This window comes from Colwellia meonggei (genome assembly GCF_057537295.1).
In genome coordinates this window covers 1-115,343 of the sequence record NZ_BAAJLZ010000006.1, presented here as the reverse complement: position 1 = coordinate 115,343, position 115,343 = coordinate 1, and the positions used below count along the sequence as shown (strand labels likewise).

General features: G+C 38.4%; 89 protein-coding genes (1 of these 89 running past the window's edge). 47 read left to right on the top strand and 42 right to left on the bottom strand.

Features of this window, described 5'->3' with window-relative positions:
- Positions 1–690, bottom strand: the 5' portion of a protein-coding gene (mrcB, locus tag AC27E9_RS14825) for a penicillin-binding protein 1B (protein ID WP_487131481.1). 1,671 nt of this gene lie to the left of the window's left edge; the window shows 690 of its 2,361 coding nt (coding positions 1–690); its start codon is at positions 688–690; the stop codon falls past the left edge of the window.
- A 156-nt stretch (positions 691–846) separates the two neighbouring features.
- On the opposite strand from mrcB, the gene miaA reads away from it, so the two are divergent.
- Entirely contained in the window at positions 847–1,755 is a 909-nt protein-coding gene (miaA, locus tag AC27E9_RS14820; RefSeq protein ID WP_487131479.1) for a tRNA (adenosine(37)-N6)-dimethylallyltransferase MiaA, read from the top strand.
- 117 nt (positions 1,756–1,872) lie between these two features.
- Here miaA and exaC read toward each other — a convergent pair whose 3' ends face one another.
- Positions 1,873–3,393: an acetaldehyde dehydrogenase ExaC gene (gene exaC, locus AC27E9_RS14815; protein WP_487131477.1), complete on the bottom strand. Its 1,521-nt coding sequence runs from the start codon at positions 3,391–3,393 to the stop codon at positions 1,873–1,875.
- Between the two features lie 121 nt (positions 3,394–3,514).
- Between exaC and AC27E9_RS14810 the strand changes: the two genes are divergently transcribed.
- Positions 3,515–4,426 carry an AraC family transcriptional regulator gene (locus tag AC27E9_RS14810; protein WP_487131475.1) on the top strand — a complete coding sequence of 304 codons (912 nt, stop codon included), beginning with the start codon at positions 3,515–3,517 and terminating at the stop codon, positions 4,424–4,426.
- Between the two features lie 46 nt (positions 4,427–4,472).
- On the opposite strand, the gene hrpB is transcribed toward AC27E9_RS14810, so the two are convergent.
- Positions 4,473–7,037, bottom strand: coding sequence for an ATP-dependent helicase HrpB (gene hrpB, locus AC27E9_RS14805; RefSeq protein ID WP_487131473.1), 2,565 nt, complete (start codon positions 7,035–7,037; stop codon positions 4,473–4,475).
- A 226-nt stretch (positions 7,038–7,263) separates the two neighbouring features.
- Between hrpB and AC27E9_RS14800 the strand changes: the two genes are divergently transcribed.
- Positions 7,264–7,674 (top strand): hypothetical protein, encoded by a 411-nt coding sequence (locus AC27E9_RS14800; RefSeq protein ID WP_487131471.1) that lies wholly within the window; start codon positions 7,264–7,266, stop codon positions 7,672–7,674.
- 69 nt (positions 7,675–7,743) lie between these two features.
- Here AC27E9_RS14800 and pepB read toward each other — a convergent pair whose 3' ends face one another.
- Positions 7,744–9,051, bottom strand: coding sequence for an aminopeptidase PepB (gene pepB / locus AC27E9_RS14795; RefSeq protein WP_487131469.1), 1,308 nt, complete (start codon positions 9,049–9,051; stop codon positions 7,744–7,746).
- Between the two features lie 92 nt (positions 9,052–9,143).
- On the opposite strand from pepB, the gene sfsA reads away from it, so the two are divergent.
- The 7 genes from sfsA to panC all read left to right on the top strand — a co-directional run bounded on the left by sfsA (position 9,144) and on the right by panC (position 15,296).
- Positions 9,144–9,869 (top strand): DNA/RNA nuclease SfsA, encoded by a 726-nt coding sequence (gene sfsA, locus AC27E9_RS14790; RefSeq protein ID WP_487131660.1) that lies wholly within the window; start codon positions 9,144–9,146, stop codon positions 9,867–9,869.
- Between the two features lie 297 nt (positions 9,870–10,166).
- A complete protein-coding gene (gene dksA, locus AC27E9_RS14785) occupies positions 10,167–10,607 on the top strand; it encodes an RNA polymerase-binding protein DksA (RefSeq protein WP_487131467.1) in 441 nt (146 codons plus the stop codon).
- A 12-nt stretch (positions 10,608–10,619) separates the two neighbouring features.
- The gene (gluQRS, locus tag AC27E9_RS14780) at positions 10,620–11,522 is read left to right on the top strand and encodes a tRNA glutamyl-Q(34) synthetase GluQRS (RefSeq protein WP_487131465.1); all 903 of its coding nucleotides are present in this window, start codon (positions 10,620–10,622) and stop codon (positions 11,520–11,522) included.
- A 90-nt stretch (positions 11,523–11,612) separates the two neighbouring features.
- On the top strand, positions 11,613–13,061 hold the full coding sequence (gene pcnB, locus AC27E9_RS14775) for a polynucleotide adenylyltransferase PcnB (RefSeq protein WP_487131463.1): 1,449 nt from the start codon (positions 11,613–11,615) through the stop codon (positions 13,059–13,061).
- On the top strand, positions 13,061–13,552 hold the full coding sequence (gene folK / locus AC27E9_RS14770) for a 2-amino-4-hydroxy-6-hydroxymethyldihydropteridine diphosphokinase (protein ID WP_487131461.1): 492 nt from the start codon (positions 13,061–13,063) through the stop codon (positions 13,550–13,552). The genes pcnB and folK overlap by 1 nt, the downstream gene beginning before the upstream one ends.
- Before the next feature lie 57 nt (positions 13,553–13,609).
- On the top strand, positions 13,610–14,416 hold the full coding sequence (panB, locus tag AC27E9_RS14765) for a 3-methyl-2-oxobutanoate hydroxymethyltransferase (RefSeq protein WP_487131459.1): 807 nt from the start codon (positions 13,610–13,612) through the stop codon (positions 14,414–14,416).
- Between the two features lie 34 nt (positions 14,417–14,450).
- On the top strand, positions 14,451–15,296 hold the full coding sequence (gene panC / locus AC27E9_RS14760) for a pantoate--beta-alanine ligase (RefSeq protein ID WP_487131659.1): 846 nt from the start codon (positions 14,451–14,453) through the stop codon (positions 15,294–15,296).
- A gap of 128 nt (positions 15,297–15,424) precedes the next feature.
- Here panC and panP read toward each other — a convergent pair whose 3' ends face one another.
- The 4 genes from panP to AC27E9_RS14740 form a co-directional block, all read right to left on the bottom strand.
- The gene (gene panP, locus AC27E9_RS14755) at positions 15,425–17,062 is read right to left on the bottom strand and encodes a pyridoxal-dependent aspartate 1-decarboxylase PanP (RefSeq protein WP_487131457.1); all 1,638 of its coding nucleotides are present in this window, start codon (positions 17,060–17,062) and stop codon (positions 15,425–15,427) included.
- Between the two features lie 428 nt (positions 17,063–17,490).
- A complete protein-coding gene (trmB, locus tag AC27E9_RS14750) occupies positions 17,491–18,183 on the bottom strand; it encodes a tRNA (guanine(46)-N(7))-methyltransferase TrmB (protein ID WP_487131455.1) in 693 nt (230 codons plus the stop codon).
- A 70-nt stretch (positions 18,184–18,253) separates the two neighbouring features.
- A complete protein-coding gene (locus AC27E9_RS14745; protein WP_487131453.1) occupies positions 18,254–19,027 on the bottom strand; it encodes an ABC transporter permease in 774 nt (257 codons plus the stop codon).
- 3 nt (positions 19,028–19,030) lie between these two features.
- Positions 19,031–19,972 (bottom strand): ABC transporter ATP-binding protein, encoded by a 942-nt coding sequence (locus tag AC27E9_RS14740; protein ID WP_487131451.1) that lies wholly within the window; start codon positions 19,970–19,972, stop codon positions 19,031–19,033.
- A gap of 248 nt (positions 19,973–20,220) precedes the next feature.
- Between AC27E9_RS14740 and AC27E9_RS14735 the strand changes: the two genes are divergently transcribed.
- Complete coding sequence (locus AC27E9_RS14735; protein ID WP_487131449.1) at positions 20,221–22,530, top strand: S9 family peptidase; 2,310 nt, start codon at positions 20,221–20,223, stop codon at positions 22,528–22,530.
- A 102-nt stretch (positions 22,531–22,632) separates the two neighbouring features.
- Here the strand turns inward: AC27E9_RS14735 and efp are convergent, their stop codons facing one another.
- Positions 22,633–23,202 carry an elongation factor P gene (gene efp, locus AC27E9_RS14730; protein WP_487131447.1) on the bottom strand — a complete coding sequence of 190 codons (570 nt, stop codon included), beginning with the start codon at positions 23,200–23,202 and terminating at the stop codon, positions 22,633–22,635.
- Positions 23,203–23,260: 58 nt separating this feature from the next.
- On the opposite strand from efp, the gene epmB reads away from it, so the two are divergent.
- Together epmB and AC27E9_RS14720 are read left to right on the top strand one after the other, a co-directional pair.
- On the top strand, positions 23,261–24,277 hold the full coding sequence (gene epmB / locus AC27E9_RS14725) for an EF-P beta-lysylation protein EpmB (protein WP_487131657.1): 1,017 nt from the start codon (positions 23,261–23,263) through the stop codon (positions 24,275–24,277).
- Positions 24,278–24,315: 38 nt separating this feature from the next.
- A complete protein-coding gene (locus AC27E9_RS14720; protein ID WP_487131445.1) occupies positions 24,316–24,621 on the top strand; it encodes a hypothetical protein in 306 nt (101 codons plus the stop codon).
- 65 nt (positions 24,622–24,686) lie between these two features.
- On the opposite strand, the gene AC27E9_RS14715 is transcribed toward AC27E9_RS14720, so the two are convergent.
- The 6 genes from AC27E9_RS14715 to AC27E9_RS14690 form a co-directional block, all read right to left on the bottom strand.
- Complete coding sequence (locus tag AC27E9_RS14715) at positions 24,687–25,178, bottom strand: DUF3016 domain-containing protein (RefSeq protein ID WP_487131443.1); 492 nt, start codon at positions 25,176–25,178, stop codon at positions 24,687–24,689.
- A 263-nt stretch (positions 25,179–25,441) separates the two neighbouring features.
- Positions 25,442–25,930 carry a DUF3016 domain-containing protein gene (locus AC27E9_RS14710; RefSeq protein WP_487131441.1) on the bottom strand — a complete coding sequence of 163 codons (489 nt, stop codon included), beginning with the start codon at positions 25,928–25,930 and terminating at the stop codon, positions 25,442–25,444.
- 91 nt (positions 25,931–26,021) lie between these two features.
- Positions 26,022–26,582 (bottom strand): DUF4136 domain-containing protein, encoded by a 561-nt coding sequence (locus AC27E9_RS14705; RefSeq protein WP_487131439.1) that lies wholly within the window; start codon positions 26,580–26,582, stop codon positions 26,022–26,024.
- 452 nt (positions 26,583–27,034) lie between these two features.
- Complete coding sequence (gene treF, locus AC27E9_RS14700) at positions 27,035–28,573, bottom strand: alpha,alpha-trehalase TreF (RefSeq protein ID WP_487131437.1); 1,539 nt, start codon at positions 28,571–28,573, stop codon at positions 27,035–27,037.
- A 24-nt stretch (positions 28,574–28,597) separates the two neighbouring features.
- Complete coding sequence (locus tag AC27E9_RS14695; RefSeq protein WP_487131436.1) at positions 28,598–29,827, bottom strand: MFS transporter; 1,230 nt, start codon at positions 29,825–29,827, stop codon at positions 28,598–28,600.
- Positions 29,828–29,940: 113 nt separating this feature from the next.
- Complete coding sequence (locus AC27E9_RS14690; RefSeq protein WP_487131434.1) at positions 29,941–30,981, bottom strand: LacI family DNA-binding transcriptional regulator; 1,041 nt, start codon at positions 30,979–30,981, stop codon at positions 29,941–29,943.
- A 194-nt stretch (positions 30,982–31,175) separates the two neighbouring features.
- Here AC27E9_RS14690 and AC27E9_RS14685 point away from each other — a divergent pair, with 194 nt between their 5' ends.
- Complete coding sequence (locus tag AC27E9_RS14685; protein WP_487131432.1) at positions 31,176–33,434, top strand: TonB-dependent receptor; 2,259 nt, start codon at positions 31,176–31,178, stop codon at positions 33,432–33,434.
- Positions 33,435–33,863: 429 nt separating this feature from the next.
- Here AC27E9_RS14685 and AC27E9_RS14680 read toward each other — a convergent pair whose 3' ends face one another.
- Together AC27E9_RS14680 and AC27E9_RS14675 are read right to left on the bottom strand one after the other, a co-directional pair.
- A complete protein-coding gene (locus AC27E9_RS14680) occupies positions 33,864–34,388 on the bottom strand; it encodes a TlpA family protein disulfide reductase (protein WP_487131430.1) in 525 nt (174 codons plus the stop codon).
- Between the two features lie 32 nt (positions 34,389–34,420).
- A complete protein-coding gene (locus AC27E9_RS14675; RefSeq protein WP_487131428.1) occupies positions 34,421–36,556 on the bottom strand; it encodes a TonB-dependent receptor plug domain-containing protein in 2,136 nt (711 codons plus the stop codon).
- Positions 36,557–37,003: 447 nt separating this feature from the next.
- Here AC27E9_RS14675 and AC27E9_RS14670 point away from each other — a divergent pair, with 447 nt between their 5' ends.
- The 5 genes from AC27E9_RS14670 to AC27E9_RS14650 all read left to right on the top strand — a co-directional run bounded on the left by AC27E9_RS14670 (position 37,004) and on the right by AC27E9_RS14650 (position 44,037).
- Complete coding sequence (locus AC27E9_RS14670) at positions 37,004–39,463, top strand: M1 family metallopeptidase (RefSeq protein WP_487131426.1); 2,460 nt, start codon at positions 37,004–37,006, stop codon at positions 39,461–39,463.
- Positions 39,453–39,953, top strand: a complete 501-nt coding sequence (locus AC27E9_RS14665) for a DUF6702 family protein (RefSeq protein ID WP_487131425.1) — start codon at positions 39,453–39,455, stop codon at positions 39,951–39,953. Before AC27E9_RS14670 ends, AC27E9_RS14665 begins: the two co-directional genes overlap by 11 nt.
- A 73-nt stretch (positions 39,954–40,026) precedes the next feature.
- A complete protein-coding gene (locus AC27E9_RS14660; RefSeq protein WP_487131655.1) occupies positions 40,027–41,388 on the top strand; it encodes an alkaline phosphatase PhoX in 1,362 nt (453 codons plus the stop codon).
- 765 nt (positions 41,389–42,153) lie between these two features.
- Positions 42,154–43,014 (top strand): TolB-like translocation protein, encoded by an 861-nt coding sequence (locus tag AC27E9_RS14655; RefSeq protein ID WP_487131423.1) that lies wholly within the window; start codon positions 42,154–42,156, stop codon positions 43,012–43,014.
- Between the two features lie 123 nt (positions 43,015–43,137).
- Complete coding sequence (locus AC27E9_RS14650; RefSeq protein ID WP_487131421.1) at positions 43,138–44,037, top strand: TolB-like translocation protein; 900 nt, start codon at positions 43,138–43,140, stop codon at positions 44,035–44,037.
- Positions 44,038–44,401: 364 nt separating this feature from the next.
- Here the strand turns inward: AC27E9_RS14650 and AC27E9_RS14645 are convergent, their stop codons facing one another.
- Positions 44,402–45,574: an alpha/beta hydrolase-fold protein gene (locus AC27E9_RS14645; RefSeq protein ID WP_487131419.1), complete on the bottom strand. Its 1,173-nt coding sequence runs from the start codon at positions 45,572–45,574 to the stop codon at positions 44,402–44,404.
- 214 nt (positions 45,575–45,788) lie between these two features.
- On the opposite strand from AC27E9_RS14645, the gene AC27E9_RS14640 reads away from it, so the two are divergent.
- The 5 genes from AC27E9_RS14640 (at position 45,789) to AC27E9_RS14620 (ending at position 54,281) form a co-directional block, all read left to right on the top strand.
- Positions 45,789–47,963 (top strand): winged helix-turn-helix domain-containing protein, encoded by a 2,175-nt coding sequence (locus AC27E9_RS14640; RefSeq protein WP_487131417.1) that lies wholly within the window; start codon positions 45,789–45,791, stop codon positions 47,961–47,963.
- A 579-nt stretch (positions 47,964–48,542) separates the two neighbouring features.
- Positions 48,543–50,234 (top strand): L-lactate permease, encoded by a 1,692-nt coding sequence (locus AC27E9_RS14635; protein ID WP_487131415.1) that lies wholly within the window; start codon positions 48,543–48,545, stop codon positions 50,232–50,234.
- 40 nt (positions 50,235–50,274) lie between these two features.
- Positions 50,275–51,975 carry a D-lactate dehydrogenase gene (gene dld / locus AC27E9_RS14630; RefSeq protein ID WP_487131413.1) on the top strand — a complete coding sequence of 567 codons (1,701 nt, stop codon included), beginning with the start codon at positions 50,275–50,277 and terminating at the stop codon, positions 51,973–51,975.
- Between the two features lie 265 nt (positions 51,976–52,240).
- Positions 52,241–53,668: a cache domain-containing protein gene (locus tag AC27E9_RS14625; protein ID WP_487131411.1), complete on the top strand. Its 1,428-nt coding sequence runs from the start codon at positions 52,241–52,243 to the stop codon at positions 53,666–53,668.
- A complete protein-coding gene (locus AC27E9_RS14620) occupies positions 53,661–54,281 on the top strand; it encodes a response regulator (RefSeq protein ID WP_487131409.1) in 621 nt (206 codons plus the stop codon). The genes AC27E9_RS14625 and AC27E9_RS14620 overlap by 8 nt, the downstream gene beginning before the upstream one ends.
- Before the next feature lie 255 nt (positions 54,282–54,536).
- On the opposite strand, the gene AC27E9_RS14615 is transcribed toward AC27E9_RS14620, so the two are convergent.
- On the bottom strand, positions 54,537–55,598 hold the full coding sequence (locus tag AC27E9_RS14615; protein ID WP_487131407.1) for a DcaP family trimeric outer membrane transporter: 1,062 nt from the start codon (positions 55,596–55,598) through the stop codon (positions 54,537–54,539).
- A gap of 382 nt (positions 55,599–55,980) precedes the next feature.
- Complete coding sequence (gene lldD / locus AC27E9_RS14610; protein ID WP_487131405.1) at positions 55,981–57,117, bottom strand: FMN-dependent L-lactate dehydrogenase LldD; 1,137 nt, start codon at positions 57,115–57,117, stop codon at positions 55,981–55,983.
- A 129-nt stretch (positions 57,118–57,246) separates the two neighbouring features.
- Between lldD and AC27E9_RS14605 the strand changes: the two genes are divergently transcribed.
- Positions 57,247–58,149, top strand: coding sequence for a LysR family transcriptional regulator (locus AC27E9_RS14605; RefSeq protein ID WP_487131403.1), 903 nt, complete (start codon positions 57,247–57,249; stop codon positions 58,147–58,149).
- A gap of 162 nt (positions 58,150–58,311) precedes the next feature.
- On the top strand, positions 58,312–58,458 hold the full coding sequence (locus AC27E9_RS14600; RefSeq protein ID WP_487131402.1) for a hypothetical protein: 147 nt from the start codon (positions 58,312–58,314) through the stop codon (positions 58,456–58,458).
- 314 nt (positions 58,459–58,772) lie between these two features.
- Here the strand turns inward: AC27E9_RS14600 and groL are convergent, their stop codons facing one another.
- The 3 genes from groL to AC27E9_RS14585 all read right to left on the bottom strand — a co-directional run bounded on the left by groL (position 58,773) and on the right by AC27E9_RS14585 (position 61,401).
- Positions 58,773–60,428 carry a chaperonin GroEL gene (gene groL / locus AC27E9_RS14595; protein WP_487131400.1) on the bottom strand — a complete coding sequence of 552 codons (1,656 nt, stop codon included), beginning with the start codon at positions 60,426–60,428 and terminating at the stop codon, positions 58,773–58,775.
- A gap of 72 nt (positions 60,429–60,500) precedes the next feature.
- Positions 60,501–60,791 (bottom strand): co-chaperone GroES, encoded by a 291-nt coding sequence (locus tag AC27E9_RS14590; protein WP_487117058.1) that lies wholly within the window; start codon positions 60,789–60,791, stop codon positions 60,501–60,503.
- 106 nt (positions 60,792–60,897) lie between these two features.
- The gene (locus AC27E9_RS14585) at positions 60,898–61,401 is read right to left on the bottom strand and encodes an FxsA family protein (RefSeq protein ID WP_487131398.1); all 504 of its coding nucleotides are present in this window, start codon (positions 61,399–61,401) and stop codon (positions 60,898–60,900) included.
- Positions 61,402–61,641: 240 nt separating this feature from the next.
- On the opposite strand from AC27E9_RS14585, the gene cutA reads away from it, so the two are divergent.
- Entirely contained in the window at positions 61,642–61,953 is a 312-nt protein-coding gene (cutA, locus tag AC27E9_RS14580) for a divalent-cation tolerance protein CutA (RefSeq protein ID WP_487131396.1), read from the top strand.
- 5 nt (positions 61,954–61,958) lie between these two features.
- A complete protein-coding gene (locus tag AC27E9_RS14575) occupies positions 61,959–63,797 on the top strand; it encodes a protein-disulfide reductase DsbD (RefSeq protein ID WP_487131394.1) in 1,839 nt (612 codons plus the stop codon).
- 90 nt (positions 63,798–63,887) lie between these two features.
- Here the strand turns inward: AC27E9_RS14575 and AC27E9_RS14570 are convergent, their stop codons facing one another.
- The 3 genes from AC27E9_RS14570 to AC27E9_RS14560 are packed head-to-tail and all read right to left on the bottom strand — an operon-like array spanning position 63,888 to position 67,994.
- A complete protein-coding gene (locus AC27E9_RS14570) occupies positions 63,888–66,338 on the bottom strand; it encodes a bifunctional diguanylate cyclase/phosphodiesterase (protein WP_487131392.1) in 2,451 nt (816 codons plus the stop codon).
- A gap of 2 nt (positions 66,339–66,340) precedes the next feature.
- On the bottom strand, positions 66,341–67,570 hold the full coding sequence (locus tag AC27E9_RS14565; RefSeq protein ID WP_487131390.1) for a hypothetical protein: 1,230 nt from the start codon (positions 67,568–67,570) through the stop codon (positions 66,341–66,343).
- Positions 67,542–67,994 carry a hypothetical protein gene (locus tag AC27E9_RS14560; protein WP_487131388.1) on the bottom strand — a complete coding sequence of 151 codons (453 nt, stop codon included), beginning with the start codon at positions 67,992–67,994 and terminating at the stop codon, positions 67,542–67,544. Before AC27E9_RS14560 ends, AC27E9_RS14565 begins: the two co-directional genes overlap by 29 nt.
- A gap of 291 nt (positions 67,995–68,285) precedes the next feature.
- On the opposite strand from AC27E9_RS14560, the gene aroQ reads away from it, so the two are divergent.
- The 4 genes from aroQ to AC27E9_RS14540 all read left to right on the top strand — a co-directional run bounded on the left by aroQ (position 68,286) and on the right by AC27E9_RS14540 (position 71,155).
- Positions 68,286–68,741: a type II 3-dehydroquinate dehydratase gene (aroQ, locus tag AC27E9_RS14555; RefSeq protein ID WP_487131386.1), complete on the top strand. Its 456-nt coding sequence runs from the start codon at positions 68,286–68,288 to the stop codon at positions 68,739–68,741.
- A 69-nt stretch (positions 68,742–68,810) separates the two neighbouring features.
- The gene (accB, locus tag AC27E9_RS14550) at positions 68,811–69,260 is read left to right on the top strand and encodes an acetyl-CoA carboxylase biotin carboxyl carrier protein (RefSeq protein WP_487131385.1); all 450 of its coding nucleotides are present in this window, start codon (positions 68,811–68,813) and stop codon (positions 69,258–69,260) included.
- Positions 69,261–69,282: 22 nt separating this feature from the next.
- The gene (accC, locus tag AC27E9_RS14545) at positions 69,283–70,629 is read left to right on the top strand and encodes an acetyl-CoA carboxylase biotin carboxylase subunit (protein WP_487131383.1); all 1,347 of its coding nucleotides are present in this window, start codon (positions 69,283–69,285) and stop codon (positions 70,627–70,629) included.
- Positions 70,630–70,975: 346 nt separating this feature from the next.
- Positions 70,976–71,155 carry an oxidoreductase-like domain-containing protein gene (locus AC27E9_RS14540; protein ID WP_487131381.1) on the top strand — a complete coding sequence of 60 codons (180 nt, stop codon included), beginning with the start codon at positions 70,976–70,978 and terminating at the stop codon, positions 71,153–71,155.
- 58 nt (positions 71,156–71,213) lie between these two features.
- Here the strand turns inward: AC27E9_RS14540 and elbB are convergent, their stop codons facing one another.
- The 3 genes from elbB to AC27E9_RS14525 are packed head-to-tail and all read right to left on the bottom strand — an operon-like array spanning position 71,214 to position 74,525.
- Positions 71,214–71,867 (bottom strand): isoprenoid biosynthesis glyoxalase ElbB, encoded by a 654-nt coding sequence (gene elbB, locus AC27E9_RS14535; RefSeq protein WP_487131379.1) that lies wholly within the window; start codon positions 71,865–71,867, stop codon positions 71,214–71,216.
- A complete protein-coding gene (locus tag AC27E9_RS14530; protein ID WP_487131377.1) occupies positions 71,864–73,057 on the bottom strand; it encodes a multidrug effflux MFS transporter in 1,194 nt (397 codons plus the stop codon). Before AC27E9_RS14530 ends, elbB begins: the two co-directional genes overlap by 4 nt.
- On the bottom strand, positions 73,047–74,525 hold the full coding sequence (locus tag AC27E9_RS14525) for an aminotransferase-like domain-containing protein (protein ID WP_487131375.1): 1,479 nt from the start codon (positions 74,523–74,525) through the stop codon (positions 73,047–73,049). Before AC27E9_RS14525 ends, AC27E9_RS14530 begins: the two co-directional genes overlap by 11 nt.
- 339 nt (positions 74,526–74,864) lie before the next feature.
- Here AC27E9_RS14525 and AC27E9_RS14520 point away from each other — a divergent pair, with 339 nt between their 5' ends.
- Positions 74,865–75,830, top strand: coding sequence for a DMT family transporter (locus AC27E9_RS14520; RefSeq protein ID WP_487131374.1), 966 nt, complete (start codon positions 74,865–74,867; stop codon positions 75,828–75,830).
- Between the two features lie 123 nt (positions 75,831–75,953).
- Here AC27E9_RS14520 and speB read toward each other — a convergent pair whose 3' ends face one another.
- Both speB and AC27E9_RS14510 read right to left on the bottom strand, forming a co-directional pair.
- Positions 75,954–76,763: an agmatinase gene (gene speB / locus AC27E9_RS14515; RefSeq protein ID WP_487131372.1), complete on the bottom strand. Its 810-nt coding sequence runs from the start codon at positions 76,761–76,763 to the stop codon at positions 75,954–75,956.
- A gap of 61 nt (positions 76,764–76,824) precedes the next feature.
- Positions 76,825–79,257 carry a zinc-dependent metalloprotease gene (locus tag AC27E9_RS14510; RefSeq protein ID WP_487131370.1) on the bottom strand — a complete coding sequence of 811 codons (2,433 nt, stop codon included), beginning with the start codon at positions 79,255–79,257 and terminating at the stop codon, positions 76,825–76,827.
- 228 nt (positions 79,258–79,485) lie between these two features.
- On the opposite strand from AC27E9_RS14510, the gene AC27E9_RS14505 reads away from it, so the two are divergent.
- The 5 genes from AC27E9_RS14505 to AC27E9_RS14485 all read left to right on the top strand — a co-directional run bounded on the left by AC27E9_RS14505 (position 79,486) and on the right by AC27E9_RS14485 (position 85,509).
- The gene (locus tag AC27E9_RS14505; RefSeq protein WP_487131368.1) at positions 79,486–80,454 is read left to right on the top strand and encodes a class 1 fructose-bisphosphatase; all 969 of its coding nucleotides are present in this window, start codon (positions 79,486–79,488) and stop codon (positions 80,452–80,454) included.
- A 244-nt stretch (positions 80,455–80,698) separates the two neighbouring features.
- Complete coding sequence (locus AC27E9_RS14500) at positions 80,699–82,237, top strand: methyl-accepting chemotaxis protein (RefSeq protein WP_487131366.1); 1,539 nt, start codon at positions 80,699–80,701, stop codon at positions 82,235–82,237.
- Between the two features lie 246 nt (positions 82,238–82,483).
- The gene (locus AC27E9_RS14495) at positions 82,484–83,026 is read left to right on the top strand and encodes a GbsR/MarR family transcriptional regulator (RefSeq protein WP_487131364.1); all 543 of its coding nucleotides are present in this window, start codon (positions 82,484–82,486) and stop codon (positions 83,024–83,026) included.
- A gap of 120 nt (positions 83,027–83,146) precedes the next feature.
- Positions 83,147–84,508 carry a cytochrome ubiquinol oxidase subunit I gene (locus AC27E9_RS14490; RefSeq protein ID WP_487131653.1) on the top strand — a complete coding sequence of 454 codons (1,362 nt, stop codon included), beginning with the start codon at positions 83,147–83,149 and terminating at the stop codon, positions 84,506–84,508.
- Positions 84,508–85,509: a cytochrome d ubiquinol oxidase subunit II gene (locus AC27E9_RS14485; RefSeq protein ID WP_487131362.1), complete on the top strand. Its 1,002-nt coding sequence runs from the start codon at positions 84,508–84,510 to the stop codon at positions 85,507–85,509. The genes AC27E9_RS14490 and AC27E9_RS14485 overlap by 1 nt, the downstream gene beginning before the upstream one ends.
- Before the next feature lie 138 nt (positions 85,510–85,647).
- Here the strand turns inward: AC27E9_RS14485 and AC27E9_RS14480 are convergent, their stop codons facing one another.
- The gene (locus tag AC27E9_RS14480; protein ID WP_487131361.1) at positions 85,648–87,717 is read right to left on the bottom strand and encodes a S9 family peptidase; all 2,070 of its coding nucleotides are present in this window, start codon (positions 87,715–87,717) and stop codon (positions 85,648–85,650) included.
- 278 nt (positions 87,718–87,995) lie between these two features.
- On the opposite strand from AC27E9_RS14480, the gene AC27E9_RS14475 reads away from it, so the two are divergent.
- Positions 87,996–88,919, top strand: coding sequence for a manganese-dependent inorganic pyrophosphatase (locus AC27E9_RS14475; protein ID WP_487131359.1), 924 nt, complete (start codon positions 87,996–87,998; stop codon positions 88,917–88,919).
- Positions 88,920–89,034: 115 nt separating this feature from the next.
- On the opposite strand, the gene AC27E9_RS14470 is transcribed toward AC27E9_RS14475, so the two are convergent.
- A complete protein-coding gene (locus AC27E9_RS14470) occupies positions 89,035–91,209 on the bottom strand; it encodes a prolyl oligopeptidase family serine peptidase (RefSeq protein ID WP_487131651.1) in 2,175 nt (724 codons plus the stop codon).
- A 255-nt stretch (positions 91,210–91,464) separates the two neighbouring features.
- Between AC27E9_RS14470 and AC27E9_RS14465 the strand changes: the two genes are divergently transcribed.
- The 4 genes from AC27E9_RS14465 (at position 91,465) to AC27E9_RS14450 (ending at position 97,564) form a co-directional block, all read left to right on the top strand.
- Positions 91,465–94,263: a TonB-dependent receptor gene (locus AC27E9_RS14465; protein WP_487131357.1), complete on the top strand. Its 2,799-nt coding sequence runs from the start codon at positions 91,465–91,467 to the stop codon at positions 94,261–94,263.
- A gap of 118 nt (positions 94,264–94,381) precedes the next feature.
- Positions 94,382–95,716, top strand: coding sequence for a metallophosphoesterase (locus AC27E9_RS14460; protein ID WP_487131649.1), 1,335 nt, complete (start codon positions 94,382–94,384; stop codon positions 95,714–95,716).
- Positions 95,717–95,895: 179 nt separating this feature from the next.
- Positions 95,896–96,438: a GNAT family N-acetyltransferase gene (locus AC27E9_RS14455; protein WP_487131355.1), complete on the top strand. Its 543-nt coding sequence runs from the start codon at positions 95,896–95,898 to the stop codon at positions 96,436–96,438.
- A 22-nt stretch (positions 96,439–96,460) separates the two neighbouring features.
- Positions 96,461–97,564 carry a serine hydrolase domain-containing protein gene (locus tag AC27E9_RS14450; protein ID WP_487131353.1) on the top strand — a complete coding sequence of 368 codons (1,104 nt, stop codon included), beginning with the start codon at positions 96,461–96,463 and terminating at the stop codon, positions 97,562–97,564.
- A 198-nt stretch (positions 97,565–97,762) separates the two neighbouring features.
- Here the strand turns inward: AC27E9_RS14450 and fadA are convergent, their stop codons facing one another.
- From fadA to AC27E9_RS14430, 4 genes are all read right to left on the bottom strand, one after another.
- The gene (gene fadA / locus AC27E9_RS14445; RefSeq protein ID WP_487131351.1) at positions 97,763–98,926 is read right to left on the bottom strand and encodes an acetyl-CoA C-acyltransferase FadA; all 1,164 of its coding nucleotides are present in this window, start codon (positions 98,924–98,926) and stop codon (positions 97,763–97,765) included.
- A gap of 15 nt (positions 98,927–98,941) precedes the next feature.
- Positions 98,942–101,101, bottom strand: coding sequence for a fatty acid oxidation complex subunit alpha FadB (gene fadB / locus AC27E9_RS14440; RefSeq protein ID WP_487131349.1), 2,160 nt, complete (start codon positions 101,099–101,101; stop codon positions 98,942–98,944).
- A 258-nt stretch (positions 101,102–101,359) separates the two neighbouring features.
- Complete coding sequence (locus AC27E9_RS14435) at positions 101,360–101,728, bottom strand: diacylglycerol kinase (RefSeq protein ID WP_487131347.1); 369 nt, start codon at positions 101,726–101,728, stop codon at positions 101,360–101,362.
- The gene (locus AC27E9_RS14430; RefSeq protein WP_487131345.1) at positions 101,728–103,428 is read right to left on the bottom strand and encodes a phosphoethanolamine transferase; all 1,701 of its coding nucleotides are present in this window, start codon (positions 103,426–103,428) and stop codon (positions 101,728–101,730) included. The genes AC27E9_RS14435 and AC27E9_RS14430 overlap by 1 nt, the downstream gene beginning before the upstream one ends.
- Before the next feature lie 180 nt (positions 103,429–103,608).
- Here AC27E9_RS14430 and AC27E9_RS14425 point away from each other — a divergent pair, with 180 nt between their 5' ends.
- The gene (locus AC27E9_RS14425; protein WP_487131344.1) at positions 103,609–104,286 is read left to right on the top strand and encodes a response regulator transcription factor; all 678 of its coding nucleotides are present in this window, start codon (positions 103,609–103,611) and stop codon (positions 104,284–104,286) included.
- Between the two features lie 10 nt (positions 104,287–104,296).
- Positions 104,297–105,586, top strand: a complete 1,290-nt coding sequence (locus tag AC27E9_RS14420; protein ID WP_487131342.1) for a sensor histidine kinase — start codon at positions 104,297–104,299, stop codon at positions 105,584–105,586.
- Positions 105,587–105,588: 2 nt separating this feature from the next.
- On the opposite strand, the gene AC27E9_RS14415 is transcribed toward AC27E9_RS14420, so the two are convergent.
- On the bottom strand, positions 105,589–105,873 hold the full coding sequence (locus AC27E9_RS14415; protein ID WP_487131341.1) for a MazG nucleotide pyrophosphohydrolase domain-containing protein: 285 nt from the start codon (positions 105,871–105,873) through the stop codon (positions 105,589–105,591).
- 170 nt (positions 105,874–106,043) lie between these two features.
- On the opposite strand from AC27E9_RS14415, the gene AC27E9_RS14410 reads away from it, so the two are divergent.
- Positions 106,044–107,240, top strand: a complete 1,197-nt coding sequence (locus AC27E9_RS14410) for an MFS transporter (protein WP_487131339.1) — start codon at positions 106,044–106,046, stop codon at positions 107,238–107,240.
- Positions 107,241–107,293: 53 nt separating this feature from the next.
- On the opposite strand, the gene AC27E9_RS14405 is transcribed toward AC27E9_RS14410, so the two are convergent.
- The gene (locus AC27E9_RS14405) at positions 107,294–109,519 is read right to left on the bottom strand and encodes a bifunctional diguanylate cyclase/phosphodiesterase (protein WP_487131337.1); all 2,226 of its coding nucleotides are present in this window, start codon (positions 109,517–109,519) and stop codon (positions 107,294–107,296) included.
- 348 nt (positions 109,520–109,867) lie between these two features.
- Between AC27E9_RS14405 and AC27E9_RS14400 the strand changes: the two genes are divergently transcribed.
- Complete coding sequence (locus tag AC27E9_RS14400; RefSeq protein ID WP_487131336.1) at positions 109,868–110,773, top strand: TIGR03899 family protein; 906 nt, start codon at positions 109,868–109,870, stop codon at positions 110,771–110,773.
- A 63-nt stretch (positions 110,774–110,836) separates the two neighbouring features.
- Here AC27E9_RS14400 and AC27E9_RS14395 read toward each other — a convergent pair whose 3' ends face one another.
- Genes AC27E9_RS14395 through AC27E9_RS14385 form a run of 3 tightly spaced genes read right to left on the bottom strand, consistent with a single transcriptional unit; the run spans position 110,837 to position 115,144 of the window.
- Positions 110,837–111,598: a phosphoadenylyl-sulfate reductase gene (locus AC27E9_RS14395; protein WP_487131334.1), complete on the bottom strand. Its 762-nt coding sequence runs from the start codon at positions 111,596–111,598 to the stop codon at positions 110,837–110,839.
- Entirely contained in the window at positions 111,591–113,333 is a 1,743-nt protein-coding gene (gene cysI, locus AC27E9_RS14390) for an assimilatory sulfite reductase (NADPH) hemoprotein subunit (protein ID WP_487131332.1), read from the bottom strand. The genes AC27E9_RS14395 and cysI overlap by 8 nt, the downstream gene beginning before the upstream one ends.
- A complete protein-coding gene (locus AC27E9_RS14385) occupies positions 113,333–115,144 on the bottom strand; it encodes an assimilatory sulfite reductase (NADPH) flavoprotein subunit (RefSeq protein ID WP_487131330.1) in 1,812 nt (603 codons plus the stop codon). Before AC27E9_RS14385 ends, cysI begins: the two co-directional genes overlap by 1 nt.
- Positions 115,145–115,343: the final 199 nt, after the last annotated feature.

The following is a 115,343-nucleotide window of genomic DNA, read 5'->3' as shown; positions in this document are numbered from 1 at the left end:
GCCAGCTTTTATGTTTTGATATAGTGCTCGTAAAATACCTAATGGTGACACACCGTGGTGAAAATAAAAGTCACGGTCTTCGACAAGTAACAAGGTATCCAATAACTCTTCAGGCACCGCTTGTAAGGAAACTAAAACACGATCTTCTTTGCTTTCCGGCAATATCCTATCGAGCAACATTGGCTCTAATACAACCTGCTCGACCTTGTTACCATTTATATACAATTGCTGAATATGCTCATTGGCTATATCAATAGTGATGTTTTGGCTTTCTTCAATGCCATTACCAAAGTCAAACGCACGCCGAAAAATGATCGCGCGTGTCGCCGATAATGCAAACTCACCAGGGCGTTGCACCTGAGTCACTTTTTTATAGCGATTTGCCACAAGCGCCTGCTTTAAGTTAGTTAGTTTTAACTTACTGCCTAGGCGATACTGCTCAATTTGGCCATATACCTGCACCGGCACTTGCCAGCGCTGCCCTTCAAACTTATTACGCACCTTACTATCAAGATAAATGCTGTACAAAAAAATAACAAAAACCATCAGTAGCATCATTTTTAAGATAAAAAACAATGACCACCGACTAAAGCGACGAATGCGGCTTGGCGTATTATCAGCCACCTTTTTTGAAGATGATTTTTTAGTTGTGCGTGTGGCTTTTGTTTCAGACTTCTTTCTTGGAGACATGCGTGAGTTTGATCTATCTATAATTTACTAGTGAGGGTGTATATTAATCTAGCAGACAGCATATCCCTAGTGAAAATTTTAGCACTTGAATAGGCATTAGATTTTATTTAACGATATAATACGGCCTATTTTCTCTTCAATATCATTAGGTAAATCATGTCTGCATTTAACATGTTAGTAGTGCTAGGCTCAACAGCATCAGGAAAAACAAAACTTGCGGTCGAATTGGCAAAACTGTTGAATGGAGAAATAATCTCGGCAGACTCTCGACAAGTATATCGGGGTTTAGATATTGGCAGCGGCAAAGATCTTGATGAGTACCAAGACATTAAGCATCATCTTATCGACATTGTTGATCCCGGTTACGAATACAATATTTTCGATTTCCAAAAAGACGTAATTAATGCCTACCAAAACATTAACGCCAAAAATAAACTCGCAATTATGGCTGGCGGTTCAGCATTATATGTAGATTCAATTTTGAAAGGTTATCGCCTGATTGAAGTACCAGAAAATATAAAGCTTAGAGCATCATTATCAACACTTTCTCATCAAGCTTTAGTGGAAAAGCTAATCGCTTTGAAACCAAATCTGCACAATACTACTGATATTATTGAACGCGAACGTCTAGTAAGAGCTATTGAAATTGCCCAAGGCGAACTTGATGCAAAAGATACAATAAACGACTTTCCTAGGTTAACTCCATTAATATTTGCTATAAAATGGCCAAGAGACGTTATTCGACAACGTATCACTAAGCGCTTAAAAGAACGTATGGAACAAGGGTTAATTGAAGAGGTTGCAGAATTGCATCGCCAAGGGGTAAGTTGGGAAACACTCTATTTTTATGGGTTAGAATACCGTTTTATTGCCCAACATTTACAGGGAAAACTATCCCAAAATGACTGTTTTCAAAAACTCAACTCTGCCATTCACCAATTCTCTAAAAAACAAGACACTTGGCTAAGACGTTTGGAACGCAATGGCACTAAAATTCACTGGTTAGATGGTGAGCAAGATATTTTATCGCAAGCCATGGCAACTATTGTGCGAACAAACAATTAGCAAGCACTAGCAAACTTCTGCAACGATAATTCTTTTCGACAAAAACGGGTAAACAGAGCGTTGATAAATATTCGCTCTGTTTACCATAATTAATAAAGCTAACTAATAATGTTTATATTAGAAAAAGCCCAGAGGATTAACATCATAACTTACCAATAAGTTTTTGGTTTGCTGGTAATGCTCTAATGCCATTTTATGGGTTTCACGGCCAACACCTGACTTTTTATAACCACCAAATGCCGCATGTGCAGGGTACATATGATAACAATTAGTCCAAACCCTACCCGCCTGAATTTTGCGTCCCATACGATAGGCTAAATTCATATCCCTAGTCCAAACGCCGGCACCTAGCCCAAACTCAGAACTATTTGCTAACTCCAGTACTTCGGCTTCGTCTTTAAATGTCGACAATGAGATTACCGGGCCAAAAATTTCTTCTTGGAATACCCGCATATCATTAGTGCCTTTTAGCAAAGTTGGTTGAATGTAAAAGCCATTTTGGTGCTCATTATCAAGTTGCTCAACATCACCACCTAACAGAACCTCCGCACCTTCTTCACGACCAATAGCGATATAGCTCATAATTTTATCAAATTGCTCTTTAGAGGCTTGCGCACCTACCATAGTATCGGTATCAAGTGGATTACCACGCTTAATCGCTTTCGAGCGCTCTATCACTTTCTCAATAAATTGCGGATAGATATCTTCATGAACAAAAACCCGAGACGGACAAGTACACACCTCACCTTGGTTAAAGTAAGCTAATACCATTCCTTCAATACATTTACTTAAATACTCGTCTTCTTGATCCATTACATCTTTGAAGAAAATATTCGGCGATTTACCGCCAAGTTCAACTGTAGACGGAATAATATTCTCAGCTGCACATTTTAATATATGAGAGCCAACAGGCGTTGAGCCAGTGAAAGCAATTTTAGCAATGCGAGTACTCGTAGCAAGTGCTTGTCCTGCTTCATTACCAAAGCCATTAACAATGTTTAATGCGCCAGCAGGCAGTAAATCACCAATTAATTCGGCCAATACTAGAATAGACGCAGGCGTTTGTTCTGCCGGCTTTAATACCACACAATTGCCCGCCGCCAACGCAGGAGCAAGCTTCCATGCAGCCATCAAAATAGGGAAATTCCATGGAATAATTTGCCCAACTACACCTAAAGGTTCATGAAAATGATATGAAACCGTATTTTCATCTAAATCACCTATAGAGCCTTCTTGTGCTCGTAAACAACCAGCAAAATAACGAAAATGATCAACTGCCAGCGGAATATCAGCCGCTAATGTTTCACGTACTGCCTTACCATTATCCCAAGTTTCAGCAATGGCCAAATATTCAATATTTTGTTCAATTTTGTCTGCTATTTTCAATAAAATATTTGAGCGTTCGGTTACCGAAGTAGCACCCCATTGCTCTTTAACTTTATGCGCTGCATCTAGGGCAAGTTCGATATCTTTTTCTGTAGAACGGGGGATTTGGCAAAAAACTTCACCATTTACCGGACTAATATTATCAAAATATTGCCCTTCAAATGGTTCAAGCCATTGGCCACCAATAAAATTTTGGTAGCGGGCTTTAAAATTTATCAACGCGCCATCGGTGCCAGGTGCTGCATAGATCATAAGACTTTCCTATAGTTGTATTTTTAGTCAATTGTTATTACCTTAGTAGAATAAAAAATTTCAACTATGCAATAAGTTCAAAAAAGTTGACTGCCAGTACATATATAAAAAGGGCGCGAAAATGATTAAGGAAGTATTAGCAAAGCAACGCAAAAATCCAAAAGTTTTAGTTGAAAACAAAATAAGCTTTGCTGGCCCCGAAACAGAGTTAAGTATTTACGATACCTTTGAGCAGGCAAATCGAGTCCAATTAAAGTCAGATCAATTATTATTTTGCGGCATGGTTTCAGGTAAAAAAGTTATGCATGACGATACCGCTAGCTATGAAAGCGAATTTCTTCCGCATGAATCTTTTGTTATGGCTCCTAACCACCAAGTAGAGATTGATTTTCCCGATGCAAGAATTGATCAACCCACCACTTGTTTAGCCATTGAAATATCTTTAGAGCGTATCAACAATATTGTTGATCGAATAGAACAGTCAGCGCCTTTAGCATCAGAGTATGGACAATGGCAATATCACCAACACCTAGTGCATACTCATCATAATGCGCAAACACAAGCATTGTTGAATAGAATCGTTCAAATTTATACTGAAAATCATCAAGATAGAAATTATATGATTGATTTAGCGATATCTGAGTTGACCGTGAGATTGTTACGTCATCAAACTCGCGGTTTTATAATTTCCCATAGTGAGCAATCACCTGATTGCAACGGTTTAAACGCAGCGCTCCACTTTATTAATCAAAACTTAGCTACCAATATTGATATCGAACAATTATGTAAAATAGCCTGTATGAGCCGAACTAAGTTCTTTCTGCAGTTTAAAACTCACTTAGGTTGTACACCTGCCGCATACCAACAACAAGAACGATTAAAAAAAGCAGCTAGTATGATTAAGCAAGGATATCAAATTACGCAAGTTTGCTTTGAACTAGGTTTTACCAATGCCAGTCACTTTAGTCGCTGCTTTAAACAGTTTTTTAGTTTAAGCCCAAGTGCTTTTAAAAGTCGCCACTTAAGTAGTTAATCAGACCCAGCCTAATACACTTTCCCCTACGCAAAATAGCTAGCAGTTAGCCTTTTATATGACGTTTGGTTTTGCGTGTTGCCTCGGCATTTGCTGGGTCGTTTGGCCAGAAGTGTTTGGGGTATTGTGCTTTCATATCTTTTTGCACTGCTTGGTAACTGCCCTGCCAAAACGCTACTAAGTCTTGAGTTACTTGAATAGGCCGTTTAGCTGGCGATAGTATTTCAAGGATTAAAGGAACTTGGCTGTTATTGCTAATATCACCAACAGTAGGGGTTACAGTAACACCATATAATTCCTGCATGGGCAGAGATACTATTGGCGCTTGCTCTAAACTATAGCGAATAGTGCATTTACGCCCAGTAGGGCCAACAAAGTATACTGGCGCAAGTTGTTTAAATTTTTGCTGTTGTTGGTAACTCAGCTGATTAAACAATAATTCTGAAAAATTCAATTTATCGAGTTGATTTTTACTCGTTATGTCCGATAAATATGGTCCCAACCATTGTTCCAATTGAGACAATAAAAACTCTTCATCAACCACTGGAAATTCTATATGCTGTTGCGTGCTATTTAGCCAACGCCAACGCAATAATAGTTGTTCAGTTTTTTCGCCAAGCTTTAACCAACTCAAACCTTTCTTTCTAATTTGCTGACACCAGCACGCCACTAATAACTCAGGAGGCACATTTTGGCTAGTATTCTCACTTTTAATCACCAGTGCCCCTAACACTTGCTGATTAGCAGAAACAATCCGATTAAGTTGCTGGTCAAAATGTAAATGAGTGTTGCTTTCCGTACTAACTATACCCCATTTCAGAGCTTGCACTAAGTTAAATTCAGCAGCTAAAGTAACAGTTAAACCGTGTTGTTTTTGAAATAGTTGTACCGCAACAATATAACTTTCACTCGCTAAAGCATCGACCTCATTTACCACCACGCCTTTACCGTAAGCTGTTAAATAGTGGCCTTGATTATTGCGTTTTTTTGCAATTCTTTCTGGATATGCATGCACCAATATCAACCCACAATGCTGAATAGGTAGTTCATTGCTTGCAAGGCAAAAATGTTGAGTCGACTGAGTTTGCTTTTGTTGTTGGAGGGTTAATCGAAACAAACGTTGTGCCTGCTGGATTATACGTTGATGATTGCCCTTTTTAGGCTGTCGGCAAAGCTGCATAACTCGATGAGCAATATCACAATCACCAAAACGTTGCTCAGCATTAAAAATATCTCGCTCTTCCAGCAGAGCAGCCAATAAACAAGCTAAAGATAATAAATGACTAATTGTTTGTTGCTGCTCCAAGTATTGTGATCTTAACAGCATTTTTGCAAACCGAGGGTGACACGGAAAGCTAGCAACTTGCTTACCGTCTGTAGTTAATTGCTTCTGCGTAGACAATAACCCTAGTGAAATTAGTTCTTGCCATGCTAATTGTTCACGTTTCTCGTCCGGTATTTCCACCATAGGTAGCTGCATGCATTCGTTAGCTCCCCAGCGAGCTAACTCCATTAACATTGGTAACAAGTCTGCTTGCTGAATTTCGCTAACGCTCTGTTCATTTCTACGCTGAAAATCATCATTACTATACAAGCGGATACAATGCCCTGCTTGTAATCGCCCAGCACGACCGGCGCGCTGAATTGCCGATGCTTTTGCAATAGTTCGTTGAGTTAATTTATTACTTAGCGTTTGATTATCATAAATGGCGACATTTTCCAGGCCTGAATCAACGACTAAATTAACACCTTCAAATGTTAAACTGGTTTCAGCAATATTGGTCGCGAGTACCAACTTATGCTGCCCTCTTGGCGCTGGTGCAATTGCCTGTTGTTGCTGGGAGAGGGATAAGTCACCATAAAGAGGGCACAGCAACATAGAGTCAGGTATGCAATTTAATAAATTCTCAGCCAAGTAACGAATATCACCGGTGCCGGGAAGAAACACTAAAATTGAGCCTTGGTGTTGATTAACCAAAGACTTCAGCACTGTTAATGTATGTTCTCGCCATAACCGTGCACTCGACGGAGCTTGGTAACTTATATCAACAGGGTAGCTGCGGCCTGCACTTTCAAGGCAAACAGCTTCTGGTAGCTGAGTTTTAATTTCCTCTGTTGCTAAAGTAGCAGACATTAATAAAATTTTTAAATCATCACGTAAGCCTAATTGCACATCTCGAGTTAAAGCAAAGGCTAAATCTGCATTAAGTGAACGCTCGTGAAATTCATCAAACACCACTAATCCACAATCGGCTAATTCCGCATCATGCTGAATAATTTGCGTTAATATTCCTTCGGTAATAACCTCTAAACGGGTATTTTTTGAAACTTTACTTTCATTACGCAATCGGTAACCAACCGTATCTCCAACTTGCTCTCCCAATTGCTTTGCTAAGTAACAAGCAATATTTTTAGCAGCAATTCGCCTTGGTTGTAATAGATAAATTTTACTACCCGATAAACTATCGAGATCTAAAAGCCATAGCGGTAATCGTGTTGATTTACCCGCGCCAGGAGGTGCAGTTAATAGCAAGGTTTGGTGATTTTTTAACGCTGAAATTACATCACTTTTAATATCATCAATAGGCAAGTTTTTAGCCGAAGACGTCATAGTTTTCTTTAGTTTATTAACATTATTTTCTTATTAGCGACATATTATCACATCACGCATTAACGTTACTAAAGTCTTACCGATTGAGTTAATACGATAAAAATGAATATTGCTAAGCATTGATTTTTATCTAAACTTAAATTTGAAATTTTTGAAAAATGTGCTTACTTGGCAAGCGCGTTAATTACTGTTATTTATTGTCCCCCGTTTGAAATGGAGTTGTATAATGGAAATTACACTAAAAGGCGAATACTCGATTGCATCAGGATCGAATATTTTACAAGTAGATGCATTTGGTCCGTTTGATAACAGCGTTACTGAGCAATATGTTGATGATATGTATCAAGCATGCGAACAGTTCGCCAGCCAACCATGGGGATTATTAATCTCCTTTCATGGCAATAGTGTATTCTCACCTGAAGCGGAAGAAGCCCTTATTAAGGTCAATAAATATCGAGTAAAACATGGCTTAATCGCTAGTGCGAGTGTGATTCTTGATAGTAGCACTGCGGATATTCAACAACTGCAATTACGCCGAATTTACCAAGCATGTAATATAACATTTTATGTTTTTAGTGAAGTTGGTAGCGCCAAAGCATGGTTAGAGCAATTTTTACAACAAACTAACACTGGCTAACAAACTTAGTCCAAAAAATGACATAAAAAAAGCCGAGAATCTCTCGGCTTTTTCACACTAATTCCACAACTATTTTTGTGCGATTAACTCGGCAATCGTAGCGATACCCAAGCCCGTAGCACCTGCTGCCCACATGCCAGACTCTCCAGCATTATAAGCCGCGGCTAAGTCGAAATGTAACCAACCTTCACCATTGTTTGGTACAAAGCGTGATAAGAAACCAGCCGCATTACTTGCACCACCGGCACCACCACCTTTTTGTGTTCTACTATTTGCCGTATCAGCAAATACCGAGGCACATTTATCTTGGTGCCATGGCTCTAACGGAAACTGCCATAACGGCTCAGCTGAAGTTTGTGCAGCACTTTGTGCTTTAGCCACAGCGTTATTATCTAAAGAGAACAACGCTGAATAATCGCCACCTGTTGCCATAACTGCTGCACCTGTTAATGTTGCGGCGTCAATAATCATCGGTGCACCAGTTTCACCGGCAGCCATTAAACCATCAGCTAATACTATGCGCCCTTCAGCATCAGTATTGGCTACTTCACAAGTAACGCCGTTTTTATAGGTAATAATATCACCTAACTTATAAGCATTATTACTGATCATGTTCTCTGCACAACATAGATATAACTTCACACGCTGAGTTAACCCTTGTTTGATCGCGAATGCTAATGCACCAGCAACCACAGCTGCTCCGCCCATATCACATTTCATATCGAACATGCCGGCACTAGTTTTAATGCTATAACCACCACTATCAAAAGTTATTCCTTTACCAACTAAACACGCAGCAACCGGCGTATTTTCATCATTGGTTGGGTTAAAATCTACCTCTAATAAACAAGGTTCATTAACACTACCTTTGCCAACGTTGTATATTCCCATCCATTGCTCAGCTTTTAATGCTTCACCCTGTATTAATCGTGTCGTAACGTTCTCAGGTGCTAAATCTTTAATATAATCAGTCGTAAGTTCTGCTAATTTTAACGGGTAAAGTTCTGCTGGTGTTTGGTTTGTTAAATCGCGACTCCATGCATAAACGGCTAATTTATTTGTTAACTTTTCAACCAATGCATCATCACCACAAAAACTGATGCTTTCAAGTTTACCAACACAGCTAAAACCTAAGGCAAATGCCCACTGACTTGCTTCATCCCAATTGTCACCCGTTAGTGACGCATGTGCGATGCCCAATTTTTCTATTTTACGAGCCGCAGCTTGAATGGTTCGTAATGACTGAGTCGCATCTTTAGGCACATATATCGCAATATTGTCATCTACTATTTGTACACTTTTTCCTTGCTGCCATCCCTGCGTTAGATTGTTGTCAGTCAAAGAGATTGATACCGAAGCTAAATTTGTCGTGGTCATACTATTACCTTTCAATTTTATTTAATGACAACAGTTTACACCATGGTGGCAAGTATTTAACCTGTAGTGATAATTTATCTACCTCACAAGTTATGAACTTTACTTTACAGCCAAGTACTTTAATAAAACGTTACAAACGCTTTTTAGCGGACGTTATTTTACCCAATGAAGCATCTGTGAATAACAACGAAATAACCATGCACTGTGCAAACACTGGCGCAATGACCGGTTGTGCAACACCTGGAGATACAGTTTGGTTCAGCACCTCAGATAATCAAAAACGTAAATACGCCAACAGCTGGGAGATAACTTACACGCAAAGCAATGACTGGATATGTGTTAATACTATTCGGGCCAATCAATTGGTAGAAGAAGCGCTAAACAACAATGTGATAAGTCAATTCATTGGCCACAGCCAACTAAAACGTGAAGTAAAATACGGTGCAGAGAATAGTAAAATTGATTTTCATCTATACGATCAATCCGGTCGAGAAACCTTTATTGAAGTAAAAAGCGTAACTTTGTTGCAAGAACAACAAGGATACTTTCCTGACGCGGTAACAACACGTGGACAAAAGCATTTGCGTGAACTTATTGCTATGACCGAACAAGGCCACAGAGCGGTATTATTATTTGCGGTATTACATAGCGGCATAAATAGCGTAAAACCTGCTGAACATATTGATAAAAAATATAGCCAGTTGTTACGTGAAGCTAAAAATAAAGGCGTTGAAATAATAGCTTACAAAGCAAATTTCAAACGTAATGAAGGTGACTTTTCAGTGACTTTAGATACCCAAATAGCAGTAAAACTTTAATGTTTTAATAACGACTTTTGTACAATTGACTGCAATAATGATTGACGAGCTACCTAAAAACTTGCTAAAAAAGCTTGCTTATATTTTATTGTGATGACGAAAACGTTAACCAGTTGACAAGTTTTTTAACTTTATCAGCGTTTTTTATAAAATAAGCCTTGAATTTCATAACGACCAACACAATATTAAGTGAGATATTTTAGGTCTATTTAAATTGGCAGTTGCAACCAAGCGATGAAGTTACAAGAAGTAACTATTTTTCATCTGTTTAGGTCTAGTAGCATTAGGAGAATTAACATGCCAAAAAACAAAGCATTAGGTATTTTAGCATTAGCGGGTGTTGAACCATACGTTGAGAAGCCTAACGAAGAATACATGAACGATGAGCAGCTAGAGCACTTTAAAAGAATTCTAGAAGCTTGGCGTGAACAACTTCGCGAAGAAGTTGATCGTACCGTAACGCATATGCAAGATGAAGCGGCAAACTTTCCAGACCCTGTTGACCGTGCAGCACAAGAAGAAGAGTTTAGTCTCGAATTACGTACTCGGGATCGTGAGCGTAAGCTAATTAAGAAAATTGAAAAAACGCTACAGTTGATTGAAGAAGACGAGTTTGGTTTTTGTAAATCATGTGGTATCGAAATTGGCATTCGCCGCTTAGAGGCGCGCCCTACTGCTGACCTTTGTATCGAATGTAAAACATTACAAGAAATCAAAGAACGCCAATTAGCAGGTTAATTGCTATAAAAAATGGTAGTTAGCCAATTATTGCGACCACAAACTCATTTGAGCTATCGTGGTCGCTTTGCTCCTTCCCCATCAGGCTCTTTACACTTCGGTTCTTTAATTGCCGCACTGGCGAGTTATTTAGATGCTAAGCATAATAATGGCCAATGGCTAGTTCGCATTGAAGACATTGACCCTCCTAGAGAAAAAAAAGGCGCAAGTAGCGAAATCCTGAAAACTTTAGAAAGTTATGGTTTACATTGGGATGACAGCGTTTTATTTCAGAGTAAACAAACTCAACTTTATCAGGATGTTTTAGCCGAACTTGCTCAACATAAATTGAGTTATCATTGTGCATGTACTCGGGCGCAAATAAAAGCTGCCGGTGGTATTTACCAAGGCCATTGCCGGTCACTACAATTAGCAGAGAATAACTGCGCAACTCGCGTTATTAACACTGTCGGCACGAGCGAATATCATGACTTAATTCAAGGGCAAGTTAGCTGTAACCAACAGCTGGCACAGGAAGACTTTATTGTCCGCCGAAAAGATAATTTATTTGCCTATCAACTGGCTGTCGTAGTAGATGATATTTACCAAGGGATAAGCCACGTTATTCGGGGCTGCGATTTATTAGAGCCCACTGCAAGGCAATTAAGTTTTTATCAAATATTAGGTAATAGCGCGCCTAAATTTGGCCACTTTCCGCTTGCTGTTACTGAGCAAGGTTATAAATTAAGTAAACAAAACAATGCGCCAAGTATTGACCACAACGCGCCAATTCCATCATTAATTGCTGCGCTGACATTTTTGGGTCAAAAACCACCAAATGAGTTAAAAGATGCTAATCTTGATGAGCTTTTAGCATGGGCTATTCATCACTGGTCATTAGCAAAAGTGCCAAAATCACAAGAAATCGTATTATAACCGTCTGAATAGTAATAAACGTCGATTTTTCACACTGTTTTCATTCTCTTTTACCCTGTGCTGTTATATCATTGCGCGAGAAATTTATTGATGAAATTGGGGTCCACCGTTATCAAAAGCGTGATCAACTTGTGTAAAAAAGTACTCGGAAAAACACGAAAAAGCCAGTCTAAACCGCCATCATTTGAACAGCCAAATATACTTTCTCGTGATCAGCACCCGGTATCTAGAAAACACATTAGTCACAATGCGCTAAAGGTATTGTATCGCTTGAATAAAGGTGGTTATGACGCATACTTAGTTGGCGGCGGTGTACGTGATATTTTGCTTGGTTTAGCACCAAAAGATTTTGATATTGCTACCAATGCCACTCCAGAACAAATCAAGGCGTTATTTCGTAACTGTCGTTTAATCGGTCGCCGTTTTCGCTTAGCACACATTGTTTTTGGCCGTGAAATTATAGAAGTTGCAACTTTTCGTGGCCACCATGAAAACAGCGAAGAAAAAAACTGTCAAAAGACTTCTAAACAAAGTGAACATGGTATGTTGCTACGCGATAATATCTACGGCACGATTGAAGAAGATGCTGAACGTCGAGATTTCACCATTAATGCTCTTTACTATTCAGCCAAAGATTTCAAAGTCTATGATTTTGCAAACGGCGTTGCTGATGTCTATGCCAAGCAAATTAGGCTTATTGGAGATCCTGAAACGCGCTATCGTGAAGATCCTGTAAGAATGCTTAGAGCTATTCGCTTTGCAACTAAGTTAGATATGAATATTCATACTGACACCAAAGCACCAATTAAGTCACTTGCACCACTAATGGCCAATATTCCGCCAGCACGTATGTTTGAAGAATTTTTAAAGTTATTTATGTCTGGCAAAGCAGGCGAAAACTTCCAGCAATTACGTGACTATAATTTATTTCAGTTTTTTTTCCCGGCAGTAGAGCAGCAACTAAACCATCAATCTCACGCTTACTTAGCTGACTTTATCAAATTGGCGATGAAAAATACTGATCATCGAGTTAATAATGATCAACGTGTTACGCCAGCATTTTTATTTGCCGCCATGTTATGGTATCCAATGCAAGAGCACATACAGCGCTTAAATAGTGAAACACAACTAACACCACAAGACGCATTTTTCGCAGCATTAAGTGAAGTAATGTCAGAGCAGCAACGTAGCATTGCAATTCCAAAACGCTTTCAAGCAGTGATGAAAGATATTTGGATATTGCAAGACAAGCTATCGCGTCGTGAAGGTAAACGAGCATTTAAAGCACTAGAACATCCAAAATTTAGAGCCGGATATGACTTCTTATTACTGAGGGCTGAAATAGAAAGTGCCAGCAATCAAGACAATCAACAACCTACAGCGCTACAAGAGTTAGCCAAATGGTGGAGTGACTTTCAACATAGTAATGCCGACACTCAGCAATTTATGGTTAAAAGTATTGGCCAAAACAGAAGCGGTTCAAGAAGGACTCGCAAACGTAGAAAGCCTAGAACACAGTCATCAGGAAGTGAAGCTTAATGTCACTCGCCTATATTGGGTTAGGTAGTAATTTATCTGATCCTCAAGCCCAAATTAGTGCTGCGTTAACGCAATTAAGATCATTAACTAATTGCTCGGTTGAGGCAGTTTCATCACTGTATTTTAGTAGACCTATGGGGCCACAAGATCAACCTGATTATATGAATGCTGTGGTTGCCCTCTGCACCGAACTAACGCCCATTGAATTGCTTAATCAATTACAGAGTATTGAAATTAAAGCTGGACGCGTGCGCAAGGATAACCGCTGGGGCGCAAGAGTTTTAGATTTAGATATTTTACTTTTTGATAACTTAGTTATGAACACTGAGCGCTTAATAGTGCCCCATTATGGCCTTAAGCTTCGTGAATTCGTTTTATTGCCGTTGGCTGAAATAGCACCAAACTTGAATTTACCTGATGGTGACAACGTCTTAGAACTGGCCAACCAGATTGAAAAAAATGGACTAAAAATTCACAGCCAATTAAGTTAGTATAACCACTCTAAAAATATAAATGATTCATGTTGCAACATGAACAATGGAAAAATTATGTCGACAACTAAGGCTAAAATAACCACTGCCACTTTGAAGAAAATGAAACAGCAGGGCGAAAAAATTACCACCATTACTGCGTATGACGCCAGTTTTGCTAAAATTTTCGATCAAGCAGGTATTCATGCTATTTTAATTGGTGATTCATTAGGCATGGTACTACAAGGCCAAGATGATACCCTACCTGTTGATATTGAACACATGGCTTACCATACACAATGCGTAAAACGTGGTGTTGAAAATACACTGATTATTGCTGATATGCCATTTATGAGCTATGCAACAACCGAGCAAGCTTATGTTAATGCCGCAAAGCTTATGCAAGCAGGCGCCAGCATAGTGAAAATAGAAGGCGGTCAATGGCTTGAATCAACTATCAAGGGTTTAGTTGAACGAGGTATTCCAGTTTGTGCTCATTTAGGTTTAACACCACAATCAGTTAATGTTTTTGGTGGCTTTAAAGTGCAAGGCCGAGACAGCGACAAAGCGCAAGAAATGATTGAAAACGCTAAAGCATTGGAAGCTGCTGGCGCACAGTTATTAGTATTAGAATGTATTCCTAGCGGTTTAGGCAAAGCAATTACTGACGCAGTATCTATTCCGACAATAGGTATCGGTGCAGGTAAAGACACTGACGGCCAAATACTTGTTATGCACGACGCACTTGGTATTTCATGCAGTTATATGCCTAAATTCTCCCGTAACTTTTTAATTGATACCGGTGATATCCAAAAGGCCATTGAACTCTATATTGCCGAAGTGAGTAATGGAAACTTTCCTGGCCCTGAGCATATTTTTAAGTAATCACCGACGATACTAAGCAGAAGCTAAGATGACAATGCAAACAATTTCAGACATTAAAGCCTTGCGAGAAACCATTAGCACTTGGCGTCAGCAAGGCTTAAAAATTGCCTTTGTGCCAACAATGGGCAATCTTCATCAAGGACATATTTCATTAGTTGATAAAGCCATATCTGTCGCTGATAAAGTGGTTGCCAGTATCTTTGTCAATCCAATGCAATTTGGTGCTAACGAAGATATCGATAATTACCCAAGAACTATGACGGCCGACCAAGAAAAACTTCAAAATGCCGGTTGCGACTTACTATTTACGCCTACACCTGACATTATTTACCCAAAAGGTTTAGACAAACAAAGCTATGTCGAAGTACCTAATGTTTCTGACGGTTACTGTGGCGAAAGTCGCCCAGGTCATTTTCGAGGCGTATCAACCGTCGTTTGTAAACTTTTTAATTTAGTGCAGCCTGACATCGCCTGCTTTGGTTTAAAAGATTACCAACAAGTACAAGTAATCCAAACTATGGTTGAAGACTTGTCGATGCCGATTGAAATCATTCCAGTAGCTACGGTGCGAGAAGAAAGCGGTTTAGCACTTAGCTCAAGAAATAACTATTTAACAGTAGAAGAAAAGAAGATTGCGCCAGCATTAAGCCAAAATATTCAATGGCTAGCACAACAAATTTCAGATAATAGTGACTTTATTGGTCTTGCTAAAAAAGCTGCAAATTTTATTGACAATGCAGGCATGAAAACAGACTACATTCATATTTGTCATGCACGAACACTGCAACCGGCAAGTGAAGATGATAAAGAGTTGGTGATTCTTGCCGCCGCCCATTGTGGCAAAGCAAGATTAATCGATAATTTACAAGTATTTCTGTAAATCGATTGAGCAATAATTTAAACAAGTCATGAAAGCAAAAAAGCTAATAACATTGTTATTAGCTTTTTTATTTGGCTGTGCTTATTACTCGCTATAGCATATGGGTTATTCTAAATATTAAAGCGCTACTAACTCTGATTTGCCATTGATAATAAGCTTGGTAGAAACGTTTCACTTTCCTGCGCCAATTGCGCTTGCTCAGCCAATACATCTTGTAAAATAGTTTTTGACGTTAACGGATTAGCCAATACCACTCTGAAAACTAATGTTTTACGTCCTTGGTATTTCTGTACTTCAATTCGTGTACGTGAAACAAATGACTTGCCATTTTCACGTTGACGCTTCTGTACAAACTTAGTTAGCTTATCAAGCAAAACATTAATGCACTCTTGTTGTTCATTATCTGCTGACGCTAATAACCTTTGAACACATGCTGGATTATAGCGATAAGTTAATAAACACAATTCTGGTTCAGTAACCAACTCGAAATCAGCATGCTGCTTGATTAACTCAGCAAAATAATGTGCCTTTTCGATACTAGTATTAATTAACATTTCATAGCCAGGACGGCTAATAACATGTAGTGCCGCATACACTAGCATTGCCATACCTGGGCGCGAACCTTCAAGGGTATGGCTACCTAAATCTTTTGAGCCTTTACGTAAAATATATTCGGCATGATGCTCAATTGCAGCTACTGAAGCAGGGTTTTTAAATACTACCAAGCCAGCGCCCATTGGCACATACATTTGCTTGTGGGCATCAATAGTAACAGAGTCAGCCAGTTCAATGCCTTTTAACATAGGTCGGTATTTTTTTGATAATAACGTTGCCCCTCCCCATGCTGCATCAACATGAAAGTGAGCATTGTACTGCTGAGCAATTTCCGCCATTTGCTCAAGCGGATCAATATTGCCCGTTTCAGTGGTACCGGCAACCCCAACAATACTTAACACTCGAATATTATCTTGTGCTAACTGTTCACACTTTGCTTTTAACAGCTGACAATCAATTTTATTGTTTGCATCAGTTGGAATAGCAATCACACTTTCTTGGCCAATACCTAAAACATCAGCAGATTTTTTTAATGAGTAATGACCACGTGATGACACTAAAATAGCTAAGCCATCATATTGGTAATGTTTAAGCGCGCTATACAACCCTTCTCGAGCAACACCACGAAAATCACCATCGGGCTTAAGTAAGTTATTACGAGCTACCCAAAGAGCCGTTAGGTTGGCAATAGTACCGCCAGAACAAAAAGCACCTAAGGAATGGTTAGCGCTATGCATCCATTGCTGGTAGAAGCTTTCTTCATCTTGATAAACTAGTCGATGCATCATCCCTAGCACTTGACGCTCCATTGGCGTGAATGCTTTTGAGGTTTCAATTTTTACTAGATTTTGATTCAACCCAATCATCAGTTTTGACAAGGGTAAAATGAAATAAGGTAATGCTGACGTCATGTGTCCAATGAAATTTGGACTTGATGTGTGAACCGATTGTGACACTAACTTATCAAGCAAGTGATGCATATGATCAGAAACAAACGCTGGGTTTTCAGGAATTTTCGAACCTGCAAAATCTTTTTCTATTTCAGTCAAAGCTTGTTCGGTGGCCGCAATATGCTCACCTAAAAAGCCCGCTAAATTTTGCGAGATCTCATTCTCAATTCGACCCAATGTAGAATCGGGCGCCACAGGAATGGTAAAAATGCGATGTAAAGACTCTTCAGTCGCTTGTGCCGCGCGTTTACTAACCGTCATACTTATTCACTATTTACTACTCACCATAAGCAAGTTGTTCTACATAAGTGCGGCACTGTAATAAAATTTTGACTAAAAGTCTCGTTTTTTCCACCCTATTTGGTGTTTAAAACAATTATATTGAAAATAATTCAATATAATTAAGCTAGTAATGTTGCTACGTAAACCAATGCTAATTCAACAATTGCTAAACTACTTAATGCCATCATAAATACAGTTTTTTTAATATTGTTAGTCATGTCATTCATCCTAAATTTCAACTTGATATACCAAAGTAATATCAACATTCAGGCCAAAACTTTAATCAATTGATATATAAGGAAAAGTAGTAATAAAACAGAAATAACAATAATTCGGAATTGAGGTAATTGGCCAAATAAATGTAAATTTAGCCAATTATTTAAATATTTTGCAACACTAGCTAAGTATTAACTTTTAACAATTGTTAATTGCCAGCATGTTTGGCCACTAGCTTGATATTTAGCTTCAAAGGGCGTTAATGGCTGCTCGTCATTAACTTCAGAAATACCACCAAAGAAACCAGCGATGCCAGCCGCCACTTGAAATTCTTGTAAGTATAACTGCCAATTACTACGTAAGATTATCTCATCGCCTAAGGCAACAATTTGTGGAAATACCGCACTACCGTGCCAACGCCTTTGAATATGTTTAGCCTTAGGCCACGGGTTTGGGTATAAAATATAGTGCTTACTCACTGGCCACTTAGCCTCGACCACAAGCCGATAAAAATCGTTTAAGTCAGCACGTACTAGGTGGAAGTTATCAACAACACCATCCTCACCTTCACGACTAACTTCGTCAACATTACGATTAATTCTATGCGCTGACTTATCTACACCTATAATTAAGGCATTAGGATTTTTTTTTGCTAGCAAACGCGTACTTTGACCAACGCCACAGCATGAATCAAGAATGATTTCGCCAGAGAATGACTGGACAATCTGATTAATTTCATCAAAAGCTTGTTGCGTATGTGTCTGTATCGGTTTCTGAGACGGGTGCTCAATATGCTTAGCAACAATCTCAGTTAGCTTTTCATGTATTCCTGGCTGGTTGGTTACAATAACTTTTGAATCACCAGTAACTTCTGTTGAACTCATTGTGCCTTTACCTGTACTTCTTTAACATTTTTAAAAATTCTCGCACCATAATATAGTGCAACTAACTGCACTAGCTTCTTAAACCTATACCTTTAGTAATTAACACCATGGCAACGCTATATAAACTCACAATAAAAACCCCAAGTACTGAGAATGACATAACTAAACTTACGTCGGAGATCCCCAAAAAGCCATAGCGAAAAGCATTAACCATGTAAACAATTGGATTAATTTGTGAAACACCCTGCCAAAACTCCGGTAATAAACTAATCGAGTAAAACACGCCACCTAAATACGTTAATGGCGTTAAAATAAAAGTTGGAATAATCGAAATATCATCAAAGCTTCCGGCAAAAATAGCATTAATTAAACCACCTAAAGCAAAGGTCGCAGAGGTAAGCGCTACCGTTGCAATAATTACCCAGATATTATGAATTTGTATATCAACAAAAAACATCGCAACAATGGTCACAATACTACCAACTAAAATACCTCGAGCCATACCGCCACCAACATAACCGGCAACAATAACCCAATTAGGTACAGGTGCCACTAGCATTTCTTCAACATTACGTTGCCATTTTGCACTGAAAAACGACGATGCAACATTGGAATATGAGTTGGTGATAACACTCATCATAATAAGACCAGGCACAATAAATGACATGTAATCAAAACCGCCCATTTCACCAATTCGCGAGCCAATTAACGAGCCAAAAATAACAAAATATAAGCTAATAGTGATTGCTGGAGGCACTAACGTTTGCACCCAAATACGCATAAAACGATGAATTTCTTTATGAAGAATACTTTTCAGTGCAATAACATTTCTTGAGGTGACCATTTTTTACTCCTGCACTTTATTGTCAGCTGATTCTTGACCACTGCCAACTAAACTAACAAATAGTTCCTCTAGTCGGTTGCTTTTATTTCTCATACTTAAAACATCAATATCTTGTTCGCTTAATTGCGTAAAAACTTGGTTAATCGTTTGCGATTTCTTTACATCGACCTCCAAAGTATGATCATCGATTACACGACAACAAAATTCTTTAAGTTGAGCCGGTTTGCTGTTTGGCTTTAGGTCAAAAACAAAGGTTTCAATATCTAACTTAGCTAATAGCGATTTCATATCGGTATTTTCAACAATAATGCCTGAGTCGATAATGGCAATATTTCGACACAGCATTTCAGCTTCTTCCAAGTAGTGCGTAGTTAATATAATCGTTATACCCTGCTGGTTAAGTTCACGTAAAAAGTCCCACATTGAACGACGAAGCTCAATATCAACACCAGCAGTAGGCTCATCAAGAATTAACATTTTAGGTTCATGCATTAAGGCTCGTGCAATCATTAAACGACGTTTCATACCGCCAGATAGCATACGAGCAGCACTATCTTTTTTATCCCACAAGTCTAATTGTCTTAAGTACTTTTCTGCACGTTCTACGGCAACAGAACGCTCAACACCATAGTAGCCAGCTTGGTTAATTAGAATCTTCATTAAAGGTTCAAACTGATTAAAGTTAAACTCTTGCGGCACTAAACCAATATAACTTTTCGCAGCTTCTAGCTCATTATCAATATCGTAGCCAAAAACACTCACCTGACCGGCAGTTTTATTCACCAATGAAGTGATCACTCCTATGGTGGTAGATTTACCCGCACCATTAGGTCCCAACAAGGCAAAAAAGTCCCCCTGTTTGACAGTAAGATCGATACCTTTAAGTGCTTGAAAACCGCCTTTATAGGTTTTTTCTAACGCTGATATTTTTAATGCCGATTGCATAGCTGATCCTAAAATATTTTTGTCTCTTTAACGTGGGGGCAAGTTCGAGGTTTTCAATAAAAAAGTCATTGTTATTGCAGTAGCTAAACAGAAATCAAGCAGAACCCAATTGAAAACCTACTGAAGGTGTATTCCCTGACTCGAGCTTGAGCCGTTTCGAGACTAAATTACCAAAAGTAGCGATAAGTTAGATTGTTTTATTTTTGTATACAATTTACAGTAAACATAATATTAAATAAGGAATTATTATGTTTACTGCTAAGCTCTCTCGCTGGTGCGCGCTCACCGCTATTTCAGTGTCGTTAATTGCCTGCCAAAGTACAGATTACGATTCGGCATCATCACAAAACGCAATTGATAAACCATTAACACTTGAGCGTATTTATCAAGATCGTGAGTTCAAATCACAATGGCTTGGTAGAATACGCTGGTTAGCCGATGGTAGTGGCTATACCGCAGTAGAAAAGTCACTAAAAACAAAAAACGATGATAATGATAAAGCCAAAGCCAAAAGTATCGGCCGTGATATTGTTTTTTATAACCCTAATACCTTAGCAAAAACAGTACTTATATCAGCAGAGCAATTAATCCCCGAAGGCAGCTCTAAACCACTATCAATAGATAACTACATTTGGTCAAACGATCGCTCACAAGTACTTATTTACACCAATAGCAAAAAAGTATGGCGCTCAAATAGCCGTGGCGACTATTGGGTATTAAACCTAAATTCAAATCAACTTAAGCAATTAGGTGGTGATACAGTTAAAGCAAGTAGCTTAATGTTTGCTAAATTCTCACCTGACGGCAACCAAGTAGCTTATGTGCATGACAATAATATCTATGTTGAAACTTTAGCAAATAACCATATTGCACAACTAACTTCCGATGCTGGAAATGGCATTATTAATGGCTTATTTGACTGGGTATACGAAGAAGAGTTTTCTATTCGTGATGGTTTTCGTTGGAGTCCTGATGGAAAAAGTATTGCCTATTGGCAATTAGATACAAATGGCAGTAAAGACTTTATCATGATTAACAATACTGATGAACTTTACCCTATTTTAACTAAGTTTCCTTATCCAAAAGTTGGCGAACAAAATGCGTTAGCTAAAGTCGGTATAGTTGATTTAAAAAATAAAAAAACAACTTGGGCAAAACTCCCCAATAACTCTCGTGAAATGTATATTCCACGGATGAATTGGTCAGGAAATTCATCACAAATATTGATCCAGCACGTTAATCGTAAGCAAGATACCAATAAACTTTATTTAACGGATGCTAAAACTGGTGCAGTAGATTTAATTCAAATAGAGAAAGAAAAGAACTTTCTTGATTTTTATGATGACGCCCGCTGGTTGAAAAATGGCTCCGATTTCATTTGGAAGAGTGAACGCTCTGGTTGGCGCCATATTTACAAGATTTCACGTGATGGCAATACTGTTATCAATTTAACTCAAGGCGAATTTGATATTACCGACATTCAAGCTATTGACGAAAAAAATGGCTGGGTTTATTTTATCGCTTCACCAGATAACGTTGCTCAACGCTACTTATATCGCAGTAAACTTGATGGTAGCCTATCAAACCAACGCATAACCCCTGAAGAATTTTCCGGCTCAAACCGTTATCAAATGTCGCCAGATGGCCAGTGGGCTATTCATTCTCATTCTGACTTTTCAACACCAACACAAAAAAGCTTGGTAAAGATTGAAGGTCATCAACAAAAACATCCGTTAATGGCTAATAACAAGCTCAAGCAACAAATGGCAAATATGGCTAGGCCTGAGCACGAATTTTTCCAAGTAAAAGCACAAGACGGCGTAGTGCTAGATGGTTATATTATGCGTCCTGCTAATTTTGATGCCAGCAAAAAGTATCCAATTATATTTTATGTTTATGGTGAACCTGCCGGACAAACTGCACAAGACCGATGGCGCGGTAATGCCTATTTTTGGGATCAGATGCTAACCGAGCAAGGTTTTATTGTTGCCTCAATCGATAACCGTGGCACACCAGCGCCAAAAGGTAGAGAGTGGCGTAAATCAATTTACGGCGCAGTCGGAATTTTATCTTCACGTGATCAAGCTGACGCCCTACAAGCAATGGCAAAACGTTGGTCATACATAGACTTAAATCGCGTTGGCATTTGGGGACACTCAGGTGGCGGATCAATGACCCTTAACATGTTATTTCGCTACCCCGAATTATACAAAGTTGGCATTTCACTAGCACCAGTTGCTGATCAGCGGTTATACGACAGCATTTATCAAGAGCGTTATTCTGGCTTATTAACTGAATATGCCGACGGATATGAGCAAGGCTCTCCAATTACTCATGCTAAGAATTTGCAAGGTAAATTGTTATTAGTGCATGGTACCGGTGACGATAATGTTCACTACCAAGGTACTGAACGTTTGATAAATGAGTTAATAAAACATAATCGTCAGTTTGACTTTATGTCTTATCCAAATAGAAGTCATGGTATTCGAGAAGGTGAAGGAACCACCTTACACCTAAAAACCATGATGACAGATTACTTTACTGAGCATTTAAAGTGATCATGATTTCTTGTTTGTTTTAAATAGCAAAAAGCCTGCATTTGCAGGCTTTTTTCTTTTCATGTTGGGCCAGTCATCACCCAAAACATTTCGATTTAAACTTTACTTACCAGCACGGGAAACATATTCACCAGAGCGAGTGTCAACTTTAACAACTTCGCCAATTTGTACGAATAATGGTACACGAATTACTGCACCAGTGGTAAGCGTTGCTGGCTTGCCACCTGTGCCTGCTGTATCGCCTTTTAATCCAGGATCTGTTTCTGTGATTTCAAGCTCAACAAAGTTAGGTGGCGCTACAGAAATAGGATTACCATTCCAGAAAGTAATCGTACAAAGGTCACCTTCAGCTAACCATTTTACATTGTCACCAACCGCTTTTTCATCAGCCGCAACTTGCTCAAAAGTTTCGTTATTCATAAAGTGCCAAAACTCACCGTCAGCGTATAAATAGCCTAACTCTGAGTCCATAACGTCTGCGCCTTCAACACTTTCACCTGATTTGTATGTTTTTTCTAATACCTTACCAGATATCAACTTACGAATTTTAATACGATTAAACGCTTGCCCTTTACCTGGCTTTACGATTTCATTGTCGATAATGTTACAAGGTTCACCATCAATCATTAATTTAAGTCCAGCTTTGAACTGGTTAGTGCTAAAATTAGCCATAATTATTATGCTCGCTCGTTCACGTAGTAAACGCAAAGGTTAAAAATTGAATATAGAAATGCCGCAAATAATAACTCAAATCAGCGATAAATTGCACACTTCTTGGCAAAAAGAATTAGCAAATGTTATTACAGATCCAAAAACTTTATTGGAATTGCTGGAAATTTCACCGCAACAATACCAACAGCATTTCTCGGCGCGCAAATTATTTCCGGTAAGAGTGCCGCGCCCACTACTTTCAAGAATAAAAAAAGGCGATATTAATGATCCTATTTTAAAGCAGGTAATGCCGCTAGATTCGGAATTTATTGCAACCGATGGTTACTTAACAGATCCCTTAGAAGAGCATGATACGGTTGCTCCGGGGTTACTACATAAATATAAACATCGAGTGCTAATGGTAGTGAAAAGTGGCTGTGCGATTAATTGCCGCTATTGCTTTCGTCGACACTTCCCATACGCAGATAACAGCCCAAATAAAATTCGCTGGCAGCAAGCTCTAGATTATATAAAAACACATAACGAAATCAACGAGGTAATTTTTAGCGGCGGTGATCCATTAATGGCCAGTGACGAGCACTTACAATGGTTAATAAATGAAGTTGAGCAAATAGCACATGTAAAACGTCTACGCATTCACACCCGTTTACCTATTGTTATTCCACAGCGTATTACTCCGACTTTAGTTAAAGCGTTAACACAAACACGATTAAAGCCGACCATCGTTTTTCATATTAATCATGCCAATGAAATTAATAAAGATGTAATAGAAGCGCTTGCTCCCTTAATAGAGGCGCGAATACCACTATTTAATCAAAGTGTGTTACTAAAAGGCGTTAACGATAATGTAGAAGTATTAGCAAACTTGAGCGAAGCCTTATTTGATGCCGGTATTCAACCTTACTATTTGCATTTGTTTGATAAAGTTCAAGGCGTTGCCCACTTTGATATTTGTGAAGAGGCCGCTAAAAAAATTATTTTACAATTAATGGCAATTCTACCTGGCTACTTAATGCCAAAACTTGTTAGAGAAATTGCTGGTGAAGCTAACAAAACGCCGATCAATTTGGCATAATAGCGCCATTGAACAGCCTAAAATAGATATGAGTAATTATGAGCGAAGCCGTACACAAGCAACTTGTCGATAATATTTCGATTATTTTAAAGAAATCATTAGCCGCAGATGACACATTAACTACCCTGCGAGAAGCAAAGCAAGCAGGTTTCTCAGCAATATTTACTGAAGATGCAGGCTTTAAATGTTCAGCAAATACATTCCAGCCATACGTTGAAGAAGTCGCAAATGATCTAGTTTTTTGGCAAAAAACATCAGATCAACAAACGCTTATTGATTTAGTGAAAAAAATAGAGCAACTGTTCACAGTATTAAGTAAATTTGAGCAAAGCAAAGAAGCTTAAATCAGCAATAAAAAAACGCAGCCTAGCTGCGTTTTTATTAACCTTCACTGATATAGCTTCACAAACTACTCTGTGAATGTCTCTTTAAACCAGTCATCTAACATTTCTTTTTCATAACCTAATGATTGGCTACGGTATTTAGTACTAACACTTTGCAAAAACTTTAAGTTCCTAAGTAGAATTTTTTCTTCTTTAATAACTGAATTTTCACTATTTACCAATTTGTATTGAAGTTCTAATTCAGGCGGGAACGCTTCTTTAATAACTCGAACTTGTTTAGAATCCTTAAATTTAACAGTACCTGCTAAATCGACGTTAAGCACTTCAATAATAAGTTTTTGATCGCTAGGTAATGAATTAGCCAATTTATCAATATGCTTTCCTATCGATTTGGATACCCACTCTTTAAAATACTTACGATTTTCTTCACCTGCTTCAATATCAGTATAGTTATCGATATTTGACCATTTAATTTCAACTTCAGCAGCCTGCGAAAACGGCACTTGAGCCATCGCAGAAACAATGATGAATACGCCTATTACAATTTTTTTTATCATTTACTAATTCCTCTAACATTTTATTTCAATATAGTAGACAATAAAATAGCAAGTAAGGTTGTATGAATTTGTTAAAAACTATCAGAATAAATGTTAACAAAATCTAAAAATTCAATTATATAAAACTAGTATAAATTACATGAATTTTCCTACCTATGCCGTGATAAGGTTTTAATATAAGTAAAAAAAGAAGCTTAAATCAGCAATAAAAAAACGCAGCCTAGCTGCGTTTTTATTAACCTTCACTGATATAGCTTCACAAACTACTCTGTGAATGTCTCTTTAAACCAATCATCTAGCATTTCTTTTTCATAACCTAGTGATTGACTACGGTATTTAAGACCATTGTGCATCAAAAAGCCCATATCTTTAATTGAGACATCTTCACTTTTAATTACTGAACTGTCTGCATTAAGCAGCTGGTAGTTAAACTCCATACGCGGAAAGAAAATATCCTTTACCACGCGAATACGCTTCATACCACCGTGATTAACATCACCCGCTAAATCTATATTGGTAACATCTAATACTAGCTTTTGCCCTTCAGGTAATGACTCGGCTAATTTCGCAAAATGTTTTTCAAAAGATTTAAACGTTCTTTCTTTAAAATGCTTTCTATGCTCCTCACCCGCGTCAATATCAGAATACTTATCAGGGTTCGTCCATTTAACCTCAACCTCTGCTGCCTGCGCATAACTTAACGGCATTAAAGTTGTTGCTGCAAACATTAAACACATTATTGATTTATTCATTACGTTACCCTCTATTACTTCTTTCAGTATAGTAGACCTTATTAAGAGAAAAAAGTGTGTTTAAAATTGTAAAAAAACCTTAGGCTTAATGTTAATGAGGTTTATGAAATTGCGCTAACACCATATTAAGCACATAACGTCGGCGTTGTTCACGCTCTTGCTCAGTAGCGTCTTCTTGTACAAACCCTTGAATAGCACCATGCCAAACACGCTGACCGGTATCGGCTTGTGTTATTGAAATTAAGAGACTACCCTTGCTAAATTCTTGGCTATCTTGCAAACCAGGCGTAATGCCAAATTGTTCACTAATAGTTTGGTCATTTAAATCTTCTGACAAAGCCAACATAAAACGAACATGAAGTTGCGCTAATTTCGCATCTGTCTGCTCTTGAAAACCATGAGCATTTAAATTTGCCTTAATGCCGTCAGCATAGCGTTGATAGGCATTTTTTATTTCACCTGTTTCTCTGGCAACACTTTTTAAATGCTGAGGCGAGATGCTATAGCTAATTCCTGAAGTGAATTTTGTCGGCATATCCCAAACACTAGTTACCGCCAAGTTAGACATTCTGGTATCACTATTTACAGGTACTTGTACACAAGCACTCAGCATAAAAACCATTAATACGATTAAAAACTTCAATGTACCCATGTTGGCAACCCTTTTAGAAATATTGAGATAATTCACTATTATCCATGTTGACTGAACACGCGATAAATGTATATAAAATCAGCACGTTATTTTGCAACAATATGTAGCGGTATTAGCGAAAGTACTAGAAAATGAATTTTAAAAAATATATAGCTTTTACAGATAACTAAAAGAAGTAAGACTGTCTTAAATTCGACAGTTCCCTACGTTAAAACAGAGATTGCATTAACTCATTTTTAAGAACTCGCTCCTTAACAATTAAGTTACCTCACATTACTAAACTTAATAACAATACCACGCTAAAAGAAGTGATGTGCATCGCAGATAAAACATTGTATCAAGCTAAAATTATGGCATTAACTTCGGTAACAATGCCAGCGAGCCCACTTTTTCCCTCTACAGATATTAGTTTAGTTTTTCCCACTTAACTCACTTGCTATGCACTTTAATAATCAAGTATTCAGTTCTTTAATAAATGCTTGATAGACTCCATTTGTCCAACCGAACCCTTCTTGAACATCATATTCGCCGCCACCGGCGGCACATGCTTGATCGCAAACATTATATTTTTCCATTAACTTTCCTGTTTGCTCAAAGTATAGATTGACGGTATCAAGCCAACGCAGCATGATCTGCTTGGCAAGTGACTGTTGCTGATAATTAAGAAGGCCTTTAACGGCAAACCATTGTAAAGGTGCCCAGCCGTTAGGTGCGTCCCATTGTTGAGAGCTTTCGATGTTGGTTGTAACTAAACCACCAACTTTTAAAAACTTTTCTGAAATTTCTTTTGCAATAAGCGCTGACTGTTCTCCACTGGCAAGTTCCACAAACAATGGTAATACTCCTGCCAATGACTTTATTTGGCTTTGTGCGTTTTCATCGAGGTCATAGTCCATAAAATAATGATCACCTTCAGACCATAAATATTGTTCTATTGCACCTTTACGCTCCAACGCATAACTAGCAAACTTATTGCTTTGTTCTTTGTCATCAATAATTAGGGAAAACTCAGCGACTAAACACTCCATTTTATAAATTAAGCTGTTCAAATCAATTGGCACGATTCGAGTTGTTTTTATGCTAGTCAGTGAATTTTTATCTTGCATCCAACGCGAGCTAAAGTCCCAACCAGATTCACACGCTGCTCTAATATTGCGGAAAAACTCACTTGCCTCTGTTGTTGATAACCCTGCGGCTAATTCAATATCTTCATTAAATGACTCAGGTCTTGGTGTCGCTTCATTGTCCCAATAACGATTTAATATACTGCCATTTGGCATTCGAACCACACGCTTACACTCAACATGCTTTGAATTTAATAGCTTATGGCCATCCATCCAAAAGTCATATTCCGTAATCACCGCCGCAATTGTTTTAAGCAGAAATTTTTTGGGCTCAGCCTGAAATGGTAATAGCAGCTCAACTAACATGGCTAATATCGGCGGCTGCGATCGAGATAAATAGTAGCTACGATTACCATTAGGAATACAACCATACTGGTTTTGCAGCACAATAAAGTTTTCTAGCATTGACTCAGCGACTGACACCTTGTCTGATTCAATCAATCCCAATGCGGTAAAATAGCTATCCCAATAGTAAATTTCTCTAAACCTACCGCCCGGCACTATATAATGTGAACTCAGCGGCAACAATGAACCACTGCGATTTTTATCCGCTTGTCGCCCTAAGTGACGCCATAAACTTTTTATCTGCAATTCAATATTAATGTGGAGGTTTGCTGAGTCCGACTCTTGCAGGCATGGAAGCTCAAAATAACGTTCAACAAATCTTAGAAGTGACGCGTTATTTTTAGTCGGATTGCTAAGCTCGAATTGAGTTAAAATATGCTCGTAGGTATTTTTAGGCACAGCATCGGCGAAAATTTTACTATCAGAAAAAATTCCACTGCTTTGCACCACTTTAAAAAGCTCACTGCTAAAAAAAGCTAAATTTTCATTAGCTCTGTGCTGTAGACTGTCAGATTGTGTCATTTAAATACCTGTAAAGTCCGCTACTTATGCGAATTTTTTTTTCGTTGCTAGGTTAAAGAAATAAAGGCTAATGAGGATAAGTAGCATAGGAATAAGCAACAAATAGAACGCATCTTGCCCACCTAATTTTTCAAAAGAAAAGCCAGTAATGATTGATCCTGTGGTGCCACCAAGTGCGGAAAAAACCACAATAAGACCTGTCATAGCAGCATGCTTAGACTGCGCTAAACTACTCAACATCACGGAATTTAGAACCGGATAAATTGGTGCCATCATTAAACCAATAAGCGGCAATAAATATGCAATCGCAGGCGCATCGAGCACACTATCAACCGGTCCATTGATGACAACATCAGTTTGTGGCAACAGCACTAAAATAATAACGGCCATGGAAACAACACAAATATTTAAAAAATAATACCAACTCATATAACGTAAAATTTGCCCCGCCAACAACCTTCCTAGCGCCAGTGCTGCCGCGAATATACTGGTCATTTGAATGCTAACATCACTAGGTAAGCCAATAACTTCACTATTAAATGTTGGTAACCAAGTCCCTATCCCTTGCTCGATAAGCACATACAAGAAAACCGACAGCACAAATATCAATACCAATTTTTGATAGCTCATTTTCAGCATATCGATAAAATCGCTAATGATACTGTGTTGCGGCCCTTGTGCTTGGCTGTTATCAATTTTCGAAAAAGCCACCAAAATAGCTGCAAATATAACTAACCCGGCTAATGGATAATACACATCAAGCCATGCGGTTAATTCCGTTGCATTGGGTTTAACATAGAAACTAAATAGCCAGTAACCAGATAGGCTACCGAGCATGAAGATACCTTCAACGGTATTCAATAGTGAAGAATGTGACTTTACCGTAGATGAAAGTTGACCAATAATTGAATAGACTGAAACTTTAACTAAGGCAAATGAAACACCGATACAGGCAAACAACAATTTTATTATCAGAAAATTTGCGACAAGCGGTGTTGCGATACAAGCCAATGTTACTAAAACTAAGGCTAAAAGTAATACCACTTTATAACCTATTCTCGGAATAATTGAAGCAACAAAAAACGACACTAACGCGATAGAAAGGTCTTTAAAACCTTCTAATGTGCTTGCTTGTGTTTTACTAACATCAAAACTATGAATTGATTGCAAGATGACGGTGCCAACACTGTTAAGTAAAATAGCAAAAACAAAATAGCAAACTGCAATTGCAGTTATGGTCATCAATCTCGACATTAAAATCACTCACTTTTCATTATCATTTCTCTTAGTCTATAGCCTACTCAGCAAAAATGCAAACGTTTGCATTTTTGCTGAGTATTTAATAATAAAAAGTAAAATATCACTGATCAACGGGAAGATTTACGTTTTATTAATTCAATATCAACCACGGCTGAATCAGCATTATCGCCATTAAATTGCTTTAAAAGTTGTGCAACCATTATTTTCGCGGCAGTTTTGGTGTCTTGTTTAATTGTTGTTAAAGCGGGATGAAAAAGTTCGGCCATGGCAATATCATCAAAACCGACAATACCAACATCATTAGGAATATTTATATATCGCTCTTTCAGTGCTTTCAATGCGCCTAATGCTACCATATCACTGGTAGCGACTATGCCATCAAAAAATAAACCTTGCTCTAAAATTGCAACATCAATTGCCTCGTATGCAGCCTTACTGGTTATATCACACGATAGCGTTAATTCGTCACTGTCAGCTAAATTCGCACCTTTAATCGCACGACTATAACCCTTATAACGCTCACTCATTTCGGCATGCTCAGGATCACCCAAAAATAAAATCCGTTTACAACCGCCATCAATTAAGTGCTGCGTCGCCAAATAACTGCCTAAGTCATTATTGCTGCCAACAACGGCATAGCTTGCTTCAACTTTAGGATCTCCCCAAACCACCAAGGGTGCGCCAGCTTTTGCTACTTTTTCTACGTTATCGGTATTCTTACCTTGTCCAATAACGATAATGCCGTCGGCGCGACTACTACTAATAAAGTAATTTGCCCAATCTTCATTCGCCATTAAAGAATTAGAAAGTAGCAATTCATAGCCTTGTTGATTCAGTGCTTGGTTTAAATCACCAACCACTTTGAGTAGAAAAGGGTCGCTAATACTTTGATCGGTATCATCGACAAGATTCAAAATAACCGCAACCACATTAGTTTTTTGTGTGCGTAAACGACTTGCCGCATGATTTAAGCTGAAGTTGTATTGCTTGGCCAATGACTGCAAACTTTCACGGGTTTCTTTTTTTATTAATGGGTTATCTTTTAACGCTCGAGAAACGGTAGATGTCGACACACCCGCCAGTTTTGCCAATCCTGCTAATGTTAATTTATTTTCATTGCTCAACGCTAAATACACCTTAAAGTACATTTCAATTAAATCATCAGGAATTATTACATATTGATGGGGTATTGCAATTTAAAACAAAAAAATGCAAACGTTTGCAAAAATAAATTGCAAACGTTTGCATTCAGATCTATATTGATTGTGGGGAAGAAAATATGAACAATCATAATTATTATCTGATAAAGCAAATGCTTCTATCGGAATAGAGGACATATAACATGAGACAGACATTTAAGCTATCTTCTATAGCCATTGCCTTGGCACTAACCTGCCAAGCAAATGCTAGCTTGGCAGCAGAACAAGCCAACGATGAAAATATAGAAAAAATTATTGTTACCGGTACCTTTAGTGGTAAAGCAGTAGCCAAGGAAGAAGCAAGTTTTGCCATAAGTTCATTCTCAGAAGACGACATTAAAAAATTAGCACCTAAAAGCACTGCAGATTTATTTAAAGCCGTGCCTGGCGTTTGGTCTGAAAGTTCAGGCGGCGTATCTGGTGCTAACGTCTTTGTTCGAGGCTTCCCTGGTGGTGGAGATGCACCTTTCTTAACCGTTCAATTGCAAGGTGCGCCAATATTTCCACCACCAACCCTTTCTTTCTTAGAAAACTCAACCTTATTTCGCTTAGACGAAACGGTCGAGTTTATGGAAGCATTGCGTGGCGGCCCAAACCCGGTAGTTTCCAATGGACAACCCGGCCTAACTACAAACTTTTTGCTAAAAGAAGGCTCTGACGATACCGAAGGCTTAGTAAAATATTCAACTTCAAATTATGGTCTACAGCGTATCGATGGTGTATTAAGCGGCAGCTTAGCTGATGATTTATATTTCATGATTGGTGGCTATATAAAAAGCTCACCGGGTGTTCGTGATGCTGGTTTTAATGCTGAAGAAGGTAATCAGTTCACTATTAACATCACCAAAAATTTAGATAATGGCAAAATAAACTTATATACCCGTCAAACTGATGACCATGGAGTTTGGTACTTACCATCACCGATAAATGTTTCTGGTGTTGATAATGAATACACGCAAATCGGCACAAATAATCGCCACGCAACCATTCAATATGGTGCAGACGACAATAAAACTGCTGAAACCGTTGATTTTGGCCAAGGCCGAGGCTGGGATGGCTCAGTTTCAGGTGGCAGTATTGATCTTGATTTAGATAATGGTTGGGGTTTAGTTAACCGCTTTATTTATACCAAAGGTGATGCTGATACTTATGGTTTAGTACCAAACGGCGACCCTACCAACCTTTCTTTGGTGGCTGACAATGGTTCAAGCGCAACCGGCGCCGTAACAGGAAAAGAATATGGCGGCTCAACCGTTGTTCAACAAATAGGCCGCTGGGTGGTTAAAAAACAAATTGAAGCATTCACCAATGACTTTACCCTGACTAAAACCTTGGAAAAAGGCACAGTCACCGCTGGTTTCTATAATTCCAGCTTTGAAGCTAAAGATTGGTGGGCACTAGGTAATCATGCCTACCACGTAGTTGAATCAGGTGGTGAGATGCTAACGGGTATTGATTGTAATGATAATGCCGACAGTTGTGGCTGGAATTACGATATCAATAGTATAGGCGATGGCTCAACAAAGGCTTTTTATGCCGCGGCGTCATATGAAGTAACTTCAACACTTGCCATTGACGGTGGTGCTCGACGAGAGAATCACCAAATTGAATATACTGTTGACGAAGGTTTAGACGGTGCCATAACCAAAGCAGTTTCGTACGATGAAGATAGTACCGCCTGGACTGTCGGTGCTAATTGGATGTTTGCTGAAAAACAAGGGATATTCGCCCGCATCAGTGATGGTAGTAAAATGCCCTTTTTTGATGACTTTCGTGACAACTTTAGCGCTTACCAAAACGGTGAAGATCTCATTAAAGAAGTAAGCCAGTTTGAACTAGGTTATAAAATATCTCACGATTATTATGACTTATTTGCTACCGCTTTTTTTAACGAAGTCAAAGGAGATACTTTTGTTGCTCAACCCGGAGAGCCTGCAGAAGTGCTAACCAACGAAGCCTACGGCATTGAAATTGACTTCAATTACTATACTGATAACGGTTTTACATTGCGATTGAATTCAACAATTCAAGAAACTGAAATTACTGAAAGTCCAACGAATGTTGGTAACGAAGCGCAAAGACAACCAAGTTGGCAAGTTCGAGTTACACCAAGTTATGATCTTGAGTTTTCAAATGGCATGTACGCCACCGTTTATGGCACGCTTTCTGCCGTTGGCGATAGGTTCGCCAATAACGAAAACACAGTGACTTTAGACGGTTATGAAAAAATTGATCTTGGTATGATTTTAAACCTTTCTGATGAAGTACAGATGCAGTTATCGGTGAATAATTTAACTGATGAAGAAGCACTGACCGAAGGTGACCCTCGTGACTCCCTTTCTTCAAATGGCCGCTATATATTACCAAGAACAATTGATTTCAGTGTTAGTTATCAATTTTAGTTCTGATTAAAAGCAACTAGTTTCGGGTAAAAAGCAATGGCCAATTATTCATAATTGGCCATTTTTATTTTACGTTTCGCAACAAATTAATTTTAAGAATCAACATTAAACACATCTAGCTCCATACATTTGATAAGAAATACAGTCGAACGTTATTTAATTATCAATTAAATAACTAAGTATGAAGGAAATTATAGCGTTAGGAAGAAAATAAAGAATGGCTATCTTTCATTACAACTACCTCTTTTTAGATAGAGCCTTAAGTAGAATAGGCTCAATTTAAATGATGTAATAACAAATGCCGCATCCTTAAGAAGCATAGTGATTTTTGCGTTTTGAGCAAAATAAACTAACAAATGAATGGCAGAAGATAAGTGCATATTAAAAATACATAGATACCTAACAAGTATATATCGTAATAACATAACGCTATATATGGCACTGTCCTTGAGTAAGCACAGAGAATACATTAGCGAGTTTCTCTTTTGGAATAAAGCCGCGTTTTTTAGCAATCAACTTGCCATTATAGTCATATATTAAAGTTGTAGGAGACGCTTGATACCCTCCAATTGAGCGTAAAAATTGACGATCAGCTTTATAGGCTGGAATAGCTTGGTGGTAATGTTTGAGCTCTTTTTTAAGCTGCCTGGTTTTACCTTTGGCACCAACCAAGTTGATGTTGATTGATGAATGACATTGCTCGAATGCTTTTGCTAATGTTTTTCCCTGTTTTTTACACCAACTACAATCAGGCTGAAAAATCATAGTAACTGAAACCAGTTTGCGCTCTGCTGCTCCAAATATCTCTTGATTAATAACTTCATGAGTCACTCGTAAAGGTTTCAAAGATGCAACATCCAACGGCTTTGCAGCAGCTTGTATAACAAAAAGCATAGTGCTGAAAATAATCAGCACTATGATTTTGTCACGCCAATAGTTGGCAAACTTATTCATTAACAAGGTTTACTTTATCGTAGAAATAAAGCTTAAAGCTTTATTTCAATACCTGCATACATTTCACGACCATGTAAAGCGCCGTAAATGTAAGCAACATCATAACCTCCGTTAGCATCATAAAACAGTGGTGAACCACCATCATCTATTTGTGTTTCCTCGAATACGTTTGAAACGCCAGCATAAACTTTAGTATGCTGCGTTAACTGATATTGCACTTTAAAATCTGAGGTAGAAAATGCTTTTCCAGACAAGGTTTTAACCGATGTTGGGTCACCAAGCTTGTTATAGCCTTCGTAACCATATTCACTTAAGTTTTTAGAGCCAAACCAAACTGTTGACCAAAATACTTTTAAGTTGTCTTTTTCATATTGCAGTTCAATACTCGCACGCTCTTCAACTGGCGCAATGGCGTATGATGATTTAAACGCATCGTCATAACTAAACTTCTCTAAACCGACATTAACGGTAAAGTTTTCAGTGATGTTATAACCCGTTGTAATGTCAAAGGTGGTTACCGATGCACTTTCATCAAGTTGGGTTAATAAAGGTACGCCATCAGCGTTTTCTTCAAGGCTTGCTAAGTTATCAACCGTTGAATGTGCAATAGACGCGGTAACTGCTAATTCTTCCGTATCGTAACTTAATGAATAACTTGCTGAAATTGACTCTTCTAATGAATCAATATCAATTTGATAACCTAACTCAGCGTCTAAAATACCGTGATCCGTTTCAAAGAATGATAATGGCGCACGGTACCCTCGGCCAGTAGAAAAACGAGAAGTTAATTCATCATTATGGAAATAACGCACATCTAAACGCGGCGCAACAAAGGTTTCGTCAATTTCAGTGCCCACTTTTTCAGGATCAACAAAGTCAGCAGTTACTTGGTCAACACGCAACGCTATTGCCACTTCTATTTCATCAATCGGTGTCCATGTGTCTTGAATAAAAATACCTGTGGTATCGTAATCAAACGCGTCACTTTGATAAGCTTCAACAGCTTCTAACGCGTCGGTTGAAGAGCGCATTTCTTCACGACGAGTATCCGCACCAAAAGTAATAAAATGCTGATCTGATAATTCCATGTCAAATTTAGCGCGGGCATACCACATAGTGTCATCCGCTTGGTAATCTATACCTTCATAAAAAGAATCTTGCTCGTGCTTGGCATAACTCACAGCAAATTCTGCAACGGTATAATTACTTAATTCAACAAGGAATTTGATATAAGCTTCGTCACGAGAAGTATCAATCCACTCTGTTGTTTCCCACGCTTTACCAATATATTCATTACGAACATCGTCATCTTCAAATAGGTGATCAGATGCTATGTTGTCGTAACCTGAAATAGCCTCACCAATTGAGTCAACTTTATCGCCAAGTACTGGACCACCAAATATTTCCGATTTTACTTTCGACAAGCGTACTTGCACGTTACTAGTATCAGATAAATCTTGAGTCACTAAGGTAGTAAATGAAAAGTTTTCAATAAATGGCGCTTCACTTACACCGTTATCGTCATGATCTTCTTGGTCTTGTTTATCGTATTGGCCAATGAAAGTAATACCTGTTTTACCATCTTCTGAAACACCCGTTGCCATACCTTTCATGGCAGTATAGTCATGAGAGCCTTTGGCAAAATCAAAGCTTGCAGTATTTTCATAAGCTTCTTTAGTAATAATATTTACCGTACCACCAATTGCTTCAGGTGCAATTAATGATGCACCGGCGCCACGCGCCACTTCTATTCTATCAACACCAGTGGTTGCAATAGCGTCTACGGCATAAAAGCCTGAAATTAGGGTATGCGTTGGTAAGCCATCAACCAAAATAGTGGTGTGTTCACCTTTCATACCGTTGAGCATAATGCGCTTTACGCCACACATTGAACATTCGTTTGAAACATTTACACCGGGCTCGTTATTAATTGCTGCGGTTAAACTTAATGCATTTTTATTTTCGATAGTCAGCGCATCTAAAATTTCAGTTTGCTGAATAACATCTTTTAGACGCCCAGCTTGATCAAGCTTTTGTCTTAAGCTTCGAACTTCGATAACTTCAATTTTATTATCCGCAACTTCTGCATCTGCTGCTAAAGCAAATGTTGGAGTGGTAAACGGTAAGGCAGCTGCAATAGCTAGATATAACGGTGATAATGCTTTCATGAACGTCTCAGTAGTAAGTGTAACGAGTACCAAAAAACCTGAGCGCCAATGTAAATCATTCTCATTTATATTGATTTGATTGATATCAAGTTTTGATAACCTTCCTTAAAATAGAGAAGTATTTATTTCACTTGTAACATCGTTAAGTGAAATTAATTATACGAGAATGTAATTTTTTTTGTGCTAATAAACCTTATGTTCACTAAGGCTCTATTGCTTTATAATTCATTAAAATAGTGTTCAGCGTTTGTTTTATTAAGTGTTAAGTATACCCAATACTAAACAATAGAAATTACTACTTGAACACCACCAATGATACAATGTAACATTAATGGTGTATGTGTGTTATAAATTTGATAAAACCTACACAACACCTGTTAATGTTATACAAACTACAACTGCTTCAAAAGCACAGCCTAATTATAATAATGCGTAAAAAGGAACCCCATGTTCGTTAAACTTATTAAAATAACCTTGCTATCGTTAACAACGCTTGCTGCAGCAAATGCGACGGTACAACAAACTAAGGGCGATTTTATTGATAAGTTTCGTCAATTAGATGAAAGCTTGCCAACGCCTAATGTATATCGTAATGCAGCAGGTGAACCCGGCCATCAATATTGGCAACAACAAGTAGACTATAAAATTAAAGCTAAATTGGATGAAAAAAAACGTCGAATCGAAGCTAGCCAATCAATCACTTATTACAACAATTCCCCTGACACGCTGAAATATTTGTGGGTTCAGTTAGACCAAAACAAATTCCGTAATGATTCACTTTCAGCAACAACAACAACCTTTGGTGGTATTGGTAATCGAGGCCCAGGCACAGCAACGGCAACAGCAAGCAAACCAGCACAATTAAGTTTAGATGCACTTCGTCGCCAGCAATATATGGAAGACAATGTTGTAGGTTATGACATTCAATCAGTTACAGATAGCAAGGGTAATAAATTACACCATGTTATCGTTGGCACAAATATGCGTATTGATTTACGCAAAAAATTAGCGCCAGGAAAACAAGTTAAATTCGGTATTGATTACGCTTTCAATATTGTTGAAGAAGATGCAGTTTCAGCTCGTTCAGGATACGAACATTTTCCTGACGATGCTCGCAAAGGCGGTAACGACATTTTCTTATTAGCTCAGTGGTTCCCGCGTCTTCACGCATACACTGACTATGAAGCATGGACCAACAAAGAGTTTATTGGCCGTGGCGAATTTACGCTAGAATTTGGTAATTATGATGTTGAACTAACGGTTCCAGCTGATCACATTGTCAGTTCTACAGGTGAACTAACTAATGCTAAAAAAGTACTAACATCAACACAACGTAAACGTTTAAAGGAAGCTGAAAAAGCTGAGCGTATTGTCTTTATCGTTACTGAAGAAGAAGCGTTAGAAAACGAAAAAGCCGGTACAAATAAAACTAAAACATGGAAATTTAGTGCTAAAAATGTACGTGACTTTGCATGGGCTTCATCACGTAAATTCATGTGGGACGCTCGTGGTCATCAACAAGGCGGTGAGGAACAGCCTTTAGTTATGGCAATGTCATTTTATCCAAAAGAAGGGGGCGATTTATGGAAGAAATATTCCACTGAGTCAATTATTCATACATTAGACGTCTATTCTCGCTTTTCTTTTGATTACCCTTATCCTGTTGCTCAATCTGTTAACGGACCAGTAGGCGGTATGGAATACCCTATGATAACGTTCAATGGGCCACGTACTGAATTACAAAAAGACGGTAGCCGAACCTATACTCAAGCGGAAAAGCGCTTCCTAATTGGTGTTGTTATTCATGAAGTTGGTCATATCTATTTCCCAATGATAGTTAACTCTGATGAACGCCAATGGACATGGATGGACGAAGGCCTAAATAGCTTCTTAGACGGTGTTGCAGGTCGTGAATGGGATCCTACAATTCCATGGGGTGTTGAGCCACGTGACATTGTCGGTTACATGAAGTCTTCTACGCAAGTACCAATTATGACCCAATCAGACAGTGTTTTACGCTTAGGACCAAATGGCTACACTAAGCCTGCTGTTGCACTGAATATTCTGCGTGAAACTATCTTAGGTCGTGAGCTATTTGACTTTGCTTTTAAAGAATATGCGACACGTTGGAAGTATAAGCGCCCGACACCATCTGACTTTTTCCGTACCATGGAAGAAGCTTCAGGCGTTGATTTAGATTGGTTCTGGAGAGGTTGGTTTTACAGCACAGATCATGTTGATATTTCTTTAGATAAAATATCGAAATTACGTTTAGATACCAAAAACCCTGATATTGACTTTGATCGCCTGCGCCAAGAAGAATTAGACAAACCATTGTCTAAAACTGACGAACGTAATAAGGCTGAAGGTAAAGAGTTATGGGTTGAGCGTTTTTCAGACATCACAGATTTTTACGACGAAAACGATCGTTTTACCGTGACCAATAAAGAGCGAAATAGCTATCAAAAATTCCTTAAGAAACTAAAACCTTGGGAACGTAAAACTCTAGACCGCGCGATTAAAGAAGACAAAAACTACTACGTGTTAGACTTCTCTAATAAAGGCGGCTTAGTGATGCCGATTATCCTAGAGCTAACATTCGCTGATGGCAGCAAAGAAACTCAATATATTCCAGCTGAAATTTGGCGTCGTACGCCTAAGGCTGTAAGTAAATTGATTATTACTGACAAAGACAAAGAATTAGTAAGTGTTACGGTTGACCCTCGTTGGGAAACTGCAGATGTCGATGTGCATAATAACCATTACCCTCGTCAAATTATTCCGTCGCGTATCGAAGCATATAAAAAGAAGAAGTCTACCAAGAAGGTTTCTCGAGATATCATGCAAGATATAAAAACAGAATTAAAGAAAGACGAGAAGGAAACTAAAGGTAACAATGAAGAATAGTAACCACTTCATTATTATGCTGATATTGGGGCTGCTTTTTGCAGCTCCATACTCTTTTGCTCATCAGCAAAAGTCGGCTATTAGTACTGTTTCATTTAACCCAAGAACGCACAGTATTGAGATCATGCATCGTTTCAGAATACATGACGCTGAACATGCGGTTAAACATATTTTTGGTAAAGATGCCGACATTATCGGCTCAAAAAAAACACAAGAACAGTTTAGCAACTATGTTAACAAGCACTTTTCAATGTTCACTGCCGGTAGTGAGTTAAAGCTAACTTCAATTGGTTATGAAAACGACGGTCAATTCTTTTGGGTCTACCAAGAAACAAGTGAACCACAGGTATTAGAAAAGCTGAGTATTAGCCACAATGCACTCAGAGATATATGGCCAAGCCAAGTCAATACCATCAATATTGAAGGTAAAGGAAAATTACAAACGATGATTTTTGATGACTCTGTAGAGTTACTTGAGGTTACGTTCTAGAAAACCTTGACCGATAGCCTGATTGAATGGGCCTGTTTTAATTATTTGCCGATTATCAACGAGAGTAATGAGTATGATTTCAAGACGCCGATTTAACCAAGGTTTAGTTACACTTGCTTTCGCAGGGTTGTCACAACACTTACATTCGTCATCGCTTAAACATGATAGGCATGCATCTCCTAAAGCATATGGAAAACTGCTTGAAGACCCTAACGGTTTAATTGATTTACCCGCCAATTTTTCATATCAGGTGATTTCATCGTTGGGCGAGAAAATGGCCGATGGCTTAACTGTTCCTGATAGTGCAGACGGCATGGGCTGCTTTTATCTTGACGAAGAACGAGTGACCTTAATTCGAAATCATGAACTTTCGCCTGATGAACAAAAAATTACTACACTCAATACAACAATGCGTGATTTAGCTTATGACAGCATTCAAAGTGCGCATCCATTGCCCGGCGGTACCAGTACAATAATTTATAACCATAAATTGCAGCAAGTTGAACAACAGTTTATGTCACTACTCGGTACTATTCGTAATTGTTCTGGTGGTATTACACCTTGGGGCACTTGGTTAACATGCGAAGAGTCGACAACCAAAGCAGATTCTAAGCTAGGGAAAGACCATGGTTACGTGTTTGAAGTGCCTGCTAATGCTAAGTCATTAGTTAAAGCAACGCCTATTATTGCCATGGGAAGATTTAACCATGAAGCAGCTTGTGTTGACCCTCGTACTGGCATTGTTTACATGACGGAAGATAGAGGCGATAGCTTACTTTATCGCTTTATTCCGAAAGTACGAGATAATTTGCACCAAGGTGGACAGTTGCAGGCATTGGTCATTAGCCAACAGCCTAAATTTGATACTCGTAATTGGCAAAAGCAAGAAATGCAATTACATACAGAAATGGCAACGTATTGGATTGATCTTGATAGCCCAGAAAGCCCTGATGACGACTTACGAATTCGCGGCCATAAAGCCGGTGCAGCCTTATTTGCACGAGGAGAAGGGATCCATTGGGCTAATAACGAGTTGTATTTCTGTTGCACTAATGGCGGCGCGAAAAAGCTAGGACAAATCATGCGTTATGTCCCTTCAACATCTGAAGGAAGTACATTAGAAAAGAACGCCCCTGGAAAACTTAGCTTATTTGTGGAAAGCGAGCAAAAGCAATCACTAAACTACGGCGATAATCTTACTGTAGCACCTAATGGTCATCTCATTGTATGTGAAGACCAATACACAGAACAGGTTGATAACCATATTAAAGGTGTAACCCCTGATGGCCACACTTATGACTTTGCCCGGATAAAATTACAAACTGAGCCCGCTGGTGCATGTTTTTCTCCCGACGGAAAAACATTATTTGTGAATCTATACTCCCCCACTACAACACTTGCGATAACGGGTCCTTGGCAAAGTTTTAAGAGTTAGAATAGCTATACTCACATTTGAGAGTAGTTGTTCAGTTTAGTTATTATTATTTTACAAATCGAAATATGAAATAAAAAAAGCCCGAATATCACTATTCGGGCTTTTGCTATACGTTAAAGGTTCACATAGGGAAAATTGTCAGTAGCAAGGCTTTGTAAGCAACGCATAGGTAGGTTTCTAGGAGCGCAACAATAACGAAGCTAATGACTTTTTTAACCAGTGAGCAACATTACGATATCCATACAGCATTTGCCTATTTATTATTAAACTAATTACATGGGCAGAGTAGTCATCCTCTACTTTATGCTAGTACTAGCCCATAATTAAAATTAACCACAAATTATTCATAGATTTACTACTTTAAGTAAGCATTCATAACATTGTGTTAATTTTAAATCAGTCCAAATTCAAAGGTAATTCTTCTAATATATAATCTGTTTCGCCACAAAAATGGTCATTCACCATAAAACTGCTAATTCTAAATTTGTGCGCTAGGCGGAAGTTAGCCTCAAAATATTGCGATATATTCTCTAATGATACTTCGTCATGTTACTGAGAGTTCTCCATAAAAAATGTTATATGCACTTAATAAGTTGATTATCTCCGTCAGAAAAAATCAGCAAAAAATCATTAGGACGTCAGGTGTTTTAAACTTGCTTGGCTTAAAGTGACCGCTTGTTCAATCACATTTAAACGTTACATCAACAGAATGCGACTTTAATATGGAAGTTAGATAATTCGTTGATTTCAAAATAAAGGTAAATTATGAAGCATATTTGTATTTCAATTGTTCTGCTGTTTTCTATTCTAGCTTTCAGTAGCAATAGTTATGGTAAAGACGAGCTTCCAGTCTTGGAAGGACCCTATCTCGGGCAAAAACCTCCAGGCTTAACTCCCGAAGTTTTCGCTCCTGGTATTGTTTCGACAGAGCATCATGAGTGGGGCCCTAGCTTCTCACCCGACATGAAAGAGTTCTACTTTAGTAGGAGAAACAACAAAAGTGGAAAAGATTCGCATTTTGTTCTCAAATCCGAGAATAATCGATGGCACGCGTCAGAAGTGGAGCCTGGGGTGGGTGTGTCTATCTCTCCTGATGGTAAAACTATGTTTTTTAAAAACCAATATAGTGAGCGAACCGATGAGGGATGGTCAGAGTTTAAAAGTCTTGGTTCTGCGTTTGCAGACTTCGACATCATGCGTCTTACGACTTCATCCAAAGGTACTTATGTTTTTGATGAATACCCTAAAGAAGGAAATTTTGTTCTTCGATATTCTCGACTAATCAATGGTAAACGTGAAGCCCCGAAGCTACTTAGTAAAGAGATAAATACCGGAAAACAGAACGTTCACCCTTTCATTGCACCTGATGAGTCCTATATTTTGTGGGATAGTAAAAGAGATGGTAGCTATGGTGGTAGTGATATCTACGTTAGTTTTCGGCAGGAAAACGGCTCTTGGGGATCTGCCATTAATTTAGGAGATAAAATAAATACAAGTGCGTCAGAACGTGGAGGATACGTAACGCCAGATGGAAAATATCTTTTCTTTTTTGCCCCTGATAGCAAAAGGAAAGGAGATGTATTCTGGGTAGATGCGCAAATTATTGAGACCCTTCGGCCCAAATAGCAACCCCTATAACAGGCATTAAAGCCGCACTTCTCAGTGCGGCGCTATCTGTTCTTAATAAGTCGTTAACCACATTTACACGAATGTCTTAATCGTTCGTTGATTTCAAAATAAAGGTAAATTATGAAGCATATTTGTATTGCAATTGTTCTACTGCTTTCTCTTCTAACTTTCAGTAGTAATAGTTATGGTCAAGATGAGTTTCCAGTATTAAAAGGCCCCTATCTTGGGCAAAAGCCACCCGGTTTAATCCCAGAAGTTTTCGCTCCTGGAATTGTTTCAATCAATGGCAGATATGAAGGCGGAATTACGTTTTCCTATGATTTAGATGAAATATATTTTAAAGCACATAAAAAAGACGAAAATGGTGTTATCTATTTTTCAAAACTCGAAAATAACAATTGGAAACCGATTCAAAAAGCAAACTTCACCAAAGGAAAAAAAGAGCAAGAAATGCATCCATTTATCACCGCTGATAGTAAACGAATTTATTTTACCACGGCTAAATCTGACTATACGGATAATAAAATATGGTATGTAGATCGTTTGGACAATGCGTGGAGCAAGGCAAAAAAACTTGATTCACCTATAAATGACGATCTTGTTTTCTTTCCGGTCCAAGCTAACAACGGCGACCTTTATTATTTTAATATATCAAAAATGAAAACCTACTATGCACCTAATAACAATGGAAACTTTCCCAAAGTACAGGAAGTTGACATTGAATTTGGACTTCATGCCTTTATTTCCCCATCTCAAGATTATTTATTGGTAAATGCTCGAAACAAAGAAAATAAGGAAAGACAACACGATATTTATGTTTATTTTAAGAAAAAAGATGGAACATGGACAAAGCCAATTAACCTTGGAGATACGGTTAACTCCAACTTTTTTGAAGCAGTTCCAAGCGTCACGCCAGATGGAAAATATTTATTTTTTAGCCGATTTAACGAAGAAAACGGCTTATCAAACTTATATTGGGTGAACACAGAAGTTATTGAGAAGCTAAGGCCAAAAGTTTGATGCGTTAATAATTAAATTAGAGTGTATGTATTGAAGAATGAGATTACGTGCCAATTCAAACAAACGAAGCTATTGGGGCCCCTTTAAGGAGTGAATTGATTCAGACTATGGGATTATGCCACGAATCACATCGGTCAAAATATAACAAAAACATGCACAATTAAGATATAAAAAGCGTTGTTAGCATATCCATAAACTACCAATAAAAAAGCCCGAATAATGCTATTCGGACTTTTGCTATACGCTAAAGGTTCACGTAGGAAAAATTATCAGTAGCAAGACTTTGTAAGCGACGCATAGGTAAGTTTCTAGCGAGCGCAACAATAACCATGCTAATGGCAGTTTTAACCCGCAAACCACATCATTAATGTTTATTTTTATTACTTTTAATCAATTTTAATAGATTCACTTTACGAGTTTTGTAGGCATTGTTTTCAACATTTTCGACAATACTTTTCTTAATGACTAAATTTCTCATTTCTAGAGCTTTATCTAGCTCACCAACCGCTTCATAGCCATCAGCTAAGCTGTCATAAGCATCAGCTTTATAAAGGTAATTTTTAACATTCTCCTTAAAAATTGCTATTGCTGTAGTAAAGTCTTTTTCCTTCAACGCCTTATAAGCTACTCTATTAATAGCTCCGTAACTTGGCTTTATTTCATAGCCATAAATTTCTGATTGCTTTTTGTAGAATTCTTTGACTGCTGGAATACCTTTAGCAATCGTTTCTTGGCTTGGGCGCAATACAGAATATAGCTTTTGGAAGGCTAGTGAGTGTCCGGCAAGAGCAGTAGTGTTGTGGGTTTCTGAGGTATCTAAACCTAAATTAAACTTAAAACCTTTTCGATTGTGTGAATTAAGTAATTTTGTATATCGTTCATATGAACTCAGCATATGACCACCTTCACTCCCCATATTTATATAAAGGTATGTATTTAACTCATCTGAATTTTTCAAAAAGCTTTCTGCTTCCTTGAATACGACCTGTTTATGCCACCATAAGCTAGGGCTGAATGCGAAGTGCGCTTGAAATAGCTCAGGTCTCGACTGCAAGGCATAGATAGAAAGCAAGCCGCCTAAGGAGTGCCCCGAGACTATTTTGAAATTGTTAGCACGGTATTTTTTATTAACATATGGAATAAGCTCTTTTTCAATGAAATCAAGAAAGTCATCTGCACCACCAGACCCCCCCCATTCGTTATAACTTTCGTCATAGGTAGGAGTGAAGTCCCTTGTGCGATGTGTGTTTTTTATCGCGATGATAATCATCTCTTGTGCCATGCTAGATTGGTTAAGTAGATCTAAAGTGCCTATGGTATGAGCAAAGTTTCTTTGCCCGTCCAATAAATAGAGCACGGGATAATCAAGCGTTTTATTTTCTTTATAGTTATTGGGTAAATGTATTAACAAGTCTCGTTGCTCTGACAAAACGGTTGAATACAAGCTGTCTGTTATTGAAGTACCGCGTACATTGGCATTTACTTCCCCGGTGCTAATTAAAAACACAAAGAGTAGAGTTGCTATATGTTTAAACATAAAAGTTTCCATTATCTTATTAATTTTAGAGAGTTAATGTGACGATTAACCATAGAAAAGTAATGATGATATTGGGAAAAAAGGTGATGAAAAGGTGAATTTCAACGATTAGTCGGCATATTAGAAAACTGAAACTAATTCGTTTTTCAATATAACTTTCGGTGTGATATCGTTTGAGTAAGATTAATTAATTTGATTTTTATTACAGTAGGTTATGATTAAATTTGGTGAGTATATACTCGATGTAGAACATTCGCGTTTACTGAATGCTAGTGGTAATTCTGAAATACTTATAGAGCCTAAAATATTTGAATTACTACTGCTATTTGTTGAGCGTCCAAATGCTGTTATCTCAAGGCAAGATATACTTGAAGAGTTGTGGGCAGGCATTGTAGTTACCGACAATGCCATCAATAAATTAATAGGTAACCTTCGCAAGTTGCTGGGTGATGATGCGAAAAAGCCGAAATACATTCAAACTGTTCCCAAACGGGGATACCGTCTAGTTTGCAATGTTGAAACACTAGCATGCATCGTTTCACGTCAAAATGATTCAAGCCAAAATAATTCAAACTTAATTAAAAAAAACACAGCCCAAATGGCCTCACTTGGCTTTTGGAAAGAAAAGAGGGAAGCTCATATAGGGATTTCTTTCTCTATTATTTTGATCATTGTTTTAAGCTATTTCATGATACTTAAATCTAGTAGCAACACCTCTTCAAATATCAGTTACTCCGTAGCATTAACACGAGACCAAGGTGCAGAGTTGTCTCCTATAATGCACCCAAACAATAGGCATTTGTATTATTTAAAAGAAAATAATGAACACACAAGCCTTGAGCTATGGCTAAAAAATATTGGCACCTCCGTCACTAAGCAAGCAAAAATAAAAGGCAATATTAATCAAATCATTTCTGTTATTGAAAACACGAATGAAAATCAAACTATCATCTTTTACCTTGATATATTGGCGAATAATTGCGGAGTTTATCAAGAAGTCTTGCCCGCGCCAGAAGAACTAAATCAAGTAAGCCAAGCCCGAAAAAAATTATTTGATTGCGCTGATAAGAGAGTAAAAGATATAGATTATCATGTTGGTCAATATACTTTTTATTATGCTGCTCAACCTAAGAATTATTGGCCGAATCAAATTTATGCATTTGATGTTGAAACAGGAGAGCATAGGATAGTTACCCAATCACAACCTAAAGGCTGGGGTCATCATAGCCTTGATATATCCCCTAATGGCGAAAAGCTTTTAATAATGAGTACGGATAGTGATTACAAAACGCAGTTACTGTCGCTAAATTTGTCGGATAACAAAATTACAAAGGGTATTAAATTTGCCAAGCCAGTATATGAGGCTATATGGCACCATGACTCCGAGCAAATATATTACTTTGCTTCTTCACCTTCTCAGCGAATCATAAGAAGTTACATCGATGGCGAGAATGCTACTGAAGTTATCAATATATCAGAAGAAATATTACCAAAGCTTTCAAGGTTACCTGACGATAAAAATATACTCTTTAGTACAGAGAGCAAAAACTATAACAATCGCTGGTTAATTTCTTCCAACAACAGCAGCCCTATTGATAATTCATCAGTATTTGAAGCCTATCCTGCACTATTTCACAACAGCGACCAATACCTATTCGTTTCAAAACGAAGTGGCCGTATGCAATTGTATTTAGTAAACAATCAAAATAAGAAAGCCAAAGTTGTCACTAACTTACCTAAATCTCATTCGCTCAAATACGTGTCAATCTCTGAAGACGATAGACATTTACTGTTAAATGTCGATAACAAGGTTTATCAGATCCCCGTAAGTGAATTAGACCCAAATGAGCTTTTGACAGTATTTAAGCAAGAGCATTTAATTTATGAAAGTAAAAATCCAATCATCTCTTTGGATTGGCTTACAAAGCAGAGTGCGGCTATTACCACGGTAACCAATGGAACTCCTGATTTGGTAGTAATTCAAGTTTCTAACAAGAAAAAACTTAAATTTGACGGAAGATGGGCTTATGGACTGAAAGATAGCGAACAGCCTGAGCTTATGTATTTAATTGAACAACAAAGTAACCTTTTGTACCAAGTAAGTTCTTCATCTCTCGAAGGTAATCCTGCTACTAGTCAGCTAAGTTTTATCAATACGCAAATATCACTACCAACTGATTTTTATCATGTAAAAATAGATTCCAATATTTTGTATTACGTTAATGCCGAAAAAGGAAACGAATACCTTTACGCGGTGCCCTTAAATAAAAAACATGAAAACAATAAACTATTATTGAATGACTTCTCAAGTTATGACGTTAGCAAAGGCAGTATAATAGTTAGTGATGTTGAGAGCATAGAAGGTGATGTTCATCGTACAATGTATTGATTAGCTGCTTTCACTCAAAGCATGTTTTAAACTTCTCATGTAGTTACGTCAATTATGAACTTAAAACGAACCTTTAAGAGTCAGTAAACTAGCTTCAGTAATATGCACAATTAAGATATAAAAAGCATTGTTAGCATATCCATAAACTATCAATAAAAAGCCCAAATATTGCTATTCGGGCTTTTGCTGTACATTAAGGGTTCACCTAGAAAAAATTAGCCAATTATAGAGAGCTAAAGTCAAAATCAAATTCAGATAAAAATGTGCTCTGCTTTGTAAGCCAGCAATAATCATGCTTACCACTAAAACTAAGTGTAAACACGTAGATAAAATACGTACATTCCCCAATTTTAATTATTCGACGAATTTTATAATCTGAGAGCCTCAATAGAACTTGAGATTGACTTCAAGAGTGAAATTTGGATAACAAAAACGTGATCTACAACTCGTACATGCTTATCTATTTCCACTAACAATGATAACTCGTTCTTTAAACTGGACACTTTCATTAATTAAGTTAATAGAGTTCTAAAGCTAACACTACTTGCTGTGAATAGTGAATAAAAAGAGTCAATAATTATGTCAATAACAATACAAGCACTACTTGCTTTTACTCCGATCGCCTTATCGGCATTACTTCTTGTTGTCTTTCATTGGCCTGCAAGAAGAGCAATGCCTGTTGTATATCTTACTACTGCCGCCATCGCTATTTTTGCTTGGGAGATGAGTGTTAATCGTGTTCTAGCCAGCTCAATTCAAGGTCTAATAGTTACCGTTTCAGTATTATGGATTATTTTTGGTGCCATCATGCTACTAAATACGTTGCAGCACTCTGGTGCTATCACACGTATCAGAGAAGGATTTACCGACATAAGCCCAGATCGCCGAATTCAAGCCATTATCATAGCTTGGCTATTTGGTTGCTTTATTGAAGGTGCCTCAGGCTTTGGTACTCCTGCTGCCATTGCCGCACCTTTATTAGTCGCTATAGGCTTTCCTGCCATTGCAGCGGTAATGATAGGTATGATGATCCAATCAACGCCTGTTTCGTTCGGTGCCGTAGGAACACCAATAATAATTGGTGTAAATAGTGGTTTAGATAAAGCCAATATGAGTGAACAACTTCTTTCTCAGGGCAGTAATTGGGAGCAGTTCTTACAACTAATCACATCAGAAGTCGCTATAGGTCATGCCATTGTAGGTACATTTATGCCGTTGCTTATGGTTGTGATGATGACGCGCTTCTTTGGCCAAAATAACAGCTGGAAAGAAGGCTTAGCTGTTGCACCTTTTGCCATTTTTGCCGGTATTGCCTTTACAGTACCCTATGCATTAACCGGTATTTTCTTAGGCGCTGAATTTCCATCACTTATCGGTGCTCTTGTCGGCTTAATTATCGTAGTACCTGCTGCAAAATCAGGTTTTTTAATGCCTAAAAAAGCTTGGGATTTTGCCCCAAGATCGTTATGGCCAAGCTACTGGTTAGGTAATCTAACATTCGAGAAAAATGAAAACCAAGTCAAGGGTAGCATGTCGTTATTTAGAGCATGGTTACCTTACCTATTGGTTGCAATTATTTTAGTGCTTAGCCGTGTTTCTAATGATTTTAAAGCTTTACTAAAAAGTGTCTCATTTGGTTTTAGTAATATTCTTGGAGAAGTAGGGATCAGCGCAAGTGTTCAGCCGCTGTATTTGCCGGGAGGAATTTTATTCTTTGTTGTGTTACTGACTTTGTTTTTGCACAAAATGCAGACTAAACAAATAGTTAATGCAGCAAAGCAAGCAAGTCAGACATTGGTTGGTGCTGGCTTTGTGCTAATATTTACCATTCCAATGGTTAGAATTTTAATAAATTCGGGCGTCAATGGTGCTGACTTATCGGCAATGCCTGTTGCTATGGCAAGCTATGTTGCACAAACCTTTGGTGATCTTTATCCGTTTTTTGCTCCTACAGTCGGCGCTTTAGGTGCTTTTATTGCTGGTTCTAACACGGTAAGCAATATGATGCTAAGCCAATTCCAATACGAAGTTGCCAGTGTATTGTCAGTATCAGGTGCACTAATGGTTGCATTACAAGCAATAGGCGCCGCGGCCGGAAATATGATTGCTATTCACAATGTGGTTGCCGCTTCTGCTACCGTTGGCTTACTTGGCCAAGAAGGTAAAACATTACGTCGCACGATTATCCCAACAATATATTACGTAACTGCCGTAGGCTTACTGGGGTTATTTGCGGTGTTTATCTTAAATGTTAGCGATCCATTAATGTAAAATTATTCAAATCCGTCATAGTGCAGTACAGGAGATTTCTATGAATAATAACCAACTACTAAACGAGTTTATCAAGTTATTAGGTGCAAAAAATGTGGCTAGCAAGCAAGGAAAAACTGAGCACTACAGAACAGGATGGCGCTCAGGTGGTGGTGGTGCTCTTGCGGTACTTTTTCCAAAAACGCTGCTGGAATTTTGGCAAACAATAAAGCTTTGTGTTGAAGCAGATTGCATAATGATTATGCAGGCTGCCAACACAGGACTAACCGAAGGCTCAACACCTAGTGGCGACGATTATGATAGAGAGATTATTATCATCAATACATTAGCCATGAGTAAGCTGTTGTTACTTAACAGTGGTAAACAAGTGGTTAGTTTCCCTGGCACGACACTACACACATTAGAAAAAGCATTAAAACCAATGAAAAGGGCCCCTCACTCAGTAATAGGCTCCTCGTGTTTAGGAGCTTCAATTGTGGGTGGTATAGCCAATAACTCTGGTGGTGCTCTAGTTAAGCGAGGTCCTTCTTATACTGAGTTATCTTTATTTGCACAGGTTAATAAGCAGGGAGAATTAACACTAGTCAATCATTTGGGCATTGACTTAGGTGATACACCAGAGCAAATTTTAACTAACTTAGAAAATGAGAATTTTTCTCATACTAATTTAACCACGGACAAAAAAGCCAGTGCGACTGACTATGTTGAAAAACTGCGTGATGTTGATGCTAATACGCCTAGTCGCTTTAACGCGGATACGACCCGCCTATACGAGTCCAGTGGTTGTGCCGGAAAACTCGCAGTTTTTGCGGTCAGACTAGATACCTTTGAGGTAGCAAAAAAAGAACAGACCTTCTACATAGGTAGCAACCAACCAGAAACGCTCAATCATTTGCGTCGTCATATACTGAGTAAATTTAAACATTTGCCTGAAGTTGGTGAGTATATTCATAGAGACACTTTTAATATTGCTGAGAAGTTCGGTAAAGATACTTTTTTAAGTATTCAACATTTAGGAACAGATCGCTTACCCAAGCTTTTTGCAATAAAAGGCCGTCTAGACGCGGCTTTAAACAAAGTGCCTTTTTTGCCAAAATTTTTGACTGATCGCGTAATGCAATTTGCTAGTAACTTTTTTCCTGCTCACCTCCCTAAGCGCATGCTGGATTTTCGTGACCATTATGAACACCATTTAATTTTAAAAATGAGCGATGATGGAATAAACGAGGCGGCAAATTATTTACAACATTACTTTAGTAATACCCCATCTGCAGGAGATTATTTCGAATGTGATGACCAAGAAACAACTAAAGCTTATTTACAGCGATTCGCAGCTGCAGGTGCCGCTATTCGATATCAAACCATTCATGCAAATAAACTTGGTGATATTTTAGCTTTAGATATCGCGCTAAGGCGTAATGATAATAACTGGGTAGAAAAACTCCCTGAAGCTATCGCCAGTAAAATTGATAAAACACTGTATTACGGCCACTTTTTTTGCCACGTATTTCACCAAGATTACGTGTTAAAAAAGGGGGTAAATGCCAAGCAAGTAAAAAAAGACATACTAGCGCTTTTAGACAGCCGAGGCGCTAAATACCCAGCTGAGCACAATGTTGGCCATTTATATGAAGCAGAAGATGCGGTTAAAGATTTTTATAGAGAGCTAGACCCTACCAATAGCTTTAACCCTGGTGTAGGTAAAATGGAAAAGCATAAACGAAACTGCTCTTGTTGTTAATCAAAGTTGGTTTATGCTTGTACTCTCTAGCTAAACTTTAGAATCAGCAAGGCTGCCTTCATGAACTAAATAAAAGCGGATATAAAAGAGTATTAATACAATTAAGCCGCAAAGATTCAAATACAGCGCAAACAAGAAGACTATTGGACAACTTGATAAATTTATATAGATTTACCTATAGTGCTTTAAATTTGTTATTTATAGATAAAGTAACTGCTGCTAAAGCTAATTGCTAACTCACAAGACCACTCAAACGAGAGCGATAATGAACATAAACTTAAAGTTACAATTGGTGACTATAGTGCCACTTGTTTTGGTACTTAGTGCCGTACTCTTCGTTACTCAGGCCCAATACGAGTCTCTCTCTCAGCAAACCGTTGAGGAATATCGCCAAAGCACCATGAAGCATCGTAAAGAAGAATTACGCAACTATGTTACGATAGCTGAGCGGGCAATTGAACATATTTACAAAGATAAAGCACTGAAACCTCAAGAAGCTCAAGCGTTAGTAAAAAGCGTGTTAGCCAATATGCGCTTTGGCAAAGATGGTTACTTCTTTGCTTATGATTTCCAAGGTACTGCATTAGTCGTTCCTGGTCAGGAGTGGCGCATTGGCCAAAACTGGCTACCGCTTGAAGATAAGAATAATGTCAAACTCATTCAAGGGTTGATTGAAAAAGCTAAAAATGATGGCGGCTATTTAAGTTACGTATTTAATCAACCTTCCAAAGATGGTAATGAAGGTAAGAAAATTAGCTACGCTCGAGCGCTTAATGATTGGCAGTGGATGATAGGTAGTGGCGTCTACATTGACGATATCGACCAAGAAATCAGTATTTTAAATACCTCCATTGGTTTGCATATTCGAAATACCTCGATAATGACGCTAATCATTGGTCTCGTGGGGGTCATTACTATCTTTTTTGCGGGGCAATTTATTCGATTTAGTGAAAAAAAATTAGCTAACCGTAAACTGCGAGAGTTAAATGAACGTATATTTCAAACCCAAGAAGAAGAGTGTAAACGCGTGTCTCGTGAATTACACGACGGTATTAGTCAGACTATAGCAGCTGCACGTTTCGCAATTGAAACAGCACAATTAAAACAACAAAATAATGATAATGCTAGCGGTGAACTTGACCGTTCAATGGAGCTTATTTGTAAAATAATGGGAGATATTCGCAGTATTTCTCATCAACTGCATCCTGGGTTATTAGAAGATTATGGCTTAGGAGCAGCATTAGAAGAACTAGGGCGTGATTTTTCGCAACGTACTGGTATCAAAGTAAGTGTTAAACGTTTATCTGTTCGAAATATTCTTTCTAAAGAACTGAAAGTAGCCTTATATCGTATTGCTCAAGAGTCATTAACTAATATCGAACGACATACGGATGCGACGAAAGTAAGCATGGGTATAAAGCTCGGTTCAGGTTGGCTGATTATGGAAATTTCAGACAATGGGCATGGTTTCAACCTACAAGATTACGATCATAACGACAATAAAAAAGCCAATACCTACCAAGGTATTGGCTTAAGAAACATGAAAGAAAGACTCAACTTTTATCAGGGCGTTTTAAAGGTAAAAACAGATAATTCTGGGACAACCATTTGTGCTCATATCCCACAATCTCAATTGCGCTATAATGCCAATAATAGCAGCGAAAAACCAACTAAAGGGGAAGCCAATGATTAAAGTATTACTTGTAGATGACCACCCTCTATTTCGGGAAGGCTTAAAGTACCGGCTAAGCCTCGATGAAGAAATTGAAGTTACTGCCGAAGCTGAAAACGGCAAACAAGCATTAGAATTAATCAAAGAAAACAATTTTGATATCATCCTTATGGATATCAATATGCCAGAAATGGATGGCATGTATGTGCTCGAGCTTATTAAAGAGCAGAACCTTGACTGTAAAGTAATGATGTTAAGCATGCATGACAACAAAGAATATATTCTGGGTGCCATGCGCCACGGTGCTGACGGTTATATTTTGAAAGACGTACCAGGAAATGAGCTTTTAGAGGCAATTAAAAAAGTCGTTTCTGGTAAGTCCTACTTTAGTAGTGAAGTCACTGAGATTTTATCAAAAGAATTATCTGGCGAACAGCGCGGTATAGTAACGCGCAGAGAACAGCTTGTACTTAGGCTAATCTCTCACGGCTTTAATAATAAGCGCATCGCACAAGAGATTAATGTAAGTGTTCGCACAGTAGAAACCCACAAACGCAATATAAAACAAAAACTTGGCATTGACTCAACATTAGGTTTAATGCGCTACGCTATAGATTATGGCTTAGATCGATAATTTAGCCGTTTAGCTTTAATAAACATTAAGGGAGAACCCCTTCCCTTTAAACATTAAGTCGCATCAACGTTTTCACTTCAACTGTTTCATACCGCTCAGTTACCTAAGGTTGTAAAACTTAACCTTAAGTCTACTGTACTTGTCGAAACAGCATTCAGAACTACTTTTAGGTAAAGCAAGTACTTGCATTCCGTTTACCCTATACAAAATAGTGATAATTTTTTCATAATCACTATTCTCGAAACTGGTTGAAATCTATAGGCTGTATTTAACGGATAATTGCATATAGTTAGAATCTGCGGTTTCAGTTTTGTAGTTACCAACTTCAACACCGATAACAGTTTTAGGATTTATATTTTTCATTAGGTTGATGGCAATGTGTTTACGATCAGTAGCTCGACCATCAACTCCTATTTGGTCATCAATTTTAACCGCACCGTAATATAGGTTTGAACGTAAGTTTTCAGTCCAGAAATGACGATAAGCCACAGTAAATGCCTGAATATCATGGATATCTCCATTTTTAGCATTATCATGAATATTGGCTGCGGGGCTTACATAACGGCCCGGTCGACCACCGTTGTATGAAAAACGGAAATCATCTTTACCAAAGGTTTTGATTTTACCATGAACATTATAAGAAAATTGTGTGCCATCAGCTTTAGTTTCATCACCACCATTGTCTAAATTACGCACTAGGCCAGCGACAGCTACTTGTCCCCAATCCCTTTTAATTGTATAGCGCGCAACAGCATCAGGAATACTTTGGCTAACTCCTGACTGAGTAGAACCATTTTCAAGCGCTAGCTCTAAACCACCATCAGTATAACGAACTTGACCTTGTCGAATAAATGTTTGACCGACATGAGCGCCACCAAAATCTAGCGCTTCAGCAATAGAAACAAGCGGCATGAAGGTTGACCACGTTTGACCAACTTTCCATTTACCCTGCTGAACATAAGCATGGCGCAACCGAAGTGAGTGACCACCTGTTACTGTTTCAGTCGTCCCTGTTGGTTGTTGATCATCGTAAAAATCCCACTCTAAAACACCGGTAACATCTGTGTATTGATATTTAATATTGAAACGTGATTCCCTAACATTAAAACGAGTTTCTTTCGTGTTTTCTTTCACGCTATTATTACCAATCCACATATCACGATAAGCAAGATCTCCGCTCACATTCCGTAAATCAGCTTTAAAATAACCTCCAAAGGTCAGTTTACTTTCGTCATTAATATCGATTGAATAGCCGGCAAATGAAGAAGCTGATACCAAAGCGGTTAGCATCAATCCAGATTTAATTATAGTTTTCATTTTATTACCCTATTAGTTGAGAGGAATAATCCCAATGTTTCAAGAAGCCATTTAACTTGTTTCATTACTTACAGTATTAAAAAATGAAAGAGGAAGGTATCGGCGAACACCCTCATTTTATCTACGTGTTTACACTTAGTTTTTGGTTGTTTTTCGCTCAATAAAAATTGTGACTACACGCTGAAAGGTAAGGAATTCATTCCATTTAACCGAAATAGAAAGTTTCGAAATTAAAGTCTTAGTAAAACTAAAAAAGATCAATGAGATAAAGGAAAAACAACCTGTTTTTGAGCGGTTGTTTTCCCAAATTTGACGACAAACTAGAATTTAATAGCCGGAGATACAGCGTGATTTTTGGTAGAATGAAAATTGGGATAACATTTTAGAACGCTGCCAAAGACTCATAATTTAAGTCACTAATCGACTTTGCCCCAGTTAAAGTCATAGCAACTTGCATTTCCTTCTCATAGAATGCAAGTAAGTCTTCAACTCCTTGTTGACCCTGAGCAGCTAAGGCGTAAACAAATGAGCGGCCTAGTAAGGTACAGTCGGCACCCAGGGCAAGCATTCTCGCTACGTCTAAACCGGAACGAATACCTGAATCAGCAAATATTGTCATATCACCTTTCACCGCATCAGCAATCTTGGGCAGTGCTTTTGCTGATGATAAAACGCCATCAAGCTGACGACCTCCGTGATTCGAAACAACAATTCCATCGGCACCAAAATTAAACGCATCTTTAGCATCCTGTTGATCAAGAATGCCTTTAATCACCATAGGGCCATCCCAATATTCTCTTACCCACTCTAAGTCTTTCCATGAGATAGATTGATCAAAATTATCACCTAACCAACCAATATAATCTTCTAACTTTGTGGGTTCTCCTCGATAAGTAGAAATATTCCCCAGATCATGAGGTTTACCAAAAACTCCAACATCAAATGCCCAGTGTGGATGACACATGGCTTGCAATACTCGACGCACTGCAGCGTTTTTTCCACTCATTCCCGAATGCATATCACGATAACGAGCACCGGGAACTGGCATATCGACGGTAAAAACTAATGTAGTTACCCCAGCAGCTTTTGCTCGCTCAAGTACATTTTTCATGAACCCACGATCTTTAAGCACATAGAGTTGAAACCACATTGGTCGTTTAATTGCTGGTGCAACTTCTTCTATCGGGCACACCGAAACAGTCGACATAATAAACGGCAAGTTTTTGTTATCTGCCGCTTTTGCCGCTTGCACTTCACCGCGGCGCGCATACATGCCAGTGAGTCCTACAGGAGCAAGTGCAATAGGAAGTGACATCTTTTCACCAAAAATTTCAGCGCTTAAATCAAGTTCAGACATATTATTCAAAACACGCTGTTTTAATGCGATAGCCGATAAATCTTCAGTATTCTTTCTTAATGTATGCTCACCATATGAGCCACCATCGATATAGTGGAATAAAAAAGGTGGCAATTTAGCTTTTGCCGCTTTTTGGTAATCAGTTGGCGCTGAAATAATCATTCATTACTCCTATTGCAAAAAGCAGTTATTGCTTTCAAATTGTATATTTTTAAAACAAATTTAAGTTTACCCTTTATGTTTTATTAATAAATAGCAATAATGAAAAACATTATTTCCAAAAGTTAATCAATGATGTTAGCAAACGATCTCATTTTATTTTATCAAGTAGTTAAGCTCGGAAGCTTTAGCAAAGTGGCTGAGAAAAATAACTTAGCAAACTCAGTTATAAGTAAACATATCGCTCGCTTAGAAAAAGAACTTGGTGTGCAATTATTACATCGAACCACACGCAGTTTAACATTAACTGAAGTGGGTCAAGCGCTTGTTAGACAAGCCGAAATGATCAGCCAAATCACAGCAGAAGCGGTAGATACCGCATCTGGTTTTGATGAAAACGTCAGTGGTCATATTAAGATTTCTATTCCTACTATTTCAGGAGAGCTTTTTTTGGCTGAATCTATTGCTGAATTTGCTCAAAATTATCCTGATATTTCAGTCGAAGTAAGATTAGAAAATGAGTTTGTCGACTTGGTAAAAGAAGGGATCGATTTGGCTATTCGAACTGGCGTATTAGATGATTCAACTCTTATCGCAAAATCGTTAATTACCTCACATTGGGTTGTATGTTGCTCTCCAAAATATATTGAAAAATATGGCATGCCTCAAACACCAGACGATTTAGTGCGACACAACTGCCTCACTTATACTTACCAGAACCAAGGTGCTAATGAATGGCGATTTGGCCATGGAGAACTACAACAGAAAGTGAAAGTATCAGGTAGCTTTGCCACCAATAATTCACAAGCACTGAGAAAATCAGTAATCGCGGGCTATGGTATCGCTTATATTCCAAGGTGCAGTGTTTATCAAGATCTTAAAAAAGGACTATTGGTCGAGTTAATCCCTGATTACAAGACGAGAGAATTGGGCGTTTATGCCGTTTACCCTTACACTAAACATTTACCTCGCAAGATCAAACTGCTCATTGATCACATTAAACTCGGTTACCAAAATTTAAGCCACTATTTCTAACCACCTTCCTTTTAAATTATGAATTAAACATTTCATCAAGTTTCACAGCTACTATCAATAGTTATAGCTATAGTTATAGTTATAGTTATAGTTATAGGCTGAGAAATCCACGATATTGTAATGTACTAAGAAATTATTGCTGCTTCCATAAAAGATGAAAATGTGGGTACTGAGCTTGAACTGCGATATTTTTTACAACGAGAAAAAGAAGAAGAAACGCAAACCATTATTGCTGCACTTCTTAAGCATGGAGGTCAAACAGAACGAGAAGCCAAAGACAGGCATGGCATTTTACCGACACAGCTGTAGAGCTGTCATCATAAGGTTAATTAATATTCAATGTTAATCTAAACTGAGGAAGGTCAACGGCAGAAAACATCTTTAGCGGTCATTAAAGTAAACCAATAACTAACAAAATAGGTATTTATTCGTTTTTCAAATATCAATGACGATACAAAATACCTCATGAATGAAAAAGCCCGAGTATTGCTATTCGGGCTTTTACTATACGCTAAGGTTTCACGTAGGGAAAATCATCAGTAGCAAGAATTTGTAAGCGACGCATAGGTAAGTTTCTATGCGAGCGCAACAATAACCAAGCTAATGGCAGTTTTAACCTGTGACTACATCATGCCTGGCATACCGCCACCCATTCCACCCATACCGCCCATATCAGGCATTGCAGGTGCTCCAGAATCTTTAACTGGCGCGTCAGTAATCATAGCTTCTGTTGTTAACATTAAGCCTGCTACAGATGCTGCAAACTGTAATGCACTACGAGTTACTTTTGTTGGATCAAGAATACCCATAGCTAGCATATCACCGTAAGTGCTGTTACCAGCATTGTAACCGTAGTTACCTTCACCGTTACGTACTTCGTTTAATACTACTGAAGCTTCATCACCACAGTTAGTTACGATTTGACGAAGTGGCGCTTCCATTGCACGAATAGCAACGTTAATACCATGTGTTTGGTCTTCGTTAATGCCTTCTAAGTCTTTAATTGCTTCTGCTGCACGAACAAGCGCAACACCACCACCGGCAACAACACCTTCTTCAACAGCAGCACGTGTCGCATGTAATGCATCTTCAACGCGAGCTTTCTTCTCTTTCATTTCAACTTCTGTAGCCGCACCAATTTTGATAACAGCAACACCGCCAGCTAACTTAGCTAAGCGCTCTTGAAGTTTCTCTTTGTCGTAATCAGAAGAAGAATCTTCAATTTGACCACGAATTTGGGCAACGCGAGATTGAATTTCAGCTTCTTCACCGATACCGTCAATAATCGTAGTGTTGTCTTTTGAAATAACAACACGTTTTGCTTGGCCTAAATCTTCTAATGTCGCTTTTTCAAGCTCCATACCAATTTCTTCAGAAATTACAGTACCAGCGGTTAATGTCGCAATATCTTGTAACATAGCTTTACGACGGTCACCAAAACCTGGAGCTTTAACAGCAGCAACTTTTACAATACCACGCATGTTGTTTACTACTAATGTTGCTAGAGCTTCGCCCTCAACATCTTCAGCAATGATCAATAATGGCTTACCTGCTTTAGCAACACCTTCAAGTGTTGTTAGCAATTCGCGAATGTTTGATACTTTTTTGTCTACTAATAGAATGAATGGGTTTTCTAATTCAACCGCACCACTTTCTTGGTTGTTAATGAAGTATGGTGATAGGTAACCACGGTCAAACTGCATACCTTCAACAACATCTAACTCATCAGTTAACGCTTGGCCTTCTTCAACAGTAATAACACCTTCAGTGCCTACTTTGTCCATTGCTGTTGCGATGATTTGACCAACAGTTTCGTCAGAGTTCGCAGAAATAGTACCTACTTGTTCAATAGCTTTATTGTCAGCACACTCTTGTGATAAACCTTTTAATGATTCAACAGCAGCAACAACCGCTTTGTCGATACCACGTTTAAGGTCCATTGGATTCATGCCAGCAGCGATAGATTTTAAACCTTCGTTAACGATAGCTTGAGCTAAAACAGTTGCCGTTGTTGTACCGTCACCTGCTTCGTCATTAGCTTTGGAAGCAACTTCTTTCACCATTTGTGCGCCCATGTTTTCGAATTTGTCTTCAAGCTCGATTTCTTTTGCAACAGAAACACCGTCTTTAGTGATTGTTGGGCCACCAAATGATTTATCTAATACTACGTTACGGCCTTTAGGGCCTAAAGTTACTTTTACTGCGTCCGCTAAAACATTTACACCGTTAAGCATTTTAACGCGTGCGTCGTTACCAAATAATACGTCTTTTGCTGCCATGTTCATGACTCCTTAAAATTTGTCTTTGCACCGATAGTTATCAATACAATAAAATGAGTTGGAAATAATTAATTATTCTACGATGGCTAAAATGTCAGATTCTGACAAGATAAGTACTTCTTCACCGTCAATTTTTTCAGTTTTCATGCCGTAACCTTCGCTGAAGATCACTTGGTCGCCAATTTTTACATCTAACGCGCGCACGTCACCGTTTTCTAGAATTCGGCCCTTGCCTACAGCAACTACTTCACCACGTGTTGATTTTTCAGCCGCACTGCCAGTTAATACAATACCGCCAGCAGACTTAGATTCAACTTCTTTACGTTTGATGATCACACGATCGTGTAATGGACGAATACTCATTTCTTTCTCCTGAGATGTTCTATTTAATAAAAAATAAAGGATTTTAATTTTGTTGATTCAGAGATGGGGATTAAATAAAACTTCACAAGCCCACCTTGAAATTTTTTTAATCTTTACGTTCGAACTCACCATCTAAAGTTTGGCCTTTATGAGGTGATTGAATGCTTTCGTTAAATGGGTTTTCTTGTTGTGACGAAAAATCATTATGTTGCTGGTGTTGACCGTGAAATTGAAAGTGTTGGCTATGGCCACCACTATTTTTCATTTGCGTTTTTACACTTGCAACAATAGCGTTTCTCACATTAGGGATTAATAAACTTAAACCAAAAAAGTCAGTAACAAAGCCAGGTGTTACTAAAAACACACCAGCAACGAGCAACATTAAGCCAGTGACAATTTCATCCGACGGCATTTGTCCTTGTGCCATTTTAGTTTGTACAGAATTTAACGTTGATAGCCCTTGTTGGCGAACATATTTAGCCCCTAACCAAGCCGTAAAAATTACAATGGCAATTGTTGGCCAAACACCTAACACAGCGCCAACTTGCATTAAAAAAGAAATCTCTATAATTGGAATAATAATAAAAAGTACAAATAAAAGACGAAACATAATGGCTCCCAATAATCTTTAATGAAACTAATATGGGGCTTAACGGGTCTTTTTCAACCGAACAAGCTTTTTTGCTAGTGACTAATTAGCTCGAGGCTACGGCACAAAAAGCAATGAGATATATTTACTCCTTGAAAAAGAATAGCGTAAACTTACTTAGTTGAGAAAATACGCGGTATATTATTTGTTCAATTAAATTATATTGCGACAGATTAAGTTTTTATTGAGGCCTTTTTGATAATGTATCAAGTAACGTTATGCACATGCCCAACAATGGTTATCGCACAAAACATTGCCGAGCAACTAGTTACCGAAAAGCTTGCCGCTTGTGTCAATATTTTACCGAACATTAGCTCGGTATACCGTTGGCAAGGAAATATAGTGAGTGATACGGAAATACAGTTATTTATCAAAAGTAAGATAGAATGCTTTGATTTGCTTAATGATAGAATTAAGCAGTTGCATCCGTACGACACTCCTGAAGTTATCGCCTTGAACATCCAGCAAGGTGATCACCAATATTTAAACTGGATCAATGAGTCTTTAAAATAACGGTTATGAAAAAAGTTGTTGCTGTTTTTTGGTTAATACTAACCTGTTTTACATTTGCAAATGCGCCGGTAACCTATGCGCAAGATTCAATTTTTAATACTCCAGCGTCACTGTTTAGTAATGATGATGAGTTTTTAAAAGTTGACGAAGCTTTTATTTTTGATTTCCATCAGCAAAAGAATAAGCTACAAATTAGCTTTAATATTGCAGATGACTACTACCTTTATCGTCATCAATTCAAATTTACCACTAAGAATGCCACGATAGTACCTTTAAACTTGCCTGCTGGTGAGCACCATGAAGATGAATTTTTTGGTGTTCAACAAATATTTACTGGTCAGCTTGCTTTTACAGTAGATATTCAAGAAGCATTAGACAACGCTAGCATTACAATTCGTTATCAAGGCTGCGCCAAGAAAGGCTTATGTTACCCACCAACGAAAAAAACGATTGATTTAAGTGAGGTGGTTTTAACAGACAGCGATGCTACAAATGTACTAAGTGCGCTTGAAGCTTCTAACGAAAATAATAATGCAGCCGCAGAAAGTAATACTGATAATGCCAGTAGCAGTGAGCAACACCAATTAGCAGATATGCTAAAAGGGGACAACGTTTGGTTAACTCTAGCGGCTTTTTTTATTGGTGGTTTATTACTGTCATTCACTCCTTGTGTATTCCCAATGTACCCTATTTTAACGGGCATCATTGTTGGTCAGGGAGATAAGTTATCAACCAAAAAAGCCTTCACCTTATCGTTCTTCTATGTTCAAGGTATGGCAGTAACTTATACGCTACTTGGTATTGTCGTTGCTATCGCGGGCGCTCAATTTCAAGCAATGTTTCAGCACCCAGTTGTACTGATTGCCCTAAGCGTATTGTTTATCTTTTTAGCCTTGTCTATGTTTGGTGTTTTTAACTTAGCGCTACCAAGCAGCTGGCAGAACAAGCTGAATAACGTCAGTAGCAGCCAGAAAGGTGGTTCATATGTAGGTGTGTTAGTTATGGGGGCTATTTCAGGTTTAGTTGCGTCACCTTGTACGACTGCACCATTAACTGGCGCCTTATTATATATTTCTCAATCGGGTGATATTGCATTAGGTGCGTCGGCTTTATATGCCTTAAGTTTAGGTATGGGATTACCACTACTAATATTAGGTAGTTCAGGTGGCAAGTTATTGCCAAAAGCTGGCAACTGGATGAATGTTATTAAAAACATTTTCGGTTTGTTATTACTAGCTGTGCCTATTTTCTTGCTAGAGCGCTTCTTACCTATGTTAGCAATCGAAATTATGTGGTCGGTATTAATTTTAGCGACAGCAGGTTACTTCTACACCGTTAATCAGGAGTCATCAAAAACATTTGGTTTCGGTTTACGTAGCATTTTAATCTTCTTAATTTTCTTTATCGGTGCTAATAAAGCGTATCAATTAGTATATCCAACAGCTCAAGTTTCTGCGCCACAGCAAAGCCAACAACATGGCTTTGAACACGTTAAAAACCTTAGCGAAATGAACCAAGCTATTGCCAAAGCAAATGCCGAAGGAAAAACAGTTATGGTTGATCTTTATGCAGATTGGTGTGTCGCCTGTAAAGAGTTTGAAGAGTACACCTTCTTTGAGCCGAACGTTCAACAAGCATTGTCAAATTCAGTGCTATTACAAATTGACCTGACAGATACTGGCTCAAAAGACAGCGTAGAGCTAATGTCACACTTTGAAGTATTTGGCTTACCATCAATCTTGTTCTTTGATAAAACAGGTCAAGAGCTAGTGCAGCGCCGTGTTACAGGCTTTATGGCAGCTGACGAGTTCTCTGCACACGTTAATAAAACCTTCGCAAACTAACCTAGTTTACAAAGCATAAAAAAAGCGCCTTAGGCGCTTTTTTATTTAATATATTGCTTATTAGTATTATAGAAGCATAAATAACTGCAGCTAACTTGTCGTCAATTCAGAGCTAGCAAACACCTTCCATTTACCATCAATAATTTGTCTGCTAATAAAATTAAATAGATCAGTTTCAGGTATTGGCTTAGAAAAGTAATAGCCCTGAATAAGATCACAATCATTGTCTGTTAAGCTACGTAATTGTGCTTTTGTTTCAACGCCCTCAGCAATTACCGTTAATCCTAAATTTTTCACCATTGCAATGGTTGACATTATAATTTGAAAATCAGCATGATTTTCTAACATGCCAAAGACAAAACTCTTATCAATTTTAATAACATCTACAGGCATACGTTTTAAATAAGCCAATGAAGAATATCCGGTTCCAAAATCATCAATAGCGAAGCTAAAACCAAGCTTGCGCACAGCATCCATAGTATCAATTGCTTTATCTATATCTTTTACTAATGTTTGCTCCGTTAACTCAAGCTCGAAGTTTTTAGCAGGTAAGCCAAACTCTTCTAATAAGTCTTCCAAATACATTAATAAATTAACATCAGCAAACTGAGCTGCAGATAAATTAATGGCAATAATTATATCAGGTAAACCAATATCTTTCATACTACTCGAAATTTCAAAGCATCGACGTATTACCCAGTAACCAAGGGCAATCATATGTTCTGAGTTTTCCAAAATAGGAATAAAGTCATCTGGTGATACAAGCCCCCTTTCAGGATGCTGCCAACGAAGTAACGCTTCAAAGCCATGTAATTTATTTGTTTTCGCCGCTAATTGTGGCTGTAGGCTTAAGCTAAACTGCCCTTTAGCAAGTGCTTGTTTTACTTCACTTTCCATCATCACACGTTGAGCGACGCGCTGAAACATTCCTCCCTGATAAACAAAGTATTGATCGCCACCATTACCTTTTGCTTCATACATGGCAATATCAGCATGACTAATAAGCTCACTCGCTTGTACCAGTTCACCTTCCGTCATGGCAATACCAATACTGCAAGTAACATAAAATAAGCTACTATCAATTTTGATTGGCAATTGAAAACTTTTTAGAATGGCATTAGCAATCTTTTCTGCATAATCGATGGATGTATTTTCATTAAGCAATATAAGAAATTCATCACCACCAAAGCGACAAACAATATCTGAACTCGCCACACTTAAGTTTATGCGATTAGCCGCTTCTATTAGCAACTTATCACCTTCACCATGACCATGGGTATCATTAACCTTTTTAAAGTCATCTAAATCTAAAAACAGCACAGCAACATCGTCACTTTGACGGTTAGAGTTACTCAAAGCCTTACGTAATTGATAGTTAAGCATATTTCGATTTGGCAGACCGGTTAACAGGTCGTACATCGCAATATTCTCAAGCTCTTGCGTTTTTTGAGTAACTTCAATATTTAATTGTTCAAGTTCATAACTTAAATCTTTTGTCGCGTTTACCAAAACATCTATTTCATCAGGAAATACTTTTGATTTGCTAATTTCAACTTTTCGAAACTGCTCAAATTCTTTTTTGGCTAACAAAGGTAAAATATCAGACAGTACCAATAACCTTTTAGTAAAAGGCCCTGCAACAAAGTGGACTAAAAAGGCAATAACAACAAGAATCGCGATAGCAGAAAATACAAACTGAAGTCGATAAGCTTGATATTTTTCAGTAAAAGGACTGACATCATCAACCTGTGCCATGTAAAAATTCTGCGTCTTTGATGCTGCCAAAGATAGCAAATTTATCAAATAGCTTTTATCTTGATATTCTATTTGCAGACCTTCATTCTTAACACTTAGTAACGAAGTTTGAGATTTTTCCCCCATAAACAATCCATTCATTAATCTAGGGGCGGACGATGTTATTAACTGAGCATCAGCCAGTTTAGTTTGATCCGATTTATTAAAAGTAACAATCGCTACTTGATTTTCTAGCGCTTGATTAATAGCAAAAATCACATCAACAAATGACACCGCCATAGTGACAATAGCCATATCACCTTTTGCATTCAAAATTGGCGTAGAAATCAATTGCACGCATGATTGTATACAGCTTAATTGATAATCTGGTGCACTAGTTTTCCTCACTCGCTCAAGGCTTGCTAAAACATCAGAAGACATCGACGATGACATAAATATCGGTTGTAAGGACTCTGTTACCAGCCATAAAGACTCAACATTTTGGTTAATCTGTAAAGCATCAAACTGCTGTTCTAGAGCATTTGCTACTTGATAAAAGTCGACCTGTTCTTTTAAGCCAATAATATCGGTAAAAGATTCAAGCCAACTACCAACCTGCTCTCGAACAATACGACTTTGCAAATCAAATTGTGCCTGGCCTTGCCGTAACTTGTTTTCTTGGTATTGCTCAAACTCCTGATCAAGTCGTGAAATAGATAACATCGAAATTGCAAGGCTCAGCAACATCAATGCGCTAACAACAAGAATGAAGAACTTAATTGATACACTAACGAAACGAAATTTCATAGTTAGAACCAATACATAAATTGAATAGCCCAAACTTGCCAATTCTTACTGTCATTGGCGATTGGATCAGGCTGTACAACAGGAGAAAGCCTTGCTCCACCTTGCATCCAATGATATTCAGCATTAATTCTAAAGTTACTGGCAACGTCATATGTTAGGCCAATCATAGTATCATTATGATAACCGAAATATGCCGGCACCAAGCCACCACTGCTTCGCGCTAATTGACTGCCATTTTTATCATCCTTATTACTATAAAAACGTTCAGTTCGAAGCATTACAGAAAGTTCTTTCTGTAACTGATAACTTGCTTGGGCATAATAGCCTTGCCCGATAGTGTCACGATGAAACCCTGGAAAATAGAAACCATCGGTCACAAGACGTTCTTGCACTAGCTCGGCACTAAACTGCCAAAACTCACCTTCATAAAGAGCACTAGCAGTATAAAACTGAAGCGTAAAGTCGCTATCAAAAAAATTATCTATTTCTGCCTGTTGATAACCAAACGACGCATCATTTACCGAAACACCAAAACGCCATTGTGAATATGGCGGACGCCAATAAACACTTACCTGAGTATCTAAGTCATGCTCAACTTTACCAAATGCAAACTCGCCTACAACTACGTCAGCTTGTTCATCTGAAAAAGAGCTCTTGCCTCGACTAAAATTAAAATCAAATTCGCCTAGCTCATCATCGTTGTAGGTGAATTTGGCAGCTGCGCCATCACCTCCAACCCCCAAGTCTCGCAAACCATCAAAATAAGTTACTTGTGGAATAATAATTGACGGGCGAGCGAATGGAACATCGCGAACACTTGAATATAGCCAATGGATATTTTTCACTCTGCCAAAATAGAAACTCGCTTGCCATGCTTCATTGTGAAAGGCATCCCATTCTAATAATAGGTAATCCAATCGAGGCCCAGGGTGATAACGATTGCCACCATTAAGATAAACGGCTTGACCTGCCACTCTAAAATCATCATTAATCTGATAGGAGGCATTTAAGCCTATTTCAGTTAGTTCAAAAGAAATACTTTCATCATCATTAATATAATTACTGCCATCAGCATCGATAACACCTTGAGCAACGAAGCCATGTACCTGCAATGACTCATTATTGATCTCAGCAGCATTAGCTGCTATTGCAACGCTTACACTTAATATTGTGCCTATTGAATAAGCCCACACTTTAGTCGGCCTAATCATCAATTTTAATGATGTTAACATCGCTGACCTCCAATACATTTTCCACATAACCAATAGCACCTTTTGTCGATTTTACAGCTTCGACTAGCTCACTTTCATTAGCAACTTCAATGGGAGCAACACCATAGCCCGAGAATGTTAATTTATGCCAAATACGATCCAACTGGTAAGGAAAAAGTCGTAACTGCTCCTTACAAAACTTTTGATGGATGATGTTCTTACTCGACAAAACGTAAACCACTATTGGTGTACCATTTTGCCAATGTACTTGGCGCATTGAATATATTCGACGTAGCTGTGTCGTCGACAACGAGACAGTTTCGGCCGTAATATTTGAAATAATATTTATCGCTTGTACTTGGGGGGAGGTGAGCAAGACAATAAAAGCAATTTGAATAAATATAGCTTTAATAATTTCATCCTTGTTTTTAACAGAGAACGACATGACTACATTTAACCTGAGATACAAGTTCCATGCACTAAGGCTAAATCAATGAATTAATTAAAATTCCTACTTTATTTAGTTTAGTAAACTTATTCTAACTTACAATACATTATCTCCTTAAAAACCTCGCTTAAGTGATTAGACCAGTATTTTGCTGCTATATTCTGCGAAAACACTATAATAATCGTCAAACAGTATGAACATTTCGTTTTTTTGAAATTAATTACAATCTTATCTATAAATATGACATGATAGCAACATCAATCAACGTTAAAGGTGTTTTTACCGAAAATGACTACAAAGTTTAACATTTTAGTTCTAAACGGCCCTAACTTGAATATGTTAGGTAAACGTGAACCGACAATTTATGGCTCACTGTCATTAGCTGAGATTATGGCAAATTTACAGAACCTTGCCAACGAAGAAAATATTGTACTAAGTCATATTCAGTCTAATGCTGAACATGTGCTAATAAATGAAATTCACAATAGTTTTGAACAAGTAGACTTTATTATTATTAACCCTGCTGCTTTTACACACACCAGTGTCGCACTACGAGATGCATTATTATCGGTTAATATTCCTTTTATCGAAGTTCACTTATCAAACGTTCACGCCCGTGAAACATTTAGACAACATTCATATTTATCTGATATCGCCATAGGTGTTATCAGCGGTTTAGGAGCCAAAGGTTACGAATATGCATTAAACGCAGCTGTTTCGCACCTTAAAATACGAAAAAATTAAGCAACTAAAGTTCATTATGTACTTTAGTCATTTAACACATAAATTTAATAATTATTAAAAGGTATTCAAATGGATATTCGCAAAATTAAGAAGTTAATTGAATTAGTAGAAGAATCAGGTATCAACGAATTAGAAATTTCAGAAGGTGAAGAGTCTGTAAGAATTAGCCGCGGTGGTTCTGTTGTACAAGCTGCTCCTATGATGCAAGCGGCACCAGTTGCAGCTCCTGTTGCTGCCGTAGCTTCGGCCGCTCCTGCCGCTGAAGCAGCAGCTCCGGCATTAACAGGCCACATTGTACGTTCACCTATGGTTGGTACTTTTTATTCTTCAGCTTCACCAGACGCGCCAGCGTTCGTTGAAGTAGGTCAGCACGTTAATGCTGGTGATACATTATGTATCCTTGAAGCAATGAAAATGATGAACCAAATTGAAGCAGACAAGTCTGGCGTTATTAAAGAAATTTTAGCAAATAACGAAGACGCAATTGAATTCGATCAACCGCTATTCATCATTGAATAAGCCCAACAGTAAGGGTCATTCCATGTTAGATAAAGTTGTTATCGCCAACCGAGGCGAAATTGCACTAAGAATATTACGTGCATGTAAAGAACTTGGTATTAAAACAGTTGCTGTGCATTCAACGGCTGATAGAAACTTAAAACACGTATTATTAGCCGACGAAACTATTTGTATCGGTGAAGCGTCTGCGTTAAAAAGTTACTTAAATATCCCAACAATTATTACTGCTGCTGAAGTTACTAATGCGGTTGCAATTCATCCGGGTTACGGGTTTTTAGCTGAGAACGCTGATTTTGCTGAGCAAGTTGAGCAGTCTGGTTTTGCTTTTATCGGCCCTAAAGCGGAAAGTATTCGTTTAATGGGTGATAAAGTTTCAGCTATTAAAGCCATGAAGTCTGCTGGTGTTCCTTGTGTTCCTGGCTCTGATGGTCCACTAACCGACGACGAAGCAACAAATATTGCTCATGGTAAGCGTATTGGCTACCCGGTAATTATTAAAGCTTCTGGCGGCGGCGGCGGTCGAGGTATGCGAGTTGTTCGCAGCGAAGACGAATTAATTGAATCTATCGCTCTGACTAAAAATGAAGCACGTGTAACTTTCAATAACGATATGGTTTACATGGAAAAATTCCTTGAAAATCCACGTCATGTTGAGATTCAAATTATGGCTGATGGTCAAGGTGGTGCAATTCATCTAGGTGAGCGTGACTGTTCAATGCAACGCCGTCACCAAAAAGTTGTTGAAGAAGCTCCAGCACCAGGCATTACTCCAGAGATGCGCGCCAAAATTGGTGAGCGTTGTTGTAACGCTTGTATCGAAATTGGCTACCGTGGCGCGGGCACTTTCGAGTTCTTATATGAGAATGGTGAATTCTACTTTATCGAAATGAATACTCGTATTCAGGTAGAGCATCCCGTTACGGAAATGATCACTGGTGTTGATTTAATTAAAGAGCAACTTCGCGTTGCTGCCGGTCAACCACTATCTTACACTCAAGAAGATATTAAGATTGCTGGTCATTCAATAGAGTGCCGTATTAATGCTGAAGATCCACGTACTTTTATCCCTTCACCGGGTAAAATTACTCGCTTTCACCCACCAGGTGGCATGGGCGTACGTTGGGATTCTCATATCTATGCTGATTACTCGGTACCACCACATTATGATTCTATGATTGGTAAGTTAATCACTTACGGTGATAACCGTGACGTGGCCATTGCTCGTATGCGTAATGCACTAAATGAATTAGTGATTGACGGTATTAAAACTAACATTGCTTTGCATCAAGATATTTTAAACGATCAAGGCTTTGTTAACGGTGGCGCAAATATTCATTATCTAGAAAAGAAGCTTGCTGAAGTTGAATAAACGTTCAGGTATTAGCTAAATAATAAAAAGCTCTGCATGCAGAGCTTTTTTTATGTCACGGATAACTGTAATAAGCATTCATATAGATGTGAAAGAGCTGTTATGCCAAGGATGGCGGTATTAAGCGATCACACAGATGTGAAAGAGCTGTTATGCCAAGGATGGCGGTATTAAGCGATCACACAGATGTGAAAGAGCTGTTATGCCAAGGATGGCGGTATTAAGCGATCACACAGATGTGAAAGAGCTGTTATGCCATGGATTATCTGAGCTAAACCGTTATGACAGATATCATGCTATCATGGCTAATAACAACATATGACTTTTAACGAATTAGACTTAAAAAATGACTGAGCTATTAGAAAAACCCCTACCACCTGCCGATGATGATTGTTGTGGCGGCGGTGCATGTAACCCTTGTGTATGGGATCACTACTATGCAGAACGAAAAAAGTGGCGCCTACAACAAGTGGAATTAAAAGCTAAACAAGAACAAGAGCAAGAGCAAGAAAAAGCTAACAATTAACGCTTTTTCTTTAAGTGGATTACGAGTGAATTATTCCGCTGATAGTCCACAACTTTTATTAGCTTAAATGAATTACCTTTGCGACCAATTTATTGATACCTGCCGCAGCTTCTGTCATCGATGTCGCCAACATGTAAGCAGGCGTCGAAACTAACTTTCTAGGCTCGTCAGTAACAATCTCATCAACTTCACAATCTTTATGTGCTAAGCCAATATTTACTAATGATTCCGCAATCGCGGCATCTTTGCCTATCGTTGCTTGAGCGTCGTTGCCATAAATTAACGGGATCATCGTTGGCGCAATGCACATATAACCAGCAGGCTTACCTGCACTAGCAAATGCTTTGCAAGTTGCTAGCACTTGCTCATTAACAGATAGGTTTTCACCATTAATTGCAAAATCTGATAGGTTTTTTGCCGCACCGAAACCACCCGGAACTATCAAGGCATCAAACTCTTCAATGTAAAATTCAGATAAATCTTCAACATCGCCACGAGCAATTCGAGCAGACTCTACCAACACATTTCGCTGCTCATCCATCATAACTTCACCTGTTACATGGTTAATAACATGGTATTGATTAATATTAGGTGCAAAGCAACGGTATTTTGCGCCTGCCTGCTCGATGGCAAGTAAGGTTAAAACCGCCTCATGTATTTCACTGCCATCGTAAACGCCACAACCTGATAAAATTACTGCAATATTTTTCACGTTTCTACCTCACTTTTCTCTACGACCCTATGCATAAATTGGCATAGTAAAACGATATAAACGGCGGCTGCCATTAATAAGGCAAATGGTAAAGCAGTGCCATCATAAAATACAGCTAAAATCGGGCCAGCTAAAGCACCAACACCAAAACGCAATGTACCATTTACGGCGGTTGCCGTACCTGCATGCTCAGCAAACTCTTGCAATATTAAGGCATTGGCATTGACAGAGATCATCGACAAACTGCCCATTAATGGCAATATTACTGCAACGTGATACACCAATGGTAACGATAGTATGTTAGCCAGCACTAGGCTGGTTGCGGCAATAACAGCTAATAACATGCCATAGCTGAGCATTTTTCTTGAACCAATTTTTGTTACCACACGTGTATTAATAAAATGTGCAGTCATTAATGCTAAAACATTCATGCCAAACAGCACACTAAACTCAAATTCAGACACTTTAAATACTGTTAAATAGACAAACGAAATAGCGGTTATATAGGCAAAAAATGCGAGTGAAACCATCATCGAACTGATCAAGTCTAAACGCGCTTTTTTATTGCTGAACACAATTTTATAGCGCTCTATTGTCCGATACTCTTTTGATGCTTTTTGTGAATTAACATCAGGTAAGAAAAAAGTGCCCAACACCAAGATAACTAAGGCATATAAAGCTAAAATATAGAATATCATTTGCCAACTATGTAGTAATAGCGCACTACCAATACTAGGCGCAATCATCGGCGCCAGCATCATGATCATACTCACGTATGACAAACCTTTAGCAGTGTCTTTACCATAAAGTTGATTAATAATTCCCGGTACCACAACGGTTGCAGCGCTGCCGATAAATGCTTGCATAAAGCGCAACGCAATAAACTGCTCAATGTTCTGTGCTATGGTTAACAACAAAGTGGTTAATAAAAAACCTGTTAAACCAATAATAACCAGCTTACGTCGCGAATGTTTATCAGCCATAGGACCAAACACTAACATGCCTAGTGCATAGCCAAAGAGGTAAATACTCAAGCTATTTTGCACCAATGGCATTTCTGTTGAGAAATGCTCGGCTAATGTTGGCATTGCCGGTAAATACATATCAATAGCTAAAGGTGAAACGGCAATAATTGCGGCCAGTAACGGCAACAAGTACTTTAATGGTATTTTTACTGAGTTATTTGACACTCGATTGGATCCTAGTTTTTCTTTGTGGATCAGGGTATTGATGCACAAGTTTTCCTAAAATTTTAATGGCTTCATCAATACGTTCGCACCACTGCACGCCAAAACTTATTCGCATATAATTTTTATACTTTCCTGATGGCGAGAATATCTCGCCAGGGGCAAAGTTTACGCCTTGGGTAATTGCTTGATTAAAAAACTGGCTGGTATCAACATGCGAGCGACACCGAACCCATAACACACTGCCACCCTGCGGTTTTGAAATGCAGACTTGTTCTGGAAAATATTGTGCAATTAACGCTCGCATTCGCTCGCAATTGTATCGTAGTGTTTTACGCAACACTTGCAGATGACGGTCATATTCACCACTCATTAAATAGTCAGTTAATGTCCACTGCTGCAACATCGGTGTTGAGCATGACTGAGCCCGTTTAATTCGTTTCGCCTTTTCTTCAAATTTTCCCGGTAACAACCAACCAACCCGATAGCCCGGTGCCGCTGTTTTTGAAAAAGATGAACACGTTAATACTAAGCCTTTTTCCGAGTATAACTGCGCCGATACAGGCCTTTTTTCGGTAAAGTACAAATCACTATAAACTTCATCTTCAATCAGCGGAATGTTATTTTTCTCTAGCAAAGTCACCATATCTTGTCGCTGTTTATCAGTCATCATAGAACCCAATGGATTATTAATGGCGGTAGAAAACAGGCAGGCCTTCACTGGATGCTGCTCAATGACAGTTTCAAGTTCTGAGATACACACGCCATCTTCTGGGCAGGTATAAACTTCTAGAACTTTCATCCCTAAACTTTCAATTAATTCAATTAAGCCAAAATAACAAGGCGACTCAACTGCGATAATATCTCCTCGCTCTGCCACACATTGTAGAGCTATCGATAACGCCTCTTGAGCACCATTAGTAATGATCAAGTCATCGTGATTTACCAGTACACCTTGTTCCTGATAACGAAATGCTAAATTCAATCGTAATTTAGGGTCGCCATTTACCGGCCCATAACTTACTGCTTTCTCTGAAACACGGCTTATTACTGAACGCATCAACCTAGCAAGTGCCTTATCGGGTGGATGTGCATGTACGGGATTAGAAATTCCCAAGGCGACTGAATCAGGAATATGGACAGCATCATATACTTGTTCAATTAAGCTACGGCATGAAACTTCAGACGGTTCACAATATGCCCATTTCGCCCGCCGTGGTAACAAGGTGCGTGCTTGTTTTGCTTTCAGATAATAACCCGACTGCGGCCTTGCAGAAATCGCACCTTGCCGCTCAAGCTCTACATAAGCCTGTTTAACCGTCGGCACACTAATGTCGAATTGACGACTAAGCTTACGAAGGCTAGGTAATTTATCACCAGGACGTAAAGCGCCACTTTTAGTCTGGTGCTCAACAAAATCGATTACTTGTTGGTATAAAAACTCGGGCGCAGATTTATCAACTAGACGCATAACTGTATAGGTTGCATTTTCATTTTTCTGTGTATGTTATTAGAACAAATAATCAGTAAACTGTCTATTCAATAACGAAGGTTCACTTGTTTTTATTTTGAAAACACCCAACGAGGAGAGGCACATGACATTTGTATATATCGTAAAAACAGTTTTAACAAAATGGATTAATACCTTATCAAAAAGAGGTTTTAGTACTGCTCTCGTTAGGCAAGAAACACAAATGTCAGTGCATTTGACATGCAAGAACAATACAAATGAACAACGAACTTGCTGCTCTAAATAGTATTAATTAAAGCTAGCAATACCTTTATTGCTAGCTATTGTTAAGGATGAATAATGAACAATACCTTTTTGTATATCATCACTGTACTGATATGGGGCTCCACCTGGATAGCCATTAATTATCAACTAGGTGATGTTGCATCAGAAGTATCACTATTTTACCGTTTCGGTTTGGCGGCATTAGTGCTGTTTATCTACTGTCAATATAAGCAAGTCTCACTAAAATTTTCTGCTCGCCACCACTTACAATTTTTCCTATTTGGTATGACGTTATTTGGTTGTAACTATTTATTTTTATACTCAGCACAACAGCATATTAACTCAGCATTAACTTGCATCGCATTTTCAATGATCATGTTCTTTAATGTTTTTAATGCCCGTATTTGGTATGGCACCAAAATAACCAAACAGGTATATATTGGCGGCTTGTTGGGTTTGGCCGGCATAATCATTTTGTTTTGGCCACAGATAAATGATACCCAACTAGGTGCAGAAACGTTAATGGGGTTAACACTATGTATTACCGGAACATTATTCGCGTCCACCGGCAATATGTTATCAATGAAAAATCAAAAGATGCAGATCCCATTAATGCCTGCAAACGCTTGGGGAATGGCTTATGGCGCAACCTTTATGGCACTAATGGCACTGGTTCAAGGTAAAGATTTTAGTTTTGAATATTCAGCATCATACGTTACTTCGTTGCTTTATTTATCAATATTTGGCTCAGTAATCGCTTTTGGCAGTTATTTAACCTTGCTTAATCGCATTGGGGCTCATAAAGCGTCTTATGCATCAATTATGTTCCCTGCGGTCGCGGTGGTTATCTCAACATTCGTTGAAGACTTTTCTTGGACATTGTTCACCGTTGCTGGTTTAAGCTGCATTTTGGCTGGAAATTTGGTGGTGTTAATGAAGCCTAAAAAAAGCACATCAAGTAAAGAAAAAAGAGAAATTCTAGAAAAAGACTTTACAGAAACCAATGTAAATCAAAAAAACTTGAATACTGAATCGATATAATAAGGTCTTATGACTTTCCAAATGGTCAATTTTTTGTGCGCAGTACACTTAACCTAAGTGCCAATTGCACGACGGTGCTGAATACCTTCCTTTTCAGCACCGTTTTTTCTTTCTGTCGATTAACTAGCTGAGTAACATTTTCCCTGCAACTTCTTTAACAAGTTTTGCCGCAAGTTGTGAGGTCATAGCATCAATATCTTTATTCGGATTAAATTCAACAATATCAGCGCCAACCAAAGGTGTATTAATATTGTGAATTAAATTAATCACTTCACGTGTTGATAAACCGCCGGGCTCTCGGTGTGATACGCCTGGCGCAAAAGCAGGGTCAATACCATCTATATCTAACGACAAGTACACTGGATGTTCAAATACCAATGGTTCTGTTAACGGCCAATGTCGCATCTCAAGCGATTCAACTTCGAATTTGGCAATTTGCTGTTCTTGATGCAAGTTTAGCGTTCGAATACCAACCTGCACTAGCCTGTCACATAAACCATCTTCCATCACTCGTGCAAAAGGGCAAGCATTAGAATAACGATTGCCCTTAAATGAGTCATATAAGTCTGAATGGGCATCAATATGTAAAATAGTTAGTTTCGGGAAATATTTACGATAACTTTTCAATAATGGGTAACTAATACTATGATCGCCCCCTAACGAAAGTAATCGAGTATTGTTTGACAAAAGTTGCTCGCAACACTGCTCAATATCTACGATAAAACTCTCTGCTTTAGCTATCTTAACATCACCTGCGTCAAGCCAACGCTTTGAATCCCTTAGGTTGACACCTAGCTCTGTTGAGCCATTAAGTGAACCTCCATTTAGTACTTCACGAATTGCTGAAGGGGCTAACGCGGGCCCCCGTTCAAATGATGAATTATCATCAAAAGGCACACCAAGCAGTGCCACTTTAAAGTTATTGTTCGTCATAATCTGCCCTTTACTCTCTATTTAACAACTAAAGCTAATAAATAGAGAGTGTTTCAAGCTATTAGTTACCAATTGGTGAACCAGGTGGCAACTGAATTTTAGATTCAGGTAGCGAAGATTTATCATGGTTTAAACTGTAATTAATTTGCCTTGCTAACAGCTGAAAATGCGCTCGAGAACCTTTGTATTTTCGAGTACTACGTTTGTCAGCTAGCCATTGTGATAAATCTGTTAAAGTTGCATAAACTTCCGCCCGTACTTCCGGCACAACTTTTTGACTATGCCATAATGCTAACAAGTGCTCGACAAATTGCTGATTAACACGTTGTTGCACCAATAAAGAAGTTAGCGTTTGCGGTGATGACTGTATTGTCGCGCCAACAACTTTACTTAATAATTGCTGCACAGAAGGAATGTCATCATCAAGCATTGTTTGCTGTTGTAGCCTCGCTAAACGCTCAGCATTTAATATAAGCGACAAGGTATGTTTAGCACTTGCTTCTGCAGCGCTGATCGGATCAAACGTTAACCCTGTGCGACCATGAAAACTCTCACGGGTGCGATGGTAGCCATAAGCTTTCGGTGGAATTAACGCAGTAATACTAGTAGGCACGACTAAGGTATTTGGCGATAATGTTTTTAAGAGCGCTGTTAACGCCTCATGCTGTACATTACCGGCAACCATTTTCTGCTGATTACTAAATTGTTCACTACGTAATTGATAGCCATAATCAACACCCGCTATAAGTTTAGCGGCAGCTTCTACTTGGAAACGATGAAAGTTATAAATTGGCACTAAAACTTCTTCAAGCTCCGACATTGGCGTGTCAATAGCAATACTATTTACGCCAAAATTTTCTAACGCTAATTTTCTGACTTTTAAAACGCGCGTTAGCTCTTGCGCGGCATTTTCCCCGTTGTCCCATAAGTGACCGGTCGCATGCGCACCCGACTTAGGGCGTGCATCTGGGTCTGATACATATTGCAAACCTTGCTGTTGTGCATTGTTAACTAACTCTGCAAGGTATTGCGCTTCGTGCTCCTTTTCTACATCCGCATAACCATAAGCAATAACAAACTTATCCCACACACCAATATCAGTTGCATAAGCATTTTCTAAACTAATTTTATCATTCTTAATGGTAATTAATGGGTGTGGATAATCCATCACCGAGGCTCTGTCATTAACACTTGCAGCAAAGTTATGTGCTATGCCTAATGTATGCCCAACTTCATGAGCTGATAACTGACGAATACGTGCTAATGCCATTTCTTTCATGGCACTGGTGTCAGTATTTTCTGAAGTAAATGGTGAAGTTAATCCAAGAGCAATTAAGTAATCTTGGCGAACGCGCAATGAGCCAAGTGTTACATGACCTTTTATAATTTCACCGGTACGAGGATCAATCACTGAAGAACCATAAGACCAACCGCGTGTTGCCCTATGTACCCACTGAATAACATTATAGCGGACGTCCATCGGGTCAGCATCGCTAGGTAACATTTTTACTTGAAAGGCATTTTTATAACCAATAGCTTCAAAAGCTTGATCCCACCAACGAGCTCCATCAAGTAACGCACTTTTAACAGGCTCTGGTACGCCCGCATCTAAATAGTAAATTATAGGCTCTACGGCCTCACTTACTTTAGCGTTAGGTTTTTTCTTTTTTAATCGGTGACGTGGAATATCACGCTTAATTAGCGGCTCATCAATTGCACTAGCATAATCTGCATAGGAACTTTCCCAAAAACCGCTATACGGGTGAAATGTTCTAGTTTGATAGCCATTGTCTGGTAATTTAATTAGTGAATGATGCAAGTTTACTGTTACAGCGCTTGCATCTGGCGTCACAGAGCGTAAGTAAGCACCTGCTTTGGATCCTTTATAAGTTACCGTTGCTTCCAATTCAGTGTTATTAGGGAATGCTTTTGTGCGTTTTTCATAAACTGCACTTCTCGATGCATCAATACTAAAGTTACCTTGTTTAGTGCGCTTTAGTTTCGCCGATAAATTGTGAATATCAGACAACAAGAACGGTGTGTAATCGATAAGTGTTTTTTGCTTATCCTTTGAGCTACTACTAACTTTAAATCCCCATATAATGGAGCTAGCAAATGCTTCGTCAATAGCTTGTTTTTCTAGTATATTTTCAGTATTGGCGCGATAATAGGTATTCAATTGTCGTAAAAATACCTTCTCGCCTACTCTTTCAAAGCGTACTAAACGCGTATCCCCCAATTGGCCTCGATCCAAACCAATATCATTCGAACCAACACCATGTGGCAAGCCACTTTGAAATAGAAAATCTTCATTAAAGTTATCTATTTCTAAAAATACTTTCCCTGTTTCATCGTCAAGATAAAAAGAAAAATACCCTTGTTGATGTTGCATACCGTCAATAAAATCAGCGTAGCTTGTTTTATCTTTTGCCCATAAATGTGCCGAGAGAGCACTACAAACAAATAAAACCATTACCCTAATGAAAAACCTCATTTCATATCCTTGCTGTCAGTAAAATTAAAATAATTAGAAGTACTGAAAATACTCTTATTCTTGTTATAATCGACGTAAAAGTAATCTTGAAAGTTTTCAAGATTACTTAATACGATAATTAAAGCAACTTTTGATGCTCTGATATTACATCATAACATCGAAAATAAAATACAATATACAATTTACTCTGATAAAAAGAGTATGACTCTAAAGTGATTAGGTAACCCGATGCAACGACTAGCTCCAGCTTTACGTGAAGATAATGTACCGTTAGATTTAATTTCATTGATAAAAACCATTTTAGCTGCCACAAAAGAAATTTCATTTCGTGTCAGCCAAGCGCATTTAGGTGGCTTAATGGGCTCAACGCTTGATGAAAATATTCAAGGTGAAGTGCAAAAGAAACTTGATGTTGTTGCCAATGAGCTTTTCAAGGATATTTTATTAGAGTCAGGCTTTGTTAAAGCGATTTCTTCAGAAGAAGAAGATAGCTCTGTTGCAGGTGAAAAAAATGGCAAGTTTATTGTTTCATTTGACCCACTAGATGGTAGCTCTAATATCGATATTAACTCGTTGATTGGTACTATTTTCTCAATTCATGAAGCACCAGCTGATATGGAAGCTAGCGATCCTGATATGTTTAAACAATCAGGTAACAAGCAAGTTTGTGCTGGGTACGTGCTTTACGGCCCATCAACCATGTTAGTGATGACCACCGGCAGTGGTACTCATTTTTACGTTTTAGACCGCACTCATGGTGGTTACTTATTGGTTGAACGTAACGTACAAGTGCCGCAAGACACACAAGAGTTTGCGATTAACATGTCAAACCAACGCTTTTGGCAGGCACCAATGAAAAATTACATTAATGATTTGCTTGCGGGTGACACCGGGCCACGTGGCAAAAACTTCAACATGCGTTGGATTGCCGCTATGGTAGGTGACATTCATCGCGTATTAACACGTGGCGGTTTATTCACTTACCCTGCTGATAATAAAAACCCTGAAAAACCATACAAATTACGCTTGATGTATGAAGCCAACCCTATGAGCTTTTTAATTGAGCAAGCTGGTGGTAAAGCTATGACTAGTCAAGGGCGCATAATGGATATTGAGCCTACTGATATTCACCAGCGTGTTGAAGTTATTATGGGCTCAGCTAACGAAGTAGATGCTTGCCTAAGCTACTACAAGTAATTTCCAAGCTATAACCATTCAAATTAAAAACACCTGATAATTTTCAGGTGTTTTCTTTTATAAGTCCTATAATTCATCAATTAGTCGTATTTTTTAATTAAAACAGCGTCTATACAATACGTTAGTATGAACATTACATTTTGGTTACAAAGTTTTCGTCGTCTTCGCTACAAAATGTGACTTTTATCACATATAGTGTCGCTGTAAATTTTCTATCAAAATCTTTCTCAAGGATGATGAAATTATGAGTCATATCTCAATGACTGAACGTACGTTCAGCCCTCAAGAACAGTTAGTTTCTACCACAGATTTAAACGGTATTATTACCTATGCAAACCCTGAGTTTTGTCAAGTTGCGGGTTATTCGCTAGAAGAATTAGTTGGCCAGCACCACAATATTGTTCGACACCCCAACATGCCAAAAGCAGCCTTTAAAGATCTCTGGGAAAAATTAAAACGTGGGGACTCTTGGCGCGGCATGGTAAAAAACCGCTGTAAAAATGGCGATTATTATTGGGTTGATGCCTATGTAACGCCGCTTTTGGAAAATGGAAAGATTATCGGTTACCAGTCAGTTCGAGCATTTCCAAGTGAAGAACAAAAACAGCAAGCGCAAGCCCTGTACGATAAGCTAAATAATAAAAAACCTATTGTTGACCTTCATGCAAATATTCGCTTGAAGCGCTTAACTGCTGCACTATTTGCGTTAGCAGCTATTACTCTCGACTGGGTCATTGTTGGTACGCCAGCTTCAACACTTATTTTACTCGCTTGCCTAGTACTATTAACCTTTGTTTTCGCTGAAGAGCTTATTTCCCTCCCTAATCAACTAGCTAAAACAAAAAGTCAATTCGATAGCCCGTCACGTTTAATATATTCAGGGAAAGGTATTCTAAGTATTATTAATTACCCGGCCGAACTATACAAAGCACGAATAAAGACTGTACTAGGTCGTAGTAATGACTCAGGAAAAAGACTAGTAAAGCTTGCTGATGAATTATCGCAAACATCTGGCAACATGCTTAACAGCATTCAGGAAGAAAATGAGCATATAGGGCAATTTGCTACCGCTATTACCCAAATGAGCTCAACAATAAACGAAGTAAGCCACAGCACGACCCTGGCACACGATAAAGTTTCGGAAGTACAAAATAGCTGCCTGCAAAATATTGCCACTATTGAAGTCAGTGAAAAAAAGATCAATCAATTAGCGACTGATGTAGAAAATGCGGCAAATAACGCTTCAGAGCTAGTGGGAGACGTTGATAAAATTTCAACGGTGATGAGTGAAATTCAGGGCATTGCTGACCAAACTAACTTACTGGCCTTAAATGCTGCAATTGAAGCCGCTAGAGCTGGCGAGCAAGGACGTGGTTTTGCGGTAGTTGCCGATGAGGTTAGAACATTGGCTAGCCGAACTCAAAGTGCAACAGAGCAAATTCAAACATCGGTTACTGAGCTACAAGCGACGTTAACAACATGGAATCAAGTCATGTTGAAGAATAAAAATAATGCTGACGAATGTTCTGCTGAATCAAAAAGTATTAAACAAGCCATGCAGAACATCATAGATAATATTCAAAATGTTAACGATATGACAGCACAGATAGCCACTGCGTCTGAGCAGCAAAGTGTAGTTGCAGAGCAAATAACACAAGGTATTCATAACATCGATGCCATTTCTAAGCGTAATACCCAATTAGCTGATCAAGTATCAGGAAAAAGTATTGAAGTTAACAAGAATGCTGAAGAAATAGGTGAGCTTAGTACTAACTTTAGTTAAGTAAATTAACCTACACCATGAAATACCTAGCCTATTCAAATAAATATGGCATGGCTAGGTATTCGGCTCAACCTATCTCAAAGCTCCTTCTCCCCTCTTCTCATTTATATCCTTTTGTAATCTAGCTATTCATCAGTGTGATAAAAATCACAAAAATCACTATTTTCAGGCCTTAAAAACTTGACTTAGATCAAAAAAAGCCTACAATTTTCACAAATTACTGAAAATTCAGAAAGGACAGTAACAATGAAAATAACACCTATGACGCAATCACTAGTTTTGCACTTTGGTGAAATGGGCTCTCGTTGGGGGCTAAACCGCACGCTAGGTCAAATGTATGCTGTTATCGTACTAACCGAAGCACCATTAAATGCCGACCAAATTAGTGAAGCACTACAAATTTCACGTTCAAACGTCAGTATGGGTCTTAAGGAACTTAAATCATGGAACTTAATTAAACTGCATCATATTCCAGGCGACCGAAAGGAGTATTTTTCAGCACCAAGTGATATTTGGGAAATTGCTCGCACACTTGTGGTTGAGCGCCGTAAACGAGAGCTAGACCCAACATTAAGTACCTTGCGTGATGCGCTAATGGAACAGCCAAGCAATGAGTCTGATGAATATGCTCAAATGCGTGTTCAACAAATGCATGATCTGATGGAAATGGTGACGTTATGGACCAACGAAATGCAGGGCATGTCTTCTGAAAAGCTATCAGCTTTATTAAAGCTTGGCGAAGGTATCAGTAAAATTTTAGACGTCAAAGACAAGTTATTACTGAGGTAACCCGGAACAACACCAATAACTTTAAACATCAATCTAGATCATCAGCCATATAATTTACATAACTGAAGTGGAGTACATATCGTGTTAGATGCAGCAGCTATCGCTAATGACACAAGTTTCATGCTTTCACGCATCCAATTTGCTGCCAATATTAGTTTTCACATTTTATTTCCTACCATCAATATCGCTTTATGTTGGATATTATTATTTTTTAAAGTTCGCTATAACCAAACCCAAGACGAAAGTTGGTTGCGGGTTTATCGTTTTTGGGTGCGAATATTTGCCCTTACCTTCGCTATTGGCGTTGTAAGTGGTATTACTATGTCGTTCCAGTTTGGCACGAATTGGCCAGGCTATATGGAAACTGTCGGGAATATCGCTGGTCCCTTATTAGGTTATGAAGTATTAACCGCATTCTTTTTAGAAGCTTCGTTTTTATCCATCATGCTATTTGGTATGGATCGCGTTTCAAACCGCGTACACACCCTTGCCACAGTACTAGTTTCCTTTGGCACAACATTATCAGCATTTTGGATTCTATCACTTGACTCATGGATGCAAACGCCGGCAGGCTTTGAAATGATAGATGGCGTTGCTCATGTAACTAGCTGGTTAGAGGTTATTTTTAACCCATCAATGCCCTATCGATTAATGCATATGCTGTTAGCATCAGGGTTAACATCAGCCTTTCTTATTTGCGGTATTTCTGCTTATCGCCTGATTAAAGGTGATAATAAAAAGTCAGTAAAGCAGGCTTTAAATTTTTCAGTACTGTTGGCTGCTATTCTGATCCCAATACAAATTTTTGTCGGTGACCTACATGGCTTAAATACCTTTAAACATCAACCCGCTAAAGTAGCTGCAATGGAAGGTGTTTGGGAAACAGACTCTGGCGTACCTTTGTTACTATTCGCCATACCTGATGAAGAAAAGCGAGAAAATAGCTTTGAAGTTAAGGTGCCGAATGTTGCCAGTTTAATATTGACCCATGATGCACAAGGTGAAATACAAGGGCTAAATGATTTTATTGATGAACACCCGCCCGTTGCCCCGGTATTTTTTAGCTTCCGTATCATGATAGGTATTGGCGTATTAATGTTATTGTTTTCATGGTTTGCCAGTTATCTGTTTGTTATCAAAAAACAATATCCAACCTGGTTATTAAAAACAGGTATTGCCATGACTTTTTCCGGCTGGCTAGCAACTTTAGCAGGTTGGTATGTTACTGAAATTGGTCGCCAACCCTATTTAGTTAGCGGCATATTACGTACTAAAGATGCAGTCACCACAACACCTCCTGAGGATATTGCCCTGTCGTTGACTTTATATGCTGTTATTTATGGCTTTTTACTGATTGCCTATATACGCACTTTATTTGTTATGGCTAATCGAGCAGTCGCCCTTGAGAAAGCAACATCTATAGAAAATACCAGAAACTCTTACAACAACTTCACTGCTGAAAAACAATTAGGAGAAAAATAATGAATATAACTTCACCTGACTGGCTACCTATTGTTTTCATCGGACTAATGGGATTGTCTTTTTTGGTTTATGCAATACTCGATGGCTATGATCTCGGTGTTGGCGTCTTACTACCTTTAGACAACCCACAACATCGCGATAGTATGATTTACTCCATTGGGCCTTTTTGGGACGCCAACGAAACTTGGTTGGTGATGGCGATAGGTTTATTGTTAATTGCCTTCCCGAAGGCACATTCAATTATTTTTCAAGCGCTTTACCTGCCCACAGCGGTAATGTTAGCTGGCTTGATTTTACGAGGCGTTTCATTTGATTTTCGCACTAAAGCACCGAGTGTTGATAAACAGAAATGGGATTACGCATTTAAATTTGGCTCACTGTTAGCAACGTTAGCACAAGGTTATATGCTCGGGCGTTACATTACCTCATTTGAAAACTCTTGGTTAAGTATTGGTTTTTCTAGCCTTTCCGCCATATGTGTAACAGCAGGCTACAGCTTTATTGGTGCGGCTTGGTTGGTGATGAAAACTGAAGGTGACTTGCAAAAGAGAGCGGCAAAATGGGCACAAAAAACTAATATTTTAATGGCAGTTGGTATTGTCGCTGTTTGTTTAGCTAACTTACTCATTGACCAACAAATAATGGATAAATGGCTAGGCGGTATTCAGGTACTAATTGTTATTCCGATCACGCTATTATTGGGGTTCACTTTCGTATCAGTCCACCTATATTTAGATAAAGTGCCAATGGAAAATGATATTGGTTGTTGGTTTCCATTTTTAGCCGCGATTATTTTATTTATTATGTGTTTTTGCGGCTTAGCTTACAGCTTTTACCCTTATATAGTGCCTTTTGAAATGACAATATTTGATGCGGCAAGTGCACGTGAATCTTTATGGTTTATTTTCGTTGGTGCAACGATAGTGCTACCGATGATCATAGGTTACACAATATTTTCATACAAAGTATTTTGGGGTAAAACCACTAAGCTAAACTATTAAGCTAGACTATTAAGCTAAACTATTAAGCTAGACTACTGAGCTAAACGACAAGACAATAGTTTTGCTCATTTACAAAAAAGCCCAATATTAACAACTAATATTGGGCTTATTTATTTTATTATTCAAGAGAGACTAGGTTTATTTGTTTTCGTCTTCTTTCTTAGCTTTGGCTTTTTTTGCATCTAGCTTAGCTTTGTGGTCTAGCTCATAAGCTGGCATATCTTTATTGCCATCCATTAAGTAGTTATCCATCCAGCGCATTAAACGTAAGCTGTAATCATATTGTGCAGCTGCTTTACGGTTACCGTGGCCTTCACCTGGGTAATAAACTAAACGAACGTCTTTACCTTGTACCTTCATATAACGGTACATTTCCATTGATTGTGCCGGATGTACACGAGGGTCATCTTTACCATGCATAATCAACAAAGGAGTTTTCGACTGATGCGCCCAATAAATTGGACTACGCTCTAAGTAGTATTGCCATTTGTCCCACGGGTATGAACGCGCATGTACTAAATGCATTTCATTTGAAATATCGGTAGTACCAAACTTAGATAACTGGTTTGAAATACCAACAAACATAACACTTGCAGCAAAATGTTCGGTTAATTTAGTTGCAGCCCAAGCTGATGCATAACCGCCGTATGAACCACCAGTAATACCAACACGTTTAGTATCAACTAAGCCCATTTCAACAAGGTGATTTTTCATATCGACTAAGTCATTAAATTCTGCGCCTGCATAATCATTTTGACCAAGTTTAGAGTACTCAACACCTTTACCTGTTGAACCACGGTAATTTGGATAAAATACAGCATACCCACGTGCTGCACCCATTTGACCTGGCTTCGAGTAAGCAGTTACCCAACCATTTTTTTCGTGACTTTCTGGGCCACCATGTACCTGCATGATCAGAGGGTAGCGTTGACCTTCTTTATAATCTAATGGGTAAACTAAAATACCACCAACTTCAACGCCATCACGCGCTTTCATGGTGATAGATTCTTGCTTAGCAAAGCGTTTATCGTTTAACCAAGGATTTGAATTTGTTACTTTTGTCAGCTTTTTACCGCGAACAATGTAACTTTCATTTGGGTGCTTAGCGGTATGACCTTTTACTGACAAGGTTTTATCAGAATTAGACACAGATAACGATGAAGCAATTATTTTGCCCGCTTTAACCTGAGTTTTATAACTATTACTGTTTGGCTTAATATTAGCAACAATACTCTCAGTACCGACATTAGCAATAAAGTTTAATTTGTTGCTTTTATGTGACCACTCAATATCCGTAACATGACCAGCAAACTTAGGTAACCAATCTTTGATTTCACCGGTTTTAACATCGGCTAAATATAAACGCCCTGTTGCAGGATCATGCTTATCTTCTGCGCCAATAACTGCGATATGTTTACCATTATGAGAAAACTCAGCAGTACCTAACTTACCTTCAGTGGCAATTGACATTGTTACTTTCTGGTTAGCTAAATTCATTACATGCCATTGTGCTTTGGTGTATGAATCATCAATCAACGCTGTTGGCTGTGTTTTAACTAATAATTTTTCATTATCAGTCGCCCAATTCATGTCACTTACATAACCTGCAATGGTAACTGCATCTAGCTTAACCGGTTTGCTTTGTAACGCTAAATCAGTAATAAATAGTTGCTTATTCTTTAAACCCATTTCATAAACTTCAGCTTTAAAGCCAAGTTCTTTCAGTTTCTTTTCTGATTTATCTTTAGCTGGCATTGCTAATAAAGCGATTTGTTTGCCATCAGGGCTAATATCATAACGGCTTATTGAAGTATCTTTTAAGCTCATTACTTTTTGGCGTTCACCACCATCAACTGGAATGCGGTAAAGCTGAGTAAATTTTTCACCTTTAAACTTAGCTAAAAAATAAATAAATTTTCCATCAACTGACCATTCTAAGCTACCAACATTCACTTTCCCGGTAATAAATGGCTTCGTGTTACCTTTGGTATCAGTAATATATAGTTCACTATAACTACCGCCATTTTTGTCAACATATAATTCACGTGGTAACGAGCGAGTAAAGGCAACATAATCACCGCTTGGGCTGATCACACTGCTACGTACTGATTTTATTTTTGGGATATCTTCTACGGTAATAACGTCACTAGCCAGTGCACTCACACTCGCCAATGACATTAATGCCACTAATGATTTTAATTTCGACATAAGTTCCTCAATTGAAAAAGCTGTCCATATAAATAAGCTATTTTGAACGAATATTATAATTATTGCCGTGCAATAGTAGCCTAATATTTTCTAACAACAAAGTGTTAGCGCAACAACTCTTAATACAAATCAAAACCGTGAAATAATTCATACCAAAGTTGTATGAAAAGAGTGCAAATAGTGACTAGGCGAACGATATGATACTTTGCTAGAATACGCGCCATATTATGAATTACGATTACGCGGCTTAAATTTAAGGCGTTTGGAGATAACTATTTATGTCAGCTTATGCAGTAGGACACAAAACACCTGATTCAGATTCAATCTGTTCAGCCATTGCCCTTTCTTATCTAAAAAACACTATTGGTGAAGATGTAAAGCCAGCTCGCTTAGGTGAACTTTCACCAGAAACTTTATTTATTTTAGATAAATTTGGCTTTGAACAACCTGAGCTTAAAATGACTTTCGCAGATACTGATGGTATTTATGTTGTTGATCATTCTGATCGTATTCAAGGCCCAGATGACATTGATGACTCAACAGTTTTAGGCATTATTGATCATCATAAATTAGGTGATATTACGACGTCTACTCCATTAGAGATTTGGGTACGCCCTGTAGGTTGTACGAATACCATCATCAAAATGATGTATGACTTTCACGGTGTTGAAATTCCAAAAAATATTGCTGGCGCTATGATGTGTGCCATTTTATCTGACACAGTTATTTTCAAATCACCAACGTGTACCACAGCTGATATTAAATGTGTTGAAGCGCTTGCTGAAATAGCAGGTATTGAAGACTATAAAGCACTAGGCATGGAAATGTTTACGGTAAAATCTTCGGTTGAAGGTACACCAGTGCGCGAATTAGTGTTACGTGACTTTAAAGACTTCAATATGAGCGATAACATTGTAGGTATTGGTCAATTAGAAGTTATCGACTTAGCATTGTTTGATGATATGAAAGCTGAACTTCATGCTGATCTACAAGCAGTAAAAGAAGAAGGCAACCGCCACACAGTAATGTTGTTATTAACTGACATTATGAAAGAAGGCTCAGAGCTATTAGTTGTTAGCGATGATGCAAGTATTGTTGAATCAGCTTACGACACAACACTTGTTGACGGTAAAGTATGGCTAGACGGTGTTATGAGCCGTAAGAAGCAAGTAGTGCCACCACTACAAGATACCTTTGCTTAAGTAACTAACTTTAGAGTAGCAAACTCTTAACATAGCTTATACTTCACCAAGTAATAAAGCATAAAAAAGCCCAGCAATTGCTGGGCTTTTTGTTTTTTGTACTATCTAGCTGGTGTTAGATATCTTTCACGCCCATATTAAATAATGTGAAACCATAAATGTCTGCATACTGATCAATGGTTTTACTAATTGGAGTACCTGCGCCATGACCAGCGTCAGTTTCAATACGAATCAAGGTTGGATTAGTCCCTGCTTGCTTCGCTTGTAATTCCGCGGCAAATTTAAATGAATGTGCAGGAACAACGCGGTCATCATGATCGCCTGTTGTCACCATAGTTGCAGGGTAATGAGTACCCGCTTTCACGTTATGTACAGGAGAATAACCTAATAAGTACTTAAACATTTCAGCATTATCATCTGATTTACCGTAGTCATACGCCCAGCCTGCGCCAGAAGTAAAGGTGTGGTAGCGCAACATATCTAATACGCCAACCGCCGGTAAAGCAACTTTAAATAGCTCAGGGCGTTGTGTCATTACAGCACCAACAAGTAAGCCACCGTTAGAGCCACCCATAACGGCTAATTTATCTGACGATGTTACTTTTTCATCGATTAAGTATTCCGCGGCAGCAATAAAGTCGTCAAAAACATTTTGCTTCTTCATTTGTGTACCAGCGTTATGCCATTTCTTACCGTATTCGCCACCGCCACGTAAATTAGCAACAGCGTATACGCCGCCTAATTCTAACCATGCAGCACGTGTTGAACTAAAACGAGGTTGTAAGCTAACGTTGAAACCACCGTAACCATAAAGAATAGTTGGGTTACTACCATCAAGTTTTAAGCCTTTTTTATGAGTGATGATCATTGGCACTTTGGTGCCATCTTTTGAGGTATAAAACACCTGCTTAGATTCAAAATTATCACTGTTAAACTTAACTTTAGACTTCATATGTACTGACGACTCGCCACTAGCAAGGTCTAAGCTGAAAATTGTTGAAGGTGTTTTTTGGTTACTAAACGAGTAATAAAGTTTAGTTTGTGATTCTTTACCACTAAAACCACCAGCCGTACCCACTTCAGGTAAGGCGATATCGCGAATTTTCTTGCCGTTCAAGTCATATTGCTGAATTAACGACGTCGCGTCTTTCATGTATTTAGCAAATAAATACTTTCCGCCAGTTGAAACTGATAAAACATTTTCAGTTTCAGCAATAACATCTTGCCAGTTTTCAGGGCTTGGGTTACTCGCATTGGCTTTTACAACACGCTTATTTGGCGCATCCATATTAGTAACAAACAGTAAGTCATCACCATCACTACTCACCAAGTAAGTATCAGAGTCTGTGTTATCAACCACAGCGACTAACGGCGCATTATCTTTAGTTAAGTCTTTAATAAATAATTTATTACCTGAGGTAGAAACCGCCGCAGACACTAATAAGTACTTACCATCTTTCGTTACTTCACCACTAACATAACGATGCTTTTCTGCATCTGTACCACCAAATACTAGAATATCTTCAGCTTGAGGGGTACCTAACTTGTGATAGTAAAGTTTATGTTGGTCAGTTTTTGCAGAAAGCTCACTACCTTTAGGTTTATCGTAGCTTGAGTAATAGAAACCTTCGTTACCTACCCATGATAGCCCACTGAATTTAATATCAACCAATTCAGTTTCAATCACTTCTTTAGTTTTAGTATCAATCACACGCGCTTTACGCCAATCACTGCCACCTTCTGAAATTAGGTAAACAGCGTGCGAGCCATCTTCAGTAAACTCAATACTAGCTAATGACACAGTACCGTCTTCACTAAACGCATTGGGATCTAAAAATACTTCTGCCGCTTCATCACCTTTTTGGCGATATAAAACATACTGGTTTTGCAAGCCATCATTCTTATAAAAGTAGCTATAGTCACCTTCAATAAACGGCATACCAACTTTTTCATAATCCAATAAAGCCGCTAGACGTGATTTAATTTTTTCACGGTAAGGAATTTGCTCTAAATAGCCAAAAGTAGTTTTGTTTTGCGCTTTAACCCACTCAGCTGTTTCCGCGCTCATATCATCTTCCAACCAACGGTACGAGTCGGTTACTTTCGTGCCAAAGTAATCGTCAACCACATCAATTTTCTGAGTTGTAGGATAAGTAACTGTAGTTACTGACTCTGGTGTACTAACTTCTTTAGTCGCAGAAGCTGTCGGTGCCGTATCTTGACCACAGCCAGAAAGACCAAATATGGCCAGTAAAACTGCTGAACTTAAGGTGATTTTTTTAGAATTCATCATGTCCCAAATATTGAGGTTGTTATAATTTTGTCAACAATAATATGGCAGTCTCAGTGACATGTCTATACAAGAGCAAATCACACTTGCTAATTAGCATTAATCAATACCTCTAACACTTCTGAAATTACCAAAATAGCTTAAGAATACTGAAATAATTCTGTCACGTAACTGCTGTAGCTTCTAAAGCCAATAATTTCTATGTCGAAGTTAAAGTTTTGTACTACCCCCCAATAAAAACAATGAGTATGTAACATGATTAAAACGAATTCCTGGCAAGTTTTTCAACGTTCAACATTGGCAATAGCTTGTAGTGCCGCACTATTTACTAGCAATATTATGGCCGCAGATACGAGTTTTGGAGGGCGCATTACTGACGCTTCAAATACCGTTTACTTTGAAGGAGCGAAAGTTCGTATAAAAGAGCTAAATATTACAGTTATCTCAGCACGAGATGGCTCATTTCGCTTTTCACAGCTCCCCACAGGAAATTACACCTTAGAGATATCTTATATCGGTGTGCCAACCGTTGAAAAAAGCATTTCAGTAACTAATACCGGCAATAATCAGCAAGAGTTTATTATTGGTAACAAACAAGAAGCCATGGACAATATCATTGTCTATGGTCAGCGTGCTGGTCAAGCTGGAGCTATTAATCGTCAAAAAAATGCTGATAACTTAGTATCTATTGTCAGTGCCGATACCATAGGGCAATCCCCCGACCAAAACGCCGCAGAAGCCTTACAGCGCTTACCTGGCTTATCTATTCAAAGAGATCAAGGTGAAGGCCGGTTTGTTACCATTCGTGGTATTGATCCTAACTTAAACAATGTCACTATCAATGGAGTTAATGTGCCGTCACCTGAGTCAGGTGTACGCAGTGTTGCCCTAGATGTTATTCCGTCAGAGCTAGTACAAAGTTTAGAAGTTAGCAAAACGGTCACCCCAGATATGGACGCTAATGCGGTTGGTGGCTCTATTGAAGTAAAAAGTTTAAGTGCCTTTGACCGACAAGGTAGAAGTTACAGTGCCACTATACAAGGCTCATATAATGAATTAATGGAAGATACCAGCCCGAAAATCTCTGGCAGCTACACCGATATTTTTGACTTATCCTCCGGAGCCCAGCTCGGCGTCGCAACGGCACTATCTTGGTTCGAGCGTAAGTTTGGTTCTCACAACATAGAAACTGATGGTGGTTGGGCCGACTTTGAATTTGAAGACGCAGCCACAGGCGAAGATGTAGAAGTATTTTCTGCAGAGGAAATTGAACAACGCCATTACCAAATTACCCGTGAACGCTTTGGCGCGGCATTAAATCTCGATTTACATACCTCAAGTACTGACAAGTATTACTTTAGAACTTTATACAGTAAGTTTTCCGATGACGAGTTTCGACTACGCAATCAATATAAGTTTGATAAAGGTGCCATTGACTTAACAAATTATAATGATTCATCCGCGCGATTTTCTGACGCTAAAATGGAACGCGACACCAAAGACAGATATGAACAACAAGAGATCCTTTCATTAGTACTCGGAGGTGAAAATCAAATTGGCGACTGGCTGATTGAATACGACGCTGGCTATTCAAAATCAAGTGAAAAAGAACCAAACCGCATAGATGTTACCTTTGTTGGCAAAGATTTAACGCTAGGTTATAACAGCACAGGTCGTATTCCTGAGCTAGTGCAAAGTAGCGCAGCTCATGACTTAAATAACTTTGCCATGGATGAAGTCTCCTATGAAAACAATCTTGCTGAAGATGAAGAGCTAAGCTTCAAAATAGATTTTAGTAAAGACTTTGTGTGGCAAAACAATAATGGCCAATTCAAATTTGGCTTTAAACATCAGTCACGAGAGAAGTTTAACGATGCCAATGCCACTATTTACGACAGAGGCTTTGACGACGTAATTGCCAAGCAATTTGCAACCGCAACACCAAATTACAATATCGGGAATTTTGGCCCTGGTATCTCACAAAGCTCACTTAAGAACTATGTACTAACAAACCGAGCTGGATTTGATGTTGACCAACTAAAATCAACTATAGATAGCAAAGGCAGTTCATTTGAAAGTAATGAAGATGTCACTGCCGCCTATGCCATGGTAACGCTTGATATTGATAAGTGGCGTATTATTACCGGTGTTCGCTATGAAAATACTCGCTTTGACACTCAAGGTAATAAAGTAGAACTCGTTGCCGATGAAGTTAATGATGACGAACAAGTGCTTATTTCTCCGTGGCAAGTCAAAAAAGACTATGACCATATACTGCCAAGCTTAAACGTAAAATACTCAGCTTCGGACAAGTTATTGGCTCGCTTTGCTTTTACGCAAACCATAGCTAGGCCAACATTTGGTGATTCCGCGGCCTTTCAGATTATCGAAAGTGAAATAACCGAAGACGATGACAATATTGCAACAGAGCGGAAAGCAGAAGTAGGAAACCCAGACTTAGCACCGTATGAGTCAGATAATATAGATCTATCTGTTGAGTACTATCCAGGGCATATCGGCGTTCTTTCTGCTGGATTATTCTATAAAGATATCGGCAACTACATAATACAGGCTGAAGTACAGAACAATGGCCAGTGGCCGGGTTTTGAAGAAGTTGTTCAACCTATTAACGGTGATTCTGCATCGCTTACTGGCCTTGAGCTTTCATGGACCAAGAACTTTCAGTCAGGATTATTTGTTAGCACAAATGGCACCTTTGTCGATACCGATGATAAATTGCCAAACCAAGCCGATACAGTCGCCAACTTTATGTTTGGTTTTGAAAATAACAAATTCAGCGCTCGCCTTAGCACCACTTACAAAAGCGAAAGTTTCCAGTTTACTGATAACAACAGCGATGTTTTTGAAGATAAACACACCCAAATTGATTTTTCTGCCAAGTACTATATAGACGAAACTATGCAGATATATTTCAACGCCGTTAACTTAACTGACGAACCATATTACGTCTATCACGGTAATGAAAAATACAATTATCAATACGAAGAATACGGCTCATCTTTTGAATTAGGTTTCACCATTAACTCTTTATAACAACTCGCTAAATGTATGAGGTAACACTGATATGTGTGTTACCTCATACCAAGCAATAGCCAGCAAAATGAATAACTCGACAATAAAAAGTAGCATGATGAAAAATACGATTAACAACATGAAAACAAATAGCAACCAAGGTTCACTTAAGCTCACCCTAGTATTAGGTAGCTTACTACTTATCTCTGCATGTCAAAATAATGCCCAATCAAATGTACAAATTGGTGATAAAAACACTTCAGAATTAAACAGAAATATTAGTTTTATTGCCTTTGGCGATGGTGGTTACCATACCGATTACCCGAAAGCCAAGCACATTAAAAAACCACGTAATCGCGCACAATTTATCGAAAAAGAAAAACAAGACTGGCAAGAAGATTATCGTCCGATGTCTGAGTTTGATCATGCACCAATCTATGTATACCCTGGCACTAACATAGCAACCGAGCAAGGTGGTGCTGGCCCTGTAGGTCAAGCCATGGCAACGTTATGCCGACAACGAGCATGTGACTTTGCTATTCAATTAGGCGATAACATTTATCCTGATGGTGCTGACGCTAACGATGGTAAAGATGATCAAAAGCGTATGAATGATTTAATCTTAAAACCTTTATTACCACTATTTACTGAGGAACCAGAGCTAATTGTTTACTCCGCTCTAGGTAATCATGACTGGAAAACCTCAAGAAAAGGCGTGGCGTTACAGCAAGAGTGGATGTCAAAACAAAAAAACTTCCATATGGATCCGCAAGGTTATTATCGCTACACCCAAGGTACACCAGGCAACGATATCGAGTTTTTTGTACTTGATACTAATATGCTGCTATCCGGACAAACCTTTTACGAAGTGCCATTAAAAGCTGATGGTAGCGAAGGAAGCCTCAACGAAGCTCTCGCAAATGGCAATGCCGAATTGGAAGAGCATGACGCTCATGAAGGACCCGTAAATAACGAAGACAAAATACAACTACAGTGGTTAAAAGAAAGCTTGGCAAGCTCAGCAGCCAAATGGAAAGTGGTTTATGGTCATCATATATTATGGTCAATTGGCGGCACCAAATATAGCGAAGGTCATGTGCTGAGAAAACTTATTATGCCAACACTCTGCCAATATGCAGATGCTTATATCGCCGGCCATGAGCATGACCTAGAGCTATTAACCGATGATTGTTCAGCTTATCCAGAGAGTAATAGCACTGCACCATTACCGCTAATTATTAGCGGTGCTGCATCAAAAATGCGTGGCAAACACTCGCCATTTGCCGAGCAACAAGCGTTAAAATATCCACAATATGAATTGCTTTGGTCGAAAAGCTTTACCTGGGGCTTTGCTCACCTAACGGTAGACAATAATGCAGATCACTTATCAGTTGAGTACTTTACCACGCCAAGGGATAGCTCAGGAAAGTTAGTATCTGAAACAAGTTTTAGTTTTCCACATCGTAGCTATTAGTGCGCATATAACAAAACAGTACACCTTTCCTAATATTTAAAAGCCAAGAACAAATTTCGCTCTTGGCTTTTTTAGTTGTTAAAGCAAACTATCAGAAAGTTTAATATTTCACTTCATTAGATGAATTTATAAATGATAGCATGATCAAAAACTTGAACTCTACTTACGGGTGAATACTTATGGAAATTACAAATTCAGCACGCCTTAGCTATAAATTAATTGATGAAAGTGACAGCGAATTTCTATTTCAACTCGACCAAAACCCAGAAGTAATGCGTTATATCAATGGCGGCAACATGACAAGTCGTGAGGACATTAAGAACAAATTCATTCCTCGTCACAATGCCTATAAGAACACTGACAAAGGCTGGGGCTTATGGAAAGTGACCATTACCGAAAGCCAACAAGATATTGGTTGGATTTTAGTTAGGCCAATGGACTTCTTTTCTGACAACCCCATTTGGGACGACATTGAATTAGGCTGGCGCTTCTTACAGTCAACTTGGGGAAAAGGCTATGCCTCAGAGGCAGCAATACAAATTCACCAAGCTCTTGCCCAATTACCAGAGAATAAATTCTTTAGCGCGGTTGCTATGCACGGTAATGACGGTTCGGTTGGCGTGATGAAAAAAATGGGGATGAAGTATATTAAATCTTATATTCATTCAGACTCGCAATTAGGCGATTTAGACGTGGTGCTTTATCGCATGAAAAATCACTAACATATAAAACAAAGGACTGGGAATGAAATTACGAATAAAGCTACTCGCAAGCATTTATTTCATAGCATTTAATGCGTTATCAGGCGCTCATACCGAAACTAAACTGACTACAAATCAAGTTGTCGAAAAATTAGATCATTATATAAAAACTCAAGTAAAGAAAGACACTTTCTCAGGTAATGTGTTAGTCGCAAAAAGAGGAAAAATTTTATATCAGGCAAGCTTTGGAGAAGCGTCAAAGCGCTTTAACGTTAAGAATAATCTTGAGACAAAATTCAACCTCGGCTCTATGAATAAAATGTTTACTGCTGTGGCAGTAATGCAATTAGTTGAAAACAAAAAATTTAAACTAACAGATACTTTAGATAAATTTGTTGATGAAACTTGGCTACCTAAAAGTGTTTCAAAAAAAATTCAAATACAGCACTTACTAACTCACTCATCCGGATTGAATAATTACTTCAACCGTACTTTTATGGGCTCTTCAAAAAGACACTACCGTAACTTGGACGACTTTAAACCATTAGTGGTTGATGACCCTCTGCTGTTTGAGCCAGGCACGAGCAATCGCTACAGCAATACTGGCATGTTAATGCTAGGTGTTGTTATCGAAAAAGTCACAGGCGAAAGCTATTTTGATCATATTGACAAACATATTTATCAGCGTGCAAGTATGGTTAATTCAGGTAGTTTTGAAATGGACCAACCTGTTCAGAATTTAGCTATAGGTTATGAACCTAGTAAGAAAAATAAAACTGGTTGGACAAATAACTTGTTTTTACATGTAGTGAAAGGTGGGCCAGCTGGCGGCGGATTTTCAACACTTGCTGATATGCATCATTTCGCACTAGCACTAACTAAATATAAATTACTCAACCAGACGCTTACTGAACAAGTATATTCAGCAAAACCTAATTTCTCTTCACCAAATTACGGCTATGGCTTTAATATTTCAGGTACAAATAGCAATAGGATTGTTGGTCATCGTGGCGTTTTTTATGGCATTTTAGCGAATTTAGATATCTATTTAGATACTGGCTATATTGCAGTCGTGTTATCTAACTATGGTCGCAGCGCGCAACCTGTCATAGATGAAATTAATCGGCTTATAGCGTTAATTGAATAGACTTAAGCAGATAAATTTTACTCTAAATAAAAAAGTAACTAGGCCGGACGTTGTAGTTGAGTTGCTTATAAGGTTTTACTCTTATATTTTCCGTAATATTAACTGTGAACAATAGATGTAAATTTGACTAAAATCAGACATAAAAAAGCCCAACTATGTTGGGCTTTTATCTAATATAACAACAAAGTTACATCACGGTTATACGCGTTCAAATACCGTTGCAATACCTTGGCCTAAACCAATACACATAGTTGCTAAACCAATGTTTGCACCTTGCGATTCCATTAAGTTAATTAAAGTACCTGAAATACGGCTACCTGAACAACCTAGCGGATGACCTAAAGCAATAGCACCACCGTTAAGGTTGATCATGTCATCCATCTTGTCTTCTAAACCTAATGAACGAACACATGATAACGCTTGAGCAGCAAACGCTTCGTTAAACTCAGCCAATTCAATATCTGCTAACGTTAAGCCAGCACGTTTTAATGCTTTTTTCGTCGCTGGAACTGGACCAAAGCCCATGGTTGAGGGATCACAACCCGCAACACCCATACCGCGAATTTTAACGCGCGGTGTTAAGCCCATTGCTTTGGCTTTTTCTGCAGACATCACTAACATAGCTGATGCGCCATCAGAAAGTGCAGAAGAAGTACCTGCGGTAACCGTACCGTTAACCGGATCAAATACCGGGCGTAAACCCGATAAGCTTTCAACCGTAGTTTCAGGACGAATCACTTCATCATGTTCAATAAGCGTTAGTGCGCCCATGGCATCATGACCTAGTGTCGGTACAATTTCGTTTGCCCAACGCCCTTCTAGCGTTGCTTTGTGTGCTAACTGGTGAGAACGCGCGCCAAATGCGTCTTGCTCTGCACGAGTAACACCATGTTGCATACCTAATAATTCAGCAGTTAAGCCCATGTTGCCAGCGGCACGAGAAATATGCTTGCTTAGTGCTGGGTCAAAATCGACATCGTACATCATAGGTACATGACCCATATGTTCAACACCACCAACCATAAACACATCGCCTTGACCGGCCATGATATTGGTTGTGGCATCATGTAGTGCTTGCATTGAAGAACCACATAAACGGTTAACCGTAACAGCACCGGTAGACTTTGGAATATCAGTTAATAACTGAGCATTACGAGCAATATTAAAACCTTGCTCTTTGGTTTGCTTCACGTTACCCCAAATAATATCTTCGATTAATGCCGGATCTAAGTTTGGATTTCTAACCAGTAATTGCTGCATTAAGTGTGCTGATAAAGTTTCAGCACGAACGTTACGAAAAACACCGGCTTTTGAGCGCCCCATTGGGGTACGGATGCAATCGACAATAACGACTTCTTTCATGATTTTCTCCTTCGCCTAAGCTGTTTTAACGTCAGTTGTAAAATAAGATTTGCCTGATTTCGCCATTTCGCGCATACCATCAGTCACTTGATAAATTTCACCTAAATGGGCGTATTTATCAGCCATAGCTATAAAGTTATCTAAGCCTAAGGTTTCTAAATAACGAATTGGGCCGCCTCTAAATGGAGGGAAACCTAAGCCGTAAATTAAGCCCATATCAGCTTCAGCAGCTGTATCAACAACACCTTCTTCTAAACAACGTACCACTTCATTGACCATTGGGATCATTAAGCGAGCAATAGTTTCATCTTGGCTAAACTCTTTGCTTTCAACAGCAAATAAGTCATAAGCGGCTTGCGCAGCAACTTTGGTTGGACGCCCACGCTTATCTTTACCATAGTCGTAGAAGCCTTTGCCATTTTTCTGACCAAAACGCTCATTAGCGTATAACGCACTTACTGGGTCATTATCAATTTTTGCCATGCGTGTTGGGAAACCTGATGACATAACACCTGTACAATGATCAGCTGTATCAATACCGACAACATCAAGTAAATATGCTGGACCCATTGGCCAACCAAATTGTTTTTCCATCACTTTATCAACCGCAGTAAAATCAGCACCTTCAAGTACTAACTGACTAAAACCTGCAAAGTAAGGGAATAAAACACGGTTAATATAAAAACCAGGGCAATCGTTAACTACGATAGGTGATTTACCCATCTTCGCAGCATATGCAACAACTGCAGCAACGGTTTCATCAGAGGTTTCTTTACCACGAATAACTTCAACTAATGGCATTTTGTTTACCGGGTTGAAGAAATGCATACCACAGAATTTGTCTTTGCGTTTGACGCTTTCTGCCAATAAGTCGATGGAAATAGTTGAAGTATTTGAAGTAACAATAGCGTCTTCAGCAACATGGCTTTCCACTTCAGCTAATACCATAGCTTTTACTTTCGGGTTTTCAACAACCGCTTCAACGACAATATCAACGCCTTTAACACTGTCGTAACTAAGTGATGGGGTAATGTTATTTAACACGCCAGCCATTTTTTTAGCATTCATACGGCCACGTTCAACTTGCTTGCTCAAAATGCCTGCAGCCGTTGTTAAACCTAAATCTAGTGCTTGGTCGTTAATATCCTTCATGATGATTGGCGTACCTTTATAAGCAGACTGGTATGCAATACCACCGCCCATAATACCAGCACCCAACACTGCGGCTTTGTTTACAGCTTTTGTCGCTTGTTTACCGGCTTTTTTCGCTTTACCTTTAACAACCTGATCAGCCATAAATAAGCCAATTTGAGCTGTTGCAGCATCAGTTTTGGCAAGCTTTGCAAAACCGGCATTTTCTAATGCCATTGCGCCGGCACGATCCAAACCTGCCGCTGCTTCTATAGTTTTCACTGTCGCCATAGGTGCTGGGTAATGCTTACCCGCTTTCGCTGCAATCATGCCTTTACAAGTATTGAAAGTCATAATGGTTTCAGTCGGCGATAACTTTAATGCTTCCAACTTAGGTTGACGTTTTGCACGCCAATCTAGCTTGCCTGCAATCGCTTGTTTCAGCATATTAGTTGCGGCTTCACGTAAATGCTCAGGCGCAACAACTGCATCAAGTAAACCAACAGCCATTGCTTGCTCTGCTTTATGCGCTTTGCCCGTCGACATCCACTCAATAGCATTATCAGCACCAATTACACGTGGTAAACGCACTGTGCCACCAAAACCTGGCATTAAGCCTAATTTAACTTCTGGTAAACCTATTGAACAGCTTGTATCTGCAATACGATAATCACAAGCTAAGGTCATTTCACAACCGCCACCTAAAGCAAAACCATTTATGGCAACTACGGTTGGTAAGTTGATATCTTCAAATGAATCAAATACGTCAGAGCCTTCTTTTATCCATGGGATCAACACATCTTCAGGCTTTTTAAAAGTTTCTAAAAACTCGGTAATATCAGCGCCAACGATGAATGAAGACTTACCAGAGGTAACTAGCACCCCTTTCGCTTCGCTACAGTTATTAATCGCGTCTACAACGGCGATATATTCTTTAAACGTTGCCTGATCAAATTTGTTAACTGAGCCTTGTGCATCGAACTTAAACTCAACGATGCCGTCATCTAACAATTGGGCAGAAAGGCTTTTGCCTTGAAATAACATGCCTACTCTCCTGACTTTTATGGGTCGATTGACTGGTAATACGTAATCATAGACTACTACCAAGCGTGTGAATATTTAGCTTACCAATTTAATAAAACTGAAATAGTAAAAGAAATAAAGTGCCACTGAGTTTGCCTTGAAAGTACATCGAAAGCAAACTTTTTTAAACAAGCGTTTTAATTAAGTGTATTAATATTATTTACGAATAAAAAAATAGCGAAATTAATCGCTATTTTTCTTGTAAATATTTCACAAATGTTAAGCCCATAACACAACACACCAAATAATAAATGCGATAGCCATGCTAATAAAAACGGCCGCAGATGCTAAGTCTTTCGCTAAACCAGAAAGTTCATGATATTCGTAACCAATACGATCAACCACAGCTTCTATTGAGGTGTTTAATGTCTCAGTAAAAAGTACAAAAAGTAATGAAATAATTAACGCTGCTTGCTTCAAGGGTGAAATATTAAAGGTAAAGGTTAACGGAATTAAAATAACACTTAACATTAGCTCTTGCTTAAATGCAGCTTCATTTTTTGTCATCCAACTAAGTCCTTTACAGGTATTGATAAATGCTGACAATATTCTTGTAAGCCCTTGCTTCTTATTACTAGGTTCAAACATTACTTAGCTCCTTTGGTTTGCGCTAATTGCAGGGTATTGTCATGAATAGGAAAATCGCATTGAGAAAAAAAGTCGAGCTCTTTTTGATAGCTACTGCTTTGCACCTTTAATAACCCCAACATACTATGAAAAATGTAGTCGTGATTAATCGAATTATTACGAGCAATATTTTCTAAGCACTGTTGTTTGTTTTGCTGCTGTATGGCTTGTTTCGCTTCTTGCTCAGAAAACCAAACTAGCATGGGTATTTCCCGCTGTTCGTCTGGCGATAATGCATAAGGAAAACCATGTAAATACGCCCCTGACTCACCTAGTGATTCACCGTGATCAGATACGTAAAGCATAGAGGCATTGGTATTAGCAGGTAACTCCTGCAAGCTTTCAATCACTTGTGATAAAACAAAATCAGTATATGCGATGGTATTATCATAAGTATTTTGTAATTGCTTATCGCTACAGTTTTGAATATCACTGCGTGCACATTCTGGGCTGAATACAGTATGCTCTTTAGGATAGCGCTTAAAATACGTTGGCCCATGTGAGCCCATCATGTGCAAAACAATTAAAGTTGACGGTGCAGTTAAGTTGGCTAGCTTTTCTCGTAATGGCTCAAGTAATACGCCATCTTGGCAATACTCACCATCACATAATGGATTATATTGGTTTACATCAATTTTTATCGTTGGAACTCGAGCACAAACCCCTTTGCAACCGTTATTGTCAACCCACAGTACATCAACGCCAGCCAAGGAGGCTAAGTCAAGTAGGTTTTGTTGGTTGTCGGCGGTTCTGCGCTCAAAATTTTCTCTTGCTAAGGCTGAAAACATACAAGGAACAGATACCGCAGTAGCTGTGCCGCAAGACTGCATATTCTGAAAAGAGATTAAGTCAAAAGGCTGAGTATATTGGTTAGTGTCTTTTTCATAACCATTATGCGAAAAATTTTTCGCTCGTGCGGTTTCCCCTACAACCATCACAGTAACCTGCCTGTCTTGCGAAGCTGAGGTTAACAATTTAGGTCTAGCATCGATAATATTAAATTCAATGTCACTATAAAGTAAGCGATCACGGGCAAATTTATAACCACTACTAAGGTACTGCGACGGTACAAGGTACTTTTTCAAATAGTTATTATTACGCGCTACCGCAGAATAGCTTGGATAATATGCCCAAGCGATAATACATACAGAAAGAAATGAAACCACCATTAACTTTGCCCGTTGCAATAACTCATGCGAAAAGCGTTGATAGTTCACATTAACCGAATAAATGAACAAAGCAGGGATAACACCAATGCCAAGAAAAAATAATACTAACTCAACATTTAGATATGACATTGCCTCAGCGCTGTGTGTTTCAACTGAGTTTTCTATCATGCCGTAATCAAAAACAACGCCGTAATTTAGTGTGCCATAGAATACCAACGTTGAGATAAGGGTCAGTGTGATTAACGCGGGCTTCATTAAGTAGCGGATAGAAAAAGCCGACAACAGCAATATCATCAAACTAAATAATAATACTGGCACAGACAGTAAAAATAGCAGTTTATATTGTTCTAGCGCAGTTATTGCCCCAATAAAACCCGATAAAAATGGAAAGTTCATTACCAGGGTAAAATATAAACTTACCAGTATAAGTAGCTGATTAGCCGTTAAATTAAATGAACTTAAACGACACATATTGCTAATTTTTTGTCTCAAAACACACTCCCAAAACATAATCAAACTCAGCAGAGTAAGGTGTTACTCAGCTAGATTACGCAGCAGTGTATCTAGGCCAATGTCGTAAAAAGGTTACTAACATTTTTTCTACATCGAACTATTTAGAATATTCATGTCTAAACGTCAGTGCAGATTGATATTTAGGTTTAAAGGTACATCATGAAAATTTTATTAGTGGAAGATCATCAAGAAATTGCCGGCGTTATTTTCGATTTCTTTGAACTAAAGGGGTTTCAATTAGATTATGCTCGTGACGGTAAGCAAGGCTTCGAGCTAGCATGTCAGAACCACTACGATGTGATTATTCTTGATATTATGCTGCCGCACTTGGATGGTTTAAGTGCTTGCAAAAAGCTCCGAGCACACGGGGTCGATACACCTGTACTAATGTTGACAGCAAGAGACAATAACAATGATATTATTGACGGTTTTGAGCATGGTGCTGATGATTATTTAGTTAAGCCTTTTGACTTAAATATTTTAGCTGCGCGATTAAGTGCATTACACAAAAGAAATACTGGCGAGATAGCAAAAAAATCACTGACCTTTTCAAAACTAACGTTAGATTTTACAAATAGAACATTAGCGCGTAATGAATGCGAGTTTCAACTAAACCAAACGTTATTTACCATTATGAAAACATTAATGTTGCGCGCACCTGAAATAGCGACACGAGAAGAAATACTTAATCAGGTTTGGCAAGATGATGTTCCTGAAGAGGACTTATTACGCCATCATATTTACCAATTACGTAGCCAAATCGATAAACCTTTTAAACATGGTTATATCCGTACCATTCCAAAAGTAGGCTACCAATTAACACTTGAGCCAAGCTAACGCCAATTAAATGAATATATTTCACTCAGCTAAGCGCTTAACTTTTTTATATTTCTCAATAGTTGCCATTGCTATTATTGTTATTCACGCTTCCGTTTTTGAATTAACCACCGAAGATTTAGAACATATTTATGCAAAGAATAGATTGGATAACCTAGCGACTTATTCGGAAGTAATTTTGCAAGGTAATGATTTAAGCAAACTTACTAGTAAGGAAGTTAATACTCAGGGAAATATTGCATCTGAGCCAAACCCAATAATTTACTTTGACTTTGATAGCATACCTACTGAGTTCCCAGATCCTAAAACGATTAAATATAACCAAGCCATTGAAGTGCCGCTAGCATCTGACGTAGAAGCACATTTTGTTATGAAGAAAAAGCTAGTCATTAACGGAGAACCACGTGATGTGTTGCTCACGCTAGACAATTCACTATATGAACTCAGTGAAGAACAATTATTCTCTACCTTATCAAAGCAATTTACTATTTCTTTAGCATTATTATTTGTCAGCTTATTAGTTGTATTAACTATCGCAGATAAATTAACAAAGCCCATTTCAAATTTTGCTCGTATGTTGGCCAATAAAGAATCTACAGATTTAACGCCTATTCATTTACCTAAAGGCACCAAAACCAGCGAGCTTGTTGGCATGGTAGAAACATTCAACGCTTATCAACAACGCATTGAAAACTTGATAGAACGAGAAAGAGCATTCAATCGATACATTAGCCATGAACTCAGAACACCGTTAACAGTAATGAATGGCGCAATAACCCTACTTGGCGAATCAACTGACAAAGCATTTATCGAAAAGCAGCGTCAGCGACTATTGAAAGCAAGTAACAGTATGAATGAATTTGTTGAAACTCTACTCAATCTTACTAAGCCAATTGACGAATTAGCATTGAAAATAAGGCAAGTACCTACTGAAGAATTATCTTCAATCATAGAAGAAAATGCTCACCTAATTTCAAACAAAGAGGTAACATGGAAAATAAAAATGCTTGCTAAACCAGAAATTAGTATGCCACCTGCTACATTTCATATTTTATTGGGAAACTTAATCAAAAACGCCTTTGCGTACACGGAAGCTGGTACAGTTATTATTGAAGCCGATAAGCATTATTTGAAAATTATCGACACAGGTATTGGTTTATCAAACAAAAATGAAAAACATGGCTACGGTTTAGGTTTATTACTAGTTAGAGATATATGTCAGCAATACCATTGCCACTTTTCTATTGCTGACAATGAAATGATAGGCTGTACCGCAACCGTAAACCTAACCAATTCATAACCTTATTTAACGCGGCCGCGTGTACCACGCTGTTGATTTTTCTCCATTTTGGCTTGCAGGGTTTGCTCCATATCTATACCTTGCCAATGAGCAATATCTAGCACTCTCAAAATAATATCAGCCAACTCTTCTGCAAACTCCTCTGTTGGCTGTTCACCTCGACATTCATTAATTGCCTCTCCCACTTCTGAGGCTACCAAGGCTAGTGCTTCTAAGGTTGTTTTATTATGCCAGCCCATGCGTTCAACCCAGTCATAGTTTTGTTCAGCAATTTTATTTATATTCATGAAATTATTTCCATATTAGTTAGTACCTTATTAATTCAAACCTTATCAGCAAACTACACGTAAAATATAATAGCTATTTATTGGCAGCATTAATAAATCGTGCATGCGTGTATTGCCACGATATTTAACATACAATAAAGATTCCCACCTTGCTATTTAACAGGAACAACATGCCAATCGCCGCGAAATTAAAAACGCCTGAAAACTTACTACTTGCTATGGCCTTTATTATGCCATTAGTGTTTTCAGTATGGATGGCACTCCTTAATAATTTTGTTGTAGAGAAAGCAAATTTTACTGGTATAGAAATCGGTATTTTGCAGAGTTTACGCGAAGTACCTGGCTTTCTTGCCTTTACGGTAATTTACGTTTTATTGTTTATTCGAGAACAAAAGCTAGCCTATATTTCTTTAGGCCTAACAAGCATAGGTGTTGCAGCGACTGGTTTTTTCCCATCTGTAGTAGGCTTATATTTAACCACGGTTATCATGTCAATTGGTTTTCATTACTTCGAAACGGTTAATCAATCACTTGCCTTACAGTGGATTGATAAGGATAAAACAGCACATTTTCTCGGCCGAGCATTATCGGTCAAATCTATCGCCTCTCTGCTAGCTTTCAGCAGTATTTGGGTATTAATGGAGTACTTTACGTGGAGCTATCAAGCCACTTACCTTATGTTTGGCGGCATCGCATTTGCCTTTACATTATTTTTATTAATTTCGTTTCCACAGTTTCCTCAACCAGTAGAACAATCAAAGAAATTAATTTTACGTAAACAGTATTGGCTTTTTTATGCCTTAACTTTTTTCAGTGGCGCACGACGACAAATCTTTGTCGTATTTGCAGGCTTTTTAATGGTGGAAAAATTTCACTATAGCGTTGCCGATGTTAGTGCTTTGTTTCTTATTAATTATGTATTTAATTGGTTGTTTGCCGCACAAATAGGTAAGTTTATTGGTAAAGTTAGTGAGCGCAGTGTTTTAAGGTTTGAGTATATTGGTTTAGTGATATTATTTATTCTTTATGGCCTTGTCGAAAATGCCAATTTAGCTGCCGCACTGTATGTGATTGATCATTTATTTTTTGCCTTAGCAATTGCAATTAAAACCTACTTTCAAAAAATAGCCTTACCTGAAGATATTGCAGCCAGCGCAGGGGTAAGCTTTTCTATTAATCATATCGCTGCGGTCGTCATTCCAGCGTTGCTAGGCATGGTTTGGATAATAAACTCATCTTGGGTGTTTTACGTTGGTGCAGGTTTTGCTTTTTGTTCGTTACTATTAACTTTTGTGATGCCATTTGCCCCCGCAATTGGCAACGAGTTTAGCTATAAAGAAAAATTACAAGTAAAAGAAAGTACTTAAGGTTACGTTAACCGATAGCTATGGTGCTACCGGCATTTATCTGGCGAGGTTATTTATCTGTTTCTTTTTTCTAAACAAGCGAAAAAATCTTCTGCTGGCATAGGTTTAGCGTAGTAAAACCCTTGAACTTCGTCACATGCTAATGTCTTTAATTGCACTTCTTGCTCAACATTTTCAATACCTTCAGCAATAACTTTTAAGTTCATTTGCTTACCTAAATTGATAATGGTTTCGGCAATCACTGAACCACCAGGCTCTGCAATGTCGTTGACAAACGATCTGTCAACTTTCAATCTATCAAGCGGTAATTTTTGTAAATAACTTAAAGAAGAAAAGCCAGTACCGAAGTCGTCAAGTGCAATACTTATTCCTTGGGCTTTCAATTGAACTAACGCATCAATGATCACCTGCGGCTCATCCATTAATACATTTTCAGTAATCTCTAATTCCAACTTACTTGGATCAACTTTGTTATCTTGTGTTGCTTGAATAATGCTTTCAACAAAGTTATCACGCTTAAATTGAGGGATAGAAACATTTACTGAGATACTGACATCTTCAAATTGGCTCTCGGCCAGTTTATTTAATGTTGAACACGCTTGCTCTACTACCCAATTACCAATATCGATAATTAAGCCAGAATATTCCGCCAAAGGAATAAATACGGCAGGTGAAATAAACTTACCTTCAGCAGTTCTCCAGCGTAGTAAAGCCTCAGCACCAATAATTTTTCCAGTCGCCAAGCTTAGTTGTGGTTGATACCAAAGCTCTAAACGGTTATCAGCAAAATCGGTACGTAGCTGTCTGATCATCCCTAAGCGCCACAATGTTTTATCTTCCATTTCTTGCTGATAATAAACGAATGGCTCTTGTTGAGATTTTTTAGCTAAATTTAACGCAATATTGATTTGATTTAATACTTTAACGCCACGTGTACCTGCAGAGTCCTTGGAACAAAAACCAAAGCACGCACTAATTGGTAAATTTTGCTCGCCAGCGGCAAAAGGTCGACTAAATAATGCTGCAAGGGTTTCCGGGTTCACGACTTTTTTCGGTCCGATAATACCAAAAACATCAGCACCTATACGTGCTAAATGACTCTTGTCGCCAACGCTGCGAATACGTGACGATACTGCCATTAATAATTGATTACCTATATCTTGACCAAGGCCATCATTGATATCACTAAAGTGGTTTATATCAATTAATGCTGCTACTAGTTCTTCGTCATCACTTTGACAAAAGTCATCTAGTAAATTAACGAAATCTAAACGGTTAGGAAGTTCTGTTAACCAATCTTTATATGCCGCATTACGCAATTTTTGAAAAAGATGAACATTTTCATATCCGGTTGCGATATTCGTTAAAAACACTTCAATTAGTTGTTTTTCAATATCTGTTAATTCTTGCGTAAGTTCTAAATGAATAACGGCTCTAAAACCACCACTGCCGAAATATAACGAAGTTGAGTTAGCACTAAAAAAATGCTGTTTTTGCTGAAAGCAACTGGTAATTTGCCTAACGGCATCAGCGTTATCTAAACATGCGAGTTTTTGATTAACTTTACTTTCAGCAATGCCCTCTTGCCCAAGAATATATAAACTTAAGTCGTCGGCACCATCAACAATTCCCTGACCTCGCGCACAAAAAACGCTAGTTTCAGACTCGGCAAGTTGTTTAAATTCAGCTAAGACTCCCGCTGCATAATCGTGTACATTATGTTGTTCAAGCAAATTAGCGGCGGCGCCAATAATGCGCTCTAAACCTTCACGATTTTTAGTGACGGAATCAATTTGTTGGTAGGAACGAATGGCAGCGTAAACAGTTGTAACTAATTTTCGGCGAGTAAGCTCGGTTTTGGTTTTGTAGTCATTGATATCGTAGTCTTTGATAACGCTTTCTTCTGGTGCGTAACCCGGTTGCCCGGTTCGCAATACAATACGAATATCATCACGCTTTAGTTGCTCACGTATATGTTTAACAACCGCTAAGCCTGCATCATCACTCTCCATCACAACATCAAGTAATACTAATACAATATCTTGATGTTCCTCGATGAGCTTACATGCGTCTTGCCCTGAATAGGCGTGCAAGTATTCTAAATGTCGGCCAAGTACGACCAAATCAGACAGGGCCAATTGGGTGACTGAATGTATTTCCGGGTCATCATCAACAATTAGTACTTTCCATGTCTCACCAACAGCTGAGTCTAATATTTCATCTTCATCACTGTCATCGATAAACAAAAAATCATCGTTTGTATTTTCGGAAACTTGCATATCATCCTCAATGCACTAGTAAACAACAACTAGCAATTTTTTTGATGAATAATTTTAAAAATTTTCATCATAGATAAGTACATAATAAAAGTCGGATAAGGAATATTCAACAATTCGTTGCAATAATATTTTCAGTTTCAGTTACATCGAAATTATTTTCATCTATTTGTACAAATATAACTATTAACTTTAGTTTTAAACCTGTTTAAATTAAAGATAAAATTTCTTATTTTGTAAAGCAAATGAGGAAATATAAGGCAATTAATAGACGCTTTATTAAAGCTATAATAAACTTTGTAGCAATGTTATGTTTACTAATTAAACAAAGATGGCTTGAAGGGCAACAACGTGACTCAAACAAATGACAAACAAACTCAAGTGGTTGCAGATACGCGTGCACCTGTTGCCACTGAAAAGACGCAACAAAGGTCATCTGATAAAAGCACAATAAATAACGCAGTTAACGCCTCTTCACAAAAGCAATTATTAGGGTTAGCAAAAAAGTTCTCGTTAGACGGTGCATTACTACCTGAAGAAAAACAAGCCCCGATCGAAGATCGATCGTTTCGCCGCATTAAATTAAACGAACTGCGTCAACAGCAAAATATCGAAGCAATTACTTTACGAGCAATAAAGTATTGTTCAGATAATACAATTGCCGATCGCGCCGATCAAGACTGGTTTAGTTCATTTATAGCCCTTGCTGAAGGCATCAGTAATAAAACCATGCAAGATTTATGGGCAAAAATTTTAGCTGGTGAAGTCAGTCAGCCAGGTTCTTTTTCGTTAAAAACCTTGCAAGCATTTAGAAATATGAGCATTACTGAAGCGAAATTACTTGCAAAAGCATGCAGCATTGCTATGAGCGATAGCCGCAAGAAAAATATTAGAATTATCAGCGGTGCTTACCAAGTGCCTAAATTATTTAACTTCTTTAATAAACAACGCCAACAAAGGCTTGATTTAAACCAAGTAGGGTTTGGTTATGCCGACTTATTAACATTGGCGGATAACCACCTATTATTCGAGCAAGAAACTGAAAGCCATAATCTTAATAAAAATGAGCAAATTCAATTTAGCTACAATGGAAAAGTGGTTAACTTTATTGCCAAGAAGGCCGACTGTATTTTAACTTTCTATAAATTCACGCCGATTGGAACTGAACTGGCATTACTTATTTCAGATAACTCAGACGAAAGTTATTTGCACGCAGTTAAAAGTCAACTATCTGAAAATTTTACAATTGAGAGTTAACAGCAACGTTAGGACGTAAACGAGGATAAGCAGGAACATAATAATGCTCCTGCTCTATTTATACTAAATGCCGTCGCCATCAGTATGTAAGCCACACTCTCGCTGCATACCAGAAAAGCGAGTATCACTTTCATCCATGCCAGCAGATAATGGTCGCGTACTATGAACATCACCAACAGAAACATAGCCTTCTTCCCATAGCGGGTGATACGGCAAATTATTTGACGTTAAGTACTGGTGAACATCTTTATTTGACCAGTCAATAATCGGGTGGACTTTAAAGCGTCCTCTTAGAATACTAACCACAGATAAACCTTCACGATGACTAGACTGCTGACGCCTAACTCCGGAAAACCATGTACCTGCTTGTAATTCATTCAAACCACGCTCAAGTGGTTCAACTTTATTACGCCTGTTATAGGCTTTTAATGAAGCTTCATCAGCAGCCCATTCTTGGCCATACTTTGCCTGTTGCCAAGCTGCACTTTCTTTAGCACTAAATACTTGTAAATTCAGATTTAAGCGCTCTGTTAATTGCTCAATAAATTGATACGTTTCTGGAAACAAATGCCCAGTATCAGTAATTAATACCGGAATATTAGGATCAATTTGCGTCAACATATGCAGCATAACAGCTGACTGAATACCGAAACTTGAAGATAAAACAAACTGCGATGGCAAATTCTCCATTGCCCATTCCACACGTTGTGTAGCTGTTTGTTTTTCTAGCAACTCATTCCATTGATTTAACCACGGCTCAGGTAACGAAGCCGGAAAACGATTACTTATCGCCGGTGCCGCTGTAGCCTTAATAATGTTAGTCATGAAAATCTCGCTTACTTACAATAACTTCTTGGATAATACCGCTACGAATAACAAAGTCGCCAAATGCTTCTTTTTCATTACGCTCTGTAACCCATTTAGCTACTAAGCTATCTATTTCTTGTAAAATATCTTCTTCGTTTAAATTTTCTTTGTACATTTTAGGAACACGTGTACCAGCAATATTGCCACCTAAATGCATATTATATTTACTTGGACCTTTACCTACTAAACCTATCTCAGCCAACATCGCTCTACCACAACCATTAGGGCAGCCAGTTACTCGTAAAATAATACTTTCGTCGGCCGCACCGTGTTTTGCTAATATTGCTTCAACATCGGTCACTAACCCTGGTAAATAACGCTCTGCTTCAGCCATTGCCAACGGACAAGTTGGAAACGCCACACAAGCCATTGAATTTTTTCGCTGCACTGATACATCATCAGCCATCAAGCCATGTGCTCGTGCAATACGTTCAATTTCTGCTTTGTCTTCAGCGGCTATGCCTGCAATGATTAAGTTCTGATTTGCGGTCATGCGAAAATCACCCTTGTGGATTTTCGCAATTTCAGCAACACCGGTTTTCAACGGGAAATTAGGCTTATCAAGTAAACGCCCATTTTCAATAAATAAGGCTAAATGGTGCTTACCTTCAAATCCTTCGGTCCAACCAATACGATCGCCTCGGCCAGTAAATTCATATGAACGACTTTCCGCAAACGTGATACCGGCACGCTTTTCAACTTCCGCTTTAAAAGTATCTACACCAACTCTATCTAAGGTATATTTCGTTTTAGCATTTTTACGATTAACTCGGTTACCCCAGTCTCGTTGAGTCGTTACGACTGCCGCTGCAACATCCAAAGTTTTGGCTAATTCAACAAAACCAAAGTCATCGGCTTTACGTGGATAGGTAGATTTATCTCCATGAGTCATAGCTAAGCCACCACCAACAAGCACATTGAAACCAATAAGCTTACCTTGTTCAGCAATGGCAACAAAATTCAAATCGTTAGCGTGAACATCAACATCATTTTGTGGTGGAATAACCACAGTAGTTTTAAATTTACGAGGTAAGTAATTTTTTCCTAAAATAGGTTCTACTTCACCTTCTTCAGTACCGCCTTCAATTTTCTCACCATCTAACCAAATTTCAGCATATGCACGAGTTTTAGGTAGTAAGTGCTCGCTGATTTTTTTCGCCCACTCATAAGCTTCTTGATGTAATTCCGATTCTACTGGGTTAGTTGTACACAGTACGTTTCGATTAACGTCACCAGCTGTTGCAATTGAATCTATGCCGTATTCATTTAACGTTTGGTGCATCAGCTTTATGTTTGGCTTTAAAACCCCATGAAATTGAAACGTTTGACGTGTAGTAATACGAATGCTGCCATAGCTGGTTTTTTCACGAGAAAACTTATCAATGGCCAACCATTGCGTTGGCGTAATAATACCGCCAGGCATACGAGCACGAAGCATGACATTATGCAGAGGCTCTAGCTTCTGTTTAGCGCGCTCATTACGAATATCACGGTCATCTTGTTGGTACATGCCATGGGTTCTGATCAGCTGAAAATTATCAGCGGTAAAACCACCAGTAATATTGTCTTTTAGGTCTTCAGTAATAGTACCTCGAAGATAGTTACTTTCTGCTTTCAAGCGTTCGTTATCAGCGTGCTTGCCTTCAACAATTAATGGCCCATTAGTTTGGCTGTTATGAGTCGAGTCGGTCATTAGTATACATCCTTCTGATAACGCTTAGCGTTACGTAAATCTTTTAAATAAGTGCTAGCTTGTTCTTCTGATAGTTTACCTTGCGTGGCTATAATATTGAGTAATGTGGCCTCTACATCTTTTGCCATACGACTCATATCACCACAAACATAAACATGCGCGCCACGTTCTAACCAAGCAAACACTTCACTTGCGTTTTCTTGTAACCGGTCTTGTACATAAATTTTTTCGCTTTGGTCGCGTGAAAACGCTAAATCAATTTTTGTTAACAAGCCTGACTTTAAGTAATTTTGCCACTCAACTTGATATAAGAAGTCTTGGGTAAAGGTTTGATCGCCAAAGAACAACCAGTTATCACCAGCTGAATCAGTCGCTTCACGCTCTTGCATAAAAGCTCTGAATGGCGCAACACCAGTGCCTGGGCCGATCATGATTACCGGGGTTTCGCTATCTGATGGTAATCGGAAGTTATCATTGTGTTCAATGAACACTTTCACTTCTCCACCTTCTTCGAGACCATGAGCTAGGAAACCCGATGCGCCGCCTTGTCGTTTAGTATCATTAATTTGGTATTCAACAAGCCCGACCGTAAGGTGCACTTCTTCCTCGACTTCACTTTGCGCTGAAGCGATAGAATAAAGCCTTGGAGTAATTTTTCTTAAGGCATCAACAAACGTTTGCGGCTCTAATATCGCTTCACCAGCTAATGGCGCTGACTTCACAACATCAATAACTTGATGATTAGCTGCATACTCTCTTAACGCAGATTTATCATCAAGTATTGTTAATAGATGCTCTGCATTTGACAGTTTCCCCCAAAATTCAACGAAGTTAATCGAAGTTTGGGTTATTTCATATTTTGTTTTTAGTGCTTCAGCGAGTGTAAAGCCTTGCTCTGCAATATTGATCAATGCTCCAGCATCAAAATCAAGTGTACTGATCAGCTCATCAACTAATGTAGTAGAATTTTCAAACCAGACACCGAGTGCATCACCCGCTTGATATGAAATGCCTGATTTACCGAGATCAATTTCAACGTGACGAACGTCTTTGGCTGAGTCTCTACCAGTGATCTTTTGGCTTAGCAATAATTCTGCAGAATATGGGTTTTGCTTGTTATATTGATCTTCAGCGGCACCGACATTTGGTAAGCTAACAACATTGCTCGTACTGGTATCAGTATCTAGTAATATCTTCGCTTCTTTAATAATGGTTTCAGACCAAGAGCTCGCATCAGCATCGTAGTCGACATCACAGTCAACACGTTCAGTAATACGTTTAGCACCTAGTTTTGCTAAATATTCATCAAAGTCTTTACCTGTTTGACAGAAATACTCATAACTAGTATCACCCAAAGCTAAAACACTATAATGTAAATGTTCTAAATTCGGTGCCTTTTTCGAAGATAGGTACTCATGTAACGCTATCGCATCATCTGGTGCTTCGCCTTCTCCATTAGTACTTGCAACTATTAATAGGTGGCTAATGTTTTTAATTGCCTTAGGCTTTATTTCACCCATACTTTTCAATTCAACAATCAGCCCTGCTGCGCTTGCCTGAGCAGCTAAGCTTTTCGCAACACCTTTAGCATTTCCTGTTTGAGAACCATACAAAATTGTTAATGTAGAAGCAGTAGCACTTGCGGTCGCTGCAGGCACAGCTACAGCACTTATACCTTCAGCTTTAGCAGCTAAGTACCCACTCGCCCATGCTAACTGTAGTGGTGAAAGATCCTGAGTTACTTGCTTAAAAGACGCCAATTGATTGGTGTCTAGCATTGTTTGATTTAAATTTTGCTGTTCCGGCAACATGTTGACTATACGCCCATTACTAATTAATGAGGCAAGAATAGACTGAATGCAGCCTAATGAAAAAGAATAGAAACGGCTTTTTTATTCAAAAATAGAATATAGAAGAAAAATAATAGGATGGATTATGTTGAAGCTTTGCTAATCCGTAGTAAAAGTATTTAAACAGCAAAAAGCCCGTCACTTTCGTAACGGGCTTTTC

Excerpts from the sequence above, each read along its gene's own strand:
- AC27E9_RS14625 (WP_487131411.1), top strand. The coding sequence starts at position 52,241 with ATGAACATAAACTTAAAGTTACAATTGGTGACTATAGTGCCACTTGTT.
- trmB (WP_487131455.1), bottom strand. The coding sequence starts at position 18,183 with ATGAGTTCAACAGAAGTTACTGGTGATTCAAAAGTTATTGTAACCAAC.
- AC27E9_RS14465 (WP_487131357.1), top strand. The coding sequence starts at position 91,465 with ATGATTAAAACGAATTCCTGGCAAGTTTTTCAACGTTCAACATTGGCA.
- AC27E9_RS14450 (WP_487131353.1), top strand. The coding sequence starts at position 96,461 with ATGAAATTACGAATAAAGCTACTCGCAAGCATTTATTTCATAGCATTT.
- AC27E9_RS14565 (WP_487131390.1), bottom strand. The coding sequence starts at position 67,570 with ATGTTAACATCATTAAAATTGATGATTAGGCCGACTAAAGTGTGGGCT.
- gluQRS (WP_487131465.1), top strand. The coding sequence starts at position 10,620 with ATGGTAGTTAGCCAATTATTGCGACCACAAACTCATTTGAGCTATCGT.
- AC27E9_RS14645 (WP_487131419.1), bottom strand. The coding sequence starts at position 45,574 with ATGTTTAAACATATAGCAACTCTACTCTTTGTGTTTTTAATTAGCACC.
- AC27E9_RS14560 (WP_487131388.1), bottom strand. The coding sequence starts at position 67,994 with ATGTCGTTCTCTGTTAAAAACAAGGATGAAATTATTAAAGCTATATTT.
- AC27E9_RS14510 (WP_487131370.1), bottom strand. The coding sequence starts at position 79,257 with ATGAGGTTTTTCATTAGGGTAATGGTTTTATTTGTTTGTAGTGCTCTC.
- AC27E9_RS14425 (WP_487131344.1), top strand. The coding sequence starts at position 103,609 with ATGAAAATTTTATTAGTGGAAGATCATCAAGAAATTGCCGGCGTTATT.
- AC27E9_RS14455 (WP_487131355.1), top strand. The coding sequence starts at position 95,896 with ATGGAAATTACAAATTCAGCACGCCTTAGCTATAAATTAATTGATGAA.
- AC27E9_RS14415 (WP_487131341.1), bottom strand. The coding sequence starts at position 105,873 with ATGAATATAAATAAAATTGCTGAACAAAACTATGACTGGGTTGAACGC.
- dksA (WP_487131467.1), top strand. The coding sequence starts at position 10,167 with ATGCCAAAAAACAAAGCATTAGGTATTTTAGCATTAGCGGGTGTTGAA.
- dld (WP_487131413.1), top strand. The coding sequence starts at position 50,275 with ATGAATAATAACCAACTACTAAACGAGTTTATCAAGTTATTAGGTGCA.
- AC27E9_RS14420 (WP_487131342.1), top strand. The coding sequence starts at position 104,297 with ATGAATATATTTCACTCAGCTAAGCGCTTAACTTTTTTATATTTCTCA.
- AC27E9_RS14620 (WP_487131409.1), top strand. The coding sequence starts at position 53,661 with ATGATTAAAGTATTACTTGTAGATGACCACCCTCTATTTCGGGAAGGC.
- AC27E9_RS14715 (WP_487131443.1), bottom strand. The coding sequence starts at position 25,178 with ATGATAAAAAAAATTGTAATAGGCGTATTCATCATTGTTTCTGCGATG.
- AC27E9_RS14690 (WP_487131434.1), bottom strand. The coding sequence starts at position 30,981 with ATGTACTTTAAGGTGTATTTAGCGTTGAGCAATGAAAATAAATTAACA.
- panC (WP_487131659.1), top strand. The coding sequence starts at position 14,451 with ATGCAAACAATTTCAGACATTAAAGCCTTGCGAGAAACCATTAGCACT.
- AC27E9_RS14635 (WP_487131415.1), top strand. The coding sequence starts at position 48,543 with ATGTCAATAACAATACAAGCACTACTTGCTTTTACTCCGATCGCCTTA.
- folK (WP_487131461.1), top strand. The coding sequence starts at position 13,061 with ATGTCACTCGCCTATATTGGGTTAGGTAGTAATTTATCTGATCCTCAA.
- AC27E9_RS14505 (WP_487131368.1), top strand. The coding sequence starts at position 79,486 with ATGCAACGACTAGCTCCAGCTTTACGTGAAGATAATGTACCGTTAGAT.
- AC27E9_RS14745 (WP_487131453.1), bottom strand. The coding sequence starts at position 19,027 with ATGGTCACCTCAAGAAATGTTATTGCACTGAAAAGTATTCTTCATAAA.
- AC27E9_RS14800 (WP_487131471.1), top strand. The coding sequence starts at position 7,264 with ATGGAAATTACACTAAAAGGCGAATACTCGATTGCATCAGGATCGAAT.
- AC27E9_RS14615 (WP_487131407.1), bottom strand. The coding sequence starts at position 55,598 with ATGAAAACTATAATTAAATCTGGATTGATGCTAACCGCTTTGGTATCA.
- AC27E9_RS14735 (WP_487131449.1), top strand. The coding sequence starts at position 20,221 with ATGTTTACTGCTAAGCTCTCTCGCTGGTGCGCGCTCACCGCTATTTCA.
- AC27E9_RS14590 (WP_487117058.1), bottom strand. The coding sequence starts at position 60,791 with ATGAGTATTCGTCCATTACACGATCGTGTGATCATCAAACGTAAAGAA.
- AC27E9_RS14720 (WP_487131445.1), top strand. The coding sequence starts at position 24,316 with ATGAGCGAAGCCGTACACAAGCAACTTGTCGATAATATTTCGATTATT.
- accC (WP_487131383.1), top strand. The coding sequence starts at position 69,283 with ATGTTAGATAAAGTTGTTATCGCCAACCGAGGCGAAATTGCACTAAGA.
- pepB (WP_487131469.1), bottom strand. The coding sequence starts at position 9,051 with ATGACCACGACAAATTTAGCTTCGGTATCAATCTCTTTGACTGACAAC.
- fadA (WP_487131351.1), bottom strand. The coding sequence starts at position 98,926 with ATGAAAGAAGTCGTTATTGTCGATTGCATCCGTACCCCAATGGGGCGC.
- fadB (WP_487131349.1), bottom strand. The coding sequence starts at position 101,101 with ATGTTATTTCAAGGCAAAAGCCTTTCTGCCCAATTGTTAGATGACGGC.
- AC27E9_RS14475 (WP_487131359.1), top strand. The coding sequence starts at position 87,996 with ATGTCAGCTTATGCAGTAGGACACAAAACACCTGATTCAGATTCAATC.
- AC27E9_RS14740 (WP_487131451.1), bottom strand. The coding sequence starts at position 19,972 with ATGCAATCGGCATTAAAAATATCAGCGTTAGAAAAAACCTATAAAGGC.
- AC27E9_RS14525 (WP_487131375.1), bottom strand. The coding sequence starts at position 74,525 with ATGCGTCTAGTTGATAAATCTGCGCCCGAGTTTTTATACCAACAAGTA.
- AC27E9_RS14435 (WP_487131347.1), bottom strand. The coding sequence starts at position 101,728 with ATGTTTGAACCTAGTAATAAGAAGCAAGGGCTTACAAGAATATTGTCA.
- epmB (WP_487131657.1), top strand. The coding sequence starts at position 23,261 with ATGCCGCAAATAATAACTCAAATCAGCGATAAATTGCACACTTCTTGG.
- accB (WP_487131385.1), top strand. The coding sequence starts at position 68,811 with ATGGATATTCGCAAAATTAAGAAGTTAATTGAATTAGTAGAAGAATCA.
- cysI (WP_487131332.1), bottom strand. The coding sequence starts at position 113,333 with ATGACCGACTCGACTCATAACAGCCAAACTAATGGGCCATTAATTGTT.
- aroQ (WP_487131386.1), top strand. The coding sequence starts at position 68,286 with ATGACTACAAAGTTTAACATTTTAGTTCTAAACGGCCCTAACTTGAAT.
- AC27E9_RS14540 (WP_487131381.1), top strand. The coding sequence starts at position 70,976 with ATGACTGAGCTATTAGAAAAACCCCTACCACCTGCCGATGATGATTGT.
- AC27E9_RS14485 (WP_487131362.1), top strand. The coding sequence starts at position 84,508 with ATGAATATAACTTCACCTGACTGGCTACCTATTGTTTTCATCGGACTA.
- AC27E9_RS14490 (WP_487131653.1), top strand. The coding sequence starts at position 83,147 with ATGCTTTCACGCATCCAATTTGCTGCCAATATTAGTTTTCACATTTTA.
- AC27E9_RS14710 (WP_487131441.1), bottom strand. The coding sequence starts at position 25,930 with ATGAATAAATCAATAATGTGTTTAATGTTTGCAGCAACAACTTTAATG.
- AC27E9_RS14695 (WP_487131436.1), bottom strand. The coding sequence starts at position 29,827 with ATGTCGAGATTGATGACCATAACTGCAATTGCAGTTTGCTATTTTGTT.
- treF (WP_487131437.1), bottom strand. The coding sequence starts at position 28,573 with ATGACACAATCTGACAGTCTACAGCACAGAGCTAATGAAAATTTAGCT.
- panP (WP_487131457.1), bottom strand. The coding sequence starts at position 17,062 with ATGACGGTTAGTAAACGCGCGGCACAAGCGACTGAAGAGTCTTTACAT.
- AC27E9_RS14460 (WP_487131649.1), top strand. The coding sequence starts at position 94,382 with ATGAAAACAAATAGCAACCAAGGTTCACTTAAGCTCACCCTAGTATTA.
- exaC (WP_487131477.1), bottom strand. The coding sequence starts at position 3,393 with ATGATCTATGCAGCACCTGGCACCGATGGCGCGTTGATAAATTTTAAA.
- AC27E9_RS14680 (WP_487131430.1), bottom strand. The coding sequence starts at position 34,388 with ATGAATAAGTTTGCCAACTATTGGCGTGACAAAATCATAGTGCTGATT.
- sfsA (WP_487131660.1), top strand. The coding sequence starts at position 9,144 with ATGAACTTTACTTTACAGCCAAGTACTTTAATAAAACGTTACAAACGC.
- AC27E9_RS14575 (WP_487131394.1), top strand. The coding sequence starts at position 61,959 with ATGAAAAAAGTTGTTGCTGTTTTTTGGTTAATACTAACCTGTTTTACA.
- AC27E9_RS14480 (WP_487131361.1), bottom strand. The coding sequence starts at position 87,717 with ATGTCGAAATTAAAATCATTAGTGGCATTAATGTCATTGGCGAGTGTG.
- AC27E9_RS14395 (WP_487131334.1), bottom strand. The coding sequence starts at position 111,598 with ATGACTAACATTATTAAGGCTACAGCGGCACCGGCGATAAGTAATCGT.
- AC27E9_RS14650 (WP_487131421.1), top strand. The coding sequence starts at position 43,138 with ATGAAGCATATTTGTATTGCAATTGTTCTACTGCTTTCTCTTCTAACT.
- AC27E9_RS14665 (WP_487131425.1), top strand. The coding sequence starts at position 39,453 with ATGAAGAATAGTAACCACTTCATTATTATGCTGATATTGGGGCTGCTT.
- AC27E9_RS14670 (WP_487131426.1), top strand. The coding sequence starts at position 37,004 with ATGTTCGTTAAACTTATTAAAATAACCTTGCTATCGTTAACAACGCTT.
- AC27E9_RS14660 (WP_487131655.1), top strand. The coding sequence starts at position 40,027 with ATGATTTCAAGACGCCGATTTAACCAAGGTTTAGTTACACTTGCTTTC.
- AC27E9_RS14655 (WP_487131423.1), top strand. The coding sequence starts at position 42,154 with ATGAAGCATATTTGTATTTCAATTGTTCTGCTGTTTTCTATTCTAGCT.
- efp (WP_487131447.1), bottom strand. The coding sequence starts at position 23,202 with ATGGCTAATTTTAGCACTAACCAGTTCAAAGCTGGACTTAAATTAATG.
- panB (WP_487131459.1), top strand. The coding sequence starts at position 13,610 with ATGTCGACAACTAAGGCTAAAATAACCACTGCCACTTTGAAGAAAATG.
- AC27E9_RS14470 (WP_487131651.1), bottom strand. The coding sequence starts at position 91,209 with ATGAATTCTAAAAAAATCACCTTAAGTTCAGCAGTTTTACTGGCCATA.
- AC27E9_RS14605 (WP_487131403.1), top strand. The coding sequence starts at position 57,247 with ATGATGTTAGCAAACGATCTCATTTTATTTTATCAAGTAGTTAAGCTC.
- AC27E9_RS14500 (WP_487131366.1), top strand. The coding sequence starts at position 80,699 with ATGAGTCATATCTCAATGACTGAACGTACGTTCAGCCCTCAAGAACAG.
- AC27E9_RS14405 (WP_487131337.1), bottom strand. The coding sequence starts at position 109,519 with ATGCAAGTTTCCGAAAATACAAACGATGATTTTTTGTTTATCGATGAC.
- AC27E9_RS14685 (WP_487131432.1), top strand. The coding sequence starts at position 31,176 with ATGAGACAGACATTTAAGCTATCTTCTATAGCCATTGCCTTGGCACTA.
- AC27E9_RS14705 (WP_487131439.1), bottom strand. The coding sequence starts at position 26,582 with ATGGGTACATTGAAGTTTTTAATCGTATTAATGGTTTTTATGCTGAGT.
- AC27E9_RS14585 (WP_487131398.1), bottom strand. The coding sequence starts at position 61,401 with ATGTTTCGTCTTTTATTTGTACTTTTTATTATTATTCCAATTATAGAG.
- AC27E9_RS14410 (WP_487131339.1), top strand. The coding sequence starts at position 106,044 with ATGCCAATCGCCGCGAAATTAAAAACGCCTGAAAACTTACTACTTGCT.
- speB (WP_487131372.1), bottom strand. The coding sequence starts at position 76,763 with ATGACGAACAATAACTTTAAAGTGGCACTGCTTGGTGTGCCTTTTGAT.
- pcnB (WP_487131463.1), top strand. The coding sequence starts at position 11,613 with ATGAAATTGGGGTCCACCGTTATCAAAAGCGTGATCAACTTGTGTAAA.
- miaA (WP_487131479.1), top strand. The coding sequence starts at position 847 with ATGTCTGCATTTAACATGTTAGTAGTGCTAGGCTCAACAGCATCAGGA.
- AC27E9_RS14495 (WP_487131364.1), top strand. The coding sequence starts at position 82,484 with ATGAAAATAACACCTATGACGCAATCACTAGTTTTGCACTTTGGTGAA.
- hrpB (WP_487131473.1), bottom strand. The coding sequence starts at position 7,037 with ATGACGTCTTCGGCTAAAAACTTGCCTATTGATGATATTAAAAGTGAT.
- cutA (WP_487131396.1), top strand. The coding sequence starts at position 61,642 with ATGTATCAAGTAACGTTATGCACATGCCCAACAATGGTTATCGCACAA.
- AC27E9_RS14640 (WP_487131417.1), top strand. The coding sequence starts at position 45,789 with ATGATTAAATTTGGTGAGTATATACTCGATGTAGAACATTCGCGTTTA.
- AC27E9_RS14385 (WP_487131330.1), bottom strand. The coding sequence starts at position 115,144 with ATGTTGCCGGAACAGCAAAATTTAAATCAAACAATGCTAGACACCAAT.
- AC27E9_RS14810 (WP_487131475.1), top strand. The coding sequence starts at position 3,515 with ATGATTAAGGAAGTATTAGCAAAGCAACGCAAAAATCCAAAAGTTTTA.
- lldD (WP_487131405.1), bottom strand. The coding sequence starts at position 57,117 with ATGATTATTTCAGCGCCAACTGATTACCAAAAAGCGGCAAAAGCTAAA.
- AC27E9_RS14520 (WP_487131374.1), top strand. The coding sequence starts at position 74,865 with ATGAACAATACCTTTTTGTATATCATCACTGTACTGATATGGGGCTCC.
- groL (WP_487131400.1), bottom strand. The coding sequence starts at position 60,428 with ATGGCAGCAAAAGACGTATTATTTGGTAACGACGCACGCGTTAAAATG.
- AC27E9_RS14675 (WP_487131428.1), bottom strand. The coding sequence starts at position 36,556 with ATGAAAGCATTATCACCGTTATATCTAGCTATTGCAGCTGCCTTACCG.
- AC27E9_RS14570 (WP_487131392.1), bottom strand. The coding sequence starts at position 66,338 with ATGAAATTTCGTTTCGTTAGTGTATCAATTAAGTTCTTCATTCTTGTT.